The sequence below is a fragment of the Paenibacillus planticolens genome (assembly GCF_013141725.1).
GTDB lineage: Bacteria > Bacillota > Bacilli > Paenibacillales > NBRC-103111 > Paenibacillus_E > Paenibacillus_E planticolens.
Genome location: NZ_WHNZ01000052.1, coordinates 1 through 82,075, shown reverse-complemented (window position 1 = coordinate 82,075; position 82,075 = coordinate 1). Strand labels below are relative to the sequence as shown.

General features: G+C 47.4%; 90 protein-coding genes. 24 read left to right on the top strand and 66 right to left on the bottom strand.

The genetic code is table 11. From position 1 onward, the window contains the following. Positions 1-367: 367 nt before the first annotated feature. Positions 368-1,252 (top strand): DUF2334 domain-containing protein, encoded by an 885-nt coding sequence (locus tag GC097_RS24210; RefSeq protein ID WP_171685876.1) that lies wholly within the window; start codon positions 368-370, stop codon positions 1,250-1,252. Between the two features lie 58 nt (positions 1,253-1,310). Further along, positions 1,311-1,487: a hypothetical protein gene (locus tag GC097_RS24205; protein ID WP_171685875.1), complete on the top strand. Its 177-nt coding sequence runs from the start codon at positions 1,311-1,313 to the stop codon at positions 1,485-1,487. Positions 1,488-1,550: 63 nt separating this feature from the next. On the opposite strand, the gene fosB is transcribed toward GC097_RS24205, so the two are convergent. Next, positions 1,551-1,988, bottom strand: coding sequence for a metallothiol transferase FosB (fosB, locus tag GC097_RS24200; protein ID WP_171685874.1), 438 nt, complete (start codon positions 1,986-1,988; stop codon positions 1,551-1,553). Between the two features lie 103 nt (positions 1,989-2,091). On the opposite strand from fosB, the gene GC097_RS24195 reads away from it, so the two are divergent. Beyond that, positions 2,092-2,313, top strand: coding sequence for a hypothetical protein (locus GC097_RS24195; RefSeq protein WP_171685873.1), 222 nt, complete (start codon positions 2,092-2,094; stop codon positions 2,311-2,313). Between the two features lie 94 nt (positions 2,314-2,407). Here the strand turns inward: GC097_RS24195 and GC097_RS24190 are convergent, their stop codons facing one another. After that, a complete protein-coding gene (locus GC097_RS24190; RefSeq protein ID WP_171685872.1) occupies positions 2,408-3,424 on the bottom strand; it encodes a CapA family protein in 1,017 nt (338 codons plus the stop codon). A gap of 61 nt (positions 3,425-3,485) precedes the next feature. On the opposite strand from GC097_RS24190, the gene GC097_RS24185 reads away from it, so the two are divergent. Continuing rightward, entirely contained in the window at positions 3,486-3,650 is a 165-nt protein-coding gene (locus GC097_RS24185; protein WP_171685798.1) for a hypothetical protein, read from the top strand. A gap of 452 nt (positions 3,651-4,102) precedes the next feature. Here GC097_RS24185 and GC097_RS24180 read toward each other — a convergent pair whose 3' ends face one another. The 3 genes from GC097_RS24180 to GC097_RS24170 form a co-directional block, all read right to left on the bottom strand. Continuing rightward, positions 4,103-4,273 carry a hypothetical protein gene (locus GC097_RS24180; RefSeq protein ID WP_171685871.1) on the bottom strand — a complete coding sequence of 57 codons (171 nt, stop codon included), beginning with the start codon at positions 4,271-4,273 and terminating at the stop codon, positions 4,103-4,105. 131 nt (positions 4,274-4,404) lie between these two features. Next, the gene (locus GC097_RS24175) at positions 4,405-5,307 is read right to left on the bottom strand and encodes an S-layer homology domain-containing protein (protein WP_171685870.1); all 903 of its coding nucleotides are present in this window, start codon (positions 5,305-5,307) and stop codon (positions 4,405-4,407) included. Between the two features lie 117 nt (positions 5,308-5,424). Further along, positions 5,425-6,969 carry a tetratricopeptide repeat protein gene (locus tag GC097_RS24170; RefSeq protein ID WP_171685869.1) on the bottom strand — a complete coding sequence of 515 codons (1,545 nt, stop codon included), beginning with the start codon at positions 6,967-6,969 and terminating at the stop codon, positions 5,425-5,427. A 150-nt stretch (positions 6,970-7,119) separates the two neighbouring features. Between GC097_RS24170 and GC097_RS24165 the strand changes: the two genes are divergently transcribed. Beyond that, positions 7,120-8,007 (top strand): alpha/beta fold hydrolase, encoded by an 888-nt coding sequence (locus GC097_RS24165; protein ID WP_246294432.1) that lies wholly within the window; start codon positions 7,120-7,122, stop codon positions 8,005-8,007. On the opposite strand, the gene GC097_RS24160 is transcribed toward GC097_RS24165, so the two are convergent. The 4 genes from GC097_RS24160 to GC097_RS24145 form a co-directional block, all read right to left on the bottom strand. Next, entirely contained in the window at positions 8,004-9,374 is a 1,371-nt protein-coding gene (locus tag GC097_RS24160) for a PDZ domain-containing protein (RefSeq protein ID WP_171685868.1), read from the bottom strand. The genes GC097_RS24165 and GC097_RS24160 overlap by 4 nt on opposite strands. 72 nt (positions 9,375-9,446) lie before the next feature. Further along, entirely contained in the window at positions 9,447-10,205 is a 759-nt protein-coding gene (gene hisA / locus GC097_RS24155) for a phosphoribosylformimino-5-aminoimidazole carboxamide ribotide isomerase (RefSeq protein ID WP_171685867.1), read from the bottom strand. A gap of 146 nt (positions 10,206-10,351) precedes the next feature. Continuing rightward, positions 10,352-10,822 carry a hypothetical protein gene (locus GC097_RS24150; protein ID WP_171685866.1) on the bottom strand — a complete coding sequence of 157 codons (471 nt, stop codon included), beginning with the start codon at positions 10,820-10,822 and terminating at the stop codon, positions 10,352-10,354. Positions 10,823-10,836: 14 nt separating this feature from the next. Then, positions 10,837-11,145, bottom strand: coding sequence for a hypothetical protein (locus GC097_RS24145; protein ID WP_171685865.1), 309 nt, complete (start codon positions 11,143-11,145; stop codon positions 10,837-10,839). 107 nt (positions 11,146-11,252) lie between these two features. Here GC097_RS24145 and GC097_RS24140 point away from each other — a divergent pair, with 107 nt between their 5' ends. Beyond that, positions 11,253-11,552 carry a hypothetical protein gene (locus GC097_RS24140; protein ID WP_171685864.1) on the top strand — a complete coding sequence of 100 codons (300 nt, stop codon included), beginning with the start codon at positions 11,253-11,255 and terminating at the stop codon, positions 11,550-11,552. 24 nt (positions 11,553-11,576) lie between these two features. On the opposite strand, the gene GC097_RS24135 is transcribed toward GC097_RS24140, so the two are convergent. From GC097_RS24135 to GC097_RS24120, 4 genes are all read right to left on the bottom strand, one after another. Further along, positions 11,577-11,786: a hypothetical protein gene (locus tag GC097_RS24135; RefSeq protein ID WP_171685863.1), complete on the bottom strand. Its 210-nt coding sequence runs from the start codon at positions 11,784-11,786 to the stop codon at positions 11,577-11,579. 101 nt (positions 11,787-11,887) lie between these two features. Then, the gene (locus GC097_RS24130; protein WP_171685862.1) at positions 11,888-12,937 is read right to left on the bottom strand and encodes a YheC/YheD family endospore coat-associated protein; all 1,050 of its coding nucleotides are present in this window, start codon (positions 12,935-12,937) and stop codon (positions 11,888-11,890) included. A 914-nt stretch (positions 12,938-13,851) separates the two neighbouring features. Next, positions 13,852-14,286, bottom strand: a complete 435-nt coding sequence (locus tag GC097_RS24125) for an NUDIX hydrolase (protein WP_171685861.1) — start codon at positions 14,284-14,286, stop codon at positions 13,852-13,854. A gap of 38 nt (positions 14,287-14,324) precedes the next feature. Continuing rightward, positions 14,325-16,244, bottom strand: a complete 1,920-nt coding sequence (locus GC097_RS24120; protein WP_171685860.1) for a DUF2334 domain-containing protein — start codon at positions 16,242-16,244, stop codon at positions 14,325-14,327. A 265-nt stretch (positions 16,245-16,509) separates the two neighbouring features. On the opposite strand from GC097_RS24120, the gene GC097_RS24115 reads away from it, so the two are divergent. Together GC097_RS24115 and GC097_RS24110 are read left to right on the top strand one after the other, a co-directional pair. After that, positions 16,510-16,872: a hypothetical protein gene (locus GC097_RS24115; protein WP_171685859.1), complete on the top strand. Its 363-nt coding sequence runs from the start codon at positions 16,510-16,512 to the stop codon at positions 16,870-16,872. A gap of 38 nt (positions 16,873-16,910) precedes the next feature. Beyond that, complete coding sequence (locus GC097_RS24110; RefSeq protein ID WP_171685858.1) at positions 16,911-17,807, top strand: YitT family protein; 897 nt, start codon at positions 16,911-16,913, stop codon at positions 17,805-17,807. A 308-nt stretch (positions 17,808-18,115) separates the two neighbouring features. Here GC097_RS24110 and GC097_RS24105 read toward each other — a convergent pair whose 3' ends face one another. The 3 genes from GC097_RS24105 to GC097_RS24095 all read right to left on the bottom strand — a co-directional run bounded on the left by GC097_RS24105 (position 18,116) and on the right by GC097_RS24095 (position 20,213). Next, the gene (locus GC097_RS24105) at positions 18,116-19,153 is read right to left on the bottom strand and encodes a Gfo/Idh/MocA family protein (protein ID WP_171685857.1); all 1,038 of its coding nucleotides are present in this window, start codon (positions 19,151-19,153) and stop codon (positions 18,116-18,118) included. 99 nt (positions 19,154-19,252) lie between these two features. After that, complete coding sequence (locus GC097_RS24100) at positions 19,253-19,516, bottom strand: HPr family phosphocarrier protein (RefSeq protein ID WP_171685856.1); 264 nt, start codon at positions 19,514-19,516, stop codon at positions 19,253-19,255. Positions 19,517-19,565: 49 nt separating this feature from the next. After that, positions 19,566-20,213 carry a serine/threonine-protein kinase gene (locus GC097_RS24095; protein ID WP_171685855.1) on the bottom strand — a complete coding sequence of 216 codons (648 nt, stop codon included), beginning with the start codon at positions 20,211-20,213 and terminating at the stop codon, positions 19,566-19,568. Positions 20,214-20,465: 252 nt separating this feature from the next. On the opposite strand from GC097_RS24095, the gene GC097_RS24090 reads away from it, so the two are divergent. Next, a complete protein-coding gene (locus tag GC097_RS24090; protein WP_171685854.1) occupies positions 20,466-21,356 on the top strand; it encodes a cation diffusion facilitator family transporter in 891 nt (296 codons plus the stop codon). A 58-nt stretch (positions 21,357-21,414) separates the two neighbouring features. Here the strand turns inward: GC097_RS24090 and msrB are convergent, their stop codons facing one another. The 3 genes from msrB to GC097_RS24075 all read right to left on the bottom strand — a co-directional run bounded on the left by msrB (position 21,415) and on the right by GC097_RS24075 (position 24,017). Next, a complete protein-coding gene (msrB, locus tag GC097_RS24085) occupies positions 21,415-22,398 on the bottom strand; it encodes a peptide-methionine (R)-S-oxide reductase MsrB (RefSeq protein ID WP_171685853.1) in 984 nt (327 codons plus the stop codon). Positions 22,399-22,513: 115 nt separating this feature from the next. Then, positions 22,514-23,446 (bottom strand): manganese-dependent inorganic pyrophosphatase, encoded by a 933-nt coding sequence (locus GC097_RS24080; protein ID WP_171685852.1) that lies wholly within the window; start codon positions 23,444-23,446, stop codon positions 22,514-22,516. Positions 23,447-23,567: 121 nt separating this feature from the next. Beyond that, entirely contained in the window at positions 23,568-24,017 is a 450-nt protein-coding gene (locus tag GC097_RS24075) for a DUF6157 family protein (RefSeq protein ID WP_246294431.1), read from the bottom strand. A gap of 157 nt (positions 24,018-24,174) precedes the next feature. Between GC097_RS24075 and GC097_RS24070 the strand changes: the two genes are divergently transcribed. The 3 genes from GC097_RS24070 to GC097_RS24060 all read left to right on the top strand — a co-directional run bounded on the left by GC097_RS24070 (position 24,175) and on the right by GC097_RS24060 (position 26,231). After that, entirely contained in the window at positions 24,175-24,951 is a 777-nt protein-coding gene (locus GC097_RS24070; RefSeq protein WP_171685851.1) for a threonine/serine exporter family protein, read from the top strand. After that, positions 24,948-25,379 (top strand): threonine/serine exporter family protein, encoded by a 432-nt coding sequence (locus tag GC097_RS24065; protein ID WP_246294430.1) that lies wholly within the window; start codon positions 24,948-24,950, stop codon positions 25,377-25,379. Before GC097_RS24070 ends, GC097_RS24065 begins: the two co-directional genes overlap by 4 nt. Before the next feature lie 153 nt (positions 25,380-25,532). Beyond that, positions 25,533-26,231 (top strand): class I SAM-dependent methyltransferase, encoded by a 699-nt coding sequence (locus GC097_RS24060; protein ID WP_171685850.1) that lies wholly within the window; start codon positions 25,533-25,535, stop codon positions 26,229-26,231. A 4-nt stretch (positions 26,232-26,235) separates the two neighbouring features. Here GC097_RS24060 and GC097_RS24055 read toward each other — a convergent pair whose 3' ends face one another. From GC097_RS24055 to hrpB, 11 genes are all read right to left on the bottom strand, one after another. Continuing rightward, positions 26,236-26,679 (bottom strand): hypothetical protein, encoded by a 444-nt coding sequence (locus tag GC097_RS24055; protein ID WP_171685849.1) that lies wholly within the window; start codon positions 26,677-26,679, stop codon positions 26,236-26,238. Positions 26,680-26,748: 69 nt separating this feature from the next. Beyond that, positions 26,749-27,081, bottom strand: coding sequence for an ASCH domain-containing protein (locus GC097_RS24050; RefSeq protein WP_171685848.1), 333 nt, complete (start codon positions 27,079-27,081; stop codon positions 26,749-26,751). A 70-nt stretch (positions 27,082-27,151) separates the two neighbouring features. Next, positions 27,152-27,316, bottom strand: a complete 165-nt coding sequence (locus GC097_RS24045) for a hypothetical protein (protein WP_171685847.1) — start codon at positions 27,314-27,316, stop codon at positions 27,152-27,154. A gap of 85 nt (positions 27,317-27,401) precedes the next feature. Next, positions 27,402-28,403 (bottom strand): aldose 1-epimerase, encoded by a 1,002-nt coding sequence (locus GC097_RS24040; RefSeq protein ID WP_171685846.1) that lies wholly within the window; start codon positions 28,401-28,403, stop codon positions 27,402-27,404. Between the two features lie 213 nt (positions 28,404-28,616). Then, positions 28,617-30,104 (bottom strand): L-arabinose isomerase, encoded by a 1,488-nt coding sequence (gene araA, locus GC097_RS24035; protein ID WP_171685845.1) that lies wholly within the window; start codon positions 30,102-30,104, stop codon positions 28,617-28,619. 63 nt (positions 30,105-30,167) lie between these two features. Continuing rightward, a complete protein-coding gene (locus tag GC097_RS24030; protein ID WP_171685844.1) occupies positions 30,168-31,847 on the bottom strand; it encodes a ribulokinase in 1,680 nt (559 codons plus the stop codon). A gap of 82 nt (positions 31,848-31,929) precedes the next feature. Continuing rightward, on the bottom strand, positions 31,930-33,021 hold the full coding sequence (locus GC097_RS24025) for a GntR family transcriptional regulator (RefSeq protein ID WP_171685843.1): 1,092 nt from the start codon (positions 33,019-33,021) through the stop codon (positions 31,930-31,932). Positions 33,022-33,163: 142 nt separating this feature from the next. After that, positions 33,164-33,817: a class I SAM-dependent methyltransferase gene (locus tag GC097_RS24020; RefSeq protein WP_171685842.1), complete on the bottom strand. Its 654-nt coding sequence runs from the start codon at positions 33,815-33,817 to the stop codon at positions 33,164-33,166. 39 nt (positions 33,818-33,856) lie between these two features. Beyond that, complete coding sequence (locus GC097_RS24015; protein ID WP_171685841.1) at positions 33,857-34,126, bottom strand: hypothetical protein; 270 nt, start codon at positions 34,124-34,126, stop codon at positions 33,857-33,859. Continuing rightward, a complete protein-coding gene (locus tag GC097_RS24010) occupies positions 34,113-34,883 on the bottom strand; it encodes a hypothetical protein (RefSeq protein ID WP_171685840.1) in 771 nt (256 codons plus the stop codon). Before GC097_RS24010 ends, GC097_RS24015 begins: the two co-directional genes overlap by 14 nt. A gap of 43 nt (positions 34,884-34,926) precedes the next feature. Beyond that, on the bottom strand, positions 34,927-37,413 hold the full coding sequence (gene hrpB, locus GC097_RS24005; protein ID WP_171685839.1) for an ATP-dependent helicase HrpB: 2,487 nt from the start codon (positions 37,411-37,413) through the stop codon (positions 34,927-34,929). A gap of 134 nt (positions 37,414-37,547) precedes the next feature. Here hrpB and GC097_RS24000 point away from each other — a divergent pair, with 134 nt between their 5' ends. Continuing rightward, positions 37,548-37,802, top strand: coding sequence for a YpbS family protein (locus GC097_RS24000; RefSeq protein WP_171685838.1), 255 nt, complete (start codon positions 37,548-37,550; stop codon positions 37,800-37,802). Positions 37,803-37,816: 14 nt separating this feature from the next. Continuing rightward, the gene (locus GC097_RS23995) at positions 37,817-37,981 is read left to right on the top strand and encodes a hypothetical protein (RefSeq protein WP_171685837.1); all 165 of its coding nucleotides are present in this window, start codon (positions 37,817-37,819) and stop codon (positions 37,979-37,981) included. A gap of 53 nt (positions 37,982-38,034) precedes the next feature. On the opposite strand, the gene GC097_RS23990 is transcribed toward GC097_RS23995, so the two are convergent. Genes GC097_RS23990 through GC097_RS23980 form a run of 3 tightly spaced genes read right to left on the bottom strand, consistent with a single transcriptional unit; the run spans position 38,035 to position 39,287 of the window. Then, the gene (locus GC097_RS23990; protein ID WP_171685836.1) at positions 38,035-38,673 is read right to left on the bottom strand and encodes an NUDIX hydrolase; all 639 of its coding nucleotides are present in this window, start codon (positions 38,671-38,673) and stop codon (positions 38,035-38,037) included. 37 nt (positions 38,674-38,710) lie between these two features. Beyond that, positions 38,711-38,965, bottom strand: coding sequence for a DUF2164 domain-containing protein (locus GC097_RS23985; protein ID WP_171685835.1), 255 nt, complete (start codon positions 38,963-38,965; stop codon positions 38,711-38,713). 13 nt (positions 38,966-38,978) lie between these two features. Then, positions 38,979-39,287 (bottom strand): Dabb family protein, encoded by a 309-nt coding sequence (locus tag GC097_RS23980; protein WP_171685834.1) that lies wholly within the window; start codon positions 39,285-39,287, stop codon positions 38,979-38,981. Positions 39,288-39,433: 146 nt separating this feature from the next. Between GC097_RS23980 and GC097_RS23975 the strand changes: the two genes are divergently transcribed. The 3 genes from GC097_RS23975 (at position 39,434) to GC097_RS23965 (ending at position 41,180) form a co-directional block, all read left to right on the top strand. Further along, entirely contained in the window at positions 39,434-39,610 is a 177-nt protein-coding gene (locus GC097_RS23975; protein ID WP_171685833.1) for a hypothetical protein, read from the top strand. 156 nt (positions 39,611-39,766) lie between these two features. Then, positions 39,767-40,756: a YpdA family putative bacillithiol disulfide reductase gene (locus GC097_RS23970; RefSeq protein WP_171685881.1), complete on the top strand. Its 990-nt coding sequence runs from the start codon at positions 39,767-39,769 to the stop codon at positions 40,754-40,756. A gap of 121 nt (positions 40,757-40,877) precedes the next feature. Continuing rightward, positions 40,878-41,180 (top strand): hypothetical protein, encoded by a 303-nt coding sequence (locus GC097_RS23965; RefSeq protein WP_246294429.1) that lies wholly within the window; start codon positions 40,878-40,880, stop codon positions 41,178-41,180. A gap of 60 nt (positions 41,181-41,240) precedes the next feature. Here GC097_RS23965 and GC097_RS23960 read toward each other — a convergent pair whose 3' ends face one another. The 15 genes from GC097_RS23960 to GC097_RS23890 all read right to left on the bottom strand — a co-directional run bounded on the left by GC097_RS23960 (position 41,241) and on the right by GC097_RS23890 (position 56,097). Then, the gene (locus GC097_RS23960; RefSeq protein ID WP_171685832.1) at positions 41,241-41,804 is read right to left on the bottom strand and encodes a DNA-3-methyladenine glycosylase I; all 564 of its coding nucleotides are present in this window, start codon (positions 41,802-41,804) and stop codon (positions 41,241-41,243) included. Between the two features lie 80 nt (positions 41,805-41,884). After that, entirely contained in the window at positions 41,885-42,685 is an 801-nt protein-coding gene (locus tag GC097_RS23955) for a TatD family hydrolase (RefSeq protein ID WP_171685831.1), read from the bottom strand. Beyond that, positions 42,682-43,446 carry an ABC transporter ATP-binding protein gene (locus GC097_RS23950; RefSeq protein WP_171685830.1) on the bottom strand — a complete coding sequence of 255 codons (765 nt, stop codon included), beginning with the start codon at positions 43,444-43,446 and terminating at the stop codon, positions 42,682-42,684. Before GC097_RS23950 ends, GC097_RS23955 begins: the two co-directional genes overlap by 4 nt. A 17-nt stretch (positions 43,447-43,463) precedes the next feature. Continuing rightward, on the bottom strand, positions 43,464-44,231 hold the full coding sequence (locus tag GC097_RS23945) for an ABC transporter permease (protein ID WP_171685829.1): 768 nt from the start codon (positions 44,229-44,231) through the stop codon (positions 43,464-43,466). Further along, complete coding sequence (locus GC097_RS23940) at positions 44,231-44,521, bottom strand: thiamine-binding protein (RefSeq protein ID WP_167054316.1); 291 nt, start codon at positions 44,519-44,521, stop codon at positions 44,231-44,233. Before GC097_RS23940 ends, GC097_RS23945 begins: the two co-directional genes overlap by 1 nt. Positions 44,522-44,548: 27 nt before the next feature. Then, complete coding sequence (locus tag GC097_RS23935) at positions 44,549-45,574, bottom strand: ABC transporter substrate-binding protein (RefSeq protein WP_171685828.1); 1,026 nt, start codon at positions 45,572-45,574, stop codon at positions 44,549-44,551. 314 nt (positions 45,575-45,888) lie between these two features. Beyond that, entirely contained in the window at positions 45,889-46,290 is a 402-nt protein-coding gene (locus tag GC097_RS23930) for a VOC family protein (protein WP_216625878.1), read from the bottom strand. 32 nt (positions 46,291-46,322) lie between these two features. After that, the gene (locus GC097_RS23925) at positions 46,323-47,174 is read right to left on the bottom strand and encodes a patatin-like phospholipase family protein (protein ID WP_171685826.1); all 852 of its coding nucleotides are present in this window, start codon (positions 47,172-47,174) and stop codon (positions 46,323-46,325) included. Positions 47,175-47,292: 118 nt separating this feature from the next. Beyond that, the gene (locus tag GC097_RS23920) at positions 47,293-48,186 is read right to left on the bottom strand and encodes a metal ABC transporter permease (protein ID WP_171685825.1); all 894 of its coding nucleotides are present in this window, start codon (positions 48,184-48,186) and stop codon (positions 47,293-47,295) included. Further along, positions 48,179-49,126 carry a metal ABC transporter permease gene (locus GC097_RS23915; protein ID WP_171685824.1) on the bottom strand — a complete coding sequence of 316 codons (948 nt, stop codon included), beginning with the start codon at positions 49,124-49,126 and terminating at the stop codon, positions 48,179-48,181. Before GC097_RS23915 ends, GC097_RS23920 begins: the two co-directional genes overlap by 8 nt. Before the next feature lie 10 nt (positions 49,127-49,136). Continuing rightward, positions 49,137-49,898, bottom strand: a complete 762-nt coding sequence (locus GC097_RS23910; RefSeq protein WP_171685823.1) for a metal ABC transporter ATP-binding protein — start codon at positions 49,896-49,898, stop codon at positions 49,137-49,139. A gap of 42 nt (positions 49,899-49,940) precedes the next feature. After that, the gene (locus GC097_RS23905; RefSeq protein ID WP_171685822.1) at positions 49,941-50,897 is read right to left on the bottom strand and encodes a metal ABC transporter solute-binding protein, Zn/Mn family; all 957 of its coding nucleotides are present in this window, start codon (positions 50,895-50,897) and stop codon (positions 49,941-49,943) included. Positions 50,898-52,601: 1,704 nt separating this feature from the next. Beyond that, positions 52,602-54,170, bottom strand: a complete 1,569-nt coding sequence (locus tag GC097_RS23900; protein ID WP_216625877.1) for a DUF3369 domain-containing protein — start codon at positions 54,168-54,170, stop codon at positions 52,602-52,604. Continuing rightward, positions 54,167-55,702: a sensor histidine kinase gene (locus GC097_RS23895; RefSeq protein ID WP_171685821.1), complete on the bottom strand. Its 1,536-nt coding sequence runs from the start codon at positions 55,700-55,702 to the stop codon at positions 54,167-54,169. The genes GC097_RS23900 and GC097_RS23895 overlap by 4 nt, the downstream gene beginning before the upstream one ends. A gap of 14 nt (positions 55,703-55,716) precedes the next feature. Continuing rightward, positions 55,717-56,097 carry a hypothetical protein gene (locus GC097_RS23890; protein WP_171685820.1) on the bottom strand — a complete coding sequence of 127 codons (381 nt, stop codon included), beginning with the start codon at positions 56,095-56,097 and terminating at the stop codon, positions 55,717-55,719. A 308-nt stretch (positions 56,098-56,405) separates the two neighbouring features. On the opposite strand from GC097_RS23890, the gene GC097_RS23885 reads away from it, so the two are divergent. Beyond that, positions 56,406-56,723, top strand: a complete 318-nt coding sequence (locus tag GC097_RS23885) for a hypothetical protein (protein WP_171685819.1) — start codon at positions 56,406-56,408, stop codon at positions 56,721-56,723. A 112-nt stretch (positions 56,724-56,835) separates the two neighbouring features. Then, entirely contained in the window at positions 56,836-57,471 is a 636-nt protein-coding gene (udk, locus tag GC097_RS23880) for a uridine kinase (RefSeq protein ID WP_171685818.1), read from the top strand. A gap of 46 nt (positions 57,472-57,517) precedes the next feature. Here the strand turns inward: udk and GC097_RS23875 are convergent, their stop codons facing one another. Then, positions 57,518-58,678 (bottom strand): MFS transporter, encoded by a 1,161-nt coding sequence (locus GC097_RS23875; protein WP_171685817.1) that lies wholly within the window; start codon positions 58,676-58,678, stop codon positions 57,518-57,520. Beyond that, complete coding sequence (locus tag GC097_RS23870) at positions 58,668-59,210, bottom strand: hypothetical protein (RefSeq protein ID WP_171685816.1); 543 nt, start codon at positions 59,208-59,210, stop codon at positions 58,668-58,670. Before GC097_RS23870 ends, GC097_RS23875 begins: the two co-directional genes overlap by 11 nt. A 158-nt stretch (positions 59,211-59,368) precedes the next feature. On the opposite strand from GC097_RS23870, the gene GC097_RS23865 reads away from it, so the two are divergent. After that, positions 59,369-60,484 carry an aminopeptidase gene (locus GC097_RS23865; protein ID WP_171685815.1) on the top strand — a complete coding sequence of 372 codons (1,116 nt, stop codon included), beginning with the start codon at positions 59,369-59,371 and terminating at the stop codon, positions 60,482-60,484. 62 nt (positions 60,485-60,546) lie between these two features. On the opposite strand, the gene GC097_RS23860 is transcribed toward GC097_RS23865, so the two are convergent. Further along, the gene (locus GC097_RS23860) at positions 60,547-62,028 is read right to left on the bottom strand and encodes a L,D-transpeptidase family protein (RefSeq protein WP_171685814.1); all 1,482 of its coding nucleotides are present in this window, start codon (positions 62,026-62,028) and stop codon (positions 60,547-60,549) included. Between the two features lie 177 nt (positions 62,029-62,205). On the opposite strand from GC097_RS23860, the gene GC097_RS34815 reads away from it, so the two are divergent. Then, positions 62,206-62,340 (top strand): hypothetical protein, encoded by a 135-nt coding sequence (locus GC097_RS34815; RefSeq protein WP_281364346.1) that lies wholly within the window; start codon positions 62,206-62,208, stop codon positions 62,338-62,340. 76 nt (positions 62,341-62,416) lie between these two features. Here the strand turns inward: GC097_RS34815 and cyoD are convergent, their stop codons facing one another. From cyoD to GC097_RS23835, 5 genes are all read right to left on the bottom strand, one after another. Further along, positions 62,417-62,746 (bottom strand): cytochrome o ubiquinol oxidase subunit IV, encoded by a 330-nt coding sequence (gene cyoD / locus GC097_RS23855; RefSeq protein ID WP_171685813.1) that lies wholly within the window; start codon positions 62,744-62,746, stop codon positions 62,417-62,419. A gap of 1 nt (position 62,747) precedes the next feature. After that, positions 62,748-63,365, bottom strand: a complete 618-nt coding sequence (gene cyoC, locus GC097_RS23850; RefSeq protein WP_171685812.1) for a cytochrome o ubiquinol oxidase subunit III — start codon at positions 63,363-63,365, stop codon at positions 62,748-62,750. After that, the gene (locus tag GC097_RS23845) at positions 63,365-65,338 is read right to left on the bottom strand and encodes a cbb3-type cytochrome c oxidase subunit I (RefSeq protein WP_171685811.1); all 1,974 of its coding nucleotides are present in this window, start codon (positions 65,336-65,338) and stop codon (positions 63,365-63,367) included. The genes cyoC and GC097_RS23845 overlap by 1 nt, the downstream gene beginning before the upstream one ends. A gap of 34 nt (positions 65,339-65,372) precedes the next feature. Then, complete coding sequence (gene cyoA / locus GC097_RS23840) at positions 65,373-66,356, bottom strand: ubiquinol oxidase subunit II (protein WP_171685810.1); 984 nt, start codon at positions 66,354-66,356, stop codon at positions 65,373-65,375. 273 nt (positions 66,357-66,629) lie between these two features. Next, entirely contained in the window at positions 66,630-66,887 is a 258-nt protein-coding gene (locus GC097_RS23835) for a hypothetical protein (protein ID WP_171685809.1), read from the bottom strand. Between the two features lie 245 nt (positions 66,888-67,132). Here GC097_RS23835 and GC097_RS23830 point away from each other — a divergent pair, with 245 nt between their 5' ends. Next, the gene (locus GC097_RS23830) at positions 67,133-67,885 is read left to right on the top strand and encodes an MBL fold metallo-hydrolase (RefSeq protein ID WP_171685808.1); all 753 of its coding nucleotides are present in this window, start codon (positions 67,133-67,135) and stop codon (positions 67,883-67,885) included. 510 nt (positions 67,886-68,395) lie between these two features. Here the strand turns inward: GC097_RS23830 and GC097_RS23825 are convergent. The 4 genes from GC097_RS23825 to GC097_RS23810 all read right to left on the bottom strand — a co-directional run bounded on the left by GC097_RS23825 (position 68,396) and on the right by GC097_RS23810 (position 71,858). After that, entirely contained in the window at positions 68,396-68,725 is a 330-nt protein-coding gene (locus tag GC097_RS23825; protein ID WP_312875724.1) for a DUF4870 domain-containing protein, read from the bottom strand. 115 nt (positions 68,726-68,840) lie between these two features. After that, positions 68,841-69,545 carry a copper homeostasis protein CutC gene (locus GC097_RS23820; protein ID WP_216625876.1) on the bottom strand — a complete coding sequence of 235 codons (705 nt, stop codon included), beginning with the start codon at positions 69,543-69,545 and terminating at the stop codon, positions 68,841-68,843. A gap of 5 nt (positions 69,546-69,550) precedes the next feature. Then, positions 69,551-70,753 carry an FAD-dependent monooxygenase gene (locus GC097_RS23815; RefSeq protein WP_171685807.1) on the bottom strand — a complete coding sequence of 401 codons (1,203 nt, stop codon included), beginning with the start codon at positions 70,751-70,753 and terminating at the stop codon, positions 69,551-69,553. Positions 70,754-71,201: 448 nt separating this feature from the next. Continuing rightward, complete coding sequence (locus GC097_RS23810; protein ID WP_171685806.1) at positions 71,202-71,858, bottom strand: deoxynucleoside kinase; 657 nt, start codon at positions 71,856-71,858, stop codon at positions 71,202-71,204. A 236-nt stretch (positions 71,859-72,094) separates the two neighbouring features. Here GC097_RS23810 and GC097_RS23805 point away from each other — a divergent pair, with 236 nt between their 5' ends. Further along, positions 72,095-72,322 (top strand): hypothetical protein, encoded by a 228-nt coding sequence (locus tag GC097_RS23805; RefSeq protein WP_171685805.1) that lies wholly within the window; start codon positions 72,095-72,097, stop codon positions 72,320-72,322. A 52-nt stretch (positions 72,323-72,374) separates the two neighbouring features. On the opposite strand, the gene GC097_RS23800 is transcribed toward GC097_RS23805, so the two are convergent. Continuing rightward, positions 72,375-74,621, bottom strand: a complete 2,247-nt coding sequence (locus GC097_RS23800) for a PAS domain S-box protein (protein ID WP_171685804.1) — start codon at positions 74,619-74,621, stop codon at positions 72,375-72,377. A gap of 204 nt (positions 74,622-74,825) precedes the next feature. Here GC097_RS23800 and GC097_RS23795 point away from each other — a divergent pair, with 204 nt between their 5' ends. After that, positions 74,826-75,758, top strand: coding sequence for a zinc dependent phospholipase C family protein (locus GC097_RS23795; protein ID WP_171685803.1), 933 nt, complete (start codon positions 74,826-74,828; stop codon positions 75,756-75,758). Here GC097_RS23795 and GC097_RS23790 read toward each other — a convergent pair. From GC097_RS23790 to GC097_RS23770, 5 genes are all read right to left on the bottom strand, one after another. Continuing rightward, complete coding sequence (locus GC097_RS23790; protein ID WP_171685802.1) at positions 75,755-77,449, bottom strand: M3 family oligoendopeptidase; 1,695 nt, start codon at positions 77,447-77,449, stop codon at positions 75,755-75,757. The genes GC097_RS23795 and GC097_RS23790 overlap by 4 nt on opposite strands. 82 nt (positions 77,450-77,531) lie before the next feature. Continuing rightward, entirely contained in the window at positions 77,532-78,257 is a 726-nt protein-coding gene (locus tag GC097_RS23785; RefSeq protein WP_171685801.1) for a uracil-DNA glycosylase, read from the bottom strand. Further along, complete coding sequence (locus tag GC097_RS23780; RefSeq protein WP_171685800.1) at positions 78,220-80,475, bottom strand: type IA DNA topoisomerase; 2,256 nt, start codon at positions 80,473-80,475, stop codon at positions 78,220-78,222. Before GC097_RS23780 ends, GC097_RS23785 begins: the two co-directional genes overlap by 38 nt. Before the next feature lie 326 nt (positions 80,476-80,801). Next, on the bottom strand, positions 80,802-81,065 hold the full coding sequence (locus GC097_RS23775) for a hypothetical protein (protein WP_171685799.1): 264 nt from the start codon (positions 81,063-81,065) through the stop codon (positions 80,802-80,804). 126 nt (positions 81,066-81,191) lie between these two features. Then, positions 81,192-82,075 (bottom strand): BclA C-terminal domain-containing protein (locus tag GC097_RS23770; RefSeq protein ID WP_446686398.1); only part of this gene is annotated, 884 nt, incomplete at its 5' end.

Sequence of the window (82,075 nt, the reverse complement as noted above, 5' to 3'; positions counted from 1 at the left end):
GCGATCTTTTATTTACCACAGAAAAAAGCATTGGAAACGCATAGCGATGTACTATGCTATTGCTTGAAAGCGTTTTACTCGACAGCCTGAGGTTTTCCTGCTATTTTCCTGCGAGCTCAACTTTCGAGCAAATTAGATGGAGATTTTATTTTCCAGTTAGCTAATGCGACAGCTGAGCATTTCCTTCCATTGCATAGGACACTGATGCTTGCGCAAAACCAGCTCAGGCAGCAACGTCTCAACTCCCCCCAATCCGTATGCTTGCCTAAAAAACAACACGCCTATTTTCATCGAAATGAAACAGAAGTCTTACACATACAATGATATGGGAAGTAAAACAACCTATTCGTTGCGGAGGGATTTCAACTTGAAAGCATTACTGCGGCTGGAGGACGTCGGTCCTGGAGGCTATTACGAATCAACGGAGAGCCAGATGAAATTGCGTGCCGTTGCGGATTATTTATATATGCAAAAAGTACCTTTTCACGTCGCCGTCATTCCCCGCTTCATCAATCCGGAGCTTCAGTATGACTGTACGATCAGCAATCCCTTCGATGCCATATCCGTCAGATTTGTTGAAACGCTGCAAGCACTAAGAATGCGCGGAGCTTCATTAGGCATTCACGGATATACGCATCAATACGGTCATTCCGTCAGCGGCGAAGGGTATGAATTTGCTTATCCGGACTGCGTCAAAGATTGCCCGCCGGATGATCCGATATCATCTCTAACCGATAGTTTGCACATTCAGAAGTCCTATGCGTACGGCAGATTTCACATGGCCTTGTCCGCTTTTCAAACTGCGGGTCTGCGGCCGGATTGGTTTGAAACTCCGCACTATACCGCATCGGAGGTGCAGCGTAAAATATTGGAAACTTGTTCCTGGTTGATCTACGAAAACAATCCCCATGACCCGACTAACCGTCAGGTGACCTATCAAAACGCTGCATCCATTGTAGGAAGAACCTACTACGTGCCTACACCCCTTGGCTATGTTAGCTCCGATGCCGTGGAACAAGATGTCGCCAGGATTACGCAGCAGGTTACTCAGTATGCGGAAACGGATTTAGCGTCTTTCTTTTATCACCCGTATCTCGAATTTCCGTATATTCACATCCGAAAATATGCTCCGCCCTATTACGAGGAGCGCACGCCTCTCAAAAGGCTTATCCATTTCATGCTCTCCAAAGAGCGGCGGTTCGTCAACATTCAAGACTTGATTTATTGTTTTATGTCCTCCCAATCCGTATAAAATATTCCTATTATGGGATACTATGCTTTGTTGTTTAAAAAACAAAGGAGGTGTCCTTATGCAGAATCAAAATAATAATAATCAAGCAAGCAAAGCTCAGGTTCAGTCTACAGAGTTAAATAAACTTCCGGTTCCAGGTCAAGATGACACGGAGTTTTCCGCAGAGGAAGCAGCTGAAGCTTTCCAATCCAACCCTTCCTCTTCTTCCAACAACCAGTCGCAATCGCAAGATTAATGTTGCTTTTGCAAATCAAACAGGCTGTCCCAAAGGTAGATCAACCTTGAGGACAGCTTGTTTTCAGTTCAACCCATCATCATCATAAAATAGCATATGAGGTTTTTCATCCCTGTAGTAAGCTAACCGATCCTCCAAAGTTCCGGTATGAAATTCGAATTTATGGCCATCCGGATCCGTGAAATAGACGGAACGCTTGTCCTTCTCATCTCTCGCACGGCCAGGAAGTATATGCACACCTAACTGCTCAAGCTTTTCCACTGTCGTTTGGAAATCTTCCTCCTCAACGGTAAAAGCAATATGCGTGTAGGAGTACTGGATCTCATTGCGAGGAATGTCCTTCTCCACATTCAGCGCCAGCCACAGGCCGTTTAAGTCAAAATAGGCTAAGCTTCTACCTCTTACTAAGAGCTTTGCCCCGAATACATCTTGATAAAATGGAATGGACTTGTCTAAATCCGTGACGGAAAAAAGAAAATGATTGATACGGTTAATTTGCAATTGAAAGACCTCCTCGCCATCTATTTTCCATTGCCAAATGAATGATTCCTGCTTGATTGGGAATATTAACTAAGAAAAAATCCAAGAGATAGGAGGCTGCTTCATGTCAGACCAACAATCCGATCAACAGCAAAGCTCTGAAATTCAAGCTCATAATGCCGTAGCTCATGCACTTAGCAATCTGAATGCAGCGCAGACAGCTGACAATAATCGCCGTCAGGCGATTCAGGATGCGCAGGAGCAATTGGACGCGGCGCATGCACAATTGGCCGAAGCACGTACTTCGCAAGCAACAAGCTCGGATGACAACGAGAGCCTCTCGTGATGACTCAGGGCGGAGACGACGCCTCATCTGGGATTTCAGAAGGAACACCCCTCGACACGCTCGAGGGGTGTTTTATTTTTCATTTTCATCGCGCCTACTTGTCGCTGCCGATGATGATCAGCTCTGGCATGTATGTTCTCATATGTTTTTTGATTTGATCATACTGAATGCTGCTGTTATTTAGCTGTTCGTTAGTGGCTTCAAGCATTGGAATCACCTTAAACTGTGTCATTTTTCGGTAAGTCGTATAAGTGGGAAGAAAAGCCGGATGCTTCAATGCAATTGTTGAACGATCTTTCACCGTGGTTTTGATGACGTCTATCGCCGCCATTCCTCCCACGCGTTTTGCTACTCCACCTTGTGCCGATATAAAATTGCCTAACGAGTAAAGCACCAGCGTTTTATGGCCATTTTGCCCAGTCACCCAAGCCGGCGGCTGCAGCACATGAGGATGATTTCCGATGACGATATGAACGCCTAAATCCGCTAACTTACGGGCCAGTTCCTTCTGGCTCTCATTGGGGAATGATTCATACTCCGTTCCCCAATGCATGGCGACCACAACGACGTCAGATATGCTTTTGGCTTGTTCCACGTCAATGGCAATCTGGGAGACATCAATTCGATTGAGAAGAAACGTTTTTCCTTTCGGATGGGGAATCCCATTGGTGCCATAAGAATAGCTCAGAAACGAAAATGTGATGTTGTTTTGGGTCAGCGCACGGATTTGGTTCTGATCTTCCTGCGATTTGAATGAGCCTGTATAGGGAATGCCAAGTTTTTCCCAGTACGAAAGCGCGCTTTGAATCACTTTTTCACCGCGATCAAGCGAATGATTATTAGCGACGGTAACAAGATCCACGCCTGCCGACTTCAAGGCATCTCCGACTTCATGCGGGCTGTTAAACGACGGATAACCGGACAATCTCAGCTCCTTCCCTCCAATCATCGTCTCCTGATTAGCAACTAAAATGTCAGGTTTACGCAAATATCGCTGCACACCCTCAAACATGCCGTTGAAATTGTAGGTACCGTCCTTTTGCTTGGCGTCTTGATAGACCTCGCTATGAATCAGAACGTCTCCGATCGCAGCCAGAGTTGCTTTATTCACACTAGGCTCATCCCCTCTAGAGGGGGTAGGTGGGGTAGGTGGGGTTGGTGGGATTGGTGGGATGGGCGGGTTTGATGGGATTGATGAGTTTGATGAGTTTGATGAGTTTGATGAGTTTGATGGGATTGGCGGATTTGATGGATTTGAGCGAATCACGGCTGCGAGAGGCTCAATCTGTTTCACTTGCGGTCCGGGTTCCTGCGGGACAGTAAGCTTTGCGGAATAGGAGCAACCGGTGGTCAGTAGCAGCATGAATGAAATGATAATCAAGCGTTTTCTCTGCAAGCCAAGCCCTCCTGCTGGACATTTGTCATTAGTATGTCCAAACCATTCATTCCCTTCTCCTTTTCAGCGGTACCGCGTCAAATCAATGCGAGATATTCCACATTTTCGGGAACTACAGGCCTCTATTTTCTCAAAAACCACCCGCTACACTATTAAGACGGAACTACAGTCCCTTATTTCCACCCAAAGTGCCTATTCGGCTATATATTAGCAAAATAACGGACCACAGTTCCCCCACAGCGGCAAATCGCCACTTTTCATCCATATAGAGCCCTGTAGTTCCCCAATTTCCCCGCGAGGCAATAAAAAGTCCATTACCCACACAAAAAAAGCCCCGAGTCCGCACCCGAAGCCTGGAGATTTCCTATTCCATTCCCACATAACGCAAAAAAACTAAGATTTCTGATGGTTTGTATAAATACCGACAACTGAAAGCAAGGCAGCAACACCGTTGGCGATCGCGTTCATATCGCTATCTTTAATAATGTCTACACCGTACGCGTCTAAAATCAATTTGGCTGCACCAAGTAAGCCTAAAGTTAACGTATAGTAGTTTATTTTCATCTCTCTCACCTCCTATAAAAATAGGATGCTATATGCTATGAGAGAGAGTTAGAATCGGACATGTTCAAATGACAGGTTGCAAAAGTACAAAAAAAATGCCGCCGCCTCATGCACGGCAGCAGCACTTCCTGTTATTGCGAGGCAGCAGGCTCGGCAATGACGTTATATTTGGAAGAAACATACGTTTCTACCTTAGCTTCTGTAATCACTTGCGGATACATCATATCCGGGTTAGGTTGCTGCACGGTGTATTTAATAACAGCCTGGCCGACTGAGGAGAACTCGATTGCTTGAATGGCAAGACCATAACCGGGATTAGGCAATTCTTTGGACAATGTCACTTTGTTGATATCGTCATTCACTTTCTCGACTTTTACGGAAACTTCTTCAACCGGAGCCTGGTTCTGCGTATGCGTTTCCACATATCGAATCGCTTTGTACACCCAGTTAGCCGCTTCTCCACGCGTAAGTTCGGCTTTGGGATTGAAATTGCCGTCTTTATCGAGCTGGGCGATTTTGTACAGCAGCAATCTTTGCAATGTGCCTTGGTAATTCACATTAATTTGGTCCTCATCCTTGATCATAATAAACATTTTGATCAGCGGGAAATTCCCTTTCTTTTCAAGCGCATGCACGAGTAAATCACCGAATTGTTCACGGGTAATGATCGAATTCGGGTTCACATCCTTAGGGATCTCCAGTCCGTTATAATACGCAATGACAAAAGCGTTCGCATACCAAGCATCATTCGGTATGCTGGCATACATATCCGATGCCACAGGTTGTTTAACGAAACGAATGGTGTCCAGATTCAAATTCAACCCTTTGACAATCATTTGCACACTTTGCGCATAACTAATTTTACCTTTAGGAACAAAATGTTCACTGTCGATCCCACTCACGACCCCACGGTCTTTCAGCGCCAATACAGCTTCCGACTGCCCCTCCTCCAGGTCAGAGAACGCAAATCCGGAACTAACTGTCAATGAACTGATCAACAAGGTAGTCAACGTTATGGCGGCTAACTTTTTCATTCATCTTTTCTCTCCTTTGCGAAATAAAATGGAATGGTTGTTGTTACCTCCTTAACGTTGCTTCTTCAAAGAAAGTTGCAAGGATCGCGGGAATTTTTGGCATGACTGACTTCACTACTAATCTTCAAGCCCCAATAAGGCTAAAGCTCCCTCATGCTCTGGCATTACTTTCAGAATGAGCTCAGCGTAACGCCGGGCTGCTTCATTTTCCCCTACCTCGTAATAGCAGATTGCCATGGCATAGAGTACATCCGGGTTTTGATGATAGGCGTCCTCCGTTCGCTCATAAAAAACGATGGCATCTTGGAACATTTCCATGTGATACAAAAGTGCCGCACATTCGAGAGCAACTTCATGTCCCGCATTCATCGGATAATACCCCTCCCACATCTGGAAAATGCCCTGACGCAAATCGTCAAACACACCTTCCTCAGACATCGGAAGCATTTCCGTAAGCCGGTTTGAACATTGCAGGAAAAGCTGGACATCATAGCCGGACAATCGCCAGAACGATAAGAATTGAGGCATGTCCAATTCATCTAAATAACCATCCAGCCATTCTTTAATCGTTATAAAATCATCCGGACCGTAGCGTTCTATAAATCGCCGATAAGCGAGTCGCGTGTTTCCATATCCGTGAGGATTGGAAAGCATCAACATGCAGCCAATGTTCAGGTGATGATAAGGATGCTGTGTAAATAGACACTGGGCGCCTTTTTGCTCCCAAACATAGTTCAAGGCATGATAATTAGCAGTTAATGAAAAGCTGCCGTGATGGATCAGCTGCGGCGGTTCGCTGTATTCCCAGCTTTCCAAGCGGTGGTCTCCTTTATCTGCCGTAATCAGCAGAAAGCCCTCTGTCGAGAGCAAATTCAACCGTTCAAGACATTGCAAGCCTATCACCGGAAAAAGGACATGGGAATCCTCCAGTTTATGCCTATATTGTTCTATCACATTATGGTACGGGTACGATGCTTGCCCGTATTCCTCAGCTAAACGATATTCATACTCGGCAGTAACGCTTTCCAGCATTTCAGAGGCGGACACATTTGCCGTTTCTTCAGAGAAACGCAGCGACACCATGCAATCATAAATGGTATGGTCATCCACGTAGATCAACTCTTGCGGGATACTGTCGAAGAAATAATTCGCGAGCACGAGCAGCGGCTGCTGCAAGTCTCCCCTGCGGACGCGGATGCCGGTTTCCGTCAAGATTAGCTCCGTATCCGCCACGGCATCGAACTGTGCAAAGTCCAGGAGACCCTGCTCCACATAAGGTCGCAAGCTCGTATGCTGCCGCCAATACGCGATATTTTTGAGTGCCAAATCGCTCATTACATAACGAAAAGAGGGAAGCGGCATCCCCGCATAGTCCATCATGGCGCAAAGTTCCTTCAAAATATGAAAGGCCAATCGGCCGGATCCTGCGCCAAGTTCAACAATCGTAACAGGCTCCGTCGTGCAGCCTAGATTGGCCCGGTCTTGAAGAAAGCCAAATATAATCTCCGCATAGGAGGTTGCAATCATCGGATTACTGGTTATGTACTCAGGAACCACATTATTTTGCCATGCCCGAATGCCCTGCTCCTCATAATAGGCTCGCTGCAGCTCCCAGATTGGCGATTCGCTGAAACGGTACATTTTCTGATCGTTGGGTGTCATACACAGAACCTACTTTACTCGAATGTCGTAAAAAACCATCCCCATTTTACCATAAAACACCTCTGCGGACATCCTTCCGGTATTTCCTTAGGCAAAAAACCATTCTGGGCATATAGTAATACATCTTATATATTTGAAAGGAAGTCTACCATGACTCACAATTATGAAACTCCCCCCTATGCGCCGCAGTATTGGCCTCTTCCCTATATGGATCAATTTCCGTTTCAACAATCGAACTGGCCGTTTCGGATACCGGTTCCATGGGAACAGGATGCCGATCCAGCGTACCGTGAAAAGGAACAGCCCCTTACTTTTGTCCTCATTCACGGATCTTGGGCGGACGTAAGCTTCTGGGCCGGTGTCGCAGCGGAGCTTCGCAAAAAGGGCCATATCGTCTATGTACCGGAGTATCCGGGACACGGCGCTGACCCTAACAAGGCTGTTACCCATGCGGTGATGTCGAAATCCATCGCCGATTATATACAATCCCATCATCTTCACAACGTCATCTTGGTCGGACATAGCTTCGGCGGCACATTGGTACAAAAAGTAGCAGAGCTTGTCCCAGATCGTTTAAAAAGGCTTGTCTTTCTTAACGCTTTTGTTCTGAAAGATGGCGAAAGACTGGTCGATGAGTTTATGCCTCCCATGATAGCCATGTTTGAGCAGCTTAGAAAAAATTCGAAAGATGATACGATCATGCTCCCGTTCCCCGCGTACAGAGAGCAATTCTCAAATTTGGGAAGCTTGACGCAGGTTCAATCCCTTTATAATAAAATCACTCCCGAACCAGCAGGGCCTTTCTTTGAAAAGCTGGATTTGAAGAAATTTTACAGTCTGACTGTTCCTAGAAGCTACCTTCACCTTACAGATGACACCGCTTTACCCCTGGGCAATCCGAATTATGGGTGGCATCCCCATATGTCCAGCCGTTTAGGCTTATTCAGGCTCATCCAAACGCCAGGGGATCATATGACAACCGTGCAATTTGAACCTAAAACCATTGCAAGAAAACTGTACGAAGCTGCCAGAGACTAAGGACAGGATAGCTGACCCACTGCCTTAGGATGAGCTTTCAGCCAATTCAACATATCGTCTAACGTATTTACGGGAACGATTTGAAGATGGGCAGCCCCTTTTCTCGCTTCCGCTTCATTTGCAGCCGGAACAAAGAAGACATCGGCATTCGTTCGGCTAACGGTATATGCTTTTTGCTCTAAGCCCCCTACAGGTCCGACAGAACCATCGGGTTCCATCGTTCCCGTACCGGCGACATGATTGCCGTAGGTCACTCCGCAAGGAGTGAGTTGGTCAATCAAGGTGAACGCCAGCATGGCACCATGCGAGGGACCTCCCTCGTGCAATAAGTAATCATGATATTTCACAAGCATTGGGATATCATATTGCAATTCATTCGCTACTTGAATACCGAAAGCTGCACGGCTTGGATCGTCGGGATTCGGACGCGTTGCAGCTTGCAGGGCTACTTTCTGGCCGCCGCGCAGCACGATAAGCGATACTTGATCGCCAGGCTTGACCAATTTCATACGTTCAGTGAGCTCCTGAACCGTTGTAACGGCTTGCCCGTTCACTTCTTGAATGACATCGCTTAGCTGTATACGGCCGGACGCAGGGCTATCTTTGAGGATGGCCGTAATCCGCACACCGCTGGAAGTGATTCCTTTCCCTTTCCCCGTCTTTTGAAAAGCAATGGCACTTCCTGCGGCATTGGCATCCTCCTTCATGAGCCGTACTTCTTGATTGTATTCGCCTAACGTCATACCTAAGTTTTCGACTTCGAACGTATACTTGGCAAAAAGCTTCGCGTAGACCCAATCAATAGGGAAAGCAGGACGCTCAAACACGAGCACGCCCGAGATATCGCTATGAACGCTTCCTTCAGTCGCCTGAGCATAGCGGTTCATATTCAAGGTCAATCCTGGATACGTAACCAAATATTTCGTGGGCAAAAACATAACCAACATGAAGATCACCATAACCGCAAAAATACTTAGACTCCGAATTGGCAGTTTGCGACGCTTCCTTTCATGGACAAATAAGTCCACAAAGACCAGCAGCCAAGTCAGAATCAAGGCCCCTGCCGAATATTCCAGTTTTTTCGGTATCGTCATCACAATGATGGCACTCGTCAAACCTGATACGAAAACAGCCAACGTTCGGATCCTCAACCAGATCTGAGTGTCCGAGAATAGATGGAGAAGGGCACCGGTCATCCATAACAATGGAATGAGGGCAAGAACATACAGTAATTCATCGATCACGTCAATCCAGTAAATGGAGGCGCCAAACCGCAGCGGATCGGGGAGCCAAATCAACTCGCCTAAAACAACTAGCAGCATAGTCAAAACCATTGCGGAGTAGTAAAGTTTTTGCCAAAGAGCCATTCTACGCATCCTTCCCTATGTAAAAAAGTAGCAGATGCTCTCCTAAAGAGAGTTCGCTACTTCATCTCAAATTCATTGCTGTTTCATATAGGCTACAACTTGATCATACGAAAGGGTTCCGCCAAAAATATCAAGCGCGCTGCCAATCGTAATATCCAGCTTCCCAGCCGATAATTGTTTAAACAGGTCTATATCCTCAAAGGATCTTGCTCCGCCAGCATAGGTTGTAGGAATCGTGACCCACTTGGCGAGCGTGCTTACCAGACTTTGCTGAATACCGCTTTGCTTGCCTTCTACATCGACTGCGTGAATCAGGAACTCATCGCAGTATTGCTCCAGAAACCGAATGTTGGCTTCATTCAGTTCAAAATTGCTTAACTGCTTCCATTGGTTCGTCGCTACAAACCATTTCCCGTCCTTTTCTTTGCAGCTGAGATCAATGACTAATCGCTTCTTTCCAACCGCATTAACCATGCTGTCCAAATTATCCCGGTTCAGCTGTCCATCACGGAAAATATAAGAAGTCACAATGACATGGGAAGCGCCGCGATCCAAATAATACTTGGCATTCTCTGCATGAATACCGCCGCCGATTTGCAATCCGCCGGGATATTCTTGAAGCGCGCTAACAGCCTCATCCTGGTTCCCCTCACCCAGCATGATCACGTGTCCGCCTAGTAATCGATCTTTTTTGAACATGGCGGCGTAATACTTGGAATCATAGGAAGAGACAAAATTTTCAATAATCGCATTTTCCTCTGTGCCTAACGTTTCACCAACAATTTGTTTCACCTTTCCGTTATGCAGATCGATGCATGGCCGAAATTCCAATGACTTTCCCCTCACTATCTATAATTGTTGCTAGCTTGATTTTCCAACTATTATAGCACATTCTTCCAGAGGACCTATACGTCTTCTTAAGTAAGAAAGGACCCTCCCAAACTTTCTGGGATGGCCCCTTGCCTTATGTAGCTGATTTATTGCTTGGCGAATCCTTCTTCGGCCATGTACTCTTCGACTTCTTCGTACGTTTCAAAAGCGCAATCCAAATTGCTTCCAGCATAAACGTACCACAGATCCTCGACAAAAGTAACGGCAAGGACGTGGCCTTCATCGTCCGACCAACGCTCTTCCTGTTGGGAGGTGATTTTCGGCTGAACGGCGGACGAAGTATCTGTTAAGGAAAGAATGGACTTCTGAATAATAACACGAAGCTCTTCCTCGCTAAAATCGCGAATATTGATTAATCCCTTGCTATCTGTCGGATAGCCTTTCACATATTCCGCATAAACAAATCCATTGCCGTTCGGGTGAAGATGGTAGACGACGATCTTTTTATCATAGCTGCTATTCTCATAATGAAAATTAATCCGTCCCAGAGAAACATCCTTGCGCTGCAACTCGGGAAATGATTCCACAATCGCTAACTTTTGTTCTAAACTAAGCATAAGACCTCCGCCGCTCACTCCATCACTTGAATTTTAAAAACGTTCTCCAATTTGCCTTCCGACCTTTTTTTCAAAGGTACTTTGATATCCCGGCTTAGCTCTTTGAAGAAGGTGTCGACATCACATTGCACATTGGAAAGAACAACCTTGAAGGTGCCGTCTTGGACGATATTTTGATTGGCCTCTTCAGGAACGTTAATATCTACTGCATATTTCTTCGTCAATGTGTTCATATATCGACTGAAAATTTCAATTAATTCCTCATTATTAAAATTTTCTATAACCAGCTTGCCTTTGTTCGTAAAATTCAAATGAACATTCAATTTTTGTGCCCCTTTTCCATGAACCAATGATGTATTGTATAATTATAACACACTTTTATATATTCTAAGCCTTTAACATAAAAATAAACAGCAGGACGGAGCCCGCTATGGCCTTTGGCATAAAAAGAGATGAACTTATTCGTTGGAAAGAAGCCGTCAAGCGCGGCGAAATCGCCTTTTTAACCCACTATTGGCTCGATGAGCGATTTAGCGGCGTAAAAACCGTGACAAAGGTAGGCTGCTCGGATTTGGAGCGGTTAACGGGTTGGTGCGTGTCTCATGGACTTAATCCGCGATATATTCACCATAGTCCCTCTTATCCCCACTATGACTTATTTGGACCCATCCAAAAGAAAATATTAGAGCTTGAACAGCAATGGGAACAAATCGAAAGATTTCACCTGTAAAAAGAAAAACCTCCAATTCGTATTTCACGAATCTTGGAGGTTTTTTCCATTTGCCGTATCTCGTCTTAATCTCGTTTCAAGCCGATTAATAGCGATAATGGAATAGTCGCCAAACGATGTAATTCTCTCACGAACAATCCCTGGGAATGCCGGGTGACTGATCTCCAAAGCATCATTGAGCTCATTGTACCAGGGCAATAGATTCATTTTAATAACCAACACCCGATTTTTCACTTTCAGACTCCACCTTTACTATGCTTTGTTAGTACTATATTCGTTTTACACTGCTAGTGTACTAGATGATTTCTCCAATTCAACCGTGCGATCGTCCCCCTCTATTTACTTAGCAGATATTTGGCATAAACTAGAGGAGTCTCATAGGTCCTGTAATACGTTTCATCCATTTTTAGCTTCTTGAATTCATACCTTTGATCCCTTCCATTGACCTCGATGAACCAAATGTGACCCGTTTGATCAACGCCCAAGTCGAGACCCACATCCGCCAGAATCGGCAATCGTGCACCTAAAATTTCAGCAATTCGGAGCGATACCTTCTCTATCTCCGCCTTCATGTCTTCAGGTTGAAAGCCGCTGCCTGCAAATAATTCCTCGCATCGCCGGGCTTCTCCGCCTTTGGCCAGATTCGTAACCTTCCTGCCGGGGGCAGCAACTTTTCCTGCAATCCCGCTTACCTGCCACTTCCCTTTTTCTCCACGCTGAACCGAAACTCGTAAATCATAGGGTCTGTTTTCATATGTCGCCAAAGGAATGGCTTGTTGGATAAGATAAGATTGCTTCCCGATCTTCTCCTGAATATAGGCTAGCGCCTTCTCCTTGCTTACCAGTCTGGGTTGGCTTTTGCTCCAGAACAGCCGCCAAGTATCATCCGCTTCCTTGGAAAGCTTGATAATCCCCTGCCCAATAGAGCTGTTCGTCGGTTTGACGAAAAATGCCGGGAATCGCTCCATAGCTTCCAGCAAATGCGTTCGAGTATACGCCAAAGTCACAGGGAGGTGCTTCCGCAGCGACATTTTCGTGTGTAAAAGCTTGTGAATTCGCAGTTTGTCATATCGATTCTGGCGGTTAAAGATTAGACTTGAACGGGCAAGACGTTTCAATCTTGTATGCAAGTCAGGTTTAAGGGACATTGCACGGTTATGGATGACTTTCGGGATGGGGAGCCGGGTCAGGCGGTAGGTATCGTTCTCCACGTATAACCCAATGACTGTATTCCCCTTCGGTTGCTGAAGGTACATATAAAAAAGCTTGATACCGAGCGTCTCAGCCACTCGATTATAAAGATCAATTTGTTCATACCCTGTTTGCTTGCGTTGAATGCCTGCATATGTTTTCCTGTCCAGAAGAATGCCAACTACATTGCGCACGTTAACACCTCCGCCAAGTAAAATCATCTTTATTACTGTATGCAATTGGTGTCTATCTGGTCCGAATCTAGCTTGTTCATGTGTCTTTTTTCACATGAACTCTCAGGCGCGGAGCAGTAAATAAAAAAAAGCCTAGCCTGATGGCTAGGTTATTGTCTTGTATAGGATTCCCACCGTTTCTTGAAATCGTGTTTTTATTCCCTTTCTCTTACCCGGATTCGGTTGAATGAGTCCTATGAACACAGCGGCCGCTATATTCGCGAAAAGCGTCGTGTCTCTCTGCTAACGGACACCAGAGGACTTATTTGCCAGTTTCGGGGAGAAATCAGTCCCCAAGTGAGCAAGTAACAGCGCAGGTGTCCGTTGCATGTTCGAAGAGGTTCCTTTCCATCGAATAAGGGCCTCTCAGTCCGTTAGCGAGGCCGGTGGTCAGGGCCTGTCCCCTAACTTTTAGCTTGTTTTACAGCGTTAACTTCAACCTTTTGCCCTCTCCGCCTACTTTAACGCTGAAAAACGACGTCTCAGCTGGCACATCGAGGGGAACCATTCTGGACATTTCTAGTGAATTTACCTGTACAATCAAATCCCATAATGTTCCACTTAATAAAGGTTAAACTTCCGTGTCTCCATCATCCATCAAGTAACTTGGTTCCGGATCAACCTGAGATCCGCCTGAGGAAGGGAACTGTATTCTCCTATTTCGGCGAAAAGCTGATGTTCAGCGCACGGAGGGGAACTACAGGGTCTTATTTCGCCTCAATGGTGTACCTATCTGCTTCTAATGGTGGAATAGCGGACCCTAGTTCCCTTCCCCTTCTCCAAAGGGGTGTTTTCAGCAAAATAGCGCCCTATAGTTCCCCTTCCAGCGAGGCATGGAAACTGGCTACTCACCTGAAGCTAGCGTCTCACACTTTTTATCTCCAACCAACACTCTCGAACCAGAGCGCTTCCTGATTATGCTCGACTGCTAAGCGAATATAGCTAACCATATTATCCGGGAGCTCATGCATATGAAACCACTTCAACTGCTCGCATTTTTCGGGCTCCATATTCGTGATTTCCCCGTTCCATTCGCGGGCGATCAGAAAGAAATCCACCCATTCGGAAGACGTATTCTTACGGTGCATCATCCCAATCACAGTCAACTGCTCCGGCAGAATATCAACTCCTGCCTCTTCCTTCGCTTCCCGGATCGCCGCCGCAACGACTTCCTCATGGCCGTCCATCCTTCCGGCAACGACGCTCCAATTGCCGTCCTGAAATCCGGTGTTTTGCCGCTTTAACAATAAAACCTCATCATTTCGATAAAATAAAATGTGTACCGATCCATATAATATAGGTGCTCGCATGGTGATCCTCCAAATTTTTGTTTCCGAGTAAACCTAATCTATTTTACATGATCGCTCTGAAACGATAAAGCCACATCCAAAAAGCCGTCTTCATTCGAGTACATCGCGATATCCGCTTTCCCGTTTCCATCGAAGTCTGCGACAGCAAGCCGCTCGTTCGCTTTTCCCCACGGTCCAAAAATGGATAACAGCTTGTATGTCCCGTCCTCCGTTTGCTGATACACGCGATTCGTTAAATTTTTCGAATCCCAGCGAAGAATATCCTCTTTCCCGTCTCCATTGAAGTCACCGAACCGAATGTTGCCCAGTTCATCCGGAATGTCGAGCTCTACCGTCTTCAGCTTCCACTGCATTTTGGCCTGATCAAGCTCAAATTCCACACCTTGCGACGTATTCTCTTTAAATAGCATTAATTTTTGCTCGTCTTGGTGAAGTAAATTTCGAACGATCAAATCCCGGGATGTGCTTGACTTGAACGTATAAGGCTTAATGGCTTTAACTTCGCCTTCATGCATGTAAACACCCAGCAGTTTGGTCCGATCCTGCGACTGGCCGGCAAGAATACAGTCCCCATTCGGCTGTCTTAGTTCATACAAGTCGTACCAACGATTGGCTGGAATCGTCCACACCTCGCTTCGTTTGAACGAACTGCCGGTCGATGCGTAGGCTTCAAGCTTGCCCGTTGGCCGTACGATCCAAAGTCCCTTTTTCTTGCCATCGATCCTACTATTCAAACTGAAAGCTGAACCATCGGTATACGGTACCGATGCCCACTGTTGGGAAGCTGGCTGGCGGTCATTGCGCAATTCCTTAAATTGCCCTTGGATGACTGAGATTGCACCAGCTTGCTTATCCCAAGTCACAATATCCGTCTGATCTCTGCCGCTGACATTTCCAATTTGCACCAGTGTCGTTTTCGGACTTCCGACCTTCACGCGCTCAGCAGGCGTAAATGGCACATAATCATGTATAGAATAAAAAGGATACCCCTTCATTTGAATTTGTTTGATGAGTCTTTGAAGCACACTTTTGTTCTCGCCTTCATAATGGTAAACCGGGATACCGTCCCTACTGGCCGGAACGCCATTTTCATCGAGCGTTGGCTCCAAATGACTGAATTCCAAAAAAGGATGATAAAAAAAAGAATAAATGCGTCCAGGTACCGATAATTGATTCAAAATAAACTTCTCATCTTTGCCGGCTGGAATGTAAGAAAGTGTCGTCGGCACATACACGCTCCCCAGAGAAGCGCTCCCAAATCCTTTGTTTACGATATTTTCATATCGTGCCACCGGCGGGTTCGGATCAATCGTTACATCGGGTTGGTACTGGAGTCCAAAATAAGACCGAAATACTTTATCCTGCTCAGGCGCAGTGTGATAATGCGGCGCTTCCCAGAACTCAGGCGTAATGCCGGCTTTGTGGAAACGCCCCCAACCTTCTTTTACCCGACTCTCCGCGAAAGCAGGGGTAGATGTTTCCGGCAAATCACTGACATTAAATTCATTGCCGATTCCGGATGCTTGATGGCCATCCTCGCGGTGCACATCTCCCGCCTGATGTGTGTAACCGTGCATGCCGATTGTTGCGCGATGCGCCGCCGCATCTTTAATAATCTTATTAAACGCCTGTATGTACGTATCGTCCAACTGATCGATGGATTTATCGTAACGGGCGCCTTCCGCCGATATATTAATCCAACGGGGGACGACTCCCACGCTGAAAGGCACCTGCTGCTCATCCAAATATTCAAGGACAGCCCTTAGCTTGCCAAGCCCCTCAAGAGAACTATAATAACCGCCAGGTCCGATGTCCTCCAAACGAAACATCATAAACCGCGGATTGTTATCGGCCCCTTCAACTGTCATGATATGATACAGTCCGAGAAATAAACCGCAGGACACTAATCCGGCAATCCCATACCTAAGCCAACCATTTTTTTGCCATATCTTTTTCATCGAGCAAATTCCCCCCAAGAAAGCTGGACCCATGATGTTAATGAATAACGGTTATAATCGTAATACGTTAGTAATTGGCGGTAACCGGCACTATTCCCTTTCCAAAAAATGATGAATCATCTCGAAATAGTGGAAAATCATCATTTCTACACCATTCCGTCAGCTTTTTGTAAGCGCTATCCGACCAAGTCGTTTGACTCAGTTAAAATGAAGTGCTACAATTCAAGCAAATTTGGTTTCACGCTATCCAAGGAGGGGATGATCCTTGCATCGATTTACACGAAGGCACCAATGGAAAATAATGGTCTGGATCATTCTCGGTTTATTCATATTTCCTTTGACTCCGCCAATCTCACATCATTTTTCTTCCGATACCGAAATACTTGTTCTTGCCAATACAACGCAAGTTCTTTCCATTCAGGATCATTCTCCTGCCAAGAAAACGATCTATAGGCACATCGATAAACTTCAATGGCCTTATGATGTTTATACCCAGTATGAAATTACCGTTTTTGTCATTTTTATTGTTTATATCTTAAAGAAGATTTGGCTAAGATTAAAAGCGATACTGCTCTCTTTCCTTAAATTCATTTCAGGTTACACGGGCCTCATTCATTCTATTTCATAGGCGCTAATGGAAATGAAATATGGAAAAGAGGAACCTACATGTCTAACCTGTCAAATGGAACTGAACAAACAATCTCTCAGCATCAAAAGTTGACCCGTCTCAAATTTTTACGCAGAATCATGTTTATGATCATTGGATCTGGCCTAGTCTCTGTAGCTTTAGAAGTCTTTCTGGTACCGAACAACATTATTGATGGCGGAATCGTCGGTATTTCGATTATCCTGTCACACTTATCACATTTGCCTTTAGGAATTTTTCTTGTTTTGCTAAATTTACCATTTTTATTAATCGGCTATAAGCAAATCGGTAAAACCTTTGCCCTATCGACGCTATTTTCTGTCATCCTAATGTCTATCGGTACGACCCTGCTGCACCCGGTGCAAGCGTTCACGATTGATCCCTTGTTAGCAGCAGTATTCGGCGGTATTATTCTAGGTATCGGCGTCGGGCTTGTAATCCGCTCCGGCGGTTCACTCGATGGAACTGAAATCGTTGCAATCTTGTTTAGCAAAAAGTCGCCTTTCTCCGTCGGCGAAATTGTTATGTTTTTCAACTTCTTCATTCTCGGCAGCGCAGGATTCGTATTCGGATGGGATCATGCGATGTACTCGCTGATTGCGTATTATATTGCTTTTAAAATGATCGATATTACGATCGAAGGTCTGGATCAATCCAAATCGGTTTGGATTATCAGTGATGAATTCAGCAAAATCGGGGATTCCATCACCTCCCGTTTAGGCCGAGGCGTCACTTACTTGAACGGGGAAGGCGCGTTTACCGGAGATGATAAAAAGGTCATTTTCAGTGTCATTACCCGACTGGAAGAGGCCAAATTAAAATCCATCGTCGACGAGCTCGATCCCAAAGCCTTTCTCGCCATCGGGAATATCCACGATGTCAAGGGCGGACGCTTCAAGAAAAAAGACATTCACTAAAAGAGACAATTTACGAAGAAACCATGATATATACTTCTGTGGTCAAAATAAGGGAAAAGTTCCTTCTAATTTTGACTCCGGAAGCATGTCAGATCCATTTAGTCGGAAAAACTCCCATTATTTGCACCGATTTCGTGAGAATTCACGGAATCCGGTCAAATTAACGGGAGTTTTTTCTTCTATTTTCCCAGAGAGGTCATCTTTCAAGCAATTTAGAGGAAGATTTTCCAGTTATTTTACTTTTGACGTCCGTCACAGGCATAACTAACGCCAGCACGTCATTTCAAACTTTCCAGATCTGCACCTTATCAGCTCCAGTAGCCCCTCAGATCGATCTTCTGGCCGCTCTTCGCACTGTCTAAGGCGCCAAGCACCATCGCCATGCTCTTGATATTGTCGCGGCAGTCCGTCTCCGCAGGGCGCCCTTCCTGCAGAGCTGCGAACATCTCATCCAGACCACCCGCATGGCCGCTTTGGCCAGACCAATTCACATCCGCATGAACTCGCGTATGATCGCGGAGGAACTTGCCGGTCTGGTCGCCGCCGGCCACGATCTCGGCGTACGGCGTGCCCGCGCCGTCCCAAATCGCGGTGCCGGACTCGCCCGTCACGCGCCATGACGCCTCCCAAGAGGTCGGCGCTCCCTCCGCGCACCAAGAGCCGCGGTAACAAAAAACCGTGCCGTCTGACATCTCATAGATGCAGATCGCAGAAGCATTCCCGGCGTACCAGGAGCCCGGCGGGTTAAATTCCTGGCAGTACACCGACACGGGGTCTGCCCCCGTAATCAAGCGAGCCTGATCGAACGTATGAATCGCCATGTCTAGAATTAGCGGGCTTTCCATCGCATCGCGAAAGCCCCCGAAATGCGGGCCGAGGAAGAAATCGGCCCCCACAAAGCCCACGCGGCCGATCGTGCCCACTTGAATCAGTTCCCGCAGGGCGCGGATGTTCGCGTCGTAGCGGCGGTTTTGCATGACGGACAGCGATTTCCCCGTCCGATCCGCCAGCTGCACGAGCTCCCGCGCTTCCGCCATTGTTGCCGCCATCGGCTTTTCGCCGAAGACATTGCAGCCGTGACGCAGCGCCGTTGTCGCAACTTGGAAATGACTGGCCGGAATCGTAATGTCCATCACCAGATTCGCGCCGGTTTCCCCAATGGCTTGCTCCAAATCCGTGTAAACGCCGCACGTCAGATGATGGCGGTCCGCCATCGCCTGCGCAAATTCCTTTTTGATGTCGACAAGGGCCGCGATGTTGCAATCCTCCCGTTTGATCAAATAATCAACCCAGACATTTGCCATGCTTCCGCAGCCTGCAATTACAATACGATACTCAGCCGTCATATGTACACGCTCCTCTGGAAACTCAATTTTTTTTCATCGCTGCAAAAAAGACGCCTGCTCCCGTATAGCAGTACGTCTTAGCCTTTATCTATCCGTGTTCTAACGGTAAGATTCAAATAAATCAAACATAAAATGCATCGCTTCTTCCTCATCCTTGCCCTTCGTTAGCAAACGCAGCGTTGTCCCCGCTCTAATAGGCACTAACAGCATGCCCAGCAAACTTTTCACATCCACACAGTGCATCGTATGATCGTACTCAAAATCAATGGTAATGTCCGAAACAAAATGAGAAGACTTAGCCGAAATAGCCGTTAAATCACTCCGCTGCAAATCAGCAAGAATTTCGAATTCATGTACTCTCATAGACGCGCCTTCCTTATGTTTGAAATTTAGGAAATCTCATCTTTTCACTTTAAATTGTACCACGAGTTCGGCGAAATTTCTTCCATTTCCGGTAGCTTCTCCGCACCACATTCAAAGCAAAATCGGGAATTGGCATTCTACGCACCCAAGGGAAATAGAAACGGTCATACGCGCTCTTCAAATCGTCCCACATGGGACAAAATTCATGTTTCATAAAATCCGAAACGTCAACGACCAACCCTCTGCCGTCCTTCATCATCACATTTTTTCCGTGCACGTCATGTGGATTTAGCCCTCTGCTGACAGCATAAGCTAGCGCCTCATCTATATCCTTAATCACTTGCCGGGGAATAGGAATTCCGCGATGCAAGCATTTGTATAAAGTAACGCCTGTCAACCGCCGCAATACTAAGTAATTATCTCCTGCATGCAGGCATTCGGAATAAGCAGGATGTGTGCCAAGACGTCGGTAAACTTCCGTTTCTTCCTCTATACCCGGTCTCCCTGGGGCATAAACTTTGACAACAAGATCGGCATAATCCGGGTGCATAAGTACCGCGGCATAGTTACCTGAACCAAGCAGTTTCCATGGCTCTGGCATATAATGAACTACAACCGGCTCGAACGGTTGTTCACTGTATATTTCTAATTGAGGCAATAATTGATGTTCGATCTCAAGCAACCATGGTTTTTGCATGGGGTCTCCAAACTTCCCTCCCCCTCAAATAAGTGCGCGCTCCAAGCGAGACTCACCGACTCGTGGTTTGTTAATTTCTGCTATGTGTGGTATTATACAAAGATATTTGTGCAAAGTGAAGTGTTGATTATGATTCTATTATTAATTACTAGATTTTTTTATATAAAGCCCAAAAATCCCTTGATCTAAGCTCGCCTTAGGTCAAGGGATTTTTTTTCCTTGGGGAAACACTTCTGTAGGAGGTCATCATTAATGACTGCGGACAACAAATCATCCGTACTGGCGATATGGCTATCGCTGATCAGCAACATTTTTCTTACCATTATGAAAGTATTTATAGGGTTATGGTTCCAAAGTGAAGTCTTATTAGCCGATGGACTCCATAACGCAGGCGATATTATCGCCACGATTGCGGCGCTTAGCGCTATGCGAATATCCAAACTCCCTGCCGATGAGGACCATCCTTACGGGCATGGCAAAGCCGAGGTGCTTGGATCCGGATTTGTCGCCTTTGTCCTCCTTATCGCCGCACTTTATATCGGCTATCATTCTACTCTCGCTCTCTTCGATGAGCCTCAAACGCCAAGCTGGATCGCTTTTTCCGCCGCTGTCATATCAACGCTTTGGAAATACGCGCTTTACGTATACACCATAAACATTGGCATTCGAACGAACAGTAAAGGACTGATTGCAACTGCGAAAGATCACTTGGCGGATGTCTATGCATCGCTGGCAGCCGTTGTCGGGATTGGTTTGGCTTTTATCGGTAGAGCCTACGATATTCAGTGGCTATCCTTTGGCGATGCCGCAGCCGGAATTATTGTCTCCTTACTCGTTTTAAAATTAGCCGTAGAAATGGGCAAAGAATCCTTTGATATTTTGATGGAAAAAACGGTAGATCAGGAGAAGCTTCACGAATACACACGTCTAATTGAAGCAGTGCCGCAAGTCAAACGAATTGACCGCATTCGCGCACGGGAACATGGTCATTACATTTTGGTAGATGCCAGAATATCCATACCCGGCGAGCTTACGGTCCAAGAAGGCCATGATATCACTCGTGTAATAAAGAAATCCATTATGGATCAGCATACTGATGTAGACGAGGTGCTGATTCACTTGAATCCTTGGTACGAAGAGTAAAGAAAGACGCTAGTCAGGAAAACAAACCTGTCTAGCGTCTTTCTTATGCTAAGTAACGTTATTTCCCGTCAAAGAAACGAAGATAGGCCCCATAGCCTTCTTTCTCCAAGTCAGCTAACGGAACGAAACGCAGTGCAGCAGAATTAATGCAGTACCGGAGTCTGGTCGGCCCCGGCCCGTCATTAAACACATGCCCCAAATGAGAATCCGCTTCCTGACTGCGGACTTCCGTCCTGACCATGAAATGGCTGGTGTCGGATTTCTCCTTTACGCTGCCTTCGAACACAGGTTTCGTAAAGCTGGGCCAGCCGCAGCCTGAATCGAATTTATCCATGGACGTAAAGAGCGGCTCGCCGGAGACGATGTCCACGTACAATCCTTTTTCATGGGAATCCCAGAACTCATTGTCAAATGGCCGCTCAGTCCCGTTATTTTGCGTGACTTCATATTGCAGCGGCGTAAGCTTGTTCCTGCGCTCTTCTTTATCTTTGGCAGTATTCCAATGCTTTTCAATAAATGCATCGCGGCCTGAGCCTTTGCGGTAAGCTTTATAGCGCATCGGATTTTTATGGTGATAATCCTGGTGATAGTCCTCTCCTGGATAGAAGGCTTCCGCGTCGATACGCACAATTTCCGTCGCAATCGGAGCGTTGAAGCGGCCGCTGTCCTGCAGGGCTTGCTTGGAAGCTTCAGCTTCGGCCATCTGTTCGTCGCTATGTGCGAAAATAGCCGTACGATAGGAGGAGCCGCGGTCATGGAACTGGCCGCCTGCGTCCGTTGGATCAATTTGGCGCCAAAAAGTATCCAGCAATTTATGGTATGAAAATAGTTCAGGGTCAAATGTAATTTGAACGGCTTCTGCGTGGCCTGTTGTTTCTGAGCATACTTCCTGGTAAGTCGGATTGCTCGTATGGCCGCCAATGTATCCGGATACGACGGACACAATCCCCGGCAGTTGGTCGAACGGCGTCACCATACACCAGAAACATCCCCCGGCAAATGTCGCCTTGTCATAATTGATTTGCTGAATATTAGTATCCATCTCTTACTCCACCTCTTTCATTGAACTCACTTCTATCATACCAAAAGATTGCTCTATAACCAAAAAAGACACCGTCCATTTGTGTGAACGGCGTCTTGCTTATGATGTTGTTGACTTACAGATTGTTGAAAATGTCCGTAAGAACAGGAACGATTTGTGATTTACGGGAAACTACGCCCTTCAGCAGCGCTTTGTTATCCGCAAGTGTTACATTGTACGCTTTCTCAACAGCGTCAGCTTTGCGACCAAGGGCAAGGCCAACGGAATCATTGTTAAGAATGTCCGTCACAACAAACAGGAACAAATCCAAGTTTTTCTCTGCAATGATCGTATTCAAAGCAGCTTCAATTTCCGCTTGTTTCGCAAGCACATCATTCACATCAACCGCGTTCACTTGAGCGATTTCAGCTTTGTAGCTGCCCATTTGGAACTCTTTGGCATCCAAGGAGATCAATTGCGCAACTGTTTTGTCGCTCAAATCAGCGCCGGCTTTCAGCATTTCAAGTCCGTAAACTTCCGCCTCTACGCCAGCGATAGCTGCAAGCTCACGAGCTGCTGCCACGTCTTGCTCCGTGCATGTCGGGGATTTGAACAGCAAGGAATCTGAAATAATGGCGGAAAGCATCAAACCAGCAATGTCCTTATCGATGGAAACGCCGTTTTCTTTGTACAATTTATTCAAAATAGTCGCGGTGCAGCCTACAGGCTCAGCACGGTAGTATAGCGGGTGGCTGGTCTCAAAGTTGGCAATACGGTGATGGTCAATAACTTCCACTACACGTACTTGATCGATATCAGTGGCACTTTGCTGACGCTCTACGTGGTCAACCAAAATGACATTCGCCGCTTCATTAGCAACGGTCTCAACTTGACGAGGCGCCGCAACTTTAAACGTATCCAGCGCAAATTGTGTTTCACCGTTCACGCTGCCGAGACGAACGGCTTCAACCTCTTGGCCTAGCTTCGTTTTCAGTGCAGCATAAGCAATTGCGGATGTGATTGAATCGGTGTCCGGATTTTTATGTCCGAAAATAAGAGTTTTTGACATGGTACGACTCCTTAAAAATAATAGTGTAATGAGAATTTTGCAATCTCTACCTACGATTATACTAGAAAATCCGGGTAAATCCACTCTAAGCTGTAAAGGATTCCCGGCCTCGTCGTTTCACTCATTTCCGTGAACTGCGCATTGCGAATAAAAGCGTGGGACCATCTTGCTGATGCGTGCCCGCTTCAACAAATTGCTGATATGCGTCCGATTCCATCGGATAGATCGCTATTTTGCCTTCCTCGTTGTAGTGAACTCCCCACCCGTGCTTCTTGGGAAGCATGGACGCTCTCAGACACGGATGATTTCTGGCGAACAACTCTTCACGTATTTCTATACTACGCAGCTCGCGTTCCTCTTCCGGGATTTGTTTATGCTGCAGATGAACTTCATAGATCAGCTCGCCCTGCGTATATTTGTAAGGGTTTTGCGACAACAGCTCGTATTGAATTCTGTGAGCGGTTTTGCCTTCTTTTTTCATAGGGGGAACGACTCCCGTTTCAACGGGACAATCCGCCGCAACTTGAATGAACGTATTCGTATAACTCATGTGCTCATCGTTATAGGGCATAAGTTAAACTCTCACCTCTCAAATGGATATATCCCATTATACACCAATTTTAACCTTACTTATTTACAATATACCAGCTTGAGTTCGGCTTATCGTAGGATTTACCGCCAAAATGTATTATACTTTGGTCAACTACTTATTCAGGAGACATTGATTGATGGAACTTCTCCCCCCTACTAATTATGAAATCGCTCAAGTTTGTTTGCTGGCCGGCAAAATCATGCTCGAAAACGGCGGAGAAACGTATCGTGTGGAAGATACGATGGCCCACGTCGCCGAGGGCTTCGGCGTGCCTAACTCGCACAGCTTCGTCACGCCGACAGGCATTATTTTCTCGATCGATGGACCTGAGCAGACAACCAGACTGATTCGGATATCTGCGAGATCGACGGATTTACATAAAGTAACCTTGGTGAATGCCATTTCGAGACGCATCAGCAAAGGCGAATTGACGCCTCAAGAAGCACATCGCCTGCTAAAAGAGATCGATGCCGCCAATACTGGCTTTCCTACTTGGATCAAAATACTTGCCGCAGCGCTTGCGAGCGGCTGCTTTTTAATTATGTTCCAAGGCGAGTGGCGTGATTTCGTTCCGGCTTTTGTTGCAGGCGGGGCGGGACTCGCCTCTCTCGGTTACTTTCATCGTCTGGTTCCGATTAAGTTTTTTGCCGAATTTCTAGCCTCATTATTAATTGGAGCATTGGCTTTTCTATTCGTATTTTCGGGTATTGGGCATGCTCTAGACACCATTATTATCGGCTCAGTGATGCCGCTTGTTCCGGGACTTCTAATTACGAATGCGGTTAGGGATTTAATGGCCGGACACTTTGTTTCAGGGCTTTCTAAAGGGGCTGAAGCTTTTCTAACGGCATTTGCCATCGGTGCCGGCATCGCCTTTGTCCTGTCCTTTTACAACGGGGAGGGGTTCGTATGAATATGCTGGAACAGCTCATCACCAGCTTTACCGCCACAGCAGCGTTTGCTATTTTGTTCAATGTGCCGAGAAACACAATCGTTCAATGCGGTTTCGTCGGGATGGTCGGGTGGATGCTCTACGCCTCCTCCTTGCTGATTCCGTTAAATCCCATTCTGGCAACATTGATTGCCTCTTTCTTCGTTACTGTGATGAGTCAATTTTTTGCGAGATTATACAAAACTCCGGTTATTGTTTTCAGCATTGCAGGGATCATCCCATTGGTGCCAGGCGGATTAGCCTATGACGCAATGAAAAATGTCGTCCTTAATCACTACGATCTTGCCGTGCAGCTGGCTGCAAAGGCCTTCATGCTCTCAGGCGCAATCGCGATGGGACTTGTCTTCTCCGAGGTGCTGAACCAACTTTTTCGCCGGACAAAACCGTAATGCACTTGACCTATTACTATAGGTCGCGTCCGATCTATAGTTTTAAACTATAAAGGCAATCGGATTTATGTCTTAGATTTTTCCTGCCATTCCCTTTAAAATAATCCCATGAAGCACGGGCCCGCTAACCAATGAAATGGAGTTGATCCACCGATGAATGCACAATCTAACGATCGCATTACGACGAAATTCAATGAAATTGCAGAGAAATACGACAGTCAACGAAGAAAGCTCATTCCCTGCTTTGATGATTTTTACGGTACAGCCGCTTCTCTTGTTCAAGTCAACACTGTTTCTCCGTACATTCTTGATCTAGGCGCAGGAACCGGGCTCCTCTCCTCTTATATCCTTAACCGGTATCCGCATGCCAAGCTTACGCTCATTGATCTTTCCCAAGGCATGCTCGACATCGCCAAGCTTCGTTTTGGAGAGCATAATCCCAACTTGACGATTCAGGCAGGGGATTATACGGCATTTGAGTCGGAAGAACCCTTTGATTGCGTCGTCTCTGCACTGTCTATTCACCATCTGGAGGATCAAGCTAAACAGGACCTATTCGGACGGATCTATAAACTGCTAAAGCCAGGCGGACTGTTCGTAAATGCGGATCAGGTCCAAGGTGCCAGCCCTTTCCTTGATCGCTTGTACCGTTCGGATTGGGAAGCCAAGATTGAAGCTACAGACTTAAGCCCTGAAGCACTTCAAGCAGCCTATGAAAGAACGAAGCTCGATAAAATGGCTCCTCTCGATCAGCAGTTAACCTGGCTGAAAGACTGCGGCTTTGAAGATGCGGATTGTGTCTACAAATATTATAATTTCGTCGTCATGTATGCGCGAAAGCCGGAGGCATAACCTTTCACCAAAAAGAAGGTTTGGCCACCATGAACCACATCATGGCCAGCGTGATGATCACATACCAGATTAACGCATTTCGCAATTGATTCACCAATACGTCCCGGTCGTCGTGCGGTGCGCGGAGCTTGCGAAGAATCGGTGAAAACGCACGCGCAATAAAGTATAAAGAAGCCACCATAATCAGCACCGTGATAACTATCCATGATGTTTTCCACGTCCATGCCGTTATCCAAGTCAGCAGAATCCCCGTCGCTACCAGCACATGGCCGGCATGCTTCGTCAGCCGCACCGTAATGCGAAACGGCTCCAAGTACTCCGGCAGGAGCTCAAATGGCGCGTTTCTTATTTTAATCAATAACGGAAATAACACAAAATAAGGCCCAATGCTTAGTACAACACTAAAAATATGAATATATAGCAGCAATACGTACCACGACAATGCCATCATCCTTCTTCTAAAAAATTCAACAAAACAGTGCGGATCGCACGATCCACACTGTTTTGCGTTCTTCATTTATTCGGCTTTTTGAAATTCGTGTACCCATACTTTCATTTGCGGCAGCCAAGGCATACCCGGATGTATGGATAAAATACTGTCACGATATTCGTCAACGGTTTCATGCCCTTCGGCTCTTGCATCTTCCACCGTCAGATCGCCCAGCGCTTGCTGGTAAACCTTCGTTACCGTGAAAGAACTTCCTTGCAAATCCATTGTTTCACCGATATCTGCATAGCGTCCGTTGCGTCTGCAAGCTGTTTTCTGGCCTGCAAGAACTTTGCTAACTTCAGCTTCCTTGGTCACAAGACGATCGATGGAGCAAGTTTTTGGCGGTAATGTTTCGTTCATATGTGTTTCCCTCCTTTTTCCAGTACTCATTATAGCGAATGAAACATCATTTGTCGAACTGTTCGGCCCGCTACTCGCGCAGCGCTTCCTTCAGTTTCGTGGACATACTGTCCATCGAGCCCGCTAGAGGCCGTTTAACCCCTCGCAGCTTAGCAATTTCTTGCTTCAGCCTTTCGTTTTCAAGCTTCAACCTCTCAACCTCTGCGATTAATTGATCTTTTTCCATGTTGTTCACCTAAGCTTTCGATAAAAATGCCCCCATGACTGCTTGCAGAGCATCACGTCGGATTCTCTCCATGCGACAAAGGGGCGTTTATGACTTACTTCTTTAACTCAATCGTATAAAGACGGGCGGATTCTCCCCATACTTCGCCAGGCTCCAAGCTTACCAAACCGATTTGGTCAGCCGGTAAATCTACATTCGGGGCGTTGACCAAGTTCATTTGCGGCTCCGGACAGAAAAATCCTTCCGCAGCGCCATTATTCCAAATCATCCACTGCTTATAGGAAGTGCCGACATCATACACCAGTTTGACGCCTGCGCGAGAGTCTGTCAACTCCATGTAGTTGCGTCCATTTTGCGGAGCCGTTGTGTAATGATTGTCCATGGACTCGAAGAACGGCGACAAGCCGCCTGTTTTCATCTTGGCTTCTTCCTCCGATAGCGGCTGGTACTCGCCTGTCGGCAGCATTCTCTCGCTCATTTCCCAGCGCTCGCCGATCGTCATTTTGAAGCTGTAGTCCGAGGCCTGAGAGTTCGGCGCAAAAGGCGCATTGATCGTCGTATGGTAGGCGATTAAGCAAGGCATTGCTTCTTGCCCTTCATTATGAACGGAAATATGCTGATGCAAACCGAATTCGTTCAGTACATATGTCAGGCGAATGGTAAAGTCGAAAGGTAAGTAGGTATAAACCGAATGCCCTTCTCTTACGCGAAGCGCTAAGGTTACACGGCTCTCGCTTTCATCTTCGCCAAACTTCTCAACGGCCCACGGGATATCATGAACAAATCCATGCAGATGATTGCCTGTTTTCGGCTCATTAATCGGGAATTGAAAAACGTTCCCCTTCCAAGGAAATTTCCCGTCTTCATAACGGTTAGGCGGAAATAGTACAGGGATGCCATGTATAATAGGACGTGCTTTAAACGCTTCCATTTCATCAAGAGATGGCTCGCGCAGAAAGCGGTATTCCTTTTCATTGTCTCTAAAAGCAATCAGGTTCGCGCCAATTTCCGGCAAAACGGCAGCCTCATAACGGCCTGCTTGCAGCCATACGGCTTTCTCCCCTTGGAAAGTTCCTTCATAGGCTTTCACTGTCATGTCGTGTTATCCTCCTAATGCATTGCCCATATTTTGGACAGGCTCGTATGAATTTAACTTTAAAGCATGAGAAACATGGAAGTCAATGGATGAAAATAGCGCTGACATCGACAAAAGTGACTTCTTTATCATATCTTCAAAAAGAAAACCGTCTTCCACAAAAGGGAAGAACGGTCTTCTTTTTGCTTCCTGCGTGGAGCTGCTCTTGCTCTCCTAGCGCTTCCAAGCCGCCTCGCTCCAACGAAGCTCGTTACGGAACTGCAGCGTTGACGTGTTCTTATTAATAATCACCACTTCTACACCAGCCAGTTCAGCCCAGTCCACGAGCTGCTCCGTGCTTACGTTATAGGAGAATACAGTATGATGTGCTCCGCCTGCGTAGATCCAAGCCTCCGCTGAATCGCGCAGCGACGGCTGCGGCTTCCACAGAACGCGCGCAACAGGCAGCTTAGGCATCGCTTTCGCTGGTTGAACCGCGTCCACCTCATTAATCAACAAGCGGAAACGGTTGCCCATATCGATCAGCGATGCATTCAGTGCCGCGCCGGAAGCGCCGTCGAAGACGAGGCGTGCCGGATCGGCTTTCCCGCCGATACCCAGCGGATGAACCTCGATTTTGGGACGAGTTGCTGCGATCGTCGGACAAATTTCCAACATGTGAGCGCCAAGAACCAGTTCTTGCCCCGGTTCCATGTGATACGTGTAGTCCTCCATGAACGACGTGCCTTCGTTGCCCGCGATAATCTTCATAACGCGGGTGAGCGCTGCCGTCTTCCAGTCGCCTTCGCCGCCGAAGCCGTAGCCTTGCCCCATCAAGCGTTGAACGGCAAGTCCTGGCAGCTGCTTCAATCCGTGCAGGTCCTCAAATGACGTCGTGAACGCGCCGAAGCCGCCTTCCTGCAAAAAGCTTTTCATCCCCAGCTCAATGCGCGCTTGCTCGCGAATCGCTTCACGCACCGGTCCTGCCGAGCGTCCTTCAGGCGTTATGTCATAAACTTCATTGTATTCATCCATCAATTGATCCACTTCCGATTCGGAAATGTCTCTGACGCGCTGAACAAGGTCACCCACGCCATAACCGTTAATGGACCAACCAAATTTAATTTGCGCTTCGACTTTATCGCCTTCCGTCACGGCGACTTGACGCATGTTATCGCCAAAGCGCGCTACTTTCAGACTGCGGCCTTCAACGAAAGCAACCGCTGTGCGCATCCAACCGGCAATACGGGAGAGGACTTCCGGATCTTCCCAGTAACCAACGACCACTTTCCGGGAAATGCCCATTCGTGCGCCGATGAAGCCGTATTCGCGATCGCCGTGCGCCGCTTGATTAAGATTCATGAAATCCATATCGATCGTTTCCCAAGGAATATCACGATTAAATTGTGTATGCAAGTGGAGGAGCGGCTTGCGATATTCGGCAAGGCCGGCAATCCACATTTTCGCTGGGGAAAACGTATGCATCCAAGTTATAATGCCTGCGCAATTGTCATCGGCATTAGCATCCAGACATAGTCTACGGATCGCATCCGGCGTAGTCAAGACAGGTTTGAACACAAGTTTGCTCGGAATCGACGCATCACGGTCAATCCCTTCCGTCATTTGTTTGGAATGTTCTTCCACCTGAAGCAATGTCTCAGGTCCATACAGGTGTTGACTTCCGGTTACGAACCAAAATACTTTATCTGAAAAAGAGTTCATGGCAATTTGCCTCCCTGGAATTTGGAATATGGATTTGGAATGAGGGGAATCGAAGATCAGGAATTAGTGCCGGGCTTCCTCCCGAATAGCACGAAGCCGCTTCATCACATCGTTCTCTCCGCGTCCGAAATAATCGTGCAGCTTGCTGTACTCTTGATACAGCTTCTCGTAAACCGCGACATTTTCCGGAACAGGCTTAAATGTTTCTTTGCGTACGCGCGCCATTTTTTGTGCGGCATCTACGATATTATCGTACCCGCCTTTAGCAGCTCCTGCGGCTACGGCTCCGAACATGGCAGCCCCCAGCGCCGGCGTCTGCTTGGAATCCGCGATTAGAATCTCGCGATTGGTCACATCCGCATAGATTTGCATCAGCAGGCGATTCTTTTGCGGAAGCCCGCCGCATGCATACAATTCCTGTACTTCAACCCCGTTATTGTGAAAGGCGTCAACAATTTTACGAGTTCCAAATGCCGTTGCCTCTAGCAGCGCCCGGTAAACCTCTTCCGGCCTCGTCAAAAGCGAGTAGCCAAGAATAAGGCCATTAAGCTCTGTATCGACCAGCACCGAGCGGTTCCCATTCCACCAGTCCAACGCAAGCAAACCAGTTTCGCCTGGTTTGTAAGCGGATGCACGACGCTCCAGCCATTCATGCACATTCGTTCCTTCATGCTCCGCCGCTGCTTGCACATAGGCAGGCACGCCTTGTTCCACGTACCAGGCAAAAATATCTCCGACCGCGGACTGTCCCGCCTCATAGCCCAAATATCCCGGGATGATGCCGTCTTCAACAACACCGCACATGCCTTCAACTTCCCGCTCCTCTGTTCCTAGAAGCATATGGCAAATCGAAGTTCCCATCGCCATCACCAATTTCCCAGGTGTTACAACACCTACCCCCGGTACAGCCGCGTGCGCATCTACATTTCCGACAGCAATGGCAATGCCTGGCTGCAAGCCCATTAATTTAGCCATAGATTCTGTTAACTCTCCGGCTTTGGTGCCAAGAGCCACTACCTCGCCGCGCAGCTTCGTTTGAGTTAAATCCTCTAAACGCGGGTCAAGCGCTTTAAAGAACTCGTTGCTTGGATAGCTGTCTTTCTTATGCCAAATCGCTTTATATCCGGCCGTACAGCTATTGCGTACTATTTCTGCTGCCCCTGTCATCTGCGATACGACCCAGTCGGTCGCTTCCAGGAAACGATCGGTTTGTTCGTAGATGTCCGGAGCTTCATTCAAAATCTGCCAAACCTTCGCAATCATCCACTCCGACGAAATTTTCCCGCCGTACCGGGGAAGGAAGGCCTCTCCTCTGCGTTCCGCGATTTCATTAATTTGGTTCGCCTCGTCTTGCGCGGCATGATGCTTCCACAGCTTCACCCAGCTGTGCGGATTATTCGCCAGCTCCGGGTTAAAACAAAGCGGCTGACCCTGCGTATCCACCGGAAGCATCGTGCAGGCCGTGAAATCGATGCCAAGACCGATAATATCTGCCGGATCTACGCCCGACGCTTGCACGACGGCGGGAACCGAACGCGTCAGTACATCCAAATAATCTTGCGGGTGCTGAAGTGCCCAGTCATACGCAAGTTTAACGCCGGATACCGGCAGCTTCTCATCAATAACGTTGTGCGGATATGGGGTCACATGGTCGGCAACTTCTGTACCGTCACTCAAATCCACCAGAACGGCGCGGCCGGATTCCGTGCCATAGTCAACGCCAATCGCATACTTTTTGGACATAGAGAACCTCCTTAGAATTTCCAATCTCTATGTCCAGTATAACACTTGTACGTACAAGTTGGCTAGATTTAATTTTTCTTCGCTAGATGCCTATCGTAGATTCTCTTATGATTAATTCAGGCTTATAAATTTTCCCGGTCTCTCTCCCGATTACTCGCTTATTCTCAATCATATCGATCAATAACTCAGCGGCATCTGAACCTAATTCAGTTTTGGGATGCGTAAGCGTCGTCAGTTTCACCTCGGTAGCTGTCGCTAATGAGGAGTCGTCAAACCCAACTAAAGAGACATCCTGTGGAACTTGAAGGCCAGATGTACGTACAGCTTCTAGCAAATGCACAGCCAGCTCATCGTTGTAACAAACGAAAGCCGTAGGGCGCTCGTCCTGACCAAGCAGCGTCAGCGCATTATCGTACGGCTTCTGCCTTTTTTCCTCCGTCGAGTAGTGAATGACCAACTCAGGCAATAATGGGACTTGGTAGTGATGATGCGCCCGAATAAATCCTTTCAGGCGATTGATCCCCTGCAAATCGTCCGTCTTGAAAAAACCGGCAATCTTGCGATGCCCAAGCTCGATCAGATGCTGTGCCGCCTTAAATCCGCCCTCTTCGTCGTCCACGACCAGGGACGGACAATTCATTTCGGGATAGCGTTCGTTAATCATCAAATACGGAATATGCTGATAATCGAGCGAAAGGTAATAGTTGATATTCGGATTGCCTTCGGCGCTTTTCGTAGGCTCAATAATCAGCCCGCTTAAGGGCTGGCTCAACATCATGTTAAGACTTTCCTTTTCCTTGTCTTTATCGTTATCCGTCGAGGACAACACAAGTCTGTAGCCTCTGGAACGTAAGGCTGACTCCGCCCCTCTCACAATATGGGGAAAAATATAATCGGATATATAGGTGGTCAAGATGCCAATCGTCTGCACATCGCGGCCTTTTTGTGTTTGCGGCGTAGACACAAAGGTTCCTTTTCCTTGCATCCGGTATAACCAGCCCTCTTGCTCCAACTCGCCAAACGTCTGGCGAACCGTCTGCCGGCTCATCTGGAATTGCTCGGCAATCTCGTTCTCCGAAGGCATCTGATCATTCGGTTTCAGTTTCCCGGTGTGAAGCCACGATAAAATCTCCTGCTTTAGCTGCATGTATTTCGGCATTTGCTTTTCTTTCATATTTCGGTTTCTCCTCAGGCGTTTGATTCTGAACGTATTATACCATTCGCTTAACTTGTATGTACATATTGTGGAGATGTCAGGAGCGTGATAAGTATCAAGGGTTCCCATCCTTGCAAACAATCGCAAAAAACCCGCGAAATCACGGGTTCAGTTGTTTTCTACTGGCGATGATCGATTGGTAATGCGGCTGCATATCTGCCAAAGGAAGTACGTTAAAGTGTTCAATGTCGAAAACTTCGCCAACCCGCTCCTGGATTTGCGCATCTTCATAGAAGGCGAAAAAGCGTTGCGGTCTGTACGAGTCATTTTCCCAAATTCCCTCGCTCTCGTATCCTCCATACAGTCCAAGATAGAAGAAACCTTCGGGCTTCAGCACACGTTCAATGTTCTCCAGCACTTGCTTAAGACTACACTTAGGCACATGCAGCAGCGTATTCATGGACCATACAGCGTCAAACGACGCCGGCGGCAGATCCAGTGCGAAGAAATCCATGGCAAAGGCTTCGAGCCCTTTTTCTCTGCAAATCGCGACCATTTCGTCCGACAAATCGATGCACACGACATCACAGCCATGCTCCCTCAAATAGTCCGCCTGATGTCCCGGCCCGCTGCCGAGATCCAAAACCCGCTTGCCGCCGCCCCCCGCCGGAGCCTGCCGATTTAATTTAGCGATGAAACGGTCGAGCTCGTCGATTTTCCACGACTGCATGGTTTCCCCGTTCCGCAATCTCGCCTGCTGATCGTAACTTGTCTTAAGCACCTGTTTTACCTCTGAATCGTTCCGAGACTCCATGCTTATCTTCCCCCTTACTGTCTGCGCCACGTCTCCCAACTATTTTTCTAAAGCCTGAAGCCCCGCATTCACCAGCAAATCGAACCACTCGTCTTCTTCCAAAAGCTCTTCCACCGCTTCGATATCCTCTTCTTTACCGGACTCGCTCAAAAAGTTCAGCGCATAACTCCAATCGTTCTTGCCCCGCAAGCTTTGCAGCGTAATTTCGTAGGGATGCTCATGTCCTTCTACACCAAATTGCACATGGCCAAGATAACCGTCTTCTTTACTGTGTTCCATATTTGCTTTTAAAATATTAATCATGTTCATCTTCCTTTTCTGTAATTTGTCCCCTATGATCCTCGTTTTCCTCGTTTTCCTCGTGTTCCTCAAGCTGCGTCAACCACGTCCAAATCACTTCAATCGTCGTTTGCAAATTCGTTGCATCCTGCCAAACATAGGGTTTATGATCCCTAAAATAGTCAGCATGCCCGCCAATAATTGGCAACGTGATCCGGTGGACCGGAGCATGCTTCATCCGGTGCCAGCGGTGAACGCCAAGTCGGGACTTCATCCAGCCCCCCCAGGTGCCCAGCCGCGGAATCGGGTCCATCTTTTGATCCAGTTGATTAGTCGCATTCAAATATAAAACCCGGTTCGTAAGTTCCGGAGGAATCGCGCATTTCGGCGAACCGATTTGAATGACCCCAAGAATAGGAACGCCTTCCTTCATTAGAGCACCTGCCGCCTGGATCGACGCCACGGCTCCGGCGCTGTGACCGACCAAAAGCAATTTCTGATCCGGGTTTAAATGGTTGGCAATCAGCCTCGTTAAGCTTTTGCCGCCATAACGCGAAGGCTTCCCATGGGCATTATTCCAAAGATCGCTTGTTATTTCTCGAAGCTGCTTTTGGCGCTGCCGGCTCCAATCTCCATACGGGAAATGGATGACAACGCGAACGCGCGCCCCCGCCTGTTCAAAGCAGGCAGCGAGCGCCGCGCCGAACCGGTCTAGAAAATCAGGCGCCGTGGCAAAGCCGGCCGTTATATAAATGACGATTTCCTCCGATGCGGAGCGAACGGTCATACATCACTCAGTTCCCTTCCTGGCACATCGCATGCTAAATAACTCAAACGCGCGGCTTGGCTCGATTTGTAGGCATGGCGGCCATCGGATCGTCCGGCCAATAATGCTTGGGGTAACGGCCTTTGAGATCTTTTTTGACTTCGAAGTAAGCCTCCCGCCAAAAGCTCGCCAAATCCTTCGTCACCTGAACGGGGCGCTGTGCGGGCGATAATAAATGCAAAGTGAGCGGAACCCGCCCCTTGGCGATTCGCGGCGTATCCGCCAGTCCGAACATTTCTTGCAGCCGAACAGATAATGTCGGCGATTCCAACACGCTATAATCAACGGGAATCCGCGAACCGCTGGGCACCTGTATGTGGGTTGGCGCCCACTCCTCCAACCTGCGACGCTGCTCCCATGTTAGCATTTCCTCTAATATATTTGTCAAGTTAAGCCGCCCAAGCGCGCCTTTGCTCGTCATGCCGTACAGATGAGGCGCTAACCAATCCTCTAAGGTTGCAAGCAGCGCATCTTCCCGCATATCCGGCCATTCGCCGTCATGACTGTGCAGAAAAATAACCCGCCGCTGCAGCTGCCGCGCACTGCGGTTCCAGGGCAGCGCCTCAAAGGACTCTGCCCGAATGCCAGTGATCAAGGCTTGTACAAGCAGATCAGGATTCGGCTCCTGCAATGGCTTTTCCTTAAGGACGATGGCGCCAAGCCGCAGACGTTGTCTGGCCTTAACGGTGTCGGCCGCTGAATCCCAAATCACTTCCTGTTCCTGCAGCAAACGACCCTCGAAAGCTTCCAGAAGCTCTTCTTCCAGCACAGGTGCGGCTAAGTAGATGCGGCTTTCCGCGCCGCTGTCATCCAGCTCGGCCGCAACCAGATAGCGCTCGTTCGAGAGTGCCTGCAGCTCAGGCAGCACGGCACCGCGTCCGCTGCTGAGCAGGAACCGGCCCGTCGAGCGCCGCTGCGCGACGCGATCGGGGTAAGCGAAGGCGAGCAGCAACCCGCTCGCCGAAGCCCACTGCGCGCTCGGCCGGATGCCGAGCGACTGCATCAGAGCTTTGGCTTCCGCCGTAATCCGGCGGCACAAGCCAAAGTCTGCCTCTGCGCGCTGCTCGCCCTGCGCAGCGCGCCAGAGCACTTCGATGCGGGTGCGTACATCCGCATCACGGCTGCGAGCGCTCGACAGAATGTCGCGCTCGCTCAGCAGCACCGCGAGCTCGCACGCAAGCGAGCCGAGCTCGAGCGGCACGGCTTGCAGCACCATGTGCGCAAGCCGGGGGTGCAGGCCCAGCGCTGCCATGCGCTTGCCATGCGCGGTCAAGCCCCCGTCCTCGTGCAATGCGCCCAGCTGCACGAGAAGTTCGCGCGCCTGCCGGTAAGCAGCGGCAGGCGGCGGATCCAGCCAGACCAGCTCCGCTGGGTCTGTCACGCCCCAGGCGGCGAGTTCGAGCGCCAGCGGCGCCAGATCCGCTTCGCGGATTTCTGGCGTTGAGCTGGGTGCGAGCTGCCGCTGCTCGGTCTCGGTCCACAGGCGGTAGCACACGCCTGGACCGAGACGGCCGGCCCGGCCTCTGCGCTGATCGGCAGAGGCCGCGGACACAGGCACCGTCATCAGGCGGGTCATGCCGGTGCGCGGCGAGAAACGCGGCACCCGCATGAGGCCGCTGTCAATCACAACCGTGACTCCTTCGACGGTTAGCGAGGTCTCGGCGATAGAGGTGGCGAGCACAACTTTCCGGTGCCCGGGTCTGCATGGCGCCAATGCGCGGTCCTGCGCCTCTTGGGCTAGATTTCCGTACAGAGGTGCAACTTCCACTTCCGTACCCAACTGCAGTGCGGCAAGACTGCCGGCAACACGATGGATTTCGGCTGCACCCGGAAGAAAGACAAGCAAGCTGCCTTCGTCCGCCTGTAACGCTTGACGAACAATTTTGACCACAGAAGTTTCAAGTCTTTCATCTTGTTTGACGCTCAAGTAATGCGTCGTTACGGGATAGGCCCGCCCTTCGCTTTCAATAATCGGAGCCTGATCCAGCATGTCCGCAACCGGTTTGGCTTCAATGGTTGCGGACATGATGAGAATACGCAGGTCCTCGCGCAGCAGCGTTTGCGATTGCCGGCTGAGAGCCAGCCCTAGATCCGCATGCAAACTTCGCTCGTGAAACTCATCAAAAATGACAAGTCCTACGCCTTCCAAAGCGGGATCCGTTTGGAGCATCCGGGTAAGGACACCTTCCGTGATCACTTCAATCCGTGTATGCGGTCCGATGCACGTATCGTTTTTGACCCGGTATCCGATGGTCTGGCCAACCGCTTCACCCAGAAGTCCCGCCATATAACGGGCCGCGGCTCTGGCGGCAAGTCTTCTGGGCTCCAGCATAAGGATTTTTTGGTTTTGCAGCCACGCTTCTTGCATAAGTGCTAGCGGAACTTGCGTCGTTTTCCCGGCACCGGGCTGAGCAACCAGCACGCCACACGTGCGTGTTCTTAATGCTTCTTTCAATTGGGGAAGTACAGCTTCAATCGGTAACGTATTCATTTCCTTCACTCCGAGCTTTCAGTTAGTTAAAATTTGTCGAATATTATTCGGAATTCCTCCTGTAAAAACTGTTCCTGACCCACGCAATCGTGTATACTGAAGAAATATCTGGTCACGAAAAGGAGAACTTGAAGATGAATGTACATGAAGCGATATCCAAACATTCGAATGCACAGCATATGCATCTCGTGCGATTTGCTGAACTGGATGCACAGCGCGAGAGTGCGATTGACGCTGCAGTCGATTTGTGCAGAAAGGGGCTTCCGTTTACCGTTGATGCCATTAATGCGGTTACGGCCCGAATCATCGCCCATGCCAAAGAAGGTATTTCTCCCCTCCGGTCTTATGTAACCGAGGACATGGTACGTGATTACGTAAACAAGGGGTAGGGAGATTAAAATTCATGGGAATTCTTACTTTTATTGCAATGCTGCTTATAGGATCGGCCTTCAGTGCCGGATTTTTGCTTCTGTTTAAGCGTAAAACCGTGCTTGGAATTGTTTGTTTCGGACTCTCCATCATAGGTTACATCGCTTATTCCTACATAGCGAACAAATACTTCGTATAGCACCTTGCGTGTGTGTATGCAGAACCGGTCCGGTTATCCGAATCGGTTCTTTATCATGCGAACAGCCCGTTCTTCTTCAGTGTTTTGAACACAAGATCATAATAAGCCGCAGGATGCGGAACCAAATCCTCCAGAGTTACGAGTTTATCCGATTTTTCCAGTTGACCGTTTGGTCCAGTTTGATAGCCGTATGCTTCCAGTTGTCCGATTTCTCCATGCACTAGACGCTCTAGCCCCGAAGTACTTACTTTAAAAAGGCCTGTAACCTCATCAGCCTGTAAAACATATTTCGTCAGCGGTTGATCACAGCGATAAATAAAGACGTGGCAAAACTCGCGATCTATGAGATCGTCCGACATCAGATCCTCTTCCGCGAACAATCCGCAAGGAATTAACTCCGTGAAATCAACCTTCAATCCTAATTCTTCCTGCAGTTCACGTGCGCCGTCTTCAACCGTTTCCCCCGCTGCCAGATGTCCGGCACAGGAAATGTCCAGCAAATTCGGGAACAAATCTTTATCCGGGTGTCTCAGTTGCAGCAGCAGCGAAGGTTCTGCCCCTTCCAAACTTACGATCCAGCACTGAAAAGTGATGTGCCACAATCCTTTCGCATGCACTTCCGAGCGCGGCGCCTTTCCGATCCATTTCATTTGCTCATCATAGATATCGAATATTTCTTCTGACTTGTTCATCGTGCCCGCTTCCCCCTCAAACAGCTTGACAGCAGTGCTATCTTCGCGTTTTTCGTGATATTTTCATGGCATACAAATCTTCTTCCAATGCGCTCATTCTATCCATCGCCGTTTTGCTCGCATCTTCGATAGCTTGATTATAAATCGGAGCAGCCAACTGCCCGATCATGAAGTCAATCAATTGTTCTGCCGCTAAGCCGCCCATCGTGACCCCGTGGTCTGCCTCCATATATTCCTGCAAGTCATGGATCAGCGCTTCCTTCTCTTCCTTCGGTAATTTCAATGGTTTCATGAAGAAGCTCTCCTTACTCAAATATCGTTAAATCGATTTCTTGAAAGCGGCTGACTTCCTTTACCCAACGCTCGGCTACGTAATGCATATGTACGGGATGTCCATTGTACGCGTCATATGCCGCCTGATTAGCAAACACCATCGAAAATGCATAATCGTAATCCGTCTTGGCACTCACTTGACGAAAGACTTCAAAGTGCTCAACGCCCGGTATTGCCGCAAGCTCTTGAGCGCTGTCTTTTAGGAATTGCTCTGCTTCCGGAGTATCCTTGCCGACATGCAAATTAAAAACAACCATATGTTTAATAGGCTTTGAATTCATCGTTTCATTTCTCCTTTTTTAACCAGCTTCACTTATTATAGCGGATTTTGTCCTAACGAACTACAGAGCCCCTGCGGGAATAAAATCAGAAGCAAGTGTACACGTTAAGCCTGAACATAAAACTGACGCAGAAAGGATGATAAACGATGGAAAATAAAAAGCATACGGGCAATTACAAAGGAACTACGAATATGAACGCCAAAAATCAAGACTTAGAATTCGTCAATGACACATTAGAAAACGCGCCTAGCATAACCCAAGTCAACATAGCGAAAGATGATATTAGCGAAAGCAATGAAGGAAATCAATTGAATCAGAAGTAAAACAGCAGTAATACAGCAGTCAAGGGACTGGAGCAGTTGGCTTATTCGAGTGTTATCGGATAGCTCTCTGCTCTATTTTGCTTTCTTCAACTTGGCATCCCCTTCAGCTTGCGATACTATAAGATGAGTAAAAAGCTAAGAAGGGGTTGTTGCATGTTGGAAGAAGTAATCGTCATTGGAGCCGGGCCTTGCGGATTGTCCGCCGCTATCGCTTTACAGCGCGAAGGACTGTCTCCATTACTTATAGAAAAAAATTGTATCGTAAACGCCATCTATTTATATCCTACGTATTTGCAGTTTTTCAGCACGCCGGAGCTGCTTGAAATTGGCGGCTATCCTTTTTCCACCCCGCACGAGAAGCCCTATCGCCAAGAGGCTTTGGTGTACTACAGAGAGGTGGCGCGAAGAGAGAACCTGCGCATTCATTCCTATGAGGAAGTTGTTTCTATTGAAAAAACAGAGACAGGATTTAACGTACATACGGAGAATCAATTTGGCAAAAAAACGGCGTACACGGCTAAGCGCGTTATCGTAGCTACCGGCTATTTCGATCATCCGAACATGCTGGGCATCCCGGGAGAAGATCTGCCAAAAACGACGCACTATTATAAAGAAGCCCATCCCTATTCGGGAGCCAAGGTTGCCATTATCGGCGGGAACAACTCCGCGGTCGACGCCGCCATGGACTTGCTCAGAGTTGGCGCTGAGGTAACCGTCATTTATCGGGGCAAGGACTTTTCCGCCAATATTAAACCGTGGGTTCGTCCGACATTTGAAAGTATGGTGAACAAAGGCAGAATCCGGATGTGGTTTGACTCCCAAGTCGTACGAATCGAAGAACAGTCGGTCTTGGTGCGAAAAGAAAACGAGGAAGTCAAGCTCGATAATGACTTTGTGCTTGCCCTTACCGGCTTCCGGCCGGATCGGGGACTGCTGACATCGCTCGGCGTCGGTTTTCATGAAGAAACGAACGCTCCCCTTATTAACCCCGAAACGATGGAAACGAGCATTCCGGGCTTATACGTTGCGGGAGTAGTCGCTTCCTCCAAATACGATGCGAACGAAATTTTCATTGAAACAGGCCGCATGCACGGTCTGGCGATTACCAAACATATTGTTTCTGTGAGGAACCTTCAATCCAGCTGATTGGAGGTTTTTTTCTATGAAAATTTTTCCTGTTTTTCAGAGATTCCTCTTCCAATGCGAACGTTTGTTTGATATAATAAAAACAAGAACAAACGTTCCATTTAGATGAGGAGGTAGTTACATGATGAACGCCAGTCACAATTTCCGTTTTATTGAGAGAGATTATTGGTACCACAAGGCATTGTGTGACACTGACCATCTTCTTCCCGGACAGATTAATGCCATGCTGGATGAAGCGCATTCCCACTATGCCGATTACACTTTCAAGTTTTATGACGACGGCTCTGTGATCATCATAGACAACGATACGAACAACCGCATTAAACCGAAGGAATTAACAGGTGCCGTATACGACTTTTACATACGCAAGCGGATTTATTTGATTAAATATAACTTGATGGAGAAACAGCTCCAATATGCCTGAGTGTAGCACACAGAAGGCCATCTGCCTGGACATTCGTCCTTAGCAGATGGCCTTCTCCTTTTAATTCACACTGTGATAACGAAAGCATTGTTGGTTATGATCGTTCACCATGCCAACAGCTTGCATATACGCATAGCAAATTGTGGAACCGACGAATTTGAACCCGCGCTTCTTCAGATCCTTGCTCATAGCATCGGAAATTTCCGATGTGGCCGGTACTTGACTCATATCCGTCCAGTGATTCTTGATTGGCTGACCGCCAACAAATCCCCAAATATAGTTGTCGAAAGACCCGAATTCTTGCTGCACGTTTAGGAAAGCTTTCGCATTCTGAACAACGGATGCGATTTTCAACCGGTTGCGCACAATACCCGGGTGCAGCAGAAGCTCAGCCAGCTTCTTGTCATCATACTGGATGATGATATGCGGATCAAATCCGTCAAACGCTTCGCGATAGCCTTCTCGCTTCTTTAGTATGGTATACCAGCTCAATCCAGCTTGAGCGCCTTCCAAATTCAACATCTCGAACAATTGGAGATCATCGTGAACAGGAACTCCCCATTCGTGATCATGGTAATGGACATATAACGGATCCTCATTGACCCAAGCGCATCTGACTGTCATTTATATACTCACCTCATCTAGAAATCGAACATACGTTCTATTTGATTATAAAACCAATACGAACAGATGTCCAGCTTCAATTAACCAACGGTAAGAGCGTTATAAAATTGTTTCGTATTGCGCATAATTGTATGCGCTACATGATCTGCCGACATTTCGTGCAGAAGCGCAATTTCGTGGATGACGGCATGAATCATGCGCGGATGAGTCACCTGTCCCTCGAATGTTCCTTCGAATGGCCAAGGACCGTCCGTTTCGACCATAATCAGCTCAAGCGGATAATTGCGAACCAATTCACGGATCTCCTCTTCATATTGAACATCCGGCGTAATGGAGATGTAGTAACCCGCCTGAATCATTCGCTGAACCGTCTGAGGCGATCCTTTGAACCAGTGGAAATGCGCCTTTTTAACACCATGCTTCTGAAGAAGATCGCACACGATATCGGCATCTTCATATACGGCATGCAGGACGACGGGTTTGGCTAGATGAGCTGCCAGTTCCAAGAAACGCTCAAGCAGTCGGACATAAGGGGTATAATCCAGCTTTTCCTCCTTCTCTTCTGCTTCCAGCCTCGTATAGTAGGGCAAGCCGATCTCACCGACAGCAACCATCTCGCTCGCATGATCGCGAATCCACGCTAACAGTTCTTGAAGCAGAGACTCGGTAGGCAGCTCTTGCTCCGGGTGATAGCCATAAGCGGCATAAACCTGCTCAGGCGCTTGCGCCCGCAGCCGCTCCGTTGCCTTGCAGGAGTCCAGGTGCCGGGATACAGCGATAAGTGCCTCAACTTGGGACTGCGCCAGCTCCGACAGGATCGTTTGCGCCATGCCCTCTTCATACATATCCAGATGAATATGAGCATCAATGGCTTTTATCATGACATCATCTCCTGACGTAGAAGGCTCTGAATATGCTGCCGAAGCTCGTGGAATTCCGGCTGCGTCATTACTTTTTCTTGGCGAGGCCGCTCAAAGGGCACAACCAGCTCTTCAATCACTTGAGCAGGTTTGTTGGAGAGGACATAGATGCGATCCGATAGAAATAACGCCTCTTCAATGCTGTGAGTCACGAACAGAATGGACCGTTTGTTCTGCTCCCATATGTTCAACAGCCATGATTGCATGGCTTGCCGGGTTAGTGCGTCCAAGGAACCGAAGGGCTCGTCCAGACACATCACTTCCTGAGGGCTCAGCAGCGCCCGCAGAAACGAGACGCGCTGCTGCATGCCGCCTGACAGCACATGCGGCAGTTCGTTCTCATAGCCGCCTAGCCCGACCTTCGGCAGCCATTCTCTCGCTTTTTCCAGTGCAGCCGCACGCGATTGTCCAGCGACTTCTTGCGAGAGCGCTACGTTCGCTTCGATAGAGCGCCACGGAAACAAAGCAGGCTGCTGCGGCATATAGCTGATAAGCCCTTTGCTGCCGGTTACGTTGGCGTCATCCAGCCAAACCTCCCCTGATGAAGGGGTAATGAGTCCGCCAATAATGTGAAACAGTGTGCTCTTTCCGCTGCCGGAAGGACCAATGATGGACACGAATTCCCCGTCATTAACATGCAGTGAAATATCCGTCAGCACGGGGACACGTTGTTTTTTGCTAGTGAACCCATGGTGAATGCGTCTAAGCTCAAGTTTGCTCATGCCTTTTCTCCCCTTCCCTAAGATGACCGTTTGGCATTCCACCGAATGACAAGCTTCTCAAGCCCTGCAATAAGCCAAAAGAACAGCAAGCTGAGCACGACAATGATAAGAATGGCGACAAATTCGCGATCTGCGCGAAAGGCTGATTTCTGCAAAATCATATAATAGCCCAACCCGACTCCGCCGCCCAGCCATTCTGCAATGACTGCTCCCATGACGCTGTAAGTGGCCGATATTTTGAGTCCTGTAAAGAGAAAAGACAGGGCATGCGGCAGCTCTAATTTATAAAAGATTTGCCGTTTGGATGCGCCAATCATTTGCATGTAGTTGTACATATTCCGGTCCGTTTGCATAAACCCATCCAAGGTCGACATGGTTACGGGAAAGAAACAAACGAGTGCAATTAAAATAAGTTTAGGTAAAATGCCAAAACCGAATAAAATAATAAGCAGCGGCCCGAGTGCGATGACCGGCACATTTTGCGACAAAATGAGAAGCGGATAAAACCCGGCCTTCAAGAAGGCCACGCGGTGCAAGCAGCTTGCCACGATAACGCCGCCTGCTGCTCCAACCATAAACCCCATTAACATTAAACGTACTGTAGCAAATGTATGCATCCAAACCCGCGGCATGTCCGTCGTGCCGTCCTGCCAAATTTTGAGCGGGCTCGGAAGCAGCCAGCTGGCCGCTCCTCCCCAAGTCACGGCAAGCTGCCAAATAAGCAAGAGAAGGATGACCACAACAATCGGTGGCCACCCTGCTTTCAATCCGTTCTTCAGTTTCATTATCTGTATTTCTCCGTCAGCTTGTCCATGGATGCTCCGGACGGATTAAAGTATATTTTCACTTGCGAGATCACGTTAGGGCTGCCCATCTCAATCATGGCAGCATTCATGTCCTGAATGATGAGCATCAGTTGATCGAGCTCGCCTTCCATTGTCGTTTCCAATGGGGATACGAAATATTTCACGCCAGACTTGGCGATAACTTCAATCGCACGATCCACGTAAGGAATGACATCTTCATTATTTTTTGTTTTAGGAATAATTTGAATACTGACGAGTGCATTAGCCATTGTAACTGCCCCTTCCGACAAATGATGTTATTTCGAGCTTGCTGGCAAGAAATTGTTCGTAAATGCAGCATCCACATCGAGGTTTTTCTCCAGAAGTTTATGCTCAAGCATCCAGTTCGCATAATTCTCCCATACTTGACGCTTTTGTTCGCCCCATCGCGGCGCATCGTCCTGATAACGCGGGCTGAGCCATTTTTGACTGGCCATGACGAGCTTTTTGTCCAGATCCGGAACGGCTTTGATCAAAATGTTAGCGGCATCCTCCGGCTTGCTGATCGCGAACTGATAGCCTTTCGCAGCTGCAGCCGTGAACGCTTTTACAAGCTCAGGCTTCTCTTTGATCAACTTTTCGCTTGTTGCCAGGACAGGTGTATAATAATCCAGCTTGTCCGAGTATTTGTTCAAATAGATCATGTTAAGCGGCTCGCCGCGAAGCTCGGCGTCAACTCCGGTCCACGCATAGTAAATCCAAGCGAAATCGATATCTCTTTTGACCGCCGTGAAGTAATCCGCATCGCCGATATTTACAATTTTCACTTTGCTTGGGTCCGCTTTCTCGGATTGCATCAAAGAGTCGATCATCGCGCTTTCGGCTGGCGCACCCCAACCCCCGTACGTTTTCCCTTGGAAATCTTTTGGAGTCTTGATATTTTTCGCTACCGGAGAAGCAAATCCCGAGGTATTATGCTGAATGACAGCAGCGATGGAAACTAGCGGTACGCCTTGAATACGCCCTTGCGTAATGCTTTCCTGGTAAGAGACGCCGAATTCAGCGGCACCCGAAGCGATCATCGCATCCGCACCTGCTTCGCCGGGCGCAATGATTTGTACATTTAACCCTTCTTGTTCAAAAAAACCTTGATCCTTCGCTACGTACAGACCAGTATGGTTCGTGTTTGGCGTCCAGTCCAGAACTACCTTCACATCGGTAAGCGGTTTTGCCGCGTTAGCAGGACTAGCTGAGTTGGCTGGCCCAGCTTCTTGTTTCCCGCAGCCTGCCGCAAGCACAGTCAAGCTCACGAGCATAAGTGGTGCAATTTTCTTCCAATTCATTTCTTGTTTCCCTCTCCCTTTATGCTATGTAACCACAAGAAAAAGCCCCCGATATCCGGGAGCGCCATAGGTAGAAAAATGATAAACCCATTCAAAAGATAAGGAATGGACGTGCATTTTGTGTGGATTCTCTACGCTGGCATTACCCAGATCAGATTAACGGTTAGTGACAATTTCGGTCACAATCTCAGCCTGACTCCTCAAGCTCCCGTGGGTTCTTATTGGTTTGATACTACCATACCGCATGTTCGCTATGAATGCAAACAAAAGCCGCCATTCCTATTAGCAAAAATGGTTGACGGGGTCGCATTCGTTTACTTTTTCGCCAAATTTAATTGCCATGTCACACCGAACCGGTCTCCGACCCAACCGAATTTCTCACTGAACGGATAGGAACCAAGCGGCATGTACACCTTGCCGTCTTGCGACAACGCAGCATATACACGTTCAATCTCCTCATCGGAATCACAGTTAACATAGAGTGAAATAGCAGGAGTAAACGAAAAATCATGCTTTACAAAACTATCGATACACATGAAGACTTGTCCATGCAGCGAAAATGTCGCGCGCACCACACTTCCTTCCACACCGGCTTCGCCTGCGCCATATCGCTTGATCTCCACGATTTCTGACTGATCGAATAGGGACGTGTAAAAATTCATGGCTTCCTCAGCCTGACCTTCAAACATCAGGAATGTCGTAATCTTTTGGCTCATCGCACTCACGTGAAAAGCTCCTTATCCTTTAGTTAATTATAAAGCCATTCTTTTATTTGCGATCCCATTCGCTTCGCATCCTCATAGCCAAGCTCATGCAGCGCTTCCAGCTTTTTCGGATTTTTCTCCATCCGGCCCACGAGCACTTTGGATGAAGGACGAATGACCATCGCGCTGCCATCGGCTTCCATTTGTCTAACAAGCTCAAGCGTACCGTTATAGATTTCACTCCGATTGACGAGCACATCCACAAGGCCGTCATACTGAGGGTAAAAGCTTTTGGCTAACCAGCGCTGTTTAAACGGGGTCTTGCGATAACCCATCTCTTTGGTTAGTACAATTACGTGCTTTCTGTTCCCGTCAGCGACCGATTTCTTCACGGGAATTGGATCTACCAAACCGCCGTCAAACAGCGTGCGTCCTTCGTAGTGAATCGGTTTGGCTACAAATGGCAGTGAGCTTGATGCTTGAACGATCGGCATCGTTTGCTGATCAAGCTGATGCTTCGTGTAATAAACTGGTTCACCCGTATGCGCATCCGTAGTCCCAATGGCGAACTGCTGCGGCGAGCTATAAAAAGCATCGTAATCAAACGGCACCAAACGATTAGGCAGCTCATTAAAAATAAAATCCATACCGAAAATGCTTTTATGGCGCAGCAAATTACGGTAGCTTAAATATCGGTGATCGCCAATATAGTCAATCGTCACTTTTTTATTCCGTCCGGGTTGTTTCGAAATATAAGACACCGCATTGCAAGCCCCTGCCGAAACACCGACAACATACGGAAAATACCACTCTTGCTCCATAAAGTATTCCAAGACTCCCGCGGTGTATACGCCTCGCATACCTCCGCCTTCCAGTACGAGTCCAATTCCTTCCATGGTGACACCTTCTTTCAGTCTGTCTCTAGCCCCCTACTAGCATACAGGAAATGTCAATTAAAAGAAATGCTTCTCCATCTCCGAAAAAGAGACAAAGAAGCAGGTTCAAGGCATTTTTTTATACGGATTCGGGATTAACCACAGATAAACCGCGTTTTTGACGAATTTTCCGAATGATGAATCCATTTGTTGGGGATAAAAGGAAAGCTAGGACAAACATGGAACCGGCAGCGCTTATCATACAACCGGCTATCGAAGCATCCAGCAAATAGGCAGCGTAATAACCAGTCACAGCACTGATAATTCCCACCATCACACTAAGTATGATCATGACATTTAGTCTCTCCGTCAACAGATACGCCGTTGCTGCCGGTACAATTAACATGCCCACTACCAGGATAGCCCCAACACTTTCAAAGGAAGCAACCGTCGTAATCGAGACTAATCCCATTAAGAGATAGTGGAACAATATAACCGGTATGCCCACTGCGGCTGCAAGTGCCGGATCGAACGAGCACAATTTAAATTGTTTATAGAAAATACCGATAACAAGAACGCTGAGAAAAAGAGCAAATCCAACCGCCCAAACCGCTTTAGGTCCTATGCTTACTCCGCCGATTTCTATGGTATTCCAAGGCACATAGGCGATCTCCCCATAGAGCACACAATCCAAATCCAGATCAATTTGCCTTGTGTATAAACTGATCAGAACGACACCGATGGAGAACATGGCCGTGAAGACCACACCGATGGAGGCATCGGATTGCAATCCGCTCTGTTGGAACAATTGAATCAAGAACACGGTGACCAGACCGATAACTGCCGCGCCAATCAGTATAATAATCGAACCTCTGGACCCGCTTATTAAAAAAGCAATCACGATTCCGGGAAGCACGGAGTGGCTGATGGCGTCGCCGATCATGGCCATTTTGCGCAGTACAAGGAAGCAGCCGACGAGCGAACAAGCCGCAGCAACCAGAGCCGCCGTTAAGATAATCCACAGATCATTCAACTTGGCTCACCCCTTTGGCTTTCATGTACGACTGTGACTGTGAATCCTTAAGTACCTGCTGTTTCATCGATGTTCGACGGAACCATTTCATGAACAGGCCGCGTTTAGGGGCAAATAAGAGCGAGAATCCGAACAATCCGGTAGCTGCCAATACGCTTAAAGGTCCCGTCGGCAAATTACTGCCCAACGTGCTTAAATAGGTTCCGGCAAAGCCGCTGAATGCTCCGAAAACACCTGATAATATGACCATCCATCCGAGCTTTTCCGTCCAGTATCTGGCGGCGACAGCCGGCGTTATCAGCAAAGCTGCCATCAACACGACACCTACGGCTTGAATGCCGACCACGACGGCAACAACGATGAGAAACATCATGAAATGGTCTAAGATCGGCACCGGGAAGCCTAGTCCTCTGGCGTACCCGGGATCAAAGCTGAGCAGCTTAAATTCTTTAAAAAACAACGTGCACACACCGACCAATACAAACGAAATGATAGCCATTGTAACGACGTCCGAATGTACCATAGAGGCCGCTTGCCCGAACAGAAATTTATCAAGCCCGCTTTGATTGCCGCTGGAGCTGTGTTGGATTTGGGTTAACAAGACAATGCCTACGCCGAAAAAAACGGACAAAACAATGCCAAGAGCCGAATCCTGCTTGATTTTGGAATACCTCGTAATCCAGCCGATGCTTAATGTAGCTAACAAACCTGCGGCTGCCGCGCCAATCAGGAAAAACAGAATCGATTTGGAGCCTGTGATCATAAAGGCTATGCACACTCCAGGAAGCGCTGCATGCGATAAGGCATCCCCCATCAACGATTGCTTGCGCAAATAGGCAAAGCTTCCTAGTACTCCGCTGCTCAAACCCAGCAACGAGCATCCAAGCAATATCCAGCGTGCATTCGGATCCAACCATAAGTGAAGCAGTGAGTCCAGCATGGTGATCACCTCATCCTATTAACGTATGGGAATCTTCCTGATCCCAGATCGCCAGTTTTCCGCCATACGTTTGCTGTAATTTTTCCTTGGTAAACACTTCATTCGTGGGTCCAATATCCACAATCCCTACATTGAGCAGGATGACCCAATCAAAATATTCTTGAACGGTAGATAAATCATGGTGGACCACCAGGACTGTCTTCCCTTGCTTCTTAAGCTCACTTAGCAACGTGATGATCGCTTTCTCTGTCGCAGCATCTACGCCAACGAACGGTTCATCCATAAAATATAAGCTGGCATCCTGTGCAAGCGCTCTAGCTAAAAAAATGCGTTGCTGCTGTCCGCCGGACAACTGGCTGATTTGCCGGTCTGCGAACTCAGCCATCCCCACTTTTTCTAAGCATGACATCGCTATCTGTTTTTCTTTACTGCCAGGTCGGCGAAACCAGCCCAAATGCCCGTATCGCCCCATGGTGACAACATCCAGCGCATTCGTCGGAAAATCCCAATCGACGGATTCTCTCTGGGGAACATAACCGACAAGCTTGCGCTGTTCTTTATAAGGCTTGCCATAAATCTTTACTTCTCCGGATAAGCTCGGGATTAAACCGAGTGCGGCTTTAATTAATGTCGATTTGCCTGCTCCGTTTGGCCCTACAATCCCAATCAGCTTGCCTTCCGGTACCGTTAGGGATACTTGCTCCAGAACAGGTTTCTTATGATAAGCCACCGACATATTTTGAATGGAAAGCGGCGCATCTGCATGCTTCATGTCATTTCCCCCTTAATGAGTCTTGTTATAGCTCATCGATCTTTATTTCAAGGCCTTCACAATCGTATCCACGTTGTGACGAACCATCCCCACGTACGTTCCTTCCGGCGTTCCTGCTGCGCCCATCGCATCTGAGAATAATTCGCCGCCGATCTGTATCTCATGTCCTTTCTCCTTCGCTCCTTGGATAACCGCTTCTATGGACTTTTTGGGAACACTTGACTCTACGAATACGGCTTTAATCTTCTTCTCAACTAAGAAATCACGAAGCTGGCTAACGTCCTTGGAGCCGTATTCCGACGCGGTGCTGATGCCCTGAAGTCCCTTCACTTGAATGTGATAGGCATCCCCGAAGTACCCGAATGCGTCGTGCGCCGTGACAAGAACACGGGTTGACTCTGGAATTAGCCCAATTTGCTCGCGCGCGTAACGGTCTAATTCTTCAAGCTTGACTAAATAGGCTGCTGCGTTCTTGCTGTAGTCTTCCTTATGTGCCGGGTCCAACTCACTTAAAGAGTCGCGGACTTGCTCCGTCGCCTTCATCCAGTGCTTCACGTTAAACCAAATGTGCGGATCGTATTCCGTTGCCATCTCTGCACCGGAACGCAACGTTTTTCGATCGATTTTGTCTGACACGGCAACCGTCGGCTTTTCCTTCCCCATTTTCTCCAAGATCTCAACCATTTTGCCTTCAAGGTGCAGGCCATTGTAGAAAATGATTTGTGCATCGTCCAGCTTCTTCATATCTCCCTGTGAGGCTTTGTACAAATGCGGGTCAACTCCCGCGTTCATAAGCCCTGTTACTTTGACATGGGTGGAACCCACATTCTGGGCGATATCCGTTATCATGCCGATCGTCGTAGTTACTTTAATCTCCTTCCCCGTCCCGGATGCCGGTATGTTCGCATCTTTCCCGCAGGCCGATACAGTCAGCATCATGCCTAGCAGGGCAACCGCAGCCCCCTTCTTCCAAACCCCTCTTGTCTTCACTTCGTTCATTCGCAGGTACCTCCCCGATTGGTTCGTCCTTTAATTTGGTCAAGCCCACATTTGTTTACCTAAGGAAACTTTATCTCATGTACATTATTAACCAATTTCGCAAATGTTGCAATAGGGAAAAATATTTTCATTTATACATCATTTTTACCCGTGTCCACAAAATTTCGATAAATCTTACAAACACCGCAATGAAGAGTCCTAGGTCTCATCACGCTTCGGACACAGCGGCCGTTATATTCACGAAAAGCGTCGCATCTCTCTGTAGACGGACAACAGAGTCCCTATTTGCTAATTCCGGGGAGAAATCAGTTCCCAAGTGAGCAAGTAACATCGTTGGTGTCTGTTACATGTTCAAAGGGGTTCTTTTCCATTGAATAAGGACCTCCCCTTCCGTTAGCAAGTACAAAAACTGCCGCTAACACTATTACATCTGCTCGACCAGCTGAGCAAACAGCCTTCCAAAGCTTTTCGTCACAGGAACAAGTTATTATGAACCCCACTTTCAAAGGTAACGTATCCTTAAGCATGCTCACCTCCGAAGTCCACTCCTTTATGATGCTCCTGCCGCAGCTGTTGCTGCTGTTTCGGATTCCCCCCTTATCCCAAAACCAAAGAATGATTTAGTGCTATTTCGCTGACTTTGATGTAAAACGTACAGGTAATTTCAGCGAATTGCGCCATTTTGGCCATTTCTAGTGAATTTACCTGTACATATAAATCAATTTCATAGTTCATAAAATCACAAGTTCACACAAACCAAATCGTGATAGTAACCTGTACAAAGTGCAATGTAGCTATGTTAGTCGGCTGAAGAAGGGATCAAGAAAGAAGCACAGGATAAGCACCAAAGGTAAGGTGAAGGTACGGTTGTAAGCAGGAAGAAGCTCGTGCACTTCAGTACGCGCACTATGCTGCACTTTGTGCAACATGGTGTGGGTATTTTGCGGCTAGAGCTCACTCTCGTTGTACAAAGTACAATGATTTCGCTAGATTTGCGCTGAAAACTAACGTTTGAGGGTAAATGGTTGTATTAAGTGCAATATAGCTGCCGGAAAAGCGAAAATAGGCTGAACTGGTTGTACAAAGTGCAATGTAGCTATGTTATTCAAAGGGCAATATTGCAATACTATCCGAAGTGAAGATGGGATCGAAGAAGTACAGGATAAGTACCGAGGGCGAGGTGAGGGTGCGGTTGTAAGCATGCTAAAGCTCGTGGGCTTCAGTATGCGCACTATGCTGCATTTTGTGCAACACTCCTGTAATTCTCCGGATGCATTTCTCCTTCGCATACTTGGTACCAGCTCAACTTGATATCTGCCTGTTTGAGGGAACTCTATTCCCTTATTTCAGCAAAAAGCTGAATTTCGGCGTTCGAGGGGAACTACAGGGTCTTATTTCACCTCAATGATCTAGCCATCTGCTCCGAATGATGGAATAGCGGACCCTAGTTCCCTTCCCATTGCCTAAAGGGTTGTTTCTAGCAAAATAGCGCCCTGTAGTTCTCCACCCTCTTTCAGTGAGGAATGAAAGAAGAGACCATCCTCGAATAGATTCATCATCTACTTGAGAATAGTCTCTTTCTTTTCAGGCAAAATGGACCTAAATGCGGGGCCCCTTGCGGAACTACAGGGTATTACTGGACTGCAAAGCTGCTCGCAGTCTAATAAGAACCGTTTCGGTTAGCATGATCAATCCTTAATGGCGTTAACGTTGTTCCTTATAGTGCTCTTTGATCGCCAGGAACTCGTCCAGGTGATCCAAGAAAAGATCCACGACGACAGGATCGAAATGACGGCCGCGTTCTGTTTTCAATAAATCCAGCACGCGATCCAACTCCCAAGCCTTCTTGTAGACGCGATCGCTGCAGAGCGCGTCAAACACATCCGCCACCGCTGTGATGCGGCCATAGAGATGAATAGATTCACCGCTAAGTCCTTGCGGATATCCTGTGCCGTCGAACCGCTCGTGGTGCTGCTGGGCAATGATGGCCGCGGCATTCAAAACTTGCTTATTCGAATGCTTCAGCATTTCATACCCCAGATTCGAGTGGGTTTTCATGATTTCGAATTCTTCTATGGTCAGTGCGCCGGGCTTATTCAGGATCGCATCCGGAATTCCGACTTTCCCCACATCATGCATTGGTGAAGCCAAACGAATGATTTCCGCTTCTTGCTCGGACAGTCCGTATTTCAGCGCCAATAAGCGCGAATATTCAGCCACTCGCTTCACATGATGTCCCGTTTCCCGGGATCTTGTTTCCGTAATCTCACCCATGGTATAAATAATTTCCTGCTGCGTGCTTTCCAATTCCTCGTTCAAATATATATTCTCAAAAGCGACGGAAACGTTCGTACAGTAAATATCAATTAAATAACGCTCCCACTCGCTAAGCTCTTTAAACCCGTTCATATAAATGACGTTTTCCATCCCCATTTTGCTTTGAAAATAAATCACAAAACGGTCTGGAGCGAAACAGCTTTTTTTGGTTTGAAAAGCTTGTTCAATCTCCTCGAGAACGTGCGCAGGAACGACATCACGCGCTCTTTCATCCTGATTGGACGCATAATCGCCGCTGGCCGCCAAAATATAAATGTCCTCGACTCCCTTAGTTACGGCAAAGGAGCAGTGCAGGGCATTTTTATGTAAATTCACAATGGAAGTCATCTGTGTCAAGACCCCTGAAGCAAACTTCTTCATGGATTGAAGCTCGAACAACGTGGCAGAAGACTTAATGATTTCCTCCAGGCCTGATCTGCTTTTCTCAATCGTTTTCAAATCCCGGTAAGAGCGCAACGCGGTAACGACGGTCGTGAACAGCTTTTGAGTCGTCAGCTCGGTTTTTTCCTTATAATCATTAATGTCGTATTCCATAATGACCGTGCGTTCAGGGGCTTGCCCAGGCTGTCCCGTACGTAAAATAATACGAATCGCCGTATTTTTCATTTCCTCGCGTATATATTTTACAATTTGAAGCCCAGCGTCTTCCTGCTCCATAACCACATCAAGCAATACTAATGCCGCATTGGGCTGCTGCTGTAAAACTTGCTTAGCTTCTGCAGCTGAGTATGCACTGTGAAGCTCCAGCTTTCTGCCGTCAAATTCGAAATCTTGCAGAACCATCTTTGTCACTTGATGAACTTGTTTTTCATCATCGACAATTAAGACGATCCAGGGATCTTGTTCCAGTACCGCGTCATCCGAGGAAACGTTCTCCTCTTCTTCTTCGGCAAATAGAAGTTCATCCAGGTCCATTAACCCATCCTGTCTTGTCATAGCTCGGACTCCTCCTCTTTTGGAATCGTAATAATAAATAAACTTCCTTGCCCCAATGTACTAAAGCATTGGATAGTGGCATTCAGCGATTGTGTAACGAGATTATAAGCGATATTCATGCCCAAACCGGTTCCGCCTTTGCCGCGGCTTGTCGTGAAGAAGGGATCGAAAATTTGATCGAGTACGGTTTGCGTCATCCCTTTGCCGTCATCGGAATAAGCTAGCAAAATATGATCTTGTTGCTCCGTGACACGTAAACATAAACTTCCTTCTTCTTCCGGCGCATAGGCATGGTTCAATGAATTCATCACTAAATTCGTAATAATTTGGGATAAAGCTCCCGGGTATGTATACAGATTCAGCCGCTCGTCACAATAGACGTCCACACGAAGTCTCGTTTTCTTAAGCGAGGGCTTCAAGCTGGCCACGATTCCCTCCAGATATTCCCGTAATTGAAAGGTCCGTTTCACCTCAACACTTTGATCCACAGAGATTTGCTTAAAGCTGCGTACTAAAGAGGAGGCGCGTTCCAAATTCGACTGCACCATGGCATTCGTTTCTCCGATCACGGAAAGGAACTGCTCCAAATCGGACTTTTTCATTTTGCCCGTCTCATACAGGTTCCGAAAATCCTTCGTCTTCTGATCCAGATAAGATATCGCGGTAACGCCGATCCCGATCGGTGTATTGATTTCATGGGAGACACCGGCCACAAGATTCCCTAAGGCCCCCATTTTCTCCGATTGCACCAGTTGGTCCTGCGTAATCTGCAGCGTATTCAGCGCATACTGCAGCTCTTGATAGCGCTCTTCCAAATTTGTGACCATATCGTTGAAGGCTTCGGATACCTCCATAATTTCGGGGGAAGTCTGGAAGTGCAGCTTCGGCAGCTCTCCTCCCTGCTTAACGATTACAGCGGCTTCGCGAAGCTTTTTTAAGGGGCGAATAACGACTTTACGTAAAATAAGCCAAAGCAAAGCGGATAAGACAATCGCAATGGACATGCCGACAATCAAAATGAGTTTCGTACGTTCCTTAAGCAGCTTGGTCTCCTCGGAAGAGTCGAAAATGACCTCCACGGCTCCGACAACGCCCCCATCTTCTTGCAGCGGCGCAATTAAGCGGACAACCGGTTTGTTGCTGTGTGCCATGGGCAGCCGGTCGACGAGCGTTTGGTCCTGCTTGGGGATGACGACGCTTGCCGGATCCAGACGATCCCCGACCACCGCGCGATCGGAAGCTGCCAATATGAGCCCATTATTGCCGTACAACTTCAGCTCGAGAACCCGGCTGTTTTTGTATTGAATATAATCAAAAATTTGTTGTACATCCGTAACTGAACGGGATTCTTCATACCGTCCGTTGATCGCGATGGTCATGCCGCTGATTTGGCTCACATAGGCTTCTCTGATGGATTGATTCAAACTCATGGTGTCGAAGACCATCATTGTCGAAACCATGACGACCGTCACTGAAGTAATAAGAAATACAATTCGTTTCTGTAAACTGATTTTCTTTTGCATAAAAGGCATAGGTATTAGGGCTCCTATTTCACTTCAAACGTGATCGTTTTGCTAACGTCGTAGGGGGTATGATCGTTGTTATGCAGAGACACCTTGGCTTCATGCGGGCCTTTGCTTAAATGGTCGAACACTTGTTCCTTGTCCGTCACGATGATCTTCTCGCTATTATCCAGGGAAATATGAACATGCCCTTCTCCCTGCACACGTTGTTGATTATAATGCTCTTTGGATAGCTTCAAATCCGTAGTCAACTGCAGGGCAGCGGTGTCTCCGTTGACAACCGCGCTGACCTCTAATGTTGGCGTATAGGTATTTGCCGGCGTCGTGCTCGTTTTCGCTTTCCCGCACCCGGAAATCAAGAAGGTTAGCGCTGCAACCAAGCACACGCTTTTACAAAATTTCATCTTTTCATCCCCTATGTAAGCGCTAAATGTCTATTCATGTCAAAAAAAGCTATCCTCTCTAGCTTATGAATATTCATACGGTTTGTCCACTTATATTTTGGAAACAATACCCTATGCGATCGCAATAATTCTTGTATTCACAATTTTCTGACTTTCGTTGTCGAATAATCATGAGAAGCCTCATAATTTGCGCTTCCCCAGGAAATAATTTCATTTCCTGATTGAAGAATGATTTCCCCATGTTTGGAGCAATGTAGTAAAGTCGCTGTTCACTTTCAAATAACTCGATTCCTAGGAGGCTCTCCCCTATGTCCGACACCCGTGAGTTTTCGATGCAGGTACAACACGCTATTGACGCAGCCGATCAAGCCATCCGCCTGGCTCAAGACGCTGAGTATAAACTGCAAAGAGCTATAGTTCAGTCTCATCCTCAAGATATCCAGTCTGCCCAAGCCGCTCTCACACAGGCCAAGCATAAAGTCAGAGATGCACAAGCGCAGCTTCAAACTTACGATAATGAGCAATATGGACAGCAAATCCAGCAAACGATGGAGCAATTGACGCAAGCTGCGCAAGACGTCGAAGCCAATCAAGTGAAATTTCACACCCCTAAGCAAATTCGATAGGTCGGTTCTATGTAAAAAGTGATCGAAATTCGATCGCTTTTTCTTTTTATATAAACAATATGTTAAACTACTGAGGAAGGTTTTCAAGTTATTTGGGGAGGCACTACATTTCATGCTCGTTATCGGAATTGCCGGTGGTACCGGTTCAGGAAAAACTACGGTTGCCAGATCGATCATCAACAAGCTGGGATCCACGAACGTAACATTAATTTCTCAGGATAATTACTATCTTCATCATAGTGGTCTTACGTATGAAGAACGGGAGCGCATTAACTACGATCACCCTCGTGCATTCGATAATGAACTACTTCTTAAGCATCTAAACGAACTAAAAAACGGAAATGCGGTCAATATTCCGGTCTATGATTTCGCGCAGCATGGCCGCTCGAAAGAGACGATCCGAATTGAGGTTAAGCCCATTGTACTGCTTGAAGGCATTCATGTGTTAACCGATGAGGAGCTGCGCGGCGCTTTGAACATCAAAGTGTTCGTCGATACGGACCCGGATGTCCGGATTTTGCGCAGGCTTTCGCGTGACATCAATGAACGGGGGCGCACGCTGCAATCGGTCTTCGATCAGTACTTGACGACAGTGAAGCCAATGCACGACGCTTTTATCGAACCTTCCAAGAAGTATGCGGACATTATTATTCCTGAAGGCGGCGAAAACCAAATCGGCATCTCCATGCTGACGATTTTGACTGAGCGATATATGACGGATCAGGCGGCCAGCTATGAAATAGGCTAAAAAACGAAGACACTCTTCCCTTGACTAAGGTTGGAGTGTCTTTCTTTTATACGGAATTTTCACGACGAAACATAAGTCCGGATAGGGCGAATATCACATATATAAGGCTGAGCATATAAAAAATACTTGCTACGTTCGAATACCGAATGGCTATTCCTCCGATTAAGGGGCCGGCAATGCTCCCTACACTGTACTGGATCGAGGCTAGGACATTGGCTGTAGGCAATAAATGTTTAGGTAAAATATCTGCCGCGTAGGCTAGTCCAAGTGAAAAGAACGAACCGACCATCCCTCCGGCAATGCCAAACAACACGCCGATCCACCAGACATTCGCTCCGACAAAAGGGATACATAGAAAGGCAAGAGCACCGATAAGTCCGGATGCAATAAGAATTTTCTTCCGCCCGATGCGGTCACTCCAAATACCGAGCGGCAGCTGCATAATGAGACTGCCTACCCCGATGACGGGCAGCAGAACTCCGATATTTGGCTCTGAGAGGCCGATGCGCAAGCCATATAGCGGAAAATTGCTGTTCATCGAGGCTTCCATATAGCCGTATAGCAGCGAAGTGATGAGCGGGAACCAGGCGATGGCCGCCACTTTGGTTGCACGCTTATGCACGGCTTCCACGCGTTCTCCCCGTTCAGGGCGTTCATTAGGCAGTTTCGTCAACAGCAACAGAACGCAGAGGAAAAAGCTGCTTGTGGTCAAAAACGGAACCCAAATGCCTGCTTTGAGCAGCGTAATCCCGATTGGACCTAAACTAAACCCCATGCCATAAGCCATGCCATACAATGAGATATTCCGTCCTCTATGCTCTTTAGGGCTTGACGTTACAATCCATAATTGCGTGGCATAATGCAAGGCGCTGTCACCTACTCCTACCAACAAACGGAGGGCAAACCAAAATCCAACCTGCTGCCATGCAGGGAAAAGACAGGTTGCCGTGATGATCAGTCCCATTCCAACTATTATGACCGGCTTGTAGCCGAAGCGCCTAACCGGCTTCTCTATGAAAAACATCGTCGAGAAGATACCGATATACAGCGCAGCCGCGTTCAAGCCATTTGCATCCGTAGAGACGCCCGAACGATCCAACAAAATCGTTAGCAGCGGCAAGAGCATGCCTTGACTCATGCCCGCAACGATAATAACCATAATTAATGTGGTTAATTTATTAGGAACAAGCTTATTTTTAAGCGCCATTTCCAAAACGAACGGTTTCCCATCTTTGCGCGTATTCCGTCAGTCTGCCATGGAGGGGAACATGGAACTGCTCGTTAATGTAAAGCCTTAGATTTTTAATCCATTCCTTAAAGGACGGATAAGTGACAAAAAGATTAGCGTAGCGGTCACTTAGGCATAAAAAATAAGGTCCTGGCGATTTGTCCGTCAAAAAATGAAGCGATGTATCCATTGGAGTATATTTCTTCCGCTTCCCTTCCCACGTATCCAAATCCAATTGTACCGATGAATTCGTTTGTTTAAGCAGGCTTTCCAGATGCTTCACCCTTGCATGATAGGGCGCTTTGCTCGGAATGTCCATCCTGCGGAGCGTTTCTTCGTGCTGCGGATAAAAAATGGCCCGAACAAATTTCTTTTCCTCCGCCCATGCTGCAAAAGCTTGCATGTCGGCTTCCGTCCAATCCTCAAATGTTTCGAACACAAAGATGGTACCTTTGCGAGTTTGTGCCGGGGGTTCGTACCCAAAGGGCACCTTGATCTGCTCTCTTGCCATTCGTGTCCTCCTCTAGTTGTCATAGCTTACTCACACTTGCCTAGTACACTATTGTAGCATACCCTTAAAGTTCCGCGAAATCAGTGCCCGATTGGCTTTACCGCGCTCATTGCGATATACTTTCTAAGTAATAATATTCAATAAAGGGAGACCTAAGAATGAGAGATCCACGACTTCAAACTTTTGCCCGCAACATTATCCGTTATTCGGTGAGTCTTCAACCCGGAGAAAACATTTTGATCGAAATGATCGGCGTCAAAGATCCTGAACTTGCCAAATGCTTTATCGAAGAAGTATATGCCGTAGGCGGCAAGCCATTCATCGAGCTGCGTGATCCAATGATCACAAGAAGCTTGCAAATGAAAGGCACACAAGAGCAGTTTAGCCAATGGTCCGACTTTGAGCTCGCACGCATGAAGCAGATGGATGCTTATGTTGCGGTTCGCAGCGGAGACAACATTACGGAATCGTCCGATGTTCCGGATGAGCAAATGCGCCTTTATTTGAAATACTTCCAACGCCCGCTCTTCGATGAGCGCATTAACAATACCAAATGGTGCGTCATGCGCTATCCGAACCCTTCCATGGCCCAACTGGCCGGCAAAAGCACGGAGGAATTCGAAGATTTCTACTTTAACGTCTGCAATCTCGACTACAGCAAAATGGCGGCAGCGATGGAATCGCTTGTCCAGCTTATGAATCGCACGGATAAAGTTCGTCTTGTCGCCAAAGGCACGGACATCTCTTTCTCCATCAAAAATATCGGCTCAGTCCCATGTTCCGGCTTGAGAAATATTCCGGATGGTGAAGTGTATTCAGCACCTGTGAAAGACTCTGTCAATGGTGTAATCAGCTACAATACGCCGACAATTTACTCCGGCACTTCTTTCGAGAACATTGTTCTTCGTTTCGAAAATGGCCGCATCGTTGAAGCAACGAGCAATGACACCAAGAAATTAAACGATATTCTGGATACGGATGACGGCGCGCGTTATATCGGTGAATTTGCTATCGGTGTGAATCCTTATATCAAACATCCGATGAAAGACATTTTGTTCGACGAAAAGATTGACGGCAGTATCCATTTCACGCCGGGCCAAGCCTATGAGACCGCGGACAACACGAACCGCTCATCGGTTCACTGGGACATGGTATTGATCCAGCGTCCTGAATACGGCGGCGGAGAGATCTATTTTGACGATGTGCTCATTCGCAAAGACGGACGCTTTGTCATTCCGGAACTTGAAAAACTTAACCCGGAAAACTTAATGTAATTAAATAAGCAGTTGAAGCTCCGGAATCTAGGATTCGGGCAGCTTCAACTGCTTTTTCATTACTAACCAAGCCAATGGAATTCGACGCTATCTGGGGATTCGTCAAGAGCAGGCCGTACGGAAGGAATGAGCCGTTCGGCATCTTTCACTAGCTCTTGCTTGTTCGCCGACCATGCGGATCCTTGAATCTGCACCTCTGCGCCTTTGGGAACGAAAGGAAACAGCTGCTGCACATCCTCATTCGTCAGCCTCACGCAGCCGAGCGATTTATCCGCGCCGATCGAGCTCACATCGTAAGTGCCGTGCAGCGCGATGGCGCCAAGCCCCAAGCCTGCTTCCCCGTAGCTCTGAGCATGGCTTCCTTGGGGGTTTTGCACGCGGTCCTTTACCTGGAAATGGCCTTGCGGCGTACGATCATTCGAACCAAGACCGATTACTTTATCCCATAAAATATTGTCTCCGCTTACCAGCTTAAGCTGATGTTCCGCTTTGTTGATTTCTATATGCACCGGTTCGTACGGCGTATTCGCCACGGCTTCTGAATTTGCATAGAACATCTGCGCGGGGTCTGCCGCGCCTGACGTATAAACCCATCCCCCTGTTCCTGTGAACGTCGCTGAGATGCCGTTAGAGCCCGTTGACGCCTCCAATGGGATAAAACTAAGGTAGTTGTTAGGGTAATCCTGCAGCAGCGCTTCCAGATGGTCTGGCGGGCTCCCATTGTCCTTTATGTACGCTTCCAATGCCGTTCTAACTAAATTAGCACCAAACGCGCTAAGCGGTTGGTGCTTTTCAAATTCGGCATTTAAGAAACGGATTCTTACCCTGTCGTCTGTCTCGGGATGATACTGCGCTACGACGATGGCACTCTTCGTCAGTTCTTCATCCCTAAGCAGCATGGTTTTGCCAATACTTCCGCTGTCCTGTGAAAGGACCCCGTAAATGAGGATGTTCATCTTCGGCATTTCCTTCGCCAACTCCAGAGCCTGTTTATGCAAAGCCATTTCAATGGCCTCGCCCTTCGTCTCGGGCGCTAGGTACATAACGAAAGGCGCGTCAACCGTTTCGTAGGTGATATCGCTTCCAACACCCCAAACCTTCATGGAGGATATTGTTTTGTAGAGGGGCTGATTCCCTGCAAACAAAACAACCAACAGAAGATTAAGCACAAGCAGGACAAGGAGCAGCGTCTTCATAAATGGCGGCAGAATCCCCTTCTTTTCCTCCGGGAAAGCTTTCTGCATGTTCAGCGCATGCGCCGCTTGCTCGTCTTCAATGTGACGAATGGCTCGATTGGCATCGGAGTAGAATGGCGACGGATACGTTCGAAGAACTTCCTTGTAATGAAAAATCGCCCGCTTTAAATTCCCTTTCCTTTCAAATTTTTGCCCGATCTTATAATGTGCTTCTGGCGAAGTAGCATCCAAATACCGAATGACCTTCTCATAATACATAGGATCGGATGGGGAAATGAACAGGTTCTTGCGCAAATGAATGAGATTGTCATCGAGGTGGTTTCGAAATCGCTGGGTTCGGCGTATCATTCGGCTCCTCTCCGTTCGCTAAATTCGCTTGTCCATTCTCGCTGCTCGATACAATTAGTATCTCTGATACATAATGTATCACGATAAAGTCTAACTGACAACCCCTTTAGCCCTTCCTGAAAGAACCAGCATGAACCGCGTCTATTTAGCAAAAGCTGAGTCTCGGAGGTGATAATGATGAGTGGGAGAAACAGCAAACCGCGAAATAACGGACCAGCCGGCAGCCCTTCACGCTTGGATCAATTCGGTGAAAAAGCCGTCCAACAAGATAAACGAGAAATGAAAGAACGCAACAAAAAGTCGACTTGTTAACTCTGTTCTATGAAAAAAGACGCCCTCCCCGCGAGTTTCGCGGTAAAGAGCGTCTTTTTCTTTTGCGCCATAAATTTTAATGTGCCACTGTGTTGTAAGTCATAATCCAAATTGAGCCAGCCACGATCGTCACGAGAATAATCAGGCCAAAAATCAGCGCCATAATGTTCCAGTGTGCGTTCTCGCCTTCCTTCACATGCATGAAGAAGAACAATTGTACACCGAATTGCAGGATGGCCATGAGGAGAATCAATACCAATGTCCCGGTTTTATTCAACATGTGATTCATGACTACAACCAGAGGGATGATCGTTAGGATGATCGAAAGCGCGAAGCCGATGACATAAGACTTCAATGAACCATGCGCATTATGGTTTCCATGCGAGTTTGTATGGTTTCCGCCCATCTTACATCACCCCCATCAAATAAACGAATGTGAAGACGAAAATCCAAACGACATCGAGGAAATGCCAGTACAGCGAAATTACTTCCACTTTCCGCTTCGTTACTGTTGTAATGCCTCTGCGCTTAAGCTGCAGGATCAGTCCGATCATCCAGATCAAACCTACGGAAACGTGCAGTCCGTGAGTCCCCACCAGTGTGAAGAAGCCGGATAAGAACGCGCTGGTACTAATGGTTGCACCTTCGTGATAAATCATATTAACAAATTCCGTTACCTCTAAGCCAACAAATGAAGCTCCTAGAAGCACCGTAACGATCAGCCAGCCTATTAGCTGCTTCAGATTGCCTTTGTGCATGCCAAGCACAGCTAGACCGCTTGTGAATGAGCTGGTTAGCAAGATGAATGTTTCAGCGATGATGCCCGGCATTTTGAAAAGCTCTTCCGGTGTCGGTCCCCCATTGGTATTCTGATGGAGAACGATATAAGTAGCGAATAAAGATCCGAACAAGATACAGTCTGTGATTAGAAAAATCCAGAATCCGAACGTCTTGAGCGATTCGTGATCATGTTCATGGTCGTGTTCGTGAGCGTGCTGCTCACCGTGCGCGGCTGCATGTGCCATTAGACTTTCGCCCCTTTCAATGCGGCTTCCGTACGTTTAACTTCATCTGCCGGAATATAATAATCCGTGTCATAAGAGAACGAGCGAGCCAGCATACATATTACGATACCGACAAGCGCTGGAATCGTAAGCCACATCCAATCCCAGACGAAGCCGAAACCTGCGAAGAACCACAGTGCAGACTTGATGAACGGTATGGCCGAATTTTTTGGCATATGAATCGGTTCGTAAACAGGTGTCGCTGCAGATTTAGCCGCTTTCCCCTGCTTCTGCTTCGTTTCCCACCATGCATCCACATCGTTAACTTGCGGAATCACCGCAAAATTGTAAATCGGAGCCGGCGAAGGAATGGACCATTCCAGTGTACGGCCATCCCATGGATCTCCAGTCACATCCGGTTCTCTGAACTTAATGGAGTGCGCGATTTGCCATACTTGGAACAGGAAGCCGATTCCCATCAAGAATCCGCCGATGGTGGATACCATGTTAAGCGGTCCCCAACCCATATCGAAATCGTACGTATACGTACGGCGGGTCATACCGTCCAAGCCTAAGAAGTATTGCGGCATGAAACAGACATAGAAGCCTATGTTCCACAACCAGAAAGCCCATTTCCCTAAGTGCTCGTTGAGCTTGAAGCCGAACATTTTCGGCCACCAGTAATACAAACCTGCGAAATATCCGAACGCAACGCCGCCAATTAAGACTTGATGGAAATGCGCGATCAGGAAGTAGCTGTTATGGAACTGGAAGTCAGCAGGCGCAACGGAGAGCAGCACCCCCGTCATCCCCCCGACGACGAAACACGGTATGAACGCAATCGTCCACATCATTGGTGTCGAGAAACGGATTTTCCCCCGGAACATCGTAAATAACCAGTTAAATACTTTGACCCCTGTAGGAATGGCAATCAACATCGTCGTTATTGCGAAGAAAGCATTGACATCCGCTCCGGAACCCATCGTGAAAAAGTGATGCGCCCAAGTGAAGAAAGAAAACAAGCTGATGATAAACATGGCGAAAACCATGGATTTGTAACCGAACAATTTTTTCTTGGAGAACGTTGCAACAATTTCAGAGAAAATCCCGAATGCAGGAAGAACGACAATGTAAACCTCAGGATGTCCCCACATCCAAATCAAGTTGATATACATCATCGGATTTCCGCCGCCATCTAAGGTGAAGAAATGCGCACCTAAGAAGCGATCAAGGAATAACAGCGCCAATGTAACCGTTAGAATCGGGAATGCAAAGATAATCGTCACGCAGCTGGAAAATACAGACCATGTGAACATTGGCATTTTCATCAATGTCATGCCTGGCGCACGCATTTTGAGAATCGTTACGATAAAGTTAATCCCTGTCGCTAAACTACCGATACCTGAGATTTGAATCCCCCAAATATAGAAGTTCTGACCGACGCCCGGACTGTGAGAAAGCTCCGAAAGCGGCGGATAACTCAACCACCCTGCATCCGGCGAACCGCCGATGACGAACGACACATTGAACAGCATCGCTCCCCAGAAGAACAGCCAGAAACTAAGTGAGTTCAAGAAAGGATACGCAACGTCCCTGGCCCCAATCTGCAAGGGAACGACGATATTAAATAAACCGAACATGAGCGGCATCGCCATGAACAGAATCATAATAACGCCATGCGTAGTGAAAATGGCATTATAATGGTCCGCCTGCAAAAACTCCGTATTTGGCATCGCCAGCTGTAAACGCATCAGAAGCGCATCTACGCCGCCGCGGAAAAGCATCAATATCGAACAAATGATGTACATGATCCCGATACGTTTATGATCAACGCTTGTTAACCACTCCCGCCAGAGCCAGCCCCATTTTCTGAAATAACTCAGTACGAAAACCATGGCGACCATCGAGAGACCGATACTCACCTGAGCGCCCAGAATGAGTGGGTCGCCCGTTACGAAAAACTCCGATGCGAACTGCTTAATACTATCCAACATGAGCACGACTTCCTTTCGTGAAAACTTCGTTCTATCATTTTGACATATTCATTTGACTATGATCCATTTGCTTCTGGTCTTTTGACGCATTTTTATCTGTCGATGAAGATTTCACCGATTCATGCGTAGTTCCAGAAGCGCCATGACCGCTATGAATGGATTGACCGTTCGTATATTTCGTTACGATCTTTTGGAACAGTCCGTCTGGAATCGATGAGAAATACTGCACGCCTTTGGACTGACCGGGCTTCGCCAATTGTTCATAGCTATCCATTGTCAGCTTTGTTGGCGACTGCTTCGTTTTTGCTACAAAGGCATCGAAATCCGCTTGGGAAGTCGCATTCACGTCGAATGTCATGTCCGCGAAGTGGGAACCGCTAAAATTAGCTCCCGTACCAAAGTAGTGACCAATCTCATCAGCTTGTAAGTACAGCGTCATCGCCATACCGGACATCGTATAAATTTGTCCCCCCAACTGCGGAACCCAGAATGAGTTCATCGGAGCATCTGAGGTAAGTTCAAACTTAATCGGTGTATCTGCCGGAATTTGCACATAATTGAGTGTTCCAATGCCCAGCTCCGGATACGTGAACAACCATTTCCAATCCAGAGAAGTTACTTGAATTGTGATTGGCGCTTTCTCCGATTTAATCGGTTTGGAAGGCTCCAGCGCATACGTATATTTAACTGTGATGACAGCCAATGCCGCAATCATGATAATTGGGATTGACCACCATACAACTTCTAGTGACGTGTTATGCGCCCAGTTCGGTTTATAAGCAGCTTTCCTGCCTTCTTTGTCCCGATACCGCCAAACAATCCATGCCGTTAGAATTAACACAGGAACAAGAATAACCAAACACATGACCGTGGAAATGTAAATCAAGTTTTTCTGTGTTTCAGCAACAGGACCCTTCGGATCCAATACCATTGCTTGATCGCTGCATCCTGCCAATAAGACAATCAAGGCTATCATCATAACCGGCAGCAGAGCTCGTACGAGTTTTCTCTTCTTCATCCAACTAACCTCCTGATCCACAATCTGCAAAATGCTGTTTCCATAATCTTTAACATGCGCTTTTATATCTAATACTAAGATAACAAATTGCATTTAAAAGTACACAGGGACTAACAGGACTTAACAAATACGTCAAAGGATCGACGTTTTACTGTAAAACAAATGTCACACAACGTTTGTTGACTATTATGTAAAAGTATGAAAATCCATGCATACCAAAAAGCCCTTCAAGTTAATTACCTGAAAGGCTTTTTTTATTCATGATTGTTGTTCTCATTCCGTCTTGGATACGGAACGAGAATGTACGAGATGAATGGCCGTCCGAATCACATAAACGAAAACACTTCCAACCATGAAGCCGATGCCCACCATTAAGAAAACATTGCGATCACTGAAATGATTGATATTCAACAAGCTTAAAAGTAATCCTATGCCAAGCAAAGCCCATGCCGCGATTGTCATTAACTTCACCAATGGCACCACATCACGTTCACTGCGTTCATTACTAACGGAAACAGTTCTTACAGCCATCATCATCACTCCAAACTCCAGAAGTAAAAGTCTTATATATGTAGTATAACACAAAACACAAAAAAATGTTCATATTTTATTCACACGTTGATCAAATTTTGGACAAAATTAAATTCTGAAAATTCACTGAATTAACTATTGACATTTATTGAAATTTGTGATATAATAAAATATTTATTTGACATCTAGTTTCCGGGTTAGGTATGATAGCTCTGTTCTTTACTATCCATTTGGAGGGAATTGAGATGCAAATCGCAAACGGAATTCATATGTTAGAGTTGGAAGTGGTTGTCATGGGGCGTACAAATGTTATACATCCTGTACTTTTGTGCGATGACGAGCGCGCCGTATTAATCGACACCGGGTATCCCGGCAACTTCCCCCTCATTTGCAAAGCAATTGAAGAGCATCATGTGCCTCTTGATAAATTAAACACAATTATTATTTCCCATCAGGATATAGATCATATCGGAAGCCTGCCTGCGTTTTTAAACGAAATGCCGGACAAACTTACCGTTCTTGCCAGCGAACTTGAGAAACCTTATATCCAAGGCGAGAAAATGCTGATTAAAGTCACACCGGAAGCAATCGATCGGGCAGTGGCTAATTTGCCGGAAAATGTGTCGCCCGAATGGCGGAAAGCTTTTCGAGCGAATCTAGAAAATCCACCCAAAGGTCAGGTTCATAGCCTTATAGAAGATGGACAGATCCTTCCCGTCTCCGGCGGTCTGACCGTCATTCTGACACCAGGGCATACGCCCGGGCATCTAAGCTTTTACCATATTCCAAGTAAAACTTTGATTGCCGCGGATGCGATGGTTGTAGCGGATGGACAGCTGAATGGTCCTATTCCGGCTTACTGTGCAGATTATGAGCTAGCCGTGCAGTCTCTTAAGAAATTCACTGAATACGACATTGAAAAGGTTATCTGCTACCATGGCGGATTGTTCGAAGGCAATGTCAATGCGCGGATTGCCGAGCTAGTGTCGCATATTTAAGGCAAAAAGACTGTCTCAAAAGGTCAGAAATGACCTGATGGACAGTCTTTTTCGCTAGAATTGGGGATGGGTTCAGCGAACCCTAGCTTTTTTTGCAGCGACGGCCGGGTTCATTGCTCCTCTGGCGGCACTTAAGGGAACTGCAGGGCGCTATTTTGTCCAAAGAAGCTCTTTGAGCGAGGGAGTGGGAACTATGGTCCGCTATTTCGCCACTGCTTCCGGGGAATTAGGCAACTCTGGTGAGATAAGACCCTGTAGTTCCCCTCGGACGTCAGAAACTCCGCTTTTCGCCGAGATAAAGGAACGGAGTTCCCTCTCCCGGGCATCCAGGCCCTTTTAATAGCACATTTTAGCTCTACAGACTCTCGGTGATGTGCGGCGGGTTCGAGCGTCCCCGCACTAGTTAAGCTTGTTTTACAGCGCTAACTCCAACCTTTTGCGCACTCCGCCTACTTTAGGCACATTCAGGGAATCGAGCATTCCCGCACGCTTTTCATTATGTACATTAACTTACTTTAACAGTGTGTATGCGCCTATGACCGGCAGCGGCTTTGCTTGACCTTGAGCAGCTGCGACAATGCCCAGAATAGCAAAAATGAACATCGCCAAATTTGCTAAGGGCAGGAGAATCCAACCGATAATTGGAATGATTCCCAAAACCACATTGAGGATGACGCAGCAGAGGAACAGCGTTAGACCTTGATTCGCATGATACATAGCAAATTTGGAATCTTTAGCAGCAATCAGCGGAACGAAGAACAAGATATACGCAATAATGGCCATTCCTTTATTTCTTTGAATATCCGTGGAATCATACATAGACAGCACCTCTTTTCTCAAAGTATACTATTCCATTATATTCGGAGTTTTCCATCTATTCTATTGATTTTCACACAATTCAAAAAATATTTTCCAACCAAATCCGAACCCGCACCTTCTGCTCATACAGTTCCATTTAATTTGAAGTTCCGCTTATTTCAGTTAACAGCTGTTTGGCTTTCCTAACTCTGTCGACATCAACCGGCTCTTTCACGCTTTGATCGATCCTAACTCCCGTCCCCAAATGAACAATAGGTACCTGCGTCGTGCTTGCAAAATCCTTCAAAGTTGCCAACGTGAGTCCGCCGCCAGCCATAATGTTCAGCTCATGCCCTGATGTAAGGCTCACCAATTTCTGAAGCCTGTCCACAGCTTGCAGCGCACTTGCGGCTCCGCCAGAAGTAAGCACCGAACGAATTTGCTTGTATCCAAGCAAACAGCTTAATGCTTCCTCCTGGTTCTGAACTTCGTCGAAGGCGCGGTGAAAGGTTACGGGAAGCGGCGCAACCTCCAAAAGCGACTCCAGCGCATTTCGGTCAATTGTTCCTCCAGCGGTTAGAACACCCCAAACTAAAGCCGCGGCCCCCGCCTGATAAGCCGCCTTACTATCATCCAGCATCGATTGAAGATCTGTCTTCTGCATATGAAAGGTTCTGCTATGAGGCCGAATCATGACGTGCACCGGTATGGAAACAGCTGCCTTAATTTCACGCACTAGGATCAGGTCGGGTGTTAAACCGCCTTCATGCAAGTTCGCAACCAGCTCAATGCGGTCTGCTCCTCCGGCTTCCGCGCGCAAAGCATCTTCCATTGATGTTGCGATTACTTCTAATAAGATCATCGTGATTATTCCTGCCTTTCCATATTGGCTACGCGATGCCCGAGGAGCCAGTGCAGCTGATTGATTTTGACAGACTCAGGAACCAGATTTAACAAACGATTGCGGAGCATGAGCGCTACCGGATTACTCATTTGTACCATTCGTGCCATGCGCCTGGACTGCCGCACAACTTGATTCGCGCGGGGGATCCGTATTTTCTCATAAGACTCGAAAACCGAGGAAACTTCACTCAGCCCGGCACCCGCAGCTTTCTCCAGACACCGTGCTAGTACGTAGGCATCCTCCATCGCTTGCGCACCGCCTTGTCCCAGGTTTGGCAGCATCGGATGGGCAGCATCGCCAAGCAGCACTACTCTGCCCCTGCTCCATGTTTCAAGCGGCTTTCGATCATAGATATCATGCTGAAGAATAGACGATTCTTCTGTCAATTGCAGCACCCGTTCGATAGGAGCATGCCAGCCCTTCAGCTGCTGAAGAACATGCTCTTTCTTATTCGGAATCTTTGATCCCGCAGGAGCATTTAGGGCAGCGAACCAAAACACCTGATCCTCCCCGAGCTGCGAGAACCCAAATCTCCGTCCGCTGCCCCAGGCCTCAAAACCGCCACCAACGTCAAGCGTGTACCTGGGATCCTTGAATGAGGTAATACCTCGAAAAGCCGTAAAGCCCGAATAGCGCAGCGGAAGCGATCCGAATAATTGCTTGGCCGCATCAGAATGTATCCCATCCGAACCGATCAGAATATCGCCGGAGTCTTCAGTGCCATCCTCAAATCGAACCCTAACCTCATGATCACTTTGTTCCCATGCAATCATTTTCTTGCGAACATGCAAAATTGTCTCTGCATGCAATTGCTCAGCTAAAATCGCCTGGAGCTTTGCCCGATGGATCAGATAGCTGTATGTTCCGTAGCGACTGGCCTGTTTCGCAACAGGAACCGATGTGATCGCTTTGCCATCCCAGGATCGAATGTCCGCTTGACCAACTTGAGCGCCAGCCCATTTCACCTTATCGGCTAATCCAAGCTCTGCTAAGATATGCAGCGTATTCGCGGCCATAACGATCCCCGCACCGAACTCAGAGCGTGCATTCTTTTTCTCATAAAGGACCGCATTCCAGCCGATTTTTTGCAAAAAAAGAGCTGTGGTAAGTCCGCCAATGCCGGCTCCGATAATAATCGCTTTCTTCCTAGGTGCAACAGAGTCCATGCCACCCTCCCAAATTCAGCCATTTCCCTCTACTTTAACATACGCAGGGAAAGACAAAAACTCCCTTAATCCAAAGATTAGGGAGTGAGTCCAAAACACCAATAAAATTAAGATCAGTTGGCAACTTTTTGCTGCTCCACTTCAACAAGTTCCAGATTCGAGAATAGAAGGCTCAGTTTTTGCATTTTCTCGGTGGCGGCCAATTTCGGCAGTGGAGGGCACATGGGCTTTCCGTGGTAACATACGATAAATAACAAATTCATCACCTATCCTTCATTCATTTTCACGCGGCTTACGTTTACTTTTATTTTCCGACAAATAAAGTGGTGCACCGTCAATATTCGATATGTATATGCTGCTTCACAGGGCAATATGCCAACTATTTTTAAACAATTAACTGCTTTATATAATTCGAAAGACCCCCTCTGAATAGAGGGGGTCTTCGATATTAAACGATAGCTAGTTCGGAAAGTTTAGCCCGCACTTGATCCACTAATACTTTGGCATCTTCCGGACGGTTCACAACATCCACAACGTCCATATCCACAATCAACACTTCAGAAGCATGATAGTGATTCATAACCCAATCATCATAGCCGGACCAAAGCTGGCGATAATAATCAACCAAAGATTGATCCTGCTCGAAGCTGCGTCCTCTTAGACCGATGCGATGCATCACTGTTTCGAACGAGGCCTTCAGATAAACCATGAGATCAGGCGCTTTTTTGGGAAGCTCAGCAAGCTCCGACATCATATTGTCGGCAAGGCCTTCATACACATCGAATTCCAATTGCGAAATACGACCCAGCTCCCGATTGACTTTTGCAAAGTACCAATCTTCATAAATGCTTCTATCCAGCACATTTCGATTATGTACAAGCGCTTCTTTAATCGCTTTAAATCTAGTATTCAGGAAGTGCAGCTGAAGCAGAAACGGATAACGTTTCTTCTCAATTTCTTCCGGAGACGCCGTATAAAACAGCGGTAATATCGGATTATCATCTACGCTTTCATAGTAAACACTTGAATTCAACTCTTTTCCAAGCAAAGTGGATACTGATGTTTTACCAAGACCGATCATTCCCCCAACCACAATCACAGCCATTGACCCCTTTCTCCTTCTACCCAATCTTAATTTGCCTACTGTCAATTCACGCAAAGCCTACCTATTATACTAGGAATTTACGGTCCTGCAAACCCCATTTTTGTACTTTTAACTATCCCTGTTTTCTTACTGCGTCATGTCACAAAAAATGTTCAGATGTTTCCGTGATTGTTTAATTGTTCATACTGTCACTAATAATAAGTACAATTTCACAAAAAAAAGACAGAGGTGCGTCGATGATTTACGGAACTAAACTACTGGATACAGATATAGAGATTTTTATTGCAGCCCTGACCCAAACACCTGTCTATGTTTGGTCGTTAGATCCACTTGGTGTTTATTATCAGGTCAACTCTGGAATAATTGTCAAATATACGCCTGATGAAGTACGCATTTATAATGAGCAAGACTCTAGTTCAAAGTGGTATTCCCGAGAAACCACTGAATTTAGCATCAGCTTCTAGTTCACGAAAAAAACCGCCTTTCTCCAAGAGAAAAGACGGTTTTTTCACGATGTTAGGTCAATTCCACGATGCTCTGTCCACTCGGCCGCGTCGGTAAGAACACATCAATGGTCGTTCCTTCGCCTAACCTGCTTTGAATGGTCATCGTCCCTTGGTGAGCCTCAACAATTTTAAAACACATCATTAAGCCGAGCCCTGTTCCCTTTTCTTTCGTTGTATAAAACGGCTCGCCTAATTGTTTCAGCCGGTCCTCGGGAATTCCGCAACCGTTATCTTCCGTTCGCACTCTAATTAGATTGCTTCCTTGTAAAGATACGGTTAGTTTAATTTGCCCGTCTTTCGGTATAGCTTCCATCGCATTTTTAACCAGATTAATAAATAATTGCTTTAAATGCATCTCAGAGCAAACCAACTTCGGGATTTCAGTTTCAAATTCCAGCAGGAGCACCACATTGCATAGAACGGCTTGCGTATCGAGCAGCGCTGTAACCGATTGAAGAATATCTTTCAAATCACTCTCTTTATAATGAATCGCCTCCGGCTTGGCAATCACAAGAAACTCACTGACAATGAAATTAATACGATCCAATTCCGAGAGCATGATATCAAAATAGTGCTGTTTCCCTTTTACATCGTTTTGAAGCAGCTGCAAAAAACCGCGGAGCGAGGTCAGGGGGTTTCTTATTTCATGCGCTAGCCCGGCGGCTAACTGCCCCGCAACAGAAAGCTTATCCGATTTACGTAACAATTCCTCCGTTCGATTCCGTTCTGTAATATCCCGAGATATGCCTGCAAAACCGATGATTTCGCCTTTCTCATTTTTGATTGGCGTCTTCGTCACACTGACATGCACAAGCTGTCCGTCTTTACGCTGCCGTACCGTCTCAAGTCCTGAAATCTGCTTGCCAGCTTTCAGCATTTCGTAAATTTCTTTGCGCTGTTCCTCCAGAAATTCAGGATAAATCGGCAATGGCTTGTTCAGCAGTTCGCTGTGATGCCAGCCGAAGATTTGCTCATAGGCACTATTGACGGATATCACCCTGGCATGCAAATCAAGCACACAAATAGCATCTGTTGTATTGCTAATGAAAGATTCCAGAAGTTCTTTCGTCTCCCTGAGCTCAGTTTCCATACGTTTGCGTTCAGTAATATCCACGCAGGATCCGATAACTTCGATCACGCGGCCATTTTCAAAAATAGGGCGCAAGGATGTCAAATAAGTAATCCCGCGGAAAGTAGCTTCATACATGACATTTTCTTCACCGCTCCAAGCTTTGCGATAATAGTTTACAATATTCGCAGCCAGTGGATAGGGCCAAATTTCATAAAGATGATTGCCGATAATGTTTGAAGGTTTAAAACCGAGCCGATACAGAAGTTCTCCATCACATAAGGTATGTATGAAATTCCCCTGCATCTCTCTGAATTTCATGGTCATGCCTTGCTGCCTGCGTACGGTATCATGGAGATCCTGTTGAGCCACTCTTAAGGACTCCCGGTCTTTGTTATGCTGTGTAATGTCTCTGGCGATCACATAAATTCCTTCATTCTTTCCATCGACGATAATGGGCACATTCTTCAAGCCTAATTCAATCTGCTCACCGTTCTTATGAATGACCCGCAGCATATAATTGTCCGTTTTGAGCACAATGCTGTTGACAGCGTCCTCGGCCCCCTGTTCCTGGCTCCAGAAGTGGTTAAGGGATTGACCGACCATTTCCCTCTCTTCGAATCCTAATATCCGCTCCATCGCAGGATTCAGGCTTTTAATCATCCCCTTCAGATCACAGGTTAAGATTCCCGCAGGATTGTGCTCGATTAAGGATTTGTAACGCTGCTCGCTCTCAGCCAGCTTCCGCTCCATCTCCGTCTTCTGTGTGAGATAACTGATCTGGGAAATATAATAGAGCGGTTCATTCTGTGAATTTCGAACTAACGAGATCCTGAAGTCTACCCAGGCAAGGGTCCCGTCCTTCTGAATTAATTTTTTTTCAAGCTGAGAGGCACTGATCTTCCCAGAAATCAATTGTTCAAAACATGATCCCAGCTCTTCGTCTTCCTCAGGCGAAAAAATCCCACGTAAGTCCTTATATACGAGCTCTTCCTCCGTGTATCCGGTTAGTGTACATAAACGGTTATTCACTCTTACCCATAGCCCGCTCAGCGAAATAATTGCTATACCCATTGTAGTGAATTCGAAAACTGCAGCAAATGACGGTTCTGTTCCCGAGAGTAAACCCTGAATATTGTCGGGATCTGCACGGTTTGAATGATCCAGCGGATTATTGACCCTATTCATATTTTATCTCCTATCATAGATATGCATTGGTTAGCTTTCATCACCGATCGTTTTTTGAATTCGACAACTTGAAGATTATTCCTGCTATAGGAACTTGTTGGAACATAAAATGTTCGCGAAATGTGCCATTGAGTCACACAGTTATGTTAGAATGAAATGGTTCTCACACGATCTTAGAAGGTTGTAAGAAGGAGGAATCACGGCTTGCCAAACATCTGGACTCATCTTTTATTCGGTCAAGAATTGATGTCGCAACTGGGGCATGCCCCAATGCTGAATGACAAACAAATACGAAACGTCTTCTCCCTTGGCTGTCAAGGACCGGATTTCTTGTTCTATCATCATTTCCTGCCATGGGAAAAGGATAAAACACTGAATCAATTAGGGAGTCTTATGCATACGAAAATGTGCGGTCCGTTCCTCGGGGATTTGCTACGTCAAGTGCAAGGCAGAGGTCTCTATAATCCGGCCGTCGTTTATGTGCTTGGTTTCATCACGCATCATATTCTTGATCGGAACATGCATCCTTATGTTTTTTATAAATCAGGTTTCAAAAAATGGGATCATCAACGGTTTGAAATTATTATGGACACACTCATTCTAAAGCGCAAACGCGGACTTGAAACTTGGAAAACGCCAGTTTGGAAAGAGATTTATGTGGGTGAAACACTGCCGCTTGGCGTTGCATCTGCGCTAGCCAATGCAGCGGCTAACAACTACCCTGATCTTGCTGCAAGTATTACGGAGAAAGATTGGAACGACGCTTACTTCGATATGATTAAGGCGCAGCGTCTTTTTCACGATCCTAAAGGAATCAAGCGTGTATTAACCTTCGGTAAAATAGCGCCCCTTGTCTATGCCAAACGCGTGGCTCCGCTTGATTATTTAAACGAAGCCAACACGATTTGGAACTGTCCGACATCGCTTGAAGAAACGTATACGCACAGTATTTGGGACTTATGGGGTATCGCTATGGCAGACGGTGAAACCGTCCTCCGTGCGGCAATCCAAGTTTTACAAAGAGGTACGGCTGAGGACTTCCAAGCTTTTCTTGCCGTTCTGGGCAATCGCTCCTACGAGACGGGCAAAGATTGTGACAGCCCTCTGCAAATTACACATGTGAAGCCTATGATTTAGAGCGTCTTATCGTCAACTTGATCCAGCCAATTATCGATCTGGCCAATGACGGAAGCCACACAGCCGTCATGGAATGGCGAGATTAAATTCGCAACTTGAACGAGCTCTGTGAAGCTATGGCTGCCCCCTTGCCGGCAAAGTCGCAAGTAATCCTGCCAAGCCAGCTCCGGATTTTCATTAGCCCGTTTCCAGAACTGAAACGCACATACTTGCGCGAGTGTGTAGTCGATGTAATAGAACGGGCTTTTGTATATGTGCGGTTGTTGCTGCCAGAAGCCGCCTCTTTCCAAATAATCGTTATCTTCATACTCACGATGCGGTAAATATTTGCGCTCAATCTCACGCCAAACCCGTTTGCGCTCTGAGGGCGTCAGCTCCGGCTGCTCGTAGACCCGGTGCTGAAATTCATCTACCGCGACACCGTAAGGTATAAACAACAGTGATTCGCTCAGATGTTTAAATTTGTACTTATCCGTCTCTTCTTCGAAGAAGAGCGACATCCATGGCCAAGCCAGAAACTCCATGCTCATGGAATGGATTTCGCAGGCTTCCAAGGTAGGGAACACATATTCCGGAACTTGAAATTCCCTGGAACTGTAGCCTTGAAAAGCATGCCCGACTTCATGCGTTAACACATCGATATCACCGGATGTGCCGTTAAAATTAGAGAAGATGAACGGTGCTTTGTATGTACTAATATATGAGCAGTAGCCTCCGACACGTTTCCCCTTCTTCGCCACAAGATCCATCAAGCCATTGTCGATCATAAACGTAAAAAACTCGTCCGTTTCGGGCGACAATTCCGCATACATCGTGCGTGCTTGTTCCACAATCCAATCGGCATCGCCTTTTGGCGTCGCATTTCCGGAAGGAAAACCAAACTTGTCATCATAATAGTGGAGGGCATCTACGCCAATTCTAGCTTTTTGACGTTCCTTCAGCTTCGTTGCTGCGGGGACGATATGCTCCAACACTTGATTGCGGAAAGCTTCCACATCCTTGGCTTTATAATCCGAACGGTTCATACGCGCATAGGCCAGTTCCACAAAATTGTTGTAGCCCAGTTTTTTGGCAATTTCCGTCCGAATTTTGACCAATTGATCATACAGCTCATCCAATTTGGCTTCATTTTCGATAAAGAAGCTATATTTTACATCATTCGATTCTTTGCGGACATTTCGGTCTGTCGATAATTGAAATGGCACAAGCTGCGATAAATTCCGCTCTTCTCCTTCATAAAACAGCTTTGCCGAAGCAAGCAATTTCGAATATTCACTGGCCAGCTTGTTTTCCTGTACGAGATCTTCAACGATGGCTGGAGAGAATGTTTGAAGCGCCAAAGCGGCAATTCTAAACAATTGCTTGCCCCATTTGACTTCCAATTCCGCGCGAAATGCCGAGTCAATCAACGCTTTGTAGAAATCTGTGACGAGTCCTTGATATAACGGCTCAATTTCATCGAAGTACTCTTGCTCTGCTTTATAAAACTCATCCGTCGTATCCACTGTGTGCCTAATGCGGGCAATCGATTCCATCGACTCCTGCTCACCGCGAAGCTTTACGATAGCTTCCATCGCTTGATCCTGTTCATCAAAAGAAACGGCTTGTTTAAACCGTTCTAACAATTGTTTAAACCCTGTTTCAAAAGTGCTGAAATCAGGTCTCTCATAATGAAAATCTTGAAATTTCATTGCGTTCTCTCCCTTGCATTTTCTACAGCAACCTCATCTTCATTATCCACCTTGAAGATCGTAATGCCAATTGTTTTTTCAATTATAAATTTGAGATTTGCCAATCAATTTCCTTGCTTCCAAGCCCCTTGAGAAGTTCATTTACCTGCGAAAAAGGCTTGCTGCCAAAAAATCCGCGATAAGAAGAAAGCGGGCTAGGATGAACCGACTTCAAAATGTGATGCCGGTTCGTATCTATTAGCCGCTGTTTCGCTTGCGCATGGCTTCCCCAAAGCACAAAAATGACAGGCTTCTCCCGCTCCGACAGCACTTCGATCACTTTATCCGTAAATCGCTCCCAACCTTTCCCTTTGTGGGAATTCGGAGTGTCTTCGCGCACAGTCAACACGGTGTTGAGGAGCAGAACGCCTTGTTCCGCCCATTTCACCAAACAGCCGTTATCCGGTATATAGCAGCGTGTGTCAGACTGCAATTCTTTGTACATATTCTGGAGGGACGGCGGCGGTGCGATGCCCGGTTTCACCGAAAAACTGAGTCCATGGGCTTGTCCTTTTCCATGATAAGGATCTTGTCCCAATATGACGACTTTGACAGCTCCATAGGACGTTAAATGCAAAGCGTTCAAAACCTCATTTTGTTCCGGATAAATCGTTTGGGATTGATACTCGTCTGCGAGAAATTCACATAATTGTTCAAAATAAGGCTCATCAAATTCAGAACCTACTGCTTGATCCCAGTCATTCGTTAAATAAAACACCTGCGTACCTCCATTACTCTGTGTCCGTACCAAGCTCCCCGGTTTCCACATTTTTCAAAACGATGCGTCCGTCTGCCGAAGTTCCATCCGGAAGAACTAGCTTTAATTTGGTCGTCTTCCCCTTGTTGACAAGAGCTTGCACCTGCGCATCCGTCAAATTGCGGCCGAAGCTTTCCTTCCAAATGACAAATTTGCAGCCTTCTTTGTAGTGCGAGCATCCATATCCTTTGCGCCCCATAAAAAGGGAACCGCCGCAGCCCGGACTCGGACATGTGGCTAGGAAAGTGCTGGCTCCGTCGGATGCCTTGGCATCGGTCGTTTTCTTGGAAGCCGTTTTGGCTTTGGCGCCGCCCGAAGTTGCTTGCGAGCTTGATTTCGCAGACCCGCGTTTACTGCCTCCTGCCGCTGGCGTTTCGCCTTCGAAGGCTGTTTTGTCAGCCCTCGCCTGGACGCGGACCTTATCTACGATTAGCGTCGCGAATCTTTTAACATTGCGCATAAATTGCTCGTCCGACGCTGTGCCGCGTGATATCTCGTTCAGTCTCCGCTCCCATTGTCCTGTCATTTCCGGAGAAGTCAGCAGCTCGATGCCGGCGCCACGAATTAATTCGACAGCCATCCGGCCCTTCTGGGTAAGGACAATCTTCTTGCCCTGCATGTCGATATAGCCTACCTTCTTCAGCCGTTCAATGGTTGCTGCGCGCGTGGCCGGGGTACCGAGGCCCGAATCCTTCATCGCATCGCGAAGCTCCTCATCCTCAATCTGCTTGCCTGCGCTTTCCATCGCTTTAAGCAGCGTCCCTTCATTAAAATGCTTTGGCGGCTGCGTATCTTTCTCTTTGACGACGGCGTCACTGCAGACAACTTGGCCTTGAGCATTTATCGAGAAAGGCTCACTGACTTCCACCTCTTCGTCTTCTTCCTCTTCCTTGTCTTTGCCTTTTGAGCTTTTTGGCTTTTCTTTTTTCTGATCGGCGTAAATGACTTTCCAGCCCAAATGAAGCAGTTCTTTGACGGTCGTCTTGAACATCTCTTGTTCAACCTCGGTCATTACCGTGTGAACCTTATATTCGGCCGGCGGATAAAATTGCGATAAGAATCGCCTTACGATCAAATCGTACAGTTTTTGCTCGTCCGGACTGAGTCCGGCCGCTTTCCGATTCGTTGGAAGGATCGCGTGGTGATCTTCCACCTTGGACGGATTGCAAATATTTTTATTGTTTTTATGTACGAGATTGCGGTTAGCTCCCTGAACAAGATCATGATACGCGGTTCCTTGCAAGGCCGATAGCGACTTATGCATTTCCGGAATATTTTGTTCCGTAACATAGTTGGAATTCGTTCTTGGATAGGAAATGACCTTATGCTTCTCGTAAAGGGCCTGAGCGGTGTCGAGCGTCTTCTTTGCCGAGAAGGCATACTTCCCATTCGCCTCACGCTGCAGCAGCGTCAAATCGTACAATTTGAACGGATATTCCTTCGTTTCCTTGACTTCATAGGAAATAATTCGGGCCGGCTTCCCCTTCACTTTGGCTGCTAATGCCTCCACTTTCGGTTGATCCGTCAAGCGTTCCCCTTGCCACATGCCGCGATATAAGGTATCCCCTTGTGTGAAGTGCCCCTCGAGTTCGTAAAATTTAAGCGAGGAGAAGGCTTCGATCTGCTTCTGGCGGTCATAGATGAGAGCAAGTACCGGTGTCTGAACGCGACCGACGGATAGCAGGACATTATGCTTCGTCGTAAAAGCCCGCGAGCCATTCATGCCAATCAGCCAATCCGCTTCACTTCGCGAGCGCGCGGCGCGCGTTAAATTTTCATACTCAGACCCCTCCTTGAGTGTTGCAAAGCCATTACGAATCGTTTCTGACGTCAAGTCAGATATCCATAAGCGCTTCACCGGCTGCTTCAGCCCAAGATGCCGCTGGATCAGCGAAAAGATATGCTGACCTTCCCGTCCCGCATCGCAAGCATTGACGAGCTGGTCACACCTTTTCGCGAGATCAGCAATCACTTTCAACTGGTCATACGTCCGCGGATTGGGAATCAGCTTAAATTCATCCGGAATGATCGGCAGATGGCTGATATTCCACTTTTTATATTTCTCATCATATTGATCAGGTTCGGCCAGCTCGATCAAATGTCCGATCGCCCAGGTGATAATATACTGCTCACCTTCTAAATAGGATCTGAGATTTTTGGCTTTAGGCTCTATTGCGGATGCAATATTTCGTCCCATGTCCGGTTTTTCAGCAATAACTAATATCTTCAATGATAGTTCGCTCCCGATCAATCTTATATTTCTCCAAATGTAATCCACCCCTAATTATATCATAGTTCCTTATCTTACAGTCATTTGAGGAGCGGCTACAAGTGTTTCAAGTCCTATCCATGTTTCGGGGGAACAAAAAAACACCTCCATTATGAAGGTGCCTTTCTAAATTTACACCTAGTTCCTCGTCCAAAAATTTAAAATGGTTCCAAATTCGAGCAGTACGAAGAAGGCGAAGGAGGATAACTGGAAAAACTCCTGCTAAATGGCTCGAAAGATGACCTCGGAGGGAAATAAAAGGAAAACTCCCGTTAATGTGATCGGATTCAGAGAATTCTCATGAAATCGGCGCAGATAGAGGGAGTTTTTCCCGCTAAATGGATCTGACAAGCTTCTGCAGTCAATTTAGAGGAAATTTTTCCCTTTATTTTGACCACGGAAGCATAACGGCGCAAAAGGCTATCCCACAAGCCATAGAAATGACTGGGGACAGCCCCCTCTCCTTCAAGACTTTTTATGGTGCCACCCGCAACAGACGGTGACGACAGTTCGCTTATTAAGGCTTCTTCAAATTCCAAAAGCAGAGACATCGTGTTGGGGAAGCCTCCTCAGTTGAAATAAATAATCTATCGCAATAGGTTCGGAGTGCTCTTCATATTTCGGCATGGTCGAATGAATAAAGTCTACGACACAGGAAGAATGCTGGATTGATCTTGTTAGCTAAGTTGAATGATATTAATTGTCGCCCCCGGAGGCGCTAATACAACTGTGGCCACGAGGCCGAAAATCTGGAGAATAATGGTTGAGCCCGCCGTTACCGTGGTAATAAAGTCAGCGATATAAGATGATGCAGCGACTGCCGGCGTATTCAAAGATGCTGGGATGGAAGTGCCATTTAATAAAACGCGGGATTGCGCCAGCAGCCCTGCTGTGGCGTTTATTTTGTAGGAAAAGTAGTAAGTACCAGCATTCGCAAGCGTAAAAGTGGTATTGGCACCGTTAATCGTGATCCCCGGTCCTAAGTACTGATTATTGGGCAATGGGATATTAAGCCCTCCTAATACAACCAACAAAGTCCCTGAAGTGTTTGCCGCATACGCTGAAGTAGCAGTCGTGCTGGTACCCGTGGCTCCTGTCGCCCCAGCTGCTCCTGTCGCTCCCGCTACTCCTGTCGCTCCCGCTGGACCCGTCGCTCCCGCTGGCCCCGTCGCTCCCGCTGCTCCCGTCGCTCCCGCTGCTCCCGTCGCCCCCGCTGCTCCCGTCGCTCCCGTCGCTCCCGCCGGCCCCGTCGCTCCCGCTGGACCCGTCGCCCCCGCTGCTCCTGTCGCCCCCGCTGCTCCTGTCGCTCCTGCTGGACCCGTCACTCCCGCTGGACCCGTTGCTCCCGCTACTCCTGTCGCTCCCGCTGGCCCCGTCGCTCCTGCTGAACCCGTCGCTCCTACTGCTCCTGTCGCCCCCGCTGCTCCTGTCGCTCCTGCTGGACCCGTAGCTCCCGCTGGACCCGTTGCTCCCGCTACTCCTGTCGCTCCCGCTACTCCTGTCGCTCCCGCTGGCCCCGTCGCTCCCACTGCTCCTGTCGCTCCCGCTGGCCCCGTCGCTC

Coding starts and splice junctions, on each gene's coding strand:
- GC097_RS23790 (WP_171685802.1), bottom strand. CDS start 77,449: ATGAAATTTCAAGATTTTCATTATGAGAGACCTGATTTCAGCACTTTT.
- GC097_RS24175 (WP_171685870.1), bottom strand. CDS start 5,307: ATGAAAAAGTTAGCCGCCATAACGTTGACTACCTTGTTGATCAGTTCA.
- GC097_RS24140 (WP_171685864.1), top strand. CDS start 11,253: ATGGCCTTTGGCATAAAAAGAGATGAACTTATTCGTTGGAAAGAAGCC.
- cyoC (WP_171685812.1), bottom strand. CDS start 63,365: ATGGCACATGCAGCCGCGCACGGTGAGCAGCACGCTCACGAACACGAC.
- GC097_RS23960 (WP_171685832.1), bottom strand. CDS start 41,804: ATGACAGTCAGATGCGCTTGGGTCAATGAGGATCCGTTATATGTCCAT.
- GC097_RS24050 (WP_171685848.1), bottom strand. CDS start 27,081: ATGAACGAAACATTACCGCCAAAAACTTGCTCCATCGATCGTCTTGTG.
- GC097_RS23980 (WP_171685834.1), bottom strand. CDS start 39,287: ATGAATTCAAAGCCTATTAAACATATGGTTGTTTTTAATTTGCATGTC.
- GC097_RS23985 (WP_171685835.1), bottom strand. CDS start 38,965: ATGAAACCATTGAAATTACCGAAGGAAGAGAAGGAAGCGCTGATCCAT.
- GC097_RS23965 (WP_246294429.1), top strand. CDS start 40,878: ATGATGAACGCCAGTCACAATTTCCGTTTTATTGAGAGAGATTATTGG.
- GC097_RS23930 (WP_216625878.1), bottom strand. CDS start 46,290: ATGAGCCAAAAGATTACGACATTCCTGATGTTTGAAGGTCAGGCTGAG.
- GC097_RS23885 (WP_171685819.1), top strand. CDS start 56,406: ATGTCCGACACCCGTGAGTTTTCGATGCAGGTACAACACGCTATTGAC.
- GC097_RS23990 (WP_171685836.1), bottom strand. CDS start 38,673: ATGAACAAGTCAGAAGAAATATTCGATATCTATGATGAGCAAATGAAA.
- GC097_RS23910 (WP_171685823.1), bottom strand. CDS start 49,898: ATGAAGCATGCAGATGCGCCGCTTTCCATTCAAAATATGTCGGTGGCT.
- GC097_RS24195 (WP_171685873.1), top strand. CDS start 2,092: ATGTCAGACCAACAATCCGATCAACAGCAAAGCTCTGAAATTCAAGCT.
- GC097_RS23830 (WP_171685808.1), top strand. CDS start 67,133: ATGCAAATCGCAAACGGAATTCATATGTTAGAGTTGGAAGTGGTTGTC.
- GC097_RS23785 (WP_171685801.1), bottom strand. CDS start 78,257: ATGTGGAAACCGGGGAGCTTGGTACGGACACAGAGTAATGGAGGTACG.
- GC097_RS23940 (WP_167054316.1), bottom strand. CDS start 44,521: ATGGCTAATGCACTCGTCAGTATTCAAATTATTCCTAAAACAAAAAAT.
- GC097_RS24065 (WP_246294430.1), top strand. CDS start 24,948: ATGAATATGCTGGAACAGCTCATCACCAGCTTTACCGCCACAGCAGCG.
- GC097_RS24185 (WP_171685798.1), top strand. CDS start 3,486: ATGGGCGGGTTTGATGGGATTGATGAGTTTGATGAGTTTGATGAGTTT.
- GC097_RS24100 (WP_171685856.1), bottom strand. CDS start 19,516: ATGAGAGTACATGAATTCGAAATTCTTGCTGATTTGCAGCGGAGTGAT.
- msrB (WP_171685853.1), bottom strand. CDS start 22,398: ATGGATACTAATATTCAGCAAATCAATTATGACAAGGCGACATTTGCC.
- GC097_RS24060 (WP_171685850.1), top strand. CDS start 25,533: ATGAATGCACAATCTAACGATCGCATTACGACGAAATTCAATGAAATT.
- GC097_RS24070 (WP_171685851.1), top strand. CDS start 24,175: ATGGAACTTCTCCCCCCTACTAATTATGAAATCGCTCAAGTTTGTTTG.
- GC097_RS23860 (WP_171685814.1), bottom strand. CDS start 62,028: ATGATACGCCGAACCCAGCGATTTCGAAACCACCTCGATGACAATCTC.
- GC097_RS23810 (WP_171685806.1), bottom strand. CDS start 71,858: ATGGCTGTGATTGTGGTTGGGGGAATGATCGGTCTTGGTAAAACATCA.
- cyoA (WP_171685810.1), bottom strand. CDS start 66,356: ATGAAGAAGAGAAAACTCGTACGAGCTCTGCTGCCGGTTATGATGATA.
- GC097_RS23945 (WP_171685829.1), bottom strand. CDS start 44,231: ATGAAACTGAAGAACGGATTGAAAGCAGGGTGGCCACCGATTGTTGTG.
- GC097_RS24030 (WP_171685844.1), bottom strand. CDS start 31,847: ATGTCCAAAAAGTATGCGATTGGCGTTGACTATGGCACGGAATCCGGC.
- GC097_RS23805 (WP_171685805.1), top strand. CDS start 72,095: ATGATTTACGGAACTAAACTACTGGATACAGATATAGAGATTTTTATT.
- GC097_RS24020 (WP_171685842.1), bottom strand. CDS start 33,817: ATGGAGTCTCGGAACGATTCAGAGGTAAAACAGGTGCTTAAGACAAGT.
- GC097_RS24205 (WP_171685875.1), top strand. CDS start 1,311: ATGCAGAATCAAAATAATAATAATCAAGCAAGCAAAGCTCAGGTTCAG.
- GC097_RS23975 (WP_171685833.1), top strand. CDS start 39,434: ATGGAAAATAAAAAGCATACGGGCAATTACAAAGGAACTACGAATATG.
- araA (WP_171685845.1), bottom strand. CDS start 30,104: ATGAACTCTTTTTCAGATAAAGTATTTTGGTTCGTAACCGGAAGTCAA.
- GC097_RS24160 (WP_171685868.1), bottom strand. CDS start 9,374: ATGGCTCTTTGGCAAAAACTTTACTACTCCGCAATGGTTTTGACTATG.
- GC097_RS23865 (WP_171685815.1), top strand. CDS start 59,369: ATGAGAGATCCACGACTTCAAACTTTTGCCCGCAACATTATCCGTTAT.
- cyoD (WP_171685813.1), bottom strand. CDS start 62,746: ATGGGCGGAAACCATACAAACTCGCATGGAAACCATAATGCGCATGGT.
- GC097_RS24090 (WP_171685854.1), top strand. CDS start 20,466: ATGACTGCGGACAACAAATCATCCGTACTGGCGATATGGCTATCGCTG.
- GC097_RS24075 (WP_246294431.1), bottom strand. CDS start 24,017: ATGCCCTATAACGATGAGCACATGAGTTATACGAATACGTTCATTCAA.
- GC097_RS24150 (WP_171685866.1), bottom strand. CDS start 10,822: ATGCTTAGTTTAGAACAAAAGTTAGCGATTGTGGAATCATTTCCCGAG.
- GC097_RS23835 (WP_171685809.1), bottom strand. CDS start 66,887: ATGGCTGTAAGAACTGTTTCCGTTAGTAATGAACGCAGTGAACGTGAT.
- GC097_RS23870 (WP_171685816.1), bottom strand. CDS start 59,210: ATGGCAAGAGAGCAGATCAAGGTGCCCTTTGGGTACGAACCCCCGGCA.
- GC097_RS23900 (WP_216625877.1), bottom strand. CDS start 54,170: ATGACAAGACAGGATGGGTTAATGGACCTGGATGAACTTCTATTTGCC.
- GC097_RS24000 (WP_171685838.1), top strand. CDS start 37,548: ATGAATGTACATGAAGCGATATCCAAACATTCGAATGCACAGCATATG.
- GC097_RS24040 (WP_171685846.1), bottom strand. CDS start 28,403: ATGACAGTGAAAGCCTATGAAGGAACTTTCCAAGGGGAGAAAGCCGTA.
- GC097_RS24180 (WP_171685871.1), bottom strand. CDS start 4,273: ATGAAAATAAACTACTATACGTTAACTTTAGGCTTACTTGGTGCAGCC.
- GC097_RS23925 (WP_171685826.1), bottom strand. CDS start 47,174: ATGGAAGGAATTGGACTCGTACTGGAAGGCGGAGGTATGCGAGGCGTA.
- GC097_RS24170 (WP_171685869.1), bottom strand. CDS start 6,969: ATGACACCCAACGATCAGAAAATGTACCGTTTCAGCGAATCGCCAATC.
- GC097_RS23775 (WP_171685799.1), bottom strand. CDS start 81,065: ATGTCTCTGCTTTTGGAATTTGAAGAAGCCTTAATAAGCGAACTGTCG.
- GC097_RS34815 (WP_281364346.1), top strand. CDS start 62,206: ATGAGTGGGAGAAACAGCAAACCGCGAAATAACGGACCAGCCGGCAGC.
- GC097_RS24095 (WP_171685855.1), bottom strand. CDS start 20,213: ATGCAAAAACCATGGTTGCTTGAGATCGAACATCAATTATTGCCTCAA.
- GC097_RS24125 (WP_171685861.1), bottom strand. CDS start 14,286: ATGCGAGCACCTATATTATATGGATCGGTACACATTTTATTTTATCGA.
- GC097_RS23935 (WP_171685828.1), bottom strand. CDS start 45,574: ATGAATTGGAAGAAAATTGCACCACTTATGCTCGTGAGCTTGACTGTG.
- GC097_RS23820 (WP_216625876.1), bottom strand. CDS start 69,545: ATGATCTTATTAGAAGTAATCGCAACATCAATGGAAGATGCTTTGCGC.
- hrpB (WP_171685839.1), bottom strand. CDS start 37,413: ATGAATACGTTACCGATTGAAGCTGTACTTCCCCAATTGAAAGAAGCA.
- GC097_RS24120 (WP_171685860.1), bottom strand. CDS start 16,244: ATGAAAAAGATATGGCAAAAAAATGGTTGGCTTAGGTATGGGATTGCC.
- GC097_RS23905 (WP_171685822.1), bottom strand. CDS start 50,897: ATGAACGAAGTGAAGACAAGAGGGGTTTGGAAGAAGGGGGCTGCGGTT.
- GC097_RS24165 (WP_246294432.1), top strand. CDS start 7,120: ATGACTCACAATTATGAAACTCCCCCCTATGCGCCGCAGTATTGGCCT.
- GC097_RS23875 (WP_171685817.1), bottom strand. CDS start 58,678: ATGGCGCTTAAAAATAAGCTTGTTCCTAATAAATTAACCACATTAATT.
- GC097_RS24105 (WP_171685857.1), bottom strand. CDS start 19,153: ATGACGGCTGAGTATCGTATTGTAATTGCAGGCTGCGGAAGCATGGCA.
- GC097_RS23845 (WP_171685811.1), bottom strand. CDS start 65,338: ATGTTGGATAGTATTAAGCAGTTCGCATCGGAGTTTTTCGTAACGGGC.
- GC097_RS24055 (WP_171685849.1), bottom strand. CDS start 26,679: ATGGCATTGTCGTGGTACGTATTGCTGCTATATATTCATATTTTTAGT.
- GC097_RS23890 (WP_171685820.1), bottom strand. CDS start 56,097: ATGAAATTTTGTAAAAGCGTGTGCTTGGTTGCAGCGCTAACCTTCTTG.
- udk (WP_171685818.1), top strand. CDS start 56,836: ATGCTCGTTATCGGAATTGCCGGTGGTACCGGTTCAGGAAAAACTACG.
- GC097_RS24080 (WP_171685852.1), bottom strand. CDS start 23,446: ATGTCAAAAACTCTTATTTTCGGACATAAAAATCCGGACACCGATTCA.
- GC097_RS23895 (WP_171685821.1), bottom strand. CDS start 55,702: ATGCCTTTTATGCAAAAGAAAATCAGTTTACAGAAACGAATTGTATTT.
- GC097_RS23995 (WP_171685837.1), top strand. CDS start 37,817: ATGGGAATTCTTACTTTTATTGCAATGCTGCTTATAGGATCGGCCTTC.
- GC097_RS24010 (WP_171685840.1), bottom strand. CDS start 34,883: ATGACCGTTCGCTCCGCATCGGAGGAAATCGTCATTTATATAACGGCC.
- GC097_RS23815 (WP_171685807.1), bottom strand. CDS start 70,753: ATGGACTCTGTTGCACCTAGGAAGAAAGCGATTATTATCGGAGCCGGC.
- GC097_RS23955 (WP_171685831.1), bottom strand. CDS start 42,685: ATGATAAAAGCCATTGATGCTCATATTCATCTGGATATGTATGAAGAG.
- GC097_RS23915 (WP_171685824.1), bottom strand. CDS start 49,126: ATGCTGGACTCACTGCTTCACTTATGGTTGGATCCGAATGCACGCTGG.
- GC097_RS23800 (WP_171685804.1), bottom strand. CDS start 74,621: ATGAATAGGGTCAATAATCCGCTGGATCATTCAAACCGTGCAGATCCC.
- GC097_RS23950 (WP_171685830.1), bottom strand. CDS start 43,446: ATGAGCAAACTTGAGCTTAGACGCATTCACCATGGGTTCACTAGCAAA.
- GC097_RS24015 (WP_171685841.1), bottom strand. CDS start 34,126: ATGAACATGATTAATATTTTAAAAGCAAATATGGAACACAGTAAAGAA.
- GC097_RS24025 (WP_171685843.1), bottom strand. CDS start 33,021: ATGAAAGAAAAGCAAATGCCGAAATACATGCAGCTAAAGCAGGAGATT.
- GC097_RS24110 (WP_171685858.1), top strand. CDS start 16,911: ATGTCTAACCTGTCAAATGGAACTGAACAAACAATCTCTCAGCATCAA.